General features: G+C 66.3%; 86 protein-coding genes, 1 tRNA gene, 1 other RNA gene and 4 pseudogenes (1 of these 92 running past the window's edge). 48 read left to right on the forward strand and 44 right to left on the reverse strand.

Annotated elements, in window-relative coordinates; genetic code table 11:
* The first annotated feature begins 56 nt into the window (after window positions 1–56).
* A complete protein-coding gene (locus XarjCFBP7645_RS07870; protein ID WP_104537018.1) occupies window positions 57–1,046 on the forward strand; it encodes a LacI family DNA-binding transcriptional regulator in 990 nt (329 codons plus the stop codon).
* A gap of 315 nt (window positions 1,047–1,361) precedes the next feature.
* On the opposite strand, the gene XarjCFBP7645_RS07875 is transcribed toward XarjCFBP7645_RS07870, so the two are convergent.
* From XarjCFBP7645_RS07875 to XarjCFBP7645_RS07885, 3 genes are read right to left on the reverse strand one after another with little or no spacing between them, the layout of a single operon-like run.
* The gene (locus XarjCFBP7645_RS07875; RefSeq protein WP_104537020.1) at window positions 1,362–4,532 is read right to left on the reverse strand and encodes a multidrug efflux RND transporter permease subunit; all 3,171 of its coding nucleotides are present in this window, start codon (window positions 4,530–4,532) and stop codon (window positions 1,362–1,364) included.
* A 12-nt stretch (window positions 4,533–4,544) separates the two neighbouring features.
* A complete protein-coding gene (locus XarjCFBP7645_RS07880; RefSeq protein WP_104537022.1) occupies window positions 4,545–5,852 on the reverse strand; it encodes an efflux RND transporter periplasmic adaptor subunit in 1,308 nt (435 codons plus the stop codon).
* Between the two features lie 14 nt (window positions 5,853–5,866).
* The gene (locus XarjCFBP7645_RS07885) at window positions 5,867–6,526 is read right to left on the reverse strand and encodes a TetR/AcrR family transcriptional regulator (protein WP_104537024.1); all 660 of its coding nucleotides are present in this window, start codon (window positions 6,524–6,526) and stop codon (window positions 5,867–5,869) included.
* 288 nt (window positions 6,527–6,814) lie between these two features.
* Between XarjCFBP7645_RS07885 and XarjCFBP7645_RS07890 the strand changes: the two genes are divergently transcribed.
* Window positions 6,815–11,824 (forward strand): NAD-glutamate dehydrogenase, encoded by a 5,010-nt coding sequence (locus XarjCFBP7645_RS07890; protein ID WP_104537025.1) that lies wholly within the window; start codon window positions 6,815–6,817, stop codon window positions 11,822–11,824.
* A 288-nt stretch (window positions 11,825–12,112) separates the two neighbouring features.
* On the opposite strand, the gene XarjCFBP7645_RS07895 is transcribed toward XarjCFBP7645_RS07890, so the two are convergent.
* The 5 genes and pseudogenes from XarjCFBP7645_RS07895 to XarjCFBP7645_RS07915 form a co-directional block, all read right to left on the reverse strand.
* Window positions 12,113–13,540: a DHA2 family efflux MFS transporter permease subunit gene (locus XarjCFBP7645_RS07895; RefSeq protein ID WP_104537026.1), complete on the reverse strand. Its 1,428-nt coding sequence runs from the start codon at window positions 13,538–13,540 to the stop codon at window positions 12,113–12,115.
* Window positions 13,541–13,786: 246 nt separating this feature from the next.
* Window positions 13,787–14,104: pseudogene (locus tag XarjCFBP7645_RS07900) on the reverse strand (response regulator); the annotation flags it as partial.
* Window positions 14,105–14,136: 32 nt separating this feature from the next.
* On the reverse strand, window positions 14,137–18,231 hold the full coding sequence (locus tag XarjCFBP7645_RS07905; RefSeq protein ID WP_104537027.1) for a CHASE domain-containing hybrid sensor histidine kinase/response regulator: 4,095 nt from the start codon (window positions 18,229–18,231) through the stop codon (window positions 14,137–14,139).
* A 152-nt stretch (window positions 18,232–18,383) separates the two neighbouring features.
* Entirely contained in the window at window positions 18,384–19,688 is a 1,305-nt protein-coding gene (locus XarjCFBP7645_RS07910) for a DUF445 domain-containing protein (protein ID WP_104537028.1), read from the reverse strand.
* Between the two features lie 263 nt (window positions 19,689–19,951).
* Window positions 19,952–20,809, reverse strand: a complete 858-nt coding sequence (locus tag XarjCFBP7645_RS07915; RefSeq protein ID WP_104537029.1) for a plasmid replication/partition related protein — start codon at window positions 20,807–20,809, stop codon at window positions 19,952–19,954.
* A gap of 61 nt (window positions 20,810–20,870) precedes the next feature.
* Here XarjCFBP7645_RS07915 and XarjCFBP7645_RS21355 point away from each other — a divergent pair, with 61 nt between their 5' ends.
* The 6 genes from XarjCFBP7645_RS21355 (at window position 20,871) to XarjCFBP7645_RS07945 (ending at window position 28,973) form a co-directional block, all read left to right on the forward strand.
* Window positions 20,871–21,122: a hypothetical protein gene (locus XarjCFBP7645_RS21355; protein WP_146096302.1), complete on the forward strand. Its 252-nt coding sequence runs from the start codon at window positions 20,871–20,873 to the stop codon at window positions 21,120–21,122.
* A 425-nt stretch (window positions 21,123–21,547) separates the two neighbouring features.
* Complete coding sequence (locus XarjCFBP7645_RS07920; protein ID WP_104537030.1) at window positions 21,548–23,227, forward strand: OFA family MFS transporter; 1,680 nt, start codon at window positions 21,548–21,550, stop codon at window positions 23,225–23,227.
* Between the two features lie 19 nt (window positions 23,228–23,246).
* The gene (gene fdhD / locus XarjCFBP7645_RS07925; protein ID WP_104537031.1) at window positions 23,247–24,092 is read left to right on the forward strand and encodes a formate dehydrogenase accessory sulfurtransferase FdhD; all 846 of its coding nucleotides are present in this window, start codon (window positions 23,247–23,249) and stop codon (window positions 24,090–24,092) included.
* The gene (locus XarjCFBP7645_RS07930; protein WP_104537033.1) at window positions 24,089–26,437 is read left to right on the forward strand and encodes an FdhF/YdeP family oxidoreductase; all 2,349 of its coding nucleotides are present in this window, start codon (window positions 24,089–24,091) and stop codon (window positions 26,435–26,437) included. Before fdhD ends, XarjCFBP7645_RS07930 begins: the two co-directional genes overlap by 4 nt.
* Window positions 26,427–26,705: a hypothetical protein gene (locus tag XarjCFBP7645_RS07935; RefSeq protein WP_181126251.1), complete on the forward strand. Its 279-nt coding sequence runs from the start codon at window positions 26,427–26,429 to the stop codon at window positions 26,703–26,705. The genes XarjCFBP7645_RS07930 and XarjCFBP7645_RS07935 overlap by 11 nt, the downstream gene beginning before the upstream one ends.
* Before the next feature lie 975 nt (window positions 26,706–27,680).
* The gene (locus XarjCFBP7645_RS07945) at window positions 27,681–28,973 is read left to right on the forward strand and encodes an MFS transporter (RefSeq protein ID WP_104537037.1); all 1,293 of its coding nucleotides are present in this window, start codon (window positions 27,681–27,683) and stop codon (window positions 28,971–28,973) included.
* Between the two features lie 234 nt (window positions 28,974–29,207).
* Here the strand turns inward: XarjCFBP7645_RS07945 and XarjCFBP7645_RS07950 are convergent, their stop codons facing one another.
* From XarjCFBP7645_RS07950 to XarjCFBP7645_RS07965, 4 genes are all read right to left on the reverse strand, one after another.
* Window positions 29,208–29,669 (reverse strand): bacteriohemerythrin, encoded by a 462-nt coding sequence (locus XarjCFBP7645_RS07950; protein WP_104537039.1) that lies wholly within the window; start codon window positions 29,667–29,669, stop codon window positions 29,208–29,210.
* 182 nt (window positions 29,670–29,851) lie between these two features.
* Window positions 29,852–31,150: a diguanylate cyclase gene (locus XarjCFBP7645_RS07955; RefSeq protein WP_181126252.1), complete on the reverse strand. Its 1,299-nt coding sequence runs from the start codon at window positions 31,148–31,150 to the stop codon at window positions 29,852–29,854.
* A gap of 96 nt (window positions 31,151–31,246) precedes the next feature.
* The gene (locus XarjCFBP7645_RS07960; protein WP_104537043.1) at window positions 31,247–32,563 is read right to left on the reverse strand and encodes an NAD(P)/FAD-dependent oxidoreductase; all 1,317 of its coding nucleotides are present in this window, start codon (window positions 32,561–32,563) and stop codon (window positions 31,247–31,249) included.
* Window positions 32,563–33,942 (reverse strand): glutamine synthetase family protein, encoded by a 1,380-nt coding sequence (locus XarjCFBP7645_RS07965; RefSeq protein ID WP_104537045.1) that lies wholly within the window; start codon window positions 33,940–33,942, stop codon window positions 32,563–32,565. The genes XarjCFBP7645_RS07960 and XarjCFBP7645_RS07965 overlap by 1 nt, the downstream gene beginning before the upstream one ends.
* 289 nt (window positions 33,943–34,231) lie before the next feature.
* Between XarjCFBP7645_RS07965 and XarjCFBP7645_RS07970 the strand changes: the two genes are divergently transcribed.
* From XarjCFBP7645_RS07970 to XarjCFBP7645_RS08020, 11 genes are all read left to right on the forward strand, one after another.
* Window positions 34,232–34,987: a gamma-glutamyl-gamma-aminobutyrate hydrolase family protein gene (locus tag XarjCFBP7645_RS07970; protein WP_104537047.1), complete on the forward strand. Its 756-nt coding sequence runs from the start codon at window positions 34,232–34,234 to the stop codon at window positions 34,985–34,987.
* Window positions 34,988–34,993: 6 nt separating this feature from the next.
* Window positions 34,994–36,379 carry a glutamine synthetase family protein gene (locus XarjCFBP7645_RS07975; protein WP_104537049.1) on the forward strand — a complete coding sequence of 462 codons (1,386 nt, stop codon included), beginning with the start codon at window positions 34,994–34,996 and terminating at the stop codon, window positions 36,377–36,379.
* 201 nt (window positions 36,380–36,580) lie between these two features.
* Entirely contained in the window at window positions 36,581–37,957 is a 1,377-nt protein-coding gene (locus XarjCFBP7645_RS07980; RefSeq protein WP_104537860.1) for an aspartate aminotransferase family protein, read from the forward strand.
* A 213-nt stretch (window positions 37,958–38,170) separates the two neighbouring features.
* Window positions 38,171–39,286, forward strand: a complete 1,116-nt coding sequence (locus XarjCFBP7645_RS07985) for a polyamine ABC transporter substrate-binding protein (RefSeq protein WP_104537051.1) — start codon at window positions 38,171–38,173, stop codon at window positions 39,284–39,286.
* Between the two features lie 116 nt (window positions 39,287–39,402).
* A non-coding RNA gene (locus XarjCFBP7645_RS07990) (sX9 sRNA) lies at window positions 39,403–39,475 on the forward strand.
* Window positions 39,476–39,622: 147 nt separating this feature from the next.
* A complete protein-coding gene (locus XarjCFBP7645_RS07995; RefSeq protein WP_104537053.1) occupies window positions 39,623–40,825 on the forward strand; it encodes an HlyD family secretion protein in 1,203 nt (400 codons plus the stop codon).
* Window positions 40,822–42,408: an MDR family MFS transporter gene (locus XarjCFBP7645_RS08000; RefSeq protein WP_104537055.1), complete on the forward strand. Its 1,587-nt coding sequence runs from the start codon at window positions 40,822–40,824 to the stop codon at window positions 42,406–42,408. The genes XarjCFBP7645_RS07995 and XarjCFBP7645_RS08000 overlap by 4 nt, the downstream gene beginning before the upstream one ends.
* 4 nt (window positions 42,409–42,412) lie before the next feature.
* Window positions 42,413–43,903, forward strand: coding sequence for an efflux transporter outer membrane subunit (locus XarjCFBP7645_RS08005; RefSeq protein ID WP_181126253.1), 1,491 nt, complete (start codon window positions 42,413–42,415; stop codon window positions 43,901–43,903).
* Window positions 43,904–44,152: 249 nt separating this feature from the next.
* Window positions 44,153–45,283, forward strand: coding sequence for an ABC transporter ATP-binding protein (locus XarjCFBP7645_RS08010; RefSeq protein ID WP_104537059.1), 1,131 nt, complete (start codon window positions 44,153–44,155; stop codon window positions 45,281–45,283).
* A complete protein-coding gene (locus XarjCFBP7645_RS08015) occupies window positions 45,280–46,188 on the forward strand; it encodes an ABC transporter permease subunit (RefSeq protein ID WP_104537061.1) in 909 nt (302 codons plus the stop codon). Before XarjCFBP7645_RS08010 ends, XarjCFBP7645_RS08015 begins: the two co-directional genes overlap by 4 nt.
* Window positions 46,185–47,033, forward strand: coding sequence for an ABC transporter permease subunit (locus XarjCFBP7645_RS08020; RefSeq protein ID WP_104537063.1), 849 nt, complete (start codon window positions 46,185–46,187; stop codon window positions 47,031–47,033). The genes XarjCFBP7645_RS08015 and XarjCFBP7645_RS08020 overlap by 4 nt, the downstream gene beginning before the upstream one ends.
* 156 nt (window positions 47,034–47,189) lie before the next feature.
* Here XarjCFBP7645_RS08020 and XarjCFBP7645_RS08025 read toward each other — a convergent pair whose 3' ends face one another.
* Entirely contained in the window at window positions 47,190–47,612 is a 423-nt protein-coding gene (locus tag XarjCFBP7645_RS08025) for a hypothetical protein (RefSeq protein WP_104537065.1), read from the reverse strand.
* Between the two features lie 269 nt (window positions 47,613–47,881).
* On the opposite strand from XarjCFBP7645_RS08025, the gene XarjCFBP7645_RS08030 reads away from it, so the two are divergent.
* Complete coding sequence (locus XarjCFBP7645_RS08030; RefSeq protein WP_104537067.1) at window positions 47,882–49,246, forward strand: NAD-dependent succinate-semialdehyde dehydrogenase; 1,365 nt, start codon at window positions 47,882–47,884, stop codon at window positions 49,244–49,246.
* Window positions 49,247–49,422: 176 nt separating this feature from the next.
* On the opposite strand, the gene XarjCFBP7645_RS08035 is transcribed toward XarjCFBP7645_RS08030, so the two are convergent.
* The 9 genes and pseudogenes from XarjCFBP7645_RS08035 to XarjCFBP7645_RS08075 all read right to left on the reverse strand — a co-directional run bounded on the left by XarjCFBP7645_RS08035 (window position 49,423) and on the right by XarjCFBP7645_RS08075 (window position 58,087).
* Complete coding sequence (locus XarjCFBP7645_RS08035) at window positions 49,423–50,424, reverse strand: magnesium and cobalt transport protein CorA (RefSeq protein ID WP_104537069.1); 1,002 nt, start codon at window positions 50,422–50,424, stop codon at window positions 49,423–49,425.
* Window positions 50,425–50,438: 14 nt separating this feature from the next.
* Window positions 50,439–51,707 carry a DUF4105 domain-containing protein gene (locus tag XarjCFBP7645_RS08040; RefSeq protein ID WP_104537071.1) on the reverse strand — a complete coding sequence of 423 codons (1,269 nt, stop codon included), beginning with the start codon at window positions 51,705–51,707 and terminating at the stop codon, window positions 50,439–50,441.
* Window positions 51,704–52,582, reverse strand: coding sequence for an HlyC/CorC family transporter (locus tag XarjCFBP7645_RS08045; RefSeq protein WP_104537073.1), 879 nt, complete (start codon window positions 52,580–52,582; stop codon window positions 51,704–51,706). Before XarjCFBP7645_RS08045 ends, XarjCFBP7645_RS08040 begins: the two co-directional genes overlap by 4 nt.
* Before the next feature lie 96 nt (window positions 52,583–52,678).
* A complete protein-coding gene (locus tag XarjCFBP7645_RS08050; RefSeq protein WP_104537075.1) occupies window positions 52,679–53,197 on the reverse strand; it encodes a hypothetical protein in 519 nt (172 codons plus the stop codon).
* Complete coding sequence (gene ybeY, locus XarjCFBP7645_RS08055; RefSeq protein WP_104537077.1) at window positions 53,197–53,682, reverse strand: rRNA maturation RNase YbeY; 486 nt, start codon at window positions 53,680–53,682, stop codon at window positions 53,197–53,199. Before ybeY ends, XarjCFBP7645_RS08050 begins: the two co-directional genes overlap by 1 nt.
* Window positions 53,683–53,706: 24 nt before the next feature.
* Window positions 53,707–54,261 (reverse strand): hypothetical protein, encoded by a 555-nt coding sequence (locus tag XarjCFBP7645_RS08060; protein WP_104537079.1) that lies wholly within the window; start codon window positions 54,259–54,261, stop codon window positions 53,707–53,709.
* Complete coding sequence (locus tag XarjCFBP7645_RS08065; RefSeq protein WP_104537861.1) at window positions 54,258–55,247, reverse strand: PhoH family protein; 990 nt, start codon at window positions 55,245–55,247, stop codon at window positions 54,258–54,260. Before XarjCFBP7645_RS08065 ends, XarjCFBP7645_RS08060 begins: the two co-directional genes overlap by 4 nt.
* A gap of 758 nt (window positions 55,248–56,005) precedes the next feature.
* Window positions 56,006–57,460, reverse strand: coding sequence for a tRNA (N6-isopentenyl adenosine(37)-C2)-methylthiotransferase MiaB (miaB, locus tag XarjCFBP7645_RS08070; RefSeq protein WP_104537081.1), 1,455 nt, complete (start codon window positions 57,458–57,460; stop codon window positions 56,006–56,008).
* 38 nt (window positions 57,461–57,498) lie between these two features.
* Window positions 57,499–58,087: pseudogene (locus XarjCFBP7645_RS08075) on the reverse strand (glutathione S-transferase family protein).
* A 156-nt stretch (window positions 58,088–58,243) separates the two neighbouring features.
* Between XarjCFBP7645_RS08075 and XarjCFBP7645_RS08080 the strand changes: the two are divergent.
* The 7 genes from XarjCFBP7645_RS08080 (at window position 58,244) to XarjCFBP7645_RS08110 (ending at window position 64,962) form a co-directional block, all read left to right on the forward strand.
* A complete protein-coding gene (locus XarjCFBP7645_RS08080) occupies window positions 58,244–59,212 on the forward strand; it encodes a helix-turn-helix transcriptional regulator (protein WP_104537085.1) in 969 nt (322 codons plus the stop codon).
* Between the two features lie 49 nt (window positions 59,213–59,261).
* The gene (locus XarjCFBP7645_RS08085; protein ID WP_104537087.1) at window positions 59,262–60,248 is read left to right on the forward strand and encodes a lytic transglycosylase domain-containing protein; all 987 of its coding nucleotides are present in this window, start codon (window positions 59,262–59,264) and stop codon (window positions 60,246–60,248) included.
* A 376-nt stretch (window positions 60,249–60,624) separates the two neighbouring features.
* On the forward strand, window positions 60,625–61,269 hold the full coding sequence (gene petA / locus XarjCFBP7645_RS08090; protein ID WP_104537089.1) for a ubiquinol-cytochrome c reductase iron-sulfur subunit: 645 nt from the start codon (window positions 60,625–60,627) through the stop codon (window positions 61,267–61,269).
* Entirely contained in the window at window positions 61,269–62,528 is a 1,260-nt protein-coding gene (locus tag XarjCFBP7645_RS08095) for a cytochrome b (protein WP_104537091.1), read from the forward strand. The genes petA and XarjCFBP7645_RS08095 overlap by 1 nt, the downstream gene beginning before the upstream one ends.
* On the forward strand, window positions 62,521–63,279 hold the full coding sequence (locus tag XarjCFBP7645_RS08100; protein ID WP_181126254.1) for a cytochrome c1: 759 nt from the start codon (window positions 62,521–62,523) through the stop codon (window positions 63,277–63,279). Before XarjCFBP7645_RS08095 ends, XarjCFBP7645_RS08100 begins: the two co-directional genes overlap by 8 nt.
* A 525-nt stretch (window positions 63,280–63,804) precedes the next feature.
* Entirely contained in the window at window positions 63,805–64,440 is a 636-nt protein-coding gene (locus XarjCFBP7645_RS08105) for a glutathione S-transferase N-terminal domain-containing protein (protein WP_024939278.1), read from the forward strand.
* 78 nt (window positions 64,441–64,518) lie between these two features.
* On the forward strand, window positions 64,519–64,962 hold the full coding sequence (locus XarjCFBP7645_RS08110) for a ClpXP protease specificity-enhancing factor (protein ID WP_104537093.1): 444 nt from the start codon (window positions 64,519–64,521) through the stop codon (window positions 64,960–64,962).
* Window positions 64,963–65,168: 206 nt separating this feature from the next.
* On the opposite strand, the gene XarjCFBP7645_RS08115 is transcribed toward XarjCFBP7645_RS08110, so the two are convergent.
* Window positions 65,169–65,549 carry a DUF3301 domain-containing protein gene (locus XarjCFBP7645_RS08115; protein ID WP_047125211.1) on the reverse strand — a complete coding sequence of 127 codons (381 nt, stop codon included), beginning with the start codon at window positions 65,547–65,549 and terminating at the stop codon, window positions 65,169–65,171.
* 314 nt (window positions 65,550–65,863) lie between these two features.
* Here XarjCFBP7645_RS08115 and XarjCFBP7645_RS08120 point away from each other — a divergent pair.
* A pseudogene (locus XarjCFBP7645_RS08120) lies at window positions 65,864–70,256 on the forward strand (DEAD/DEAH box helicase).
* On the opposite strand, the gene XarjCFBP7645_RS08125 reads toward XarjCFBP7645_RS08120, so the two are convergent.
* Window positions 70,196–70,816, reverse strand: coding sequence for a DNA-3-methyladenine glycosylase (locus tag XarjCFBP7645_RS08125; RefSeq protein WP_047125213.1), 621 nt, complete (start codon window positions 70,814–70,816; stop codon window positions 70,196–70,198). The pseudogene XarjCFBP7645_RS08120 and the gene XarjCFBP7645_RS08125 sit on opposite strands and share 61 nt — an antisense overlap.
* Before the next feature lie 301 nt (window positions 70,817–71,117).
* On the opposite strand from XarjCFBP7645_RS08125, the gene XarjCFBP7645_RS08130 reads away from it, so the two are divergent.
* On the forward strand, window positions 71,118–72,776 hold the full coding sequence (locus XarjCFBP7645_RS08130) for a methyl-accepting chemotaxis protein (protein WP_104537095.1): 1,659 nt from the start codon (window positions 71,118–71,120) through the stop codon (window positions 72,774–72,776).
* Window positions 72,777–72,787: 11 nt separating this feature from the next.
* A complete protein-coding gene (locus XarjCFBP7645_RS08135; protein ID WP_047125215.1) occupies window positions 72,788–73,297 on the forward strand; it encodes a chemotaxis protein CheW in 510 nt (169 codons plus the stop codon).
* Between the two features lie 219 nt (window positions 73,298–73,516).
* Here XarjCFBP7645_RS08135 and XarjCFBP7645_RS08140 read toward each other — a convergent pair whose 3' ends face one another.
* The 5 genes from XarjCFBP7645_RS08140 to rnd form a co-directional block, all read right to left on the reverse strand.
* A complete protein-coding gene (locus XarjCFBP7645_RS08140; protein WP_104537096.1) occupies window positions 73,517–74,596 on the reverse strand; it encodes a sensor domain-containing diguanylate cyclase in 1,080 nt (359 codons plus the stop codon).
* 205 nt (window positions 74,597–74,801) lie between these two features.
* Entirely contained in the window at window positions 74,802–74,978 is a 177-nt protein-coding gene (locus XarjCFBP7645_RS21650) for a hypothetical protein (protein ID WP_166774625.1), read from the reverse strand.
* A gap of 172 nt (window positions 74,979–75,150) precedes the next feature.
* Window positions 75,151–75,226: transfer RNA gene (locus XarjCFBP7645_RS08145), tRNA-Ala, on the reverse strand.
* 75 nt (window positions 75,227–75,301) lie between these two features.
* A complete protein-coding gene (locus XarjCFBP7645_RS08150; protein WP_047125217.1) occupies window positions 75,302–75,703 on the reverse strand; it encodes an H-NS family nucleoid-associated regulatory protein in 402 nt (133 codons plus the stop codon).
* A 440-nt stretch (window positions 75,704–76,143) separates the two neighbouring features.
* Window positions 76,144–77,238, reverse strand: coding sequence for a ribonuclease D (rnd, locus tag XarjCFBP7645_RS08155; protein WP_104537097.1), 1,095 nt, complete (start codon window positions 77,236–77,238; stop codon window positions 76,144–76,146).
* Between the two features lie 97 nt (window positions 77,239–77,335).
* On the opposite strand from rnd, the gene XarjCFBP7645_RS08165 reads away from it, so the two are divergent.
* Both XarjCFBP7645_RS08165 and XarjCFBP7645_RS08170 read left to right on the forward strand, forming a co-directional pair.
* Window positions 77,336–79,198: a formylglycine-generating enzyme family protein gene (locus tag XarjCFBP7645_RS08165; protein ID WP_104537862.1), complete on the forward strand. Its 1,863-nt coding sequence runs from the start codon at window positions 77,336–77,338 to the stop codon at window positions 79,196–79,198.
* 253 nt (window positions 79,199–79,451) lie between these two features.
* Window positions 79,452–80,699 carry an AcvB/VirJ family lysyl-phosphatidylglycerol hydrolase gene (locus XarjCFBP7645_RS08170; RefSeq protein WP_104537863.1) on the forward strand — a complete coding sequence of 416 codons (1,248 nt, stop codon included), beginning with the start codon at window positions 79,452–79,454 and terminating at the stop codon, window positions 80,697–80,699.
* Between the two features lie 233 nt (window positions 80,700–80,932).
* Here XarjCFBP7645_RS08170 and xseA read toward each other — a convergent pair whose 3' ends face one another.
* A complete protein-coding gene (gene xseA, locus XarjCFBP7645_RS08175; RefSeq protein WP_104537098.1) occupies window positions 80,933–82,273 on the reverse strand; it encodes an exodeoxyribonuclease VII large subunit in 1,341 nt (446 codons plus the stop codon).
* A gap of 53 nt (window positions 82,274–82,326) precedes the next feature.
* Window positions 82,327–83,394, reverse strand: coding sequence for a tRNA epoxyqueuosine(34) reductase QueG (queG, locus tag XarjCFBP7645_RS08180; RefSeq protein WP_104537099.1), 1,068 nt, complete (start codon window positions 83,392–83,394; stop codon window positions 82,327–82,329).
* Window positions 83,395–83,418: 24 nt separating this feature from the next.
* Here queG and XarjCFBP7645_RS08185 point away from each other — a divergent pair, with 24 nt between their 5' ends.
* From XarjCFBP7645_RS08185 to XarjCFBP7645_RS08210, 6 genes are all read left to right on the forward strand, one after another.
* Window positions 83,419–84,906, forward strand: coding sequence for an NAD(P)H-hydrate dehydratase (locus XarjCFBP7645_RS08185; protein WP_104537100.1), 1,488 nt, complete (start codon window positions 83,419–83,421; stop codon window positions 84,904–84,906).
* On the forward strand, window positions 84,903–85,403 hold the full coding sequence (gene tsaE, locus XarjCFBP7645_RS08190) for a tRNA (adenosine(37)-N6)-threonylcarbamoyltransferase complex ATPase subunit type 1 TsaE (RefSeq protein WP_104537101.1): 501 nt from the start codon (window positions 84,903–84,905) through the stop codon (window positions 85,401–85,403). Before XarjCFBP7645_RS08185 ends, tsaE begins: the two co-directional genes overlap by 4 nt.
* A 70-nt stretch (window positions 85,404–85,473) precedes the next feature.
* Entirely contained in the window at window positions 85,474–87,147 is a 1,674-nt protein-coding gene (locus XarjCFBP7645_RS08195; protein ID WP_080959878.1) for an N-acetylmuramoyl-L-alanine amidase, read from the forward strand.
* Window positions 87,148–87,284: 137 nt separating this feature from the next.
* Entirely contained in the window at window positions 87,285–89,147 is a 1,863-nt protein-coding gene (gene mutL / locus XarjCFBP7645_RS08200; protein ID WP_104537864.1) for a DNA mismatch repair endonuclease MutL, read from the forward strand.
* Window positions 89,147–90,085: a DUF1684 domain-containing protein gene (locus XarjCFBP7645_RS08205; protein ID WP_104537102.1), complete on the forward strand. Its 939-nt coding sequence runs from the start codon at window positions 89,147–89,149 to the stop codon at window positions 90,083–90,085. The genes mutL and XarjCFBP7645_RS08205 overlap by 1 nt, the downstream gene beginning before the upstream one ends.
* Window positions 90,086–90,100: 15 nt before the next feature.
* A complete protein-coding gene (locus XarjCFBP7645_RS08210) occupies window positions 90,101–91,066 on the forward strand; it encodes a TraB/GumN family protein (RefSeq protein ID WP_047125225.1) in 966 nt (321 codons plus the stop codon).
* 46 nt (window positions 91,067–91,112) lie between these two features.
* On the opposite strand, the gene phaR is transcribed toward XarjCFBP7645_RS08210, so the two are convergent.
* The 3 genes from phaR to gluQRS form a co-directional block, all read right to left on the reverse strand.
* Window positions 91,113–91,679, reverse strand: a complete 567-nt coding sequence (gene phaR, locus XarjCFBP7645_RS08215) for a polyhydroxyalkanoate synthesis repressor PhaR (RefSeq protein ID WP_039526896.1) — start codon at window positions 91,677–91,679, stop codon at window positions 91,113–91,115.
* A gap of 158 nt (window positions 91,680–91,837) precedes the next feature.
* Window positions 91,838–92,578 (reverse strand): beta-ketoacyl-ACP reductase, encoded by a 741-nt coding sequence (locus tag XarjCFBP7645_RS08220; protein WP_047125226.1) that lies wholly within the window; start codon window positions 92,576–92,578, stop codon window positions 91,838–91,840.
* Window positions 92,579–92,662: 84 nt separating this feature from the next.
* Window positions 92,663–93,562 (reverse strand): tRNA glutamyl-Q(34) synthetase GluQRS, encoded by a 900-nt coding sequence (gene gluQRS, locus XarjCFBP7645_RS08225; RefSeq protein ID WP_104537103.1) that lies wholly within the window; start codon window positions 93,560–93,562, stop codon window positions 92,663–92,665.
* 97 nt (window positions 93,563–93,659) lie between these two features.
* Here gluQRS and htpX point away from each other — a divergent pair, with 97 nt between their 5' ends.
* Window positions 93,660–94,538 carry a protease HtpX gene (htpX, locus tag XarjCFBP7645_RS08230; RefSeq protein ID WP_047125228.1) on the forward strand — a complete coding sequence of 293 codons (879 nt, stop codon included), beginning with the start codon at window positions 93,660–93,662 and terminating at the stop codon, window positions 94,536–94,538.
* 120 nt (window positions 94,539–94,658) lie between these two features.
* On the opposite strand, the gene XarjCFBP7645_RS08235 is transcribed toward htpX, so the two are convergent.
* From XarjCFBP7645_RS08235 to XarjCFBP7645_RS22200, 4 genes and pseudogenes are all read right to left on the reverse strand, one after another.
* The gene (locus tag XarjCFBP7645_RS08235; RefSeq protein WP_104537104.1) at window positions 94,659–96,728 is read right to left on the reverse strand and encodes a GGDEF/EAL domain-containing response regulator; all 2,070 of its coding nucleotides are present in this window, start codon (window positions 96,726–96,728) and stop codon (window positions 94,659–94,661) included.
* A gap of 118 nt (window positions 96,729–96,846) precedes the next feature.
* Window positions 96,847–98,028, reverse strand: a complete 1,182-nt coding sequence (locus XarjCFBP7645_RS08240) for an NAD(P)/FAD-dependent oxidoreductase (protein WP_104537105.1) — start codon at window positions 98,026–98,028, stop codon at window positions 96,847–96,849.
* The gene (locus XarjCFBP7645_RS08245; protein ID WP_024939301.1) at window positions 98,025–98,573 is read right to left on the reverse strand and encodes a YaeQ family protein; all 549 of its coding nucleotides are present in this window, start codon (window positions 98,571–98,573) and stop codon (window positions 98,025–98,027) included. The genes XarjCFBP7645_RS08240 and XarjCFBP7645_RS08245 overlap by 4 nt, the downstream gene beginning before the upstream one ends.
* A gap of 82 nt (window positions 98,574–98,655) precedes the next feature.
* Window positions 98,656–98,787: pseudogene (locus XarjCFBP7645_RS22200) on the reverse strand (YaiI/YqxD family protein); the annotation flags it as partial.
* 213 nt (window positions 98,788–99,000) lie between these two features.
* Between XarjCFBP7645_RS22200 and XarjCFBP7645_RS08255 the strand changes: the two are divergent.
* Window positions 99,001–99,210, forward strand: coding sequence for a cold-shock protein (locus XarjCFBP7645_RS08255; protein WP_006451993.1), 210 nt, complete (start codon window positions 99,001–99,003; stop codon window positions 99,208–99,210).
* Window positions 99,211–99,386: 176 nt separating this feature from the next.
* Entirely contained in the window at window positions 99,387–100,085 is a 699-nt protein-coding gene (locus XarjCFBP7645_RS08260) for a glutathione S-transferase (protein ID WP_104537106.1), read from the forward strand.
* A 140-nt stretch (window positions 100,086–100,225) separates the two neighbouring features.
* Here the strand turns inward: XarjCFBP7645_RS08260 and XarjCFBP7645_RS08265 are convergent, their stop codons facing one another.
* The gene (locus XarjCFBP7645_RS08265) at window positions 100,226–101,104 is read right to left on the reverse strand and encodes an alpha/beta hydrolase (RefSeq protein WP_104537107.1); all 879 of its coding nucleotides are present in this window, start codon (window positions 101,102–101,104) and stop codon (window positions 100,226–100,228) included.
* 169 nt (window positions 101,105–101,273) lie between these two features.
* Here XarjCFBP7645_RS08265 and XarjCFBP7645_RS08270 point away from each other — a divergent pair, with 169 nt between their 5' ends.
* The gene (locus XarjCFBP7645_RS08270) at window positions 101,274–102,830 is read left to right on the forward strand and encodes a protein adenylyltransferase SelO (RefSeq protein WP_104537108.1); all 1,557 of its coding nucleotides are present in this window, start codon (window positions 101,274–101,276) and stop codon (window positions 102,828–102,830) included.
* 93 nt (window positions 102,831–102,923) lie between these two features.
* Entirely contained in the window at window positions 102,924–103,484 is a 561-nt protein-coding gene (locus XarjCFBP7645_RS08275) for an adenine phosphoribosyltransferase (RefSeq protein WP_104537865.1), read from the forward strand.
* 129 nt (window positions 103,485–103,613) lie between these two features.
* Here the strand turns inward: XarjCFBP7645_RS08275 and dbpA are convergent, their stop codons facing one another.
* Window positions 103,614–104,990, reverse strand: coding sequence for an ATP-dependent RNA helicase DbpA (dbpA, locus tag XarjCFBP7645_RS08280; protein WP_024939307.1), 1,377 nt, complete (start codon window positions 104,988–104,990; stop codon window positions 103,614–103,616).
* Window positions 104,991–105,090: 100 nt separating this feature from the next.
* On the opposite strand from dbpA, the gene XarjCFBP7645_RS08285 reads away from it, so the two are divergent.
* Window positions 105,091–106,983: an ATP-binding cassette domain-containing protein gene (locus XarjCFBP7645_RS08285; protein WP_104537109.1), complete on the forward strand. Its 1,893-nt coding sequence runs from the start codon at window positions 105,091–105,093 to the stop codon at window positions 106,981–106,983.
* Window positions 106,984–107,204: 221 nt separating this feature from the next.
* Here the strand turns inward: XarjCFBP7645_RS08285 and XarjCFBP7645_RS08290 are convergent, their stop codons facing one another.
* Together XarjCFBP7645_RS08290 and XarjCFBP7645_RS08295 are read right to left on the reverse strand one after the other, a co-directional pair.
* On the reverse strand, window positions 107,205–107,630 hold the full coding sequence (locus XarjCFBP7645_RS08290) for a barstar family protein (RefSeq protein WP_104537110.1): 426 nt from the start codon (window positions 107,628–107,630) through the stop codon (window positions 107,205–107,207).
* A complete protein-coding gene (locus XarjCFBP7645_RS08295; protein WP_104537111.1) occupies window positions 107,627–108,076 on the reverse strand; it encodes a ribonuclease domain-containing protein in 450 nt (149 codons plus the stop codon). The genes XarjCFBP7645_RS08290 and XarjCFBP7645_RS08295 overlap by 4 nt, the downstream gene beginning before the upstream one ends.
* A 257-nt stretch (window positions 108,077–108,333) precedes the next feature.
* On the opposite strand from XarjCFBP7645_RS08295, the gene XarjCFBP7645_RS08300 reads away from it, so the two are divergent.
* Window positions 108,334–108,945 (forward strand): superoxide dismutase, encoded by a 612-nt coding sequence (locus tag XarjCFBP7645_RS08300; RefSeq protein ID WP_016904847.1) that lies wholly within the window; start codon window positions 108,334–108,336, stop codon window positions 108,943–108,945.
* A gap of 520 nt (window positions 108,946–109,465) precedes the next feature.
* On the opposite strand, the gene XarjCFBP7645_RS08305 is transcribed toward XarjCFBP7645_RS08300, so the two are convergent.
* A complete protein-coding gene (locus tag XarjCFBP7645_RS08305; RefSeq protein WP_016905058.1) occupies window positions 109,466–110,299 on the reverse strand; it encodes an inositol monophosphatase family protein in 834 nt (277 codons plus the stop codon).
* A 116-nt stretch (window positions 110,300–110,415) separates the two neighbouring features.
* Here XarjCFBP7645_RS08305 and XarjCFBP7645_RS08310 point away from each other — a divergent pair, with 116 nt between their 5' ends.
* From XarjCFBP7645_RS08310 to XarjCFBP7645_RS08320, 3 genes are read left to right on the forward strand one after another with little or no spacing between them, the layout of a single operon-like run.
* On the forward strand, window positions 110,416–111,183 hold the full coding sequence (locus XarjCFBP7645_RS08310) for an RNA methyltransferase (RefSeq protein ID WP_104537112.1): 768 nt from the start codon (window positions 110,416–110,418) through the stop codon (window positions 111,181–111,183).
* A 51-nt stretch (window positions 111,184–111,234) separates the two neighbouring features.
* The gene (locus tag XarjCFBP7645_RS08315; protein WP_181126255.1) at window positions 111,235–112,164 is read left to right on the forward strand and encodes a phosphate/phosphite/phosphonate ABC transporter substrate-binding protein; all 930 of its coding nucleotides are present in this window, start codon (window positions 111,235–111,237) and stop codon (window positions 112,162–112,164) included.
* Complete coding sequence (locus tag XarjCFBP7645_RS08320; RefSeq protein WP_047125239.1) at window positions 112,161–114,278, forward strand: putative bifunctional diguanylate cyclase/phosphodiesterase; 2,118 nt, start codon at window positions 112,161–112,163, stop codon at window positions 114,276–114,278. Before XarjCFBP7645_RS08315 ends, XarjCFBP7645_RS08320 begins: the two co-directional genes overlap by 4 nt.
* A 99-nt stretch (window positions 114,279–114,377) precedes the next feature.
* Here XarjCFBP7645_RS08320 and epmB read toward each other — a convergent pair whose 3' ends face one another.
* On the reverse strand, window positions 114,378–115,343 hold the 3' portion of the coding sequence (gene epmB / locus XarjCFBP7645_RS08325) for an EF-P beta-lysylation protein EpmB (protein WP_104537114.1). It continues 63 nt past the right edge of the window; only the last 966 of its 1,029 coding nucleotides appear in the window; the start codon falls outside the window, past its right edge — the gene reads right to left on this strand; its stop codon occupies window positions 114,378–114,380.

The raw sequence follows: 115,343 nt of genomic DNA on the forward strand, positions 1-115,343 counted from the left end.
TCGAATCAGAGACGGCGCCCGGCATCGGGTGCGCAAATGGAGCGGGAACGGTCCCAGTGAATATCAGCATCAATGACGTGGCCCGGGTGGCCGGGGTTTCCAAATCGACGGTCTCGCGCGCGCTGGGCACCGGCCCGGTCAGCGAGGAGGTACGCGCCAAGGTCGAAGCGGCGGTGCGCCAGACCGGCTACCGGCCCAATCTGATGGCACGGCGCCTGCGGTCCCAGCAGTCCGGCATCCTGGGGGTGATCGTCGCCGACATCCGCAACCCATATTTCACCGCGCTGATCCGCGCGGTGGAAGAAGTGGCCTATCGCGCCGGCATGCGCGTGACCCTGTGCAATACCGACGAAGACCCCGAGCGCGAGGCGCTGTACCTGCAATTGATGCAGGAAGAACGCATCACCGGGCTGATCTTTGCGCCGACCCGCAATACGGTCGGGCGCATGCACGAACTGGTGCTGGACTATCCGACCGTGCTGGTGGACCGCGCCGGCCCCGGCAGCCGCTACGACAGCGTGGTGCTGGATAACGCCGCGGCCATGGGCGAACTGGTCGCGCATCTGCAGGCGCAGGGGTATCGGCGCATCGGCGGGTTGTTCGGCACCAGTACCACCGCGACCGAGCGCCGCAACGGTTATCTGGCCGCGATGGCTGCACAGGAGCTGACGCCGGGCTACCGCGAAGTGGCGCCCACCGCCGAAGCGGCGATTGCCGAAGTCGGCCAATGGCTGGCCAGCGCAGACCGGCCCGACGCCATCGTCACCAGTAACAGCCTGCTGTTGATGGGTGCGCTCAAGGCCGCACGCACCGCCAGTCTGCGCATCCCCGACGACCTGGCCCTGGCCGGCTTCGACAACGAGCGTTGGACCGACCTGGTCGAGCCGGGCATCACCGTAGTCGAACAACCGGTCGAGGACATGGGGCGCGCGGCGATGTCGCTGCTGCTCGAACGCCTGGCCAGCCCGCAGCTGCCGATCCGTCGCATGGTGATGACCGGGCGCTGCGTAGTGCGCGGCTCCACTGGCGCGCGCCCGCGCATCTAACCGCCCCCGTCGTAGGAGCGCACCTGGGCGCGAGGGGCGTTACCGGTAAGGCCCATCGCGCCCAGGTGCGCTCCTACGATGGCGTGGCGGCTGTCGCGGATCATGCTGTGCGGGTGCCAGCCGGTACGTGGTGCAGGCCTCGCCCAAGCACGCCATGCCCCCAATCCCTGCCATGCCGTAGGAGCGCACCCGGGCGCGAGGGGCGTTGCCGGCAAGGCCCGTCGCGCCCGGGTGCGCTCCTGCGGGAGATCACGGGCGCGCGAACAAAAAAGCCCCGGCGTTGCCGGGGCTTTTCGTTCTGCGCCGTATCCGGGATCAGCGATCCGGACGATGCGGGCCCGAGTCGTTCTGCGCGAGCAGGTATTGCTTGGACTGTTCGTCCAGCTTGTCGCCCAGCATGCGGCGCACCACCACGAAGAACAGCGGGATGAAGATCACGCCGAGCACGGTGGCGAACACCATGCCGCCGATCACGCCGGTACCGATGGAGTGACGCGAGTTGGCACCGGCACCGGTGGAAATGGCCAGCGGCAGCACGCCCAGGATGAAGGCGAACGAGGTCATCAGGATCGGGCGGAAGCGCAGATGCGCCGCCTCCAGCGTCGCCTCGCGCAGCGTCTTGCCTGCCGCACGCTGCTCCACCGCGAACTCCACGATCAGGATCGCGTTCTTGGCCGCCAGGCCGATCACCGTGATCATGCCGATCTTGAAATACAGATCGTTCGGCAGGCCGCGCAGCATCGAGAAGGTGATCGCGCCCAGCACGCCGATCGGCACCACCATCAGCACTGCCACCGGAATCGACCAGCTCTCGTAAAGTGCGGCCAGGCACAGGAACACCACCACCACCGACAACGCGAGCAGCAGCGTGGCGGCGTTACCGGCGATGATTTCCTGGTACGACATGCCGCTCCAGTCGAAGCCGAAGCCCGGCGGCAGATCGTTGTTGACGATCTCCTCCATCGCGCTCATCGCCTGGCCGGAGCTGCCGCCCGGCGCTGGATTGCCGACAAGGTTCACTGCCGAATAGCCGTTGTAGCGGTTCAGTGCCGGCGAGGCGTAGGTCCAGTCGGCCTTGACCACATTGCTCAGCGGAATCATCCCCGGCTGACCATCGGCACCGGTGGCCGTGGCGCTCGGGCTGAAGAAGCTGCGCAGCGACTCCGGGCCGGTACGGAACTGATCGTCGGCACGGATGTTGACGCGCTTGATGCGGCCTTCGGCGAAGTAGTCGTTGACGTAGACCGGCGCCAGCATCAGCTGGATAGAGCTGTAGATGTCGCTGACGTCCAGCCCCATCGATTGCGCCTGGACACGGTCCACATGCAGCTGCAGCTGCGGCGAGTTTTCCAAGCCGTTCGGACGCACGCCCACCAGGGTGTCCTGCTTTTCCGCTGCCTTGCCGAGCACGATGTTGCGCGCCTGGGTGAGGGCTTCCTGGCCGGCGCCTGAGCGGTCCTGCAGCCACATGTCGAAACCGCCGAACTGGCCCAGTCCCTGCACGGTGGGCAGGTTGACCACGAAGATCTGCGCGCCCTTGATGCCGTAGAAGGCACCGTTGAGCTGCTGGATCAACTCTCCGGCGGTGACGTCGCGCTCGTCCCATGGCTTGAGCCGGATGAAGCCCATGCCGACGTTTTCGCCCGAGCCCAGGAAGCTGAAGCCGGCAATCTGCAGCATGCCTTCCACGGCCGGTTGCTTCTCCAGGACCGCGCGCATCTGCGCGAAGGCCTCGTTGGTGCGGATCTTGGTCGCGCCCGGCGGCAGCTGCACGATGGCCACCGCAAAGCCCTGATCTTCTTCCGGCAGGAAGCTGCCCGGCATGCGGGTGAACAGGAAGCCGCACAGCACCACCAGCACCACGAACACGATCATCCACGGCGGCGAGCGCTTGAGGGTGTGGCCGACCACGCCGACATAGCGATGCGCCAGCTTGTCGTAGTACTTGTCGAAGGTGCGGTAGATCCAGTTCTTCTTGGTCGAATGGGTCGACTTGAGGAACGCGCCGCATAGCGCCGGGGTGAAGCTCAACGCCAGGAACGCGGAGAACCCCATCGACATGGCGATGGTCAGCGCGAATTGCTTGTAGATCGCGCCCGAAGCGCCGGGTTGCAGCGAGGAGGGGATGAACACCGCCGCCAGCACCACGGTGATGGCCACCACTGCGCCGGTAATCTGGGTCATCGCCTTCTGCGTGGCCGCCTTCGGCTCCAGGTGTTCCTCGCTCATGATGCGTTCGACGTTCTCGATCACCACGATCGCGTCGTCGACCACGATGCCGATCGCCAGCACCATCGCAAACAGCGTCAGCTGATTGATGGTGAAGCCGATCATGTACATGCCGAAGAACGTCCCCAGCAGCGCGACCGGAATCACCAGCGTCGGGATCACGGTGGCGCGGAAGTTCTGCAGGAACAGCAGCATCACCAGGAACACCAGCACGATGGCTTCCACCAGCGTGTGGATCACTTCCTCGATGGAGATGCGCACGAAGGTGGTCGATTCGTACGGCGAGAACCAGGTCACGCCCTGCGGGAAGGTCGGCTGCAGTTCGTCGAGCTTGGCACTGACCGCCTCGGACACGTTCAGGGCGTTGGCGCCCGGCAACAGCTGGATGCCGAAGGCGCCGGTGGGCTTGCCGTTGTACTGGGTGTCGAAGCCGTAGTTGCTCGGCCCCACGGTGACCCGTGCGACATCCTTCAGGCGCACCGTGGCACCGTTGTTGTCGGTGCGCAGGATGATGTTCTCGAACTGGTCGGGCGAGCTGAAGCGGCCCTCGGCCGAGACGGTGGCGGTGAAGCTGATGCCTTCCGGAGTGGGGTCCGCGCCCACCGAACCGGCAGCGAACTGCACGTTCTGGTTACGCACCGCGGTCAGCACCTGGGTCGCCGACAGGTTGTAGCCCTGAAGTTTCTCCGGGTTCAACCAGATGTTCATCGCGTACTCGGCGCCGAACTGGTTGGTGCTGCCCACGCCGGGCACGCGCGAGATCTGCTCGAGCACGCGCGAGCCGACGATGTCGTTGAGCGCATCGCGGTTGATCGACGGGTTGTCAGACCGTAACGCGGCCACCATCAGGAAGCCGGCATTGGCCTTGGCCACCACCACACCCTGCTGGGTGACTTCCGAGGGCAGGCGCGGCGTGGCCAGCGACACCTTGTTCTGTACCTGCACCTGCGCGATATCCGCGTCGGTGCCGGTTTCGAACGTCAGCGTGATGGTCACGCGGCCGTTGGCGGCCGAGGACGAGTTGAAGTACAGCAGGTGATCGATACCGGTGAGCTGCTGCTCGATGACCTGGGTCACCGCTTTTTCGGCGGTATCGGCGCTGGCGCCGGGGAAGTTGGCGGTCACGGTGACCTGCGGCGGGGCGATCGTGGGGTACGACTCGATACCCAGATTCAGGATCGAAATCACGCCCGCAAGCGAGATCAGGATCGCCACCACCCAGGCAAAGACAGGGTGTTCGATGAAAAACTTAGGCATGTCCGGGTTCCGTCACTGCTGCTTGGACTGGGAGTCGGCCGGCTGCGCTGCAGCGTCGGGCTTGGACTGTTCCTGCGCGGCCGGTGCCGCTGCATCGGCCTTGTCGGCTGCCGGTGCGGCCTGCGCGTCACCGCGCTGGGCCGCGGCCGGAGCCGCGCCCGGCGCACCCGGCTGGCCGCCTTGTGCCGGCTTGGTCGGATCCCACGGCACGCCCTTGGCCGGCTGTCCTTCCTTTGCCTTCTGTACGCCATCGACGATCACCTGATCGCCCGGGGTCACGCCCCCGGTGACGATCCACTGGCCTTTCTGCTGGCCATCGACAGTGAGATTCTTGCGCACCACCTTGCCGTCCTTGCCCAGCACCAGCGCATAGGCGCCGGTGGCATCGCGCTGCACGGCCTGCTGCGGTAGCAGGTAGGCGTTGTTGCGCTGGCCCAGGCTGGCCTTGAAGGTCACGAACGCACCCGGCAGCAGGGCCTGTTCCGGATTGGGCAGGGTCGCGCGCAGCGACACCGCACCGGTGCTCGGGTCCACCGTCACTGCCGACACATCCAGCGTACCCGGGTGCGGGTATTGCGTGCCGTTGCCCAGTTCCACGTTGATGGTGGACTTGCCATCGCCGCTGAGCTGCACGTTGCCGCTGCTCTGGGCCTGGCGCAGGGCGGCCAGTTCTTCGCTGCTCATCGCAAAGTTCACATACAGCGGGTCGATCTGATCGACCGTGGTCAGCAGGGTCGCCTCACCCGAGCCCACCAGCGCACCTTCGGTCACGCGCTGGATGCCGGCGCGGCCGGTGATCGGCGAGGTCACGCTGGCAAAGCCGAGCTGGATGCGGGCGGACTCGACCTGGCCGCGCGCCTGTTGCACGCTGGCGCCGGAAGAGCGCTCGGTGGCTTCGGCGTTGTCGATGTCGGCACGCGACACGTACTGCTGCGGGGCCAGGCTGCGCGCGCGCTTGGCGGCGACCTGGGCGTTGGCGTAGGTCGCCTGGGCGGCGGCCAGCTGGCCTTGCGCCTGCAGCAGCGTGGCCTTCAGCGGGGCCGGGTCGATCTCGAACAGCGGCTGGCCTTCCTTGACGTCGGTGCCTTCGGTGTACAGGCGCTTGAGCAGCACGCCGTCGACACGTGCGCGCACGTCGGCCGAGCGGAATGCCGACAGGCGGCCGACCAGGTCGCGTTCCAGCGGCAGGGTCTGCGGCTTCATTTCCAGCACCGACACTTCCGGCGGCGGCGGCGCCTGCTGTTGTTCGGGCTTGCTGCAGGCAGCCAGCGCCAGGGTGATGGCACAGGCCAGGCCGAATGTGCGAAGCGGGGCGATCATCAGGAGGAACTCCGTTAGGGTCTTGAAGTGAGAAAGGAAAGCGGGGACAGCGAAGGCGTGGCAGCAACCGCGGCAAATGCACGCAGGAAGGTGTCGACAGCGAACTGCGCCCACTGCTGCCTGGCGGGGAGGCCGGCGCGGTGGGGAACCTGAAAACGTTGCCGGTCGAAATCCAGACCGACGATCATGCTCAACAGCAGTTCGGCCATACAGTGCGGATCGTCATGGCGCAGCTGGCCGGCTTGCATCGCTTGTTGGAAGCGCTGCGCCAGGCGCTGCTGCATACCGACGACTCCGTCCTGGAAGATCTGCTGCGACTGATCTGGGAACCGATGCGATTCGGCCTCCACCAACCGGCAGGTCTGTAACACATCGGGGCGGTTCAGGCGGTCAAGGTGAGCCAGCGCGAAGGCCAGCAGATCCTCGCGCAACTCGCCCGAGTCGGTGCCCAGCGGCACCGTTGCCAGATGCACATGGTCCTGAAGCACGTCGCGCAGCAGGTTTTCTTTACAACCGTAGTAACTGTAGAGGGTCTGCTTGGAGCAGCCGGCACGCGCGGCCACCGCGTCCATGCTCAGCCGCATGCCGCGCTCGGCAAGCAGCGTATGCACAGCCGTATGGATGCGGCGATCGCAGTCCGAGCGCCGGGCAGCACGGTGGGAACGGGGGGTCATGGCGGTAGACTATACCGTCCAGTTTAGTTTTTAAACAGGCTTGACGCTCGCGGTCATGTCGATGCACGCCTTACGCCCCGGGCGCCCGGCCGGACTTTGCCGGGTGTGGCGGTCCGGCGTGCGCTTGTGCAGGGGCCGATCCCGCGACGCCGGCAGAATGCCAGTCGGCGAGGGTGTGTTGACGATGCACCCGGTCGGCGGCCGGCCGGAAATTTGCGCTATGCAGCAAGGCGTCTTCATCCGGCGCCGGTACAATTCAGGTTTTCCACCGAGCACCCCAGCGCTCTCATGACAGCCAAGAAAGCTGCTTCGAAATCGTCCACGACGTCGGTCAAACCAGTCGCCGACCATGCTGTCCCCGTGCTTGCCGCCGCGCCGCAGGCGGTCACCCTGGAGCCGGTCTTCGCCGCGTTGCGCAAGCGCTACCCGGCTGCCCGCCAGTCCGAGGTGCAGCTGTTCGCAGCCGACTTCTACCGGCGCATGGAAGAGGACGAGTTCCCCAACCACCCGCCCGAGCAGTGGGCGGCCCTGGCGTCGGACATGCTTGAATTTGCGCGCACGCGCAAGGCCGGTACGGTCAATGTGCGGGTGTTCAACCCGACCCTGAAGAGCCACGGCTACGAGTCGCCGCACACGCTGCTGCAGATCGTCAACGACGACATGCCGTTCCTGGTCGACTCGGTGAGCATGACGCTGTCGGATCTGGGCATCGGCGTGCACGTGCTCGGCCATCCGGTGCTGCGCATTGCGCGCGACAAGGCCGGCAAGCTGACCGCAGTGGGCGAGGGCAAGAGCGAGTCGATGATGGTGCTGGAGATCGACCGCCAGCCCGCCGACGACATGCCCAAGGTGGAAGCGTCGGTGCGCAAGGTGCTGGCCGAAGTGCGCGCGATCGTGCACGACTGGGCGTCGATGCGCGAGAAGATGGTGATGCTGGCCGACGACCTGGCCACCCGCCGCCTGCCGATGGACGACATCAGCCGCCACGAGGCGCAGGAGTTCCTGCGCTGGGCGGCGGCCGACCACTTCACCTTCTTCGGCTATCGCGAATACCGCGTGGAGAAGCAGGACGGCCAGGACGTGCTGGCGCCGGTGGAAGAAACCGGCCTGGGCCTGATGCGCGGCCACGACACCTCGCCGGCGCGCCCGGTGACCACGCTGGCGGCGCACGGCCTGAACACTTCGGCCAAGCTCAAGGATGCGCTGATCCTGACCAAGACCAACGCGCGCTCGCGCGTGCATCGGGTCGGCTACATGGATTACATCGGCATCCTGGAATTCGATGCCAAGGGCCGCATCGTCGGCGAGCAGCGCTTTCTGGGCCTGTTCACCTCCAGCGCCTACAACCGCCGCCCGTGGGAGATTCCGCTGGTGCGCCAGCGCCACGAATACGTGATGAGCAAGTCCGGGCTGACCCCGAGCAGCCACAGCGGCAAGGCACTGCGGCACATCCTCGAGACGCTGCCGCGCGAGGAGTTGTTCCAGTCCAACGAGGAAGAGCTGTATCGCACCGCGATCGGCATCCTCGGCCTGCAGGAGCGCGTGCGCAGCCGCATGTTCCTGCGCCGCGACAAGTACAGCCGCTTCATCTCCGCGCTGGTGTACATCCCGCGCGAGCGCTTCAACACCGATGTGCGGCTGCGCATCGAGGCCTTGCTCAAGGATGCGCTGCACGGCGAATACATCGATTCCAGCGTGGTGTTGGGCGAGTCGCCACTGGCGCAGCTGCACTTGATCGTACGGCCCAAGAGCGGCGAGGCGCTGGAATTCAATACCACCGAACTCGAGTCGCGGCTGGCGCATCTGCTGCGCAACTGGCGCGATGCCCTGCGCGAGGCGCTGGTGGCACGGCATGGCGAGGTCAATGGCCTGCGCATGGCCGCCAACTTCGGGCGTGCGTTGCCGGCCGGTTATATCGAGGACTCGTCGATTGAATCGGCGGTGTCCGACGTCGAACATCTGGCCGCACTGGACGGCCCGGACGATCTGCATCTGAGCCTGCAGGAAATCCGTCGCGACGACGGCATGCGACTGGACGCCGGCGAAGGCCTGCGCCTGAAGCTGTATCGCCAGCTCGACGACATTCCGTTGTCCGATGCGATGCCGATGATGGAAAACATGGGCCTGCGCGTGATCTCCGAGCGGCCATACCGGCTGCAGGTCGGCGAGACGCCGGTCTACATTCAGGATTTCGAGGTCGAATCGACCTCCGGCAAGATCAATGCGGCCAACGCCGACGCCGGTTTCGGCGAAGCCTTCGAGCGGATCTGGAACGGCGATGCCGAGAACGACGGCTTCAATCGCCTGATCCTGGCCGCCGGCCTGCACTGGCGCCAGGTCGCGCTGCTGCGCGGCTATTGCAAGTACCTGCTGCAGACCGCGGTGCCGTTTTCGCAGGCCTACGTCGAGGCGACGTTTACCCGTTATCCGCTGCTGGCGCGCTTGCTGGTGGAACTGTTCGAGGCGCGCTTCGATCCGTCCACCGGCAACGAGACCAAGGCGCAGATCTTCGCCGGGCAGGAACGCCTGCGCGAGGAGTTGTCGGTGCTGGCCGCTGGCGACGAGGCCACGCTCAAGGCGCTGGAGCCGGTGCTGCAGGCGCGTGGCAGCGATCGCGATGCGCAGCAGGAAGCCGCGCGCGCCACGCTGCTGAAGTTGATGGATCGCGTCTCCAGCCTGGACGAGGACCGCATCCTGCGCAGCTTCATCGGCGTGATCGATGCGACGCTACGCACCAACTATTACCAGGCCGACAAGAGCGGCAAGCACGGCCATTGCATCAGCTTCAAGCTGGATTCCTCGATCGTGCCGGATCTGCCCAAGCCGCGTCCGTACCGCGAGATCTTCGTCTACAGCCCGCGTGTGGAAGGCGTGCACCTGCGCTTTGGCGCGGTGGCGCGTGGTGGCCTGCGCTGGTCGGACCGGCGCGAGGATTTCCGCACCGAGGTGCTGGGTCTGGTCAAGGCGCAGATGGTCAAGAACACCGTCATCGTGCCGGTCGGCGCCAAGGGCGGTTTCTACGTCAAGCGCTCGCCGGTCGGCGGCGACCGTGACGCGATCCAGGCCGAAGGCATCGCCTGCTACAAGCTGTTCATCCAGAGCCTGCTCGACATCACCGACAACATCGTCGGCGGCAAGATCGTGCCGCCGCCGCAGGTGGTGCGTCACGACCTGGACGACCCGTATCTCGTAGTCGCGGCCGACAAGGGCACTGCCACGTTCTCCGACATCGCCAACGGGTTGGCGCTGGACCACGGCTTCTGGCTGGGCGATGCGTTCGCCTCCGGCGGCTCGGTCGGCTACGACCACAAGGGCATGGGCATCACCGCGCGCGGTGCGTGGGAATCGGTCAAGCGCCACTTCCGTGCGATGGGGCGCGACTGCCAGAGCCAGGATTTCAGCGTGGTCGGCATCGGCGACATGTCCGGCGACGTGTTCGGCAACGGCATGCTGTTGTCGCGCCATATCCGCCTGCTGGCTGCGTTCGATCACCGGCACATCTTCCTGGATCCCAATCCCGATGCCGCCGCCTCGTTCGCCGAGCGCGAGCGCCTGTTCAAGCTGCCGCGTTCCAGCTGGGCCGACTACGAGGCCAAGCTGATCAGCGCCGGCGGCGGCATCTATCCGCGCACGCTCAAATCCATCGACATCAGCGCGCCGGTGCGCGAGGTCCTGGGGTTGGAATCCAGCGTCAAGCAGCTCTCGCCCAACGAGCTGATGAACGCCATCCTCAAGGCGCCGGTGGACCTGTTCTGGAATGGCGGCATCGGCACCTACGTCAAGGCGTCCAGCGAGTCGCACGCCGATGTGGGCGACCGCGCCAACAATGGCCTGCGCGTCAATGGCGGCGAATTGCGCTGCAAGGTGGTGGGCGAGGGCGGCAACCTCGGCCTGACCCAGCTCGGCCGCATCGAGGCCGCGCAGGCCGGGGTGCTGCTCAACACCGACTTCATCGACAACTCGGCCGGCGTGGACACCTCCGATCACGAGGTGAACATCAAGATCCTGCTCAACGACATGGTGCAGGCCAAGAAGCTCACCTACGACGCGCGCAACACGCTACTCGCCTCGATGACCGACGAAGTGGCCGACCTGGTGTTGTGGGACAACTACCGCCAGAACCAGGCGATCAGCCTGATGGAGCGGATGAGCGTCAAGCGTCTGGGCTCCAAGCAGCACTTCATCCGCACGCTGGAATTGCAGGGCCTGCTCGATCGTCAGATCGAGTTCCTGCCCTCCGATGCCGAACTGTCCGCACGCAAGGCGCGCGGGCAGGGCCTGTCGCGACCGGAGCTGTCGGTGCTGCTGTCGTACTCCAAGCTGGTGGCGTTCCAGCAGCTGCTGGAATCGGACATTCCGGAAGACCCGTATCTGTCCAAGGAACTGCAGCGCTACTTCCCGCAGCCGCTGCAGAAGAAATACGCCGATGCGATGGAGCGCCACCGCCTCAAGCGCGAAATCATCGCCACCGCGGTGACCAACACCACCATCAACCGCATGGGCGCCACCTTCCTGATGCGCATGCAGGAAGACACCGGCCGCAGCATCGCCGAGGTCGCCAAGGCCTACACCATCAGCCGCGAGACCCTGGATGCGCGCGCACTGTGGACGCAGATCGACGCATTGGACGGCAAGGTGCCCGAGTCGGTGCAGATCGATGCGCTGGAAGTGATCTGGCGCCTGCAACGCTCGTTCGTGCGTTGGCTGCTGTTGCGTCCAGGTCAGATGCCGGGCATCACCGCGGCGGTGGAGCGTTACCACGGCCCGTTCAACGACATCCGTATCGCCTCCGGCGTGCTGTCGGATGCGCAGCGCCCGCAGTACGAAGCCAGCGTGCAGGAATGGCAGGACAAGGGCCTGCCGCCGCAGCTGGCGCAACAGCTGTGCGAGTTGCGTTACCTGGAACCGGCCTTCGACATCATCGAAACCGCGCGCACCCGCAAGCTCAAGCCGGTGGAGGTGTCCAAGGTGCATTTCCGCCTGGGCGAAGCGCTGCGCCTACCGTGGTTGTTCGAGCAGATCGACGCGCTGGAGGTCAACGGCCGCTGGCACGCAGTGGCACGCGGCGTGCTGCGCGACGAACTGGCCGCACATCAGCGCGCACTGGTGGCGCAGGTGCTGACCATGTCCGGCAGCAGTGCCGAGGACAAGGTGGCCACCTGGCTGGCGCGCGACGATTCCAGCCTGCGCTTCACCCTGGCCATGCTGGCCGATGTGGCCGAGCAGAAGACGCTGGACTACCCGACCGTGTCGGTCGCAGTGCAGCGGTTGGGGCAGCTGGCTGCGCACGGCTTGTAACCATGTGCAGCGAGGTGATGGCGGAGCGAGTGATTCGCCATCACCTTGGTTGCGCTGATGCAGTTACGTAGTAGTCTGCCCATGCACAAGGCGGCGCAAGGGTCGCCTTGTTTACATGCGAAATTGCGTCGTACATTCGCGAACTCAATGCGTCGTCCGACTATCGACCAATCGCCAGGCCCAAATCCGATCAGCGACAGCACACGCGTTGCTTTTCTTGTGAGTATGTCTGGATGCGAGTGGCATGGCGGACAAGTCATGTCGGGCGCAGGCGGGCGGGCCCAATGCCTAGGCGCGGTGCCCGCTCATCTCCTGCCCGGCATCCTTGTCGAAACGCACATGCCACCAGGTGGCGCTGAGCGAGATCAGGCTGACCACGCAGAACGCCAGCGAGAAATCGCGTTGCTGCGGTTGCAGATGACTGCCGGCCAGCATGGCCAGCTTGAGGATCATCGCGCCGGCGCACACGCCGACCGAGAGCATCAGTTGCTGCAGGGTGGTGTACAGGCTGCTGGCGCGGCTCATGCGCGATGCGGGGACGTTTTCGTAGGCGATGGTGTTGTAGGCGGCGAACTGGAACGACATGAAGGCGCCGCAGCACAGCAGCAGGCCGAACATCAGCGCCGGCGGCCAGTCGGGCCGGAACAATGCACACACCATGTAGCCCAGGCTGGCGAGTACGCCGTTGCCGATCAGGCTGTTGCGATAGCCGAAGCGGCGCAGCAACTGTGGAGTGATGCTACGCATCAGCAGTGCGCCGAGCGCGGTGGCCAGGATCAGGCGCCCGCTGTGCGCAGCGCTCATGCCGAAGCCGATCTGGAACAGCAGCGGCAGCAGGAACGGATGCGCGCCCTGGGTGATACGCATCAGCGCCCCGCCGATCACCGACAAGCGGAACGAATCGATCCGCAGCAGACTCAGATCCAGCAGCGGAGCGGGGTGGTGGCGTGCATGCCACAGATACCCCAGTGCAGCGCTGCCGCCGATGGCCAGCAGCCAGCTCGCCGTGCCGATGCCGTCCTGCTGGCTGACCATTTCCAGGCCGAACAACAGGCAGCCCAATGCGGTGCCGCACAGCACGAAACCGCGCAGGTCGAAACGTGCCGGTGTGGTGTCGGTGGAAATTTCCGGGATGAAACGGCGCACCAGCAAAAAGCCGGCAATGCCGATCGGCACGTTGATGTAGAAGATCCAGCGCCAGTCCAGATACGAGACGAAAAATCCGCCCAGCGGCGGGCCGAGCATCGGGCCGATGAAGGCCGGCACCAGCGTCCAGGCCATGGCCGACACCAGGTGACGGCGCTCCACCGTGCGCAGCAGGATCAGCCGGCCGAGCGGGGCCATCATCGCGCCGCCGGCGCCTTGCAGTACGCGCGCGGCGACCATGGTGGGCAGGCTGTCGGCCAGCGAACACAGGATCGAGCCGCCGACGAACACCCAGATCGATGCGCCGAACACGCGGCGCAGGCCGAAGCGGTCGGCGATCGCGCCGCTGGCCGGGATCAGCACTGCCAGCGCCAGCAGGTAGCTGGTCATGGCGATGCTCATCGCCGGCGCGGCAACGCCGAAATCGCGCGCCAGGGTCGGCAGCGCGGTCGCCAGCACGGTGGCGTCCATCTGCTCCATGAAGATGGCGCAGGCCAGGATCAGCGAGATGATGCGGTAATCGGGATAACGCGGCGGCGTGACGCCGGCCTCGGACACGCTGGAGGACATCGGGCTCTCGGTTGCGGGGCCGCATCGGTGGCGCGCAGATGGCGATCGGACCGGCCCGCGTCGCACGGTGTTGTGCGGCGCAACATGTGCATTGTCCGCCGCTGCGACGCGGGGTTCAAGCACGCGCCAGGCAACACTGCGTACGCATCACGGAGCCGATAACACTGCCGGCCCGCGTGAGCGGGGCCGTGCGGCCTGCAAGTGGGGCGGAATGCTCGCTCTGGCCTTGAGCAGCGCGGGCGATTAGGGCTTGCTGACGTAATCGGCCGCGCCTGCTTCCAGGCCTGTGCGTTCGTCGTGTTCGCTGCTGCGCGAGGTCACGAACAGAATCGGGATGGCTATGCTGGCGGGCTGCTGCTTGAGCGTGCGCGCCACTGCATAGCCGTCCATGTCGGGCAGCTCGACATCCAGCAGGATCAACGATGGCGCGTGGCGGAGCACCGCCTCCAGCGCTTCGCCGCCGGACTTGGCGAACACCAGCGGAAAATCGTCGCGCAACAGCTGGCGCAGGGTGGCCAGGTTGCTGGATTCATCGTCGACACACAGCAGGGGACGATGCGGCATGGAGGCTCCTTGCCAGCCGGCGTGGTGAGCGGTCAGCGCAGGTGAGTGGCTTGCCAGTCGCGCAAGGTGGCCTCGGCGCGACGGAAGTCGAAATCTTCCACCGCACGCTGCAGTGCTTCCTGCAGGTTGCGCGGCAGATGCGGCGCGCAGATCAGCAGCGCGTGGTCGATCCTGTCGGCATCGTCGCTGCCCAGGGCCGCTTCCAGGATCTGCACGCTGTCCGCGTCCAGCGCGGCATCGTCATCGCCTGCTTCCGCGTCGCTGTCGCCGTGTTGCAGGAAGGCATGGATCGCCGCGGCGGTACGCTGCATGGTGTCCTTGAGTGCGAGCAGTGCCGAGGTGATGTCGTGGCCCTGCTCGATGCGGGTTTCCAGGTCGCTGGCGGCACCGGCCAGGGCCGGCAACGCCAGCGACCCGGCCGCGCCGCGCAGCTTGTGCGCCAGTGCACCGATCGCCGGCAGCTCGTTGCGGCGCAGATGTTCGGCTGCGGCCTCGGCCGGGTCGGGGTTGTCGCGCAGCAATTTGAGCAGATAGCGCTCGTACGGTTTGCGCTCGCGCCACAGGCTGCGTGCGCGCGCCGCATCCAGCACCTCCGGGTCGGCGTGGTCCCACTCGGGGCCGCCCTGCACAGCGGCCTCGTGCGGCAGCGACGGGATGCGCCGTACACCCGGCTGCAGGAAGTGGCGGATGGCGGTGACCAGTTCCTCCACATTGAACGGCTTGGCGATGAAACCGTTCATGCCCGCTTCCAGCGCTTTCTCCTGTTGCGGGCGAAAGGCGCCGGCAGTCAGCGCGATCACCGGCAGGCTGGCCAGCGCGGGGATCTGCCGCAGCCGCCGCGTGGCTTCATAGCCATCGACCACCGGCATCTGCACGTCCATCAACACCAGCTGGAACAGCTCCGGCGCACGCCGCAGCGTGTTGATGGCCTGTTCGCCGTCGTGGGCGACCGTGACCATGGCGCCTTCGCCTTCGAGAATGCGCTGCGCCACTTCGCAGTTGATTTCGCTGTCGTCCACCAGCAGCAGATGCGCGCCTTCCAGCCGACGCGCCACGAAGGTGGGCGCCACCGGCCGCGCGCCGGGGCGTTCGTGGACCAGTTGCTCCACCAGCCGGTGCAGCGCCGCGCTGGTCACCGGCTTGGTCATCACCGCATCCAGGTCCTGTTGCTCGGGATGCTGCTCCAGCAGCCGGCGCTCGTAGGCGGTGACCATGACGATCACCGGATGCGGGCCGGGCACGGCGCGTGCGCGGATCTGCCGCGCGATCGCCACGCCGTCGATATCGGGCATGCGCCAGTCGAGCAGGAAGATGTCGTAGGGCTCGCTGGCCTGCTCGATCGCCTGCAGGGCGGCCTGGCCGCTGGCGACCGCATCCACGCGCCAGCCGAGTTCGCTGGCGATGCGCACCAGGTTGTTGAGTGCCGCATCGTGGTCGTCGGCGATCAACACCCGCGGCATCGCTTCCGGCGGCAGCGCCGGCAGGTCGCGCTGCGCTAGCGGCGGGGCGGATTTTTCCAGCGTCACCACGAAGTAGAACTCGCTGCCGCGGCCGGGCACGCTTTCCACTTCCAGCTCGCCGCCCATCAGTTCAATCAGGCGCCGGCTGATGGTCAGGCCCAGGCCGCTGCCGCCGTAGCGCCGGCTAGTGGAGGTGTCGGCCTGCAGGAACGGCGAGAAGATCAGGCTCTGCTTTTCCTTGGAAATGCCGATGCCGGTGTCGCGCACCGAGAACAGCAGCTTGAGCTTGTTCGGATCGCCGCTGGGGAAGCGCCGCACCGACAGCACCACTTCGCCCTGCTCGGTGAACTTGATCGCGTTGCCGACCAGATTGACCAGCACCTGGTTGATGCGCAGCGCATCGCCGAGCAACCAGCGGCAGTCGCGCGGCAGTGGCTCGACGATCATCTCCACCGGTTTGGTGCTGAGCGAGGAACGCATCAGGTCGGCGATGTTGTCGAACAGTTGATTGAGGTCGAACGGTGCGCGTTCCAGATCGATGCGCCCGGCCTCGATCTTGGAGAAGTCCAGGATGTCGTTGATGATCTCCAGCAGCGAGCGCGCGGAGCGGTCAATCTTGGTCACCATGTCCTGCGCGGCACCGGGCAGTTCGCTGCGCTGGAGCAGGTACAGCATGCCCAGGATCGCGTTCATCGGCGTGCGGATCTCGTGGCTCATGTTGGCCAGGAAATCGGACTTGGACTGGTTGGCGCTCTTGGCCGCATCCATCGCCAGGCGCAGTTGTTTCTCGTGCAGTTTCTGCTCGGTCAGGTCCACCGCCATGCCCAGGTAACCGATCACCTGGTCGTTATCGTCGCGCAGGGTGCTCAGGGTCAGCAGCACCGGCAGGCGGCGGCCTTCGTGGCTGACGTAGGTCCATTCGCTGGTGTCGCTGCGGCCCAGGCTGGTCAGCGCGGCGATCGCCTCCAGCGTATGCGCCACCGGCGCGCCGGTCTGCTCGGACAGCAGGTGCGCGCGCTGCTGCAGTTCTTCCTGCTCGATGAACTGGCCGGCCTTGCGGCGGCCGATCACCTCGTCGGCGTTGTAGCCCAGCAGTTTTTCCGCGGCGCGATTGAACAGAGTGACAAAGCCGCCGGAGTCGGTGGCGATGATGGCAAAGCCGGCGTGTGCCAGGATCGCCCGGTGCAGCGCGGAGAACTTCATCAATTCGCTGGTGCGTTCGGCGACCTGATGTTCGAGCGATGCATTCAGGTCGACGATGCGCTGATGCGAACGCACCCGCTCGGAGATGTCGCGGAAGAAATGCGAGTGTCCGCTCAGGGTGGCATCGCGTTCGATGATCGGGGCCTTGCTGGCCAGCACATGGACCAGATGCCCATCGCGATGGCGCATGCTCAGCGCGGCCGAGGTATCGACCGAATGGTGCTCGTCGGCGTGCTCGATGTCGGGGATCGCATATGGCTGCGGCGACAGCAGCATCGTCAGGTTCTGGCCGATCGCCTCGTCCGCGCTGTAGCCGCACATCGCTTCGGCAGCGGGATTCCAGTGGGTGATGTGTCCGTCCGGAGTTTCGGCAACGATGGCCTCGCTGGAGTGGCTGACCAGTGCCGCCAGCTCCATCTGTTTGCGCAGCACTTCCTCGCGCCGCAGGCCGTTGCTGAAATACAGCACCAGCAATGCCGCCAGCAGCACCGACACGCCCAGCACCAGGCCGCCGGTCAGCCATGGCGAGGTCTGGTTGAGCGAGGCCAGGAAGCTGGCGGTGGGGTGGGCGGTGATGATCCAGGTGCGGCCATAGATCTGCAGCTGCTGGATCACCGGCGGGCGACGCGCGCTGTCGCTGGACGGCGTGCCGCTGCGAAAGAAGTTGTGGGTGGGCTCGTTGCGGTCGGACAGATCCAGCGCCACGTCGTCACGCTCGCCCAGGGTGCTTTCCACCATCTGTTCGACGCTGAAGGGCGCGTACACCCAGCCGCTGGTCGCGGCCATGCGCTGTTGCGGCGTCTGCAGCGGCATGCCCTCGCGATAGACCGCCAGCAGCACCAGGAATCCGCTCTCGCTGGGAATGCGATAACCGGATAGCGAGATCGGCGAGGTCATGATCGGCACGCCGCTGCGTGCGGCCTGCAGTGCCGCTGAGCGGCGACGCGGATCGGAGGCGATGTCCAGACCGATCGGACGGTTGCCCGAGGACTCCGGTTCGAAATACAGCACGATGTAGCGCTCGCCGTCCCAGGGTTCCAGCGGCCGACGCTTGATATCCGGTGCGCCGTCGGCGCGGGCGGCCTGCAGGAAGGCCTCTTCGTCGGCACGCGCGACGCGATGGATGTAGCCGTAGCCCAGCACGCCGGGAAACTCGCGCGCGTAATCGCGCGAGCGGCTGTACAAGATGAAGCGATCGCGACTGATGATCTCTTTACCGGCGCCGATCACCGCACCACGCGCGCCGCGCAGCCCGTGTTCGAAGGAATACATGCGCTCGCTGATGTTGCGTGCCAGCGTGCGCACGACATAGCCGAAACGCTGTTCGCGCTCCAGTTCGTTATGCCGGTGCAGCGAAAGGCCGGCGGAAATGGCGGCAATCAGGCCTGAGGCGAGAATCAGCAGGGCACCAATCAACGCACGGCGCCCGTATTTTCTGCGCAGATCCCAGCGGCCATTCGGCATTTCTGTTCCTTTGCCTTGCCTGTTGCGTGCCCAGTGTGCTGGCCGACAGCAAAGCCGGCCTCGTGGTGGCGCCTGACGATCATCAGAACGCGTGCAGTCTCCCCGGTGTCTGCACGTGTTTCCGGTGGGCGATCAACGTCATTGCCAATGCATCAGAACGCCAGCCAGATCGATAATGCGTGAAGGGCAAGCCCGATCAGTCCACCCACCAACGTTCCATTGAACCGAATGTATTGCAGATCGCGTCCAACACCCAATTCCAATTGTTCGACGAGGTGACGTTCGTCCCAACTTTTCATCGTCGATGCAATGTGGTCGGTCACCGATGCGCGCAAGCGCGTGGTGAGTTTGTCGGCAGCCTGCAGCATGTGCTGGTTGAGCGCTTCACGTAGCGAGGGATCCTGCGACAGGGCCTGGCCGAGCGATTGCATGGAGCGCTCCATGTGCGCAGCCATCGACGATTCCTCACGTGCCAGGTCGTTGCGCAACGCATCGCGAATCTCGCCCCACAGACCTTGCACGTAGTCCTGCAAGGCCGGATGTTCGATCGCGCGCTGCTTGAGTTCTTCCACGCGCTCGGCCATTGCCGGCTCGTCGCGCAGACGCGCGATGTAGCGTTGCAGCCATGCTTCATAGTCGAGCCTGATTGGATGCTCGGGCGTCTTGAGGATGTCCTGCAACTCCTCGATCGCCGCACGCGCCATGCGGTCGGCCAGGCTGTCGCCGATCTCTTCGATCGGTTTGACCCAGTTCACCGTGCCGACCAGCTTGGGCCACTCCCGCCGCGCATAGCGCACGATCAATGCCGAGGCGCGCGTTTTGACCTGTTCCTGATCCAGCCACTGGCCCAGGCGCAACAGCACCTCGTCCAGCAATTTCTGATGCCGGCCATCGGTGGTGAGCAGCGCCATGACATCGCCGACGGTGGCGGCGGCATTCCACTTGCGCAGCCGGTCGACCACGAAGCGCTGGATCGCGCGGCGCACTGCGGCCTCGTCCAGCAGCTCCAGCGCCTGCAGCATCCAGCTGCGCGCCATCTGCGCGAGCATGCGGGCCTGTTCGGGTTTGGCCAGCCATTCGCCCAGGCGGCTGGCCGGGTCGAACACACGCAGTTTTTCCATCAACGCATCCGGTGCGAGGAACTGGTCGCGTACGAAGACCGCCAGGCCATCGGCGAGGCGGTCCTTGCCGCGTGGCAGGATGGCGGTATGCGGAATCGGCAGGCCCATCGGGCGGCGGAACAAGGCCACCACCGCGAACCAGTCGGCCAGTGCGCCGACGGTGGCCGCTTCGCAGAAGGCCGAAACCCAGGCCCAGACGCCTTGTTCGCCCATCAGGTGACTGACGACGAAGCCGGCGAACATGGCCAGCAACAGGGCCACCGCCAACAGCTTCATGCGCTGCAGCTGGGCACGACGGGGATCGACGGGACGGGGAGTGCTGACGCTTGGTTCCATCTGCGCAGTGTACCCAGTCACCGGATCAGGGCATGTCCACGGCGGGCGTGATGGCCCGGTAGCAGCGCGCCTGAGCGCGACGGGGTTACCGGGACAGCCGCGTCGCGCCCGGGTGCACTCCTACGAGCGGTTGCAGCGATCGCGGTTGCCGTTGGCGATAGCGGCCGGTCAATTCTGTTAGGAGCGCGCCTGAGCGCGACGGCGTTACCGGGACAGCCAGGTCGCGCCCGGGTACGCTCCTACGGTGATGTACCGTCTGGCACTCAGCCGCGCAGGCGCTCCAGCTGCGATTGCAGCGCGGTCACCTTGGCCTGCAGTGCGGCGTTTTCGTTTTCCAGTTCGGTGACGCGGCGTTGCAGGGCTTTCACATCGCGGCGCTCGGCTTCGCCGCCTTCGGCCTGGTCGGGCTTGGGTTTACGCTTGGCGTCGCGCACGCGCCTGGCAGCCTGTTTGAGCTCGGCCTTGCCGGCCTGTGCGGCGGCGCGTTGCTCGTCCTCGGACAAGGTGGCCACGGCAGCGGCAGCGCTGATCGAAATCTCGCCGGCCTTGACGGCTTGCACCACTTCCGGGGCGGCCTGTTTGTGGATGCGCTCGATCATCACCACCTGGTTGTTGCTCAGGCGCGCCTCGCGCGCCAGCTCGGCGCGGCTGACCGGAGTGGAGATCTCTTCCCATGGCGGGCTGTCGCTGTCCACGGCGGCCTGCGCGGGGCCCTGGTCGATGCCGTTGGCCGCCTGGTCATCGTCGGCAAGCGCCGGCGCTTCGGTCGCGGCGTCGGCATCGCGCTGGCTGCGCTGGCGCGCAGCCAGGATCTCGCGCTTGCGCAGCGCCAGCACGCCACGCTGGAAGTCCGACACGCTGCGCCGGCCCAGGTGCTGCTCGATCATCCACAGGTGCACGTCCTGCATCGACTGGAAGCGCGGGTTCTGCACGGTCTGGAACGGCAGGTCGTGCTTCCGGCAGATGCCGTAGCGGTTGTGGCCATCCACCAGCACATCGCCCCACAGCACCAGCGCATCGCGGCAGCCCTCGGCCAGCAGGCTGCGTTCCAGTGCCTCGTGCTCGTCGGGCGTCAGCGGGTCGATGTAGGCCTGGAGTTCTTCTTTGACGACGATGTTCATGCGGCAACTGCGGGGAAGTGCGGGGCCGGCATTGTAGTGAGCCTGCTGCGGCTTTGCGCGCTTGACCGCGCTGCGCGCGGGCGTTACGCGCGGGCGCCTGTGCGCTCGTCGTCAGGCGGTGCTGCGCAGGATCGTTCTGCGGCCCATACATGAAGGCATCGTGGATCGCATCGGCCACCAGCACCGCACCCATCGGCACCGTGCCACTGGTCAGCTTCTTGGCAGCGGTGATCAAATCGGGCGGTTGGCGGTGAACGGCATCCAGAACGCGTCCAGTTGCGTAGGTGCCTGCAGCGCGTACGCGGCATCGTGAGGTGGGGGTCGTGCATGGCGGACCTCGTCGCTGGGGATCATTCGACTGTACGGCCTCGGCGCGTCGGCCCTCGCCCCGGCGAAGTGCGACGGCGACCACGATGTGCGGAGCTGCACATGCCGGTCGGCATGGACTAGTCAATTAGTCGCAGCGTCGGCCGCTAAGCTCTCGAAACGCCTGGTGACGCATGCATTGACGGGTTTTTTCGACCGGCTGCGGGGCGCGCCAAAGCATTGCAAAGATTCAGCGATCGCCGATGATGCGCAGAGCAGTGCCAGGGACGCCTGGTAGCCGCTGCTGCCCTTATCGCAACACGTCGATCGATCGCAGCCATCAATCGTAGTCGGGACCATGGAGCCTGCTGCGCACAGTCGTCTTGTCAGGCGCGCCGGACACACTTCTTCATACTTCTTTGGGGAACGGGAATGACACAAGAGTCCACCGTGGCGAGCGCCAACGGCGCAGACGCCGGCCTGCTGTCCAAGGAGCGCATCGTTGCGCGTCCGGGCTTCAATCGTTGGTTGGTACCGCCGGCGGCACTGGCGATCCACCTGTGTATCGGCATGGCCTACGGCTTCAGCGTGTTCTGGTTGCCGCTGTCCAAGGCGCTGGGCATCACCGAAGCGATCGCCTGCCCGGCCGACATGGGCCTGTTCGCGCGCATGGTCGCCACCACCTGCGACTGGAAGATCAGCGAGCTGCAGTGGATGTACACGCTGTTCTTCGTGCTGCTGGGCTGCTCGGCGGCGATCTGGGGCGGTTGGCTGGAACGCGCCGGCCCGCGCAAGGCCGGTGTGGTCTCGGCGCTGTGCTGGTGCGGTGGGCTGGTGATTTCGGCGGCCGGCATCCACTTCCACCAGATCTGGATGCTGTGGCTGGGCTCGGGCGTGATCGGCGGCATCGGTCTGGGCCTGGGCTACATCTCGCCGGTGTCGACGCTGATCAAGTGGTTCCCGGACCGTCGCGGCATGGCGACCGGCATGGCGATCATGGGCTTCGGTGGCGGCGCGATGATCGGCAGCCCCCTGGCCGATGCGCTGATGCGCCACTTCGCCACGCCGACCTCGGTGGGCGTACTGGAAACCTTCCTGGTGATGGCGGCGCTGTACTTCGTCTTCATGATGGCCGGCGCGTTCGGCTACCGCGTGCCGCCGAGCGGCTGGGCGCCGGCCGGCTGGAGCGCGCCGGTGGCCAGCAACAACGCCATGATCACTGCCCATCACGTGCACGTGAGCAGGGTCTGGGGCATCCCGCAGTTCTGGCTGCTGTGGGGCGTGCTGTGCCTGAACGTGTCGGCCGGTATCGGCGTGATCGGCATGTCCTCGCCGATGCTGCAGGAAGTCTTCGGCGGCCGGTTGATCGGGGTGGAGGTCGGCTTCGGCAGCCTGAATGCGGCGCAGCTGACCAGCATCGCGGCCATCGCGGCAGGTTTTACCGGCCTGCTCAGCCTGTTCAACATCGGCGGCCGCTTCTTCTGGGCCAGCATGTCCGACAGGCTCGGCCGCAAGAACACCTACACGCTGTTCTTCGTGCTGGGCATCTGCCTGTATGCAGCCGCGCCGTCGGCCGGCGGCGTGGGCGGAATCGCGTTGTTCGCCGGCATCTTCTGCATCATCGTGTCGATGTACGGCGGCGGTTTCGCCACCGTTCCGGCGTATCTGGCCGACCTGTTCGGCGCCCAGATGGTGGGCGCCATCCACGGCCGCCTGCTGACCGCCTGGGCCACCGCCGGCATTCTTGGTCCGGTGGTGGTGGGCTACATGCGTGAGTACCAGCTGGCTCAAGGCAGCCCGCCGTCACAGGTCTACAACACCACCATGTACATCCTCGCCGGCATGTTGGTGCTCGGTCTGATCTGCAACCTGTTGGTGCGTCCGGTGGCCGCGCGTCACTTCATGACGCCCGACGAACTGGCGCGCGAGAAGCGGCTGGCGCACGAGAAGGCGGACCACGGCGGCAACGTGGTGCTGCCGCCGGAGCAGATGGAGCGTATCGGGCATGGCGGCAATCCGGCACTGGTCGCGCTGGCCTGGCTGGCGGTCGGTGTGCCGATGTGCTGGGGCATCTGGGTCACGCTGCAGAAAGCCTCCGTGTTGTTCCACTGAGTTATTCCACTGAGATGAGATGACTACTCCGTCTTCCCGTTCCGTACGCCCGGGCAGCGTGGTGCGCACGGTGGTCCGCCACCGCGGCGGCCGCAACGCCACGGTGCAGGACTTGGTGGCGGCCGAAATGCCGGTGGCGTTCAACTACAACGGTGTGCCGTTCGCGGTGATGATGGCCACGCCGGAGGACCTGGAGGATTTCGCACTCGGGTTCTCGCTGAGCGAGGGCATCGTCGAGCATCCGCAGGACTTGCGCGTGGTGGCGGTGGAGACGTTTCTGGAAGGCGTCTGGTTGCAGATCGAGATCCCGCCCGACCGGGCCGCTGCACTGGACCGGCGGCGCCGCAATCTGGATGGCCGCAGCGGTTGCGGAGTGTGCGGCAACGAGTCGATCGAGGCCGTGCTGCGTGTGCCGCCCTTGCTGCAGTCGTCGCTGCAGATCGATGTGGCGGCGTTGGCCCGCGCACTGGACGCGCTGCATGCACAGCAGCCGATCGCCGCGCAGACCGGCGCGGTGCATGCCGCCGGCTGGGCCGACCCACAAGGTGTATTGCGCTATGTGCGCGAAGACGTGGGCCGGCATAACGCGCTCGACAAGCTGATCGGCGCCCTGGCGCGCGCGCGCGTCGATGCATCGCGAGGGTTTGCAGTGGTGACCAGCCGCGCCAGTTACGAAATGGCCATGAAAGCCGCGCAGGCGCGGATTCCGCTGCTCGCAGCGATATCGGCACCGACCGCGCTGGCAATCAGCCTGGCCGATAGTACGGGACTGACCCTGATTGGGTTTGCCCGCGATCACGATTGTGTCGTTTACAGCCATCCGCAGCGCCTGGACCTGGGCGCCGTCGTGGGAGAGCCCGCATGAGCAAGAAGACCATCCAGCAATACGACAACCCCGCCGGCGGCTGGGGCGCATTGCGCTCGGTCGCCAAGCACCTGATGGAACAGGACATCGCGGTGCAGGGCGCCAAGACCCTGCTGCATGCCAACCAGCCGGACGGTTTCGACTGCCCCGGCTGCGCCTGGCCCGACCGCGATCACACCTCCACCTTCGAGTTTTGCGAGAACGGCGCCAAAGCCGTCGCGGCCGAGTCCACTGCGCGCCGCGCCGGGGCGGAGCTGTTTGCCTCGCACAGCGTCAGCCTGCTGTCGCAGTACAGCGATTACTGGCTGGAAGGGCAGGGCCGTCTGACCCAGCCGATGCGTTACGACGCCGCCACCGATCATTATGTGCCGGTGAGCTGGGACGAGGCGTTTGCGCAGATCGCCGCGCACCTCAATGGGCTGGCGTCGCCGGACGAGGCGATCTTCTACACGTCCGGGCGCACTAGCAACGAAGCGGCGTTTCTGTATCAACTGTTCGTGCGCGAGTTCGGCACCAACAACTTCCCCGACTGCTCCAACATGTGCCATGAGCCGTCCGGCATTGCGCTGCGTTCGCAGATCGGCGTAGGCAAGGGCACGGTGTCGCTGCACGATTTCGAACTGGCCGATGCGATCTTCATCTTCGGTCAGAATCCGGGCACCAATCACCCACGCATGCTCGGCGAGTTGCGTCAGGCCTCCAAGCGCGGCGCGGCGATCGCGGTATTCAATCCGCTGCGCGAGCGCGGCCTGGAAAAGTTCGCCGATCCGCAGGACAAGCTGGAGATGCTGCACAACGGCTCCACCCGCATCGCCTCGGATTATTTTCAGCTCAAGATCGGCGGCGATCTGGCCGCGGTCAAGGGCATCATCAAGCATGTGCTCGAGCGCGATGCACAGGCCCAGCGCGATGGCACGCCACGCCTGCTGGATCTGGAATTCATCGACGCCCACACCGCCAACTCCGACGCCTTCGCTGCCGAGGTGCATGGCGAATCCTGGGACACCATTGTCGAAGAGTCCGGGCTGGACGAGGCGGCATTGCGCAAGGCCGGCGAACTCTATCTCAACGCCGGGCGCGTGATCGCCTGTTGGGGCATGGGCATCACCCAGCACAAGCATTCGGTGGCCACCATCCACATGATCACCAACCTGCTGTTGCTGCGCGGCCATCTGGGCCGTCCCGGTGCGGGCGTGTGCCCGGTGCGCGGACACAGCAACGTGCAGGGCGACCGTACGATGATGATCTACGAAAAACCGCCGGCCGCCTTCCTGGACAAGTTGCAGACGCTGTTCGGGTTTGCGCCGCCGCGCGAAGACGGTTTCGACACCGTCGGTGCGATCGAGGCGATGCTGGACGGGCGCGGCAAGGTGTTCTTTGCGATGGGCGGCAACTTTGCCGCCGCCACGCCGGATACGGATGCCACGCATCGCGCGCTGCGCAATTGCCAATTGACCGTGCACGTCACCACTAAACTCAATCGCAGCCATCTGGTGCATGGGCGCGCTGCGCTGATCCTGCCGTGCCTGGGCCGTACCGAAATCGACATCCAGCACGCCGGCTCGCAAGGCGTGACGGTGGAAGATTCGATGAGCATGGTGCACCTGTCGGCCGGCATCAACCCGCCGGCCTCGCCGGAGCTGCTGTCCGAACCGGCGATCGTGGCGCGCCTGGCCGAGGCGACGCTGGGTACGCGCAGTGCGATCCGCTGGCGTTGGCTGGTGGGCGATTACGACCGCATTCGCGACCTGATCGCTCAGGTGTTCCCCGATTTTGCCGACTTCAACCAGCGCGTGCGCGTGCCGGGCGGATTCCGCCTGTCCAACACCGCGCGCGATCGGCAATGGGTGACGCCCGAAAAGCGCGCGGTGTTCAAACCGCACGCGGTGCCGACCGACAACCCGATCCATCGCGCACGCCGCAGCCACGCCGGGCAGATGGTGTTTACGCTGGCCACCACACGCTCGCACGATCAATACAACACCACTATCTACGGGTTGGACGACCGCTATCGCGGCGTGTTCGGCGAGCGCCGGGTGCTCTTCATCAATGGTGCGGACATCGCCGCGTTGAACATGAAGCCTGGCGATTGGGTGGATCTGGAGAGTCTGTGCGAGGACGGCGTGCATCGCCAGGCGCGCCGCTTCCTGCTGGTGGACTACAACATTCCGCGCGGCTGTCTGGCGGCGTATTACCCGGAAACCAATGCGTTGGTGCCGCTGTCCAGCTTTGCCGACGAAGCGCGTACGCCGACGTCCAAGTCGATTCCGGTAATCGTGCTGCCGCATCGCGCCGAAACCGCAGATGTGGCGCCGCGCGACATCGGAGCAGTGCTTGTCCGCTGATCCGCAGCTCACCGCGTTGTTGCTTGACACGTTGGCCGATACGCCCGAAGGCGTGTCGCTGGCGCGCCTGTGCAAGCAACTGGGCGTGCGCATGAGTGTGCTGCTGCGCACCCTGGCGTGGCTGGGCAGTGCCAGTCTGGACGGTCAGCCTGGTCCGGGCTGGATCCGGGTGGAAGACCGCGGCGAGCGCCAACTCGCGGTGCTGACGGATGTCGGGCTGGCAGCACATGCGCAACATGCAATGACGCAAACGCCCCAAGGCGACTGAGCAACTTGCTGGTTCTTCCCGGCTGCTTCACTCCCACCGGAAGCTGGTCGGACGCACCGTGATCCGAACGACACGCGCCATGCGCTACTCGCAACCACATACACCGACGATCTCGATGGCTCCTTGCCCGCCCACCGTCGCGGGGCTCTTACGCGGCATGGATGCCGCGTAAGAGCCTACAAGGACGTACTTGCGGCGTGTCCTGCGATGGTGGGCGGGCGAGGGCCCCGCAGCAGAGTCGCAGACCTGACGCTCTGCAAGCGATCTATCAGCCACTCCAAGACCCGCCGAGCTCTTGATCGTGGCGCCGTTATGGAGGCAGTCAAACGCTTGAGTCAAAAGCCTGGTTGGTTGGGCGTGCGGTGTCCTCACCGCTTGCGGGACACGCCGTGAATCCGTCCGTGGAGGCTCCTTGGCGGCATCCATGCCGCCAAGGGTCCCGCAACCGGCAAGGACACCGCACCAGAGAGTTGGCCGGCTGTTCTCCTCAAAGCTTATTTCTCGGCTTGCGGTGGGAAGATGAGACGTTTGTAGGTCGCGTGTTGAAAGCCTGCCTGTTGCTCGGCCTGCATCGGGAGCTGATCGGGCGCAACGTGATCCGAACAACGCGTATCACGCACTGCTCTTAACTGCGCACACCGACCATCTCGACTGGTCCTTGTCCGCCACCGTCGCGGGCTCTTACGCGGCATGGATGCCGCGTAAGAGCCTACACGGACGTACTTGCGGCGTGTCCTGCGGTGGTGGGCGGACGAGGGCTCTGCAACCAAGCCGCAGATCATTCGCTCTACAAATAATCTATCAACACTGTCCGGCGACTCCAAAGCAACCGAGATTCCGAAAGACATGAGGCTGTCATACCTGCAAAGGCAAGCAGTCACGGTTGTAACTTTTTGCAGGTCGATTGGTCTGCGCAAACCGTTGCTGCAATCTGCCAGAATCGGCCGTCTTGTCTTGTCTGGATACCGATCAACGATGACTGCCGCCGCGCCGCTTGCTGCTCCCATCAATTCGCCTGCGCGCGTGCTGTTCGCCAGTCTGATCGGCACCACCATCGAGTTCTTCGATTTCTATATCTACGCCACCGCTGCGGTGCTGGTGTTCCCCACGCTGTTCTTTCCGGCGGGCGATGGCAGTGCGGCGATGCTGCAGTCGCTGGCGACCTTTGCGGTGGCCTTTGTCGCGCGCCCGGTGGGCTCGGCGGTGTTCGGCCATTTCGGCGACCGGATCGGACGCAAGGCCACCCTGGTGGCCGCGCTGCTGACGATGGGCCTGTCCACCGTGGCGATCGGCTTGCTGCCCAGCTACGCCCAGATCGGCGTGTTCGCCCCTGCGCTGCTGGCGCTGTGCCGCTTTGGCCAGGGCCTGGGCCTGGGCGGCGAGTGGGGCGGGGCCGTGCTGCTTGCCACCGAAAATGCACCGCCCGGCAAGCGCGTGTGGTACGGCATGTTTCCGCAGCTGGGTGCGCCGCTGGGCTTTCTGCTGTCCACCGGCACCTTTCTCGGCATGGGTGCGGTACTCGACGATGCGCAGTTCATGCAATGGGGCTGGCGGGTACCGTTTCTGGCCAGCGCGTTGCTGGTGCTGACCGGCCTGTGGGTGCGCCTGAGCATCACCGAGACGCCGGATTTCCAGAAGACCCTGGACCACAAAACGCGTGTGCGCCTGCCCTTGGGTACGGTGATCTCGCAGCACTGGCCGGCGCTGATCATCGGCACGCTGGGCGCGTTCGCCACCTTCGTGCTGTTCTACCTGATGACGGTGTTCGCGCTGGGCTACGGCACCAAGGCCTTGGGCTACGACAAGGAGCAGTTCTTGTTGTTGCAGATGGCCGGTATCGTGTTTTTCGCAATCGGTATCCCGCTCTCGGCCAGGTTCGGCGACCGACATGGCGCGCCGCTGGCGATGATGCTGGCCAGTGTTGCGATCGTCGCGTTCGGGTTGGCATTCGCGCCGCTGTTTCAGGCCAATCACCCGCTGCAGGTACTGGCATTTTTGGGGCTGGGATTCTTCTTCATGGGCCTGACCTACGGCCCATGCGGCACGTTGCTGGCCGAGTTGTATCCCACCGAAGTGCGCTACACCGGTGCCTCGCTGTCGTTCAACCTGGCCAGCATTCTGGGCGCGGCACCGGCGCCGTACGTGGCCACGCAACTGGCCGCGCGCTACGGTGTGCAGGCGGTGGGGCACTACCTGGGCGGTGCGGCGGTGCTGAGCCTGCTGGCGTTGGTAGTGGCCCGCAGATCGCGTCGCCGAGCTGGCGTTTGAAGGCACGCGCGGACCGCGTCATCGCTACGGCAGATCGCGCCCGGGTGCGCTTCCACGAAACTGCCTGCGTCTGCGCGGAACGAGGTGCTCGGGCCCTGGTCCAGGTCGTGCGTGCATTGACGCACCGTCGTGTTGGCGGTGCCGGTCTGCCGATCCATGGGAACGTGCCTGCGCGATGGAGCGCTACCGGCACTGCCTGTCGCGCGCAAGCACGCGCCTGTGCCGGCGTGAGCGCTAGCGGAACAGGCGCCTGAGCGTGCGTCCCAGCCAGTTGCCGTGCTGGTGGCTGCGCGCGAACTGGTCCAGATGCGCGATCACCTGCGGCGCATAGGCCTGGTCGTCGCCGCGGATGTGGTTGAACAACCAGCGCGAGAGCATGCTGCGGAGTTCGTCGCTGACGTCTTCGCCGGCCTGGAACCGCAGCCGGTAATCGCCGACGCGTTTGCCGAAGACCTCGTGCACGCGCTTGTGCACCAGGCTGAAGGGGTAGCCGGCTTCCTCCATCAGTTCTTCTTCGAAGGCAAAGTGCGACAGCGTGTAGTCGATCAATTCGTCGATCACCTCGGCCACTGCCAGGCGTTGCAGGCTGGCTTGCGCTGCATGCAGATGATTGATCATTTCCACGATGCGCCGGTGTTGGTGATCGATGACTTCGATCCCGGTGTTGAGGTCGTCCTGCCAGACCAGCAAAGCCATCGTTCGCCCTTGTTCCCTACGATGAGGGCACGATAGGCGCGCGCGCTCGCCAGCGCGTTGATCTGGATCAAATCCGGCCGCGGCGCGCGGGCGGCGTCCGCGCTGCTGGGCGATGCGGTGTTGCCGGCGATAGCGCCGGATCGGGCACGCTGCCAGCCGTGCAGCGCGCGAGCCTGCGGCAGTCAGTTGGCCAGACGTACCTGGTTGCGACCACCGGCCTTGGCCAGGTACAGATACTTGTCCGCTTCGCCCAGCAGATGGTGCAGCGACTGGCCGTCTTCGGTGGCGATGCACACGCCGATGCTCACCGTCATGCTGAGGGTTTCGTCGCCGATCCGCACGCGCAGCGCGCTGATGCGTTCGCGCAGGGTTTCGAAGTAACTGGCGGCGTTGTCGGCATCCAGCCCAGGGACCAGCAGGCAGAATTCTTCGCCGCCGAAACGTGCCACCAGATCCTGTGGCCGCGCGTGACTGGAGACTGATGCGGCCACTGCCCGCAGCGCCTGGTCGCCAGCTTCGTGGCCCCAGGTGTCGTTGATGTGCTTGAAATGGTCGATGTCCAGCATTGCCGCAGTGACCGTCTGGTCCTGCGACATCAAGGTCGGGATCACCCGCTGGCTTTGTTCGAGGAAATAGCGCCGGTTGGGCAAGCCGGTCAGGAAATCGCGAGTGGCCAGGTCCTGCAGCGTGCCAATCAATTCCAGCTGGTCCACATTCTGCGACACGCGGCAGAAGAACTCTTCGCGCGAAAACGGCTTGCGCAGGAAATCGTTGGCGCCATTTTTCAGGAAGCGCGGGATCAGCGACGAGTCGCTTTTGCCGGAGATGCCGATCACGGCGACCTTGTCGCGCGAACGGACCGCACGCAGCCTGCGGGTGAATTCCACCCCTTCCATGCCGGGCATTTCCTGGTCGACGATGGTCAGGCGGATATCGGGATCGCGCTCGATCGCCTGCAGGCCGGCTGCACCGTCCGCTGCCAGCACCACGCGGTAGCCGTACATCGACAGCAACGCGGCCGCATAGGTGCGGGCGGACAAGGAATCGTCCACCACCAGCGCCGCGATGCGGCGGTTGCGCTCCAGGCGCTGCACCAGCCACGCCAGATATTCGATGCTGCCGGGCGCGTTCTTGAGGACGTAGTCGATGATCTGCTTCTGCAGCACGCGCTGGCGCAGATCCTCGTCGTAGACGCCGCTGACCACCACGGTGGGCAGTTTGCGCGAGAGGAAAAATTCCACGACCTTGTCGCGGTCGCCATCCACCAACACCAGGCCGGTCAGAACCAGAAACCAGCCGTCTTCTTCGTCGAGCACACGGGCGGCTTCTGCCAGGGTCGACACGACCGTGACCGGCAGCTCCACGCGTTGCTCGATGGCTTCGCGCAGCATGCTGGTGAAGGTGCGCGAATTCTCCACCAGCAACACGCGTTGCGGCAGGACTGCGCTTTCACTATTGCGATGTAGGGTACCTGGGGGCATCGGCTGGCCGTGCGGATCGAACCGTCCTACCCGCTAACGGCCCTGCTCGCCAAAACTTGAGCGCCGCGTCTCAACGTGTCCAAGACAGCAGTTGGTTCACCACAACGCATCGCGTAACCGGTACCAGCTCATCGCGGCCACCAGCAGCGGCGTGCGCAGCAGGCGCCCACCGGGGAAAGGCCGATGCCGAATGCGCGCGAACACATCCAGCCGTCGGCTCTGGCCGGCGATGGCCTCGGCGATGACCTGGCCGGCCAGGCCGGTGGCGGCGACGCCATGCCCGGAGAATCCCTGGGCGAAATAGACGTTGGACGCCAGCCGGCCCCAATGCGGGGCGCGATTGCGCGAGATGTCCACGTCGCCGCCCCACAGCGTTTCCAGCGGCACGTCGTGCAGCTGAGGGAAGACCGTGTGCATGCGTCGGGTCATCAGCCGATCCAGGCCGGGCGGCGGACGCGCGGAATAACTGGCGCGTCCGCCGAACAGCAGCCGGTGGTCGGCGCTGAGCCGGTAATAGTCCAGTGCCCGGTTGGTGTCGGCGACCGCCATGTCGTTGGCGATCAGCGCGCGCGCGCGGGCCTGGCCCAACGGCGGCGTCGCGCCGACATAGGTGCCGACCGGCATGATGCGGCGTTCCAGCGCTGTGGCAATGTCGTGCAGCAGGGCGTTTCCGGCGATCACGCCGAACTCGGCGCTGACGCTGCCCTGGTCGGTCTGCATCGTCACGCGCTCGCCGTGTTCCAGCCGGGTAACCGCCGAGCCCTCGTGGATGCGTACGCCTGCCGCCAGCGCTGCGCGTGCCAGGCCCAGTGCATAGGCCAGCGGATGCAGATGGCCGCTGGCCGGGTCGAACATCGCACCCAGGTAGAGCGGGCTGTCCAGCACCTGCCGCGTCTGCGCGCGGTCCCACCATTCCAACGGATAGTCGTAGCGCTCGGCCATGCGCACGATGCCGTGCTGCAGGGCCTGCACCTGGCGCGGTTTCAGTGGCACATGGGCGTGACCGTCGCGCCAGTCGCAGGCGATGGCGTGGCGTGCGATGCGCGCGCGCAGCAAGCGCATGCCGTCGCGCGAGAAGTCGAACAGCAGCCGCGCGTCGGCATCGCCGACCAGCGCTTCCAGGGTTTCCTGCTCGCAGCCGTAGCCGACGATGGCCTGGCCGCCATTGCGTCCGGAGGCGCCCCAGCCGACGCGCCTGGCTTCCAGCACGATGACCTTGTAGCCGGCCTCGGCCAGGGCAAGCGCGGCGGTGAGGCCGGTGTAGCCGGCGCCGAGGATGCAGACATCGGCACGTTGGGCGCCCTGCAGGTGTGGTTGCTCCGGCAAGGCCGGCGTGCTGCGGGCGTACCAGCTGTCGGGATAGCCATTGCCCCGCGGATCGGCAGGCCTTAGCCATGTGGCCGGGCCGTCCATCACACGATCCGCAGGTACCAGGCGTAGTCCAGATCCGGCACCAGCGCCTGGTAGTCGAGCAGCTCGCGTTGTTTCTGCCGTCCGAACACGTGCTGGAACTGGCTGCCGAACTGCGCGCCGACAAAGTCGCTGGCGCCGAATGCATCCACCGCGGCCTGCCAGGTACGCGGCCGGAAGACCGATTGCGCGTAGGCATTGCCGGTGACTGGCGCGCTGGGCTCGCAGGGATGTTGCAGGCCGTCCAGCAGGGCGGCGAGCATGGCAGCGGCGGCCAGGTACGGGTTGGCATCGGCGCCGGCGATGCGATGCTCGATGCGGGTATTGCGGGCATCGCTATGCGGGATACGCAGCGCCACGGTGCGGTTGTTGAAACCCCAGCTCGCATCCAGCGGCACGAAGGCGTTGCTGACGAACCTGCGGTAACTGTTGGCGTGCGGCGCGAACAGCAGCAGCGAGGCATCGGCGTGCCGCTGCAGGCCGGCGATGGCATGGCGCAGGCGGTTGGCGGGTGCATCGACGCTGCCGGCAAATACATTGTGCCCGTCGATATCGAGCAGGCTCACGTGCAGGTGCAGGCCGCTGCCGGCCTGGCCGGGAAACGGCTTGGCCATGAAGCTTGCGAGCTTGCCCTGCTGTTGCGCGATCGCCTTGATGGTGCGCTTGAGCAGGATCGCCTCATCGCAGGCGGCCACTGCATCGGTGCGATGCTGCAGGTTGATTTCGAACTGGCCGGGCGCATATTCGGCCACGGCGGTGTCGGCCGGGATGCCTTGCAGGCGGCAGGCGGCAGTCACCGCATCGGTAAACGCACGCTGGTCGTCCAGGTCCTGCAGCGAATACACCTGGGTGCTGTCGCTGCGCTCACCGGTCTGCGGATCGCGCGGCGTCTGCGGGCGTCCTTGCGCATCGGGTACCGCATCGAACAGGTAGAACTCCAGTTCCACTGCAATGACCGGGGTCAGGCCGACTGCGGCAAAGCCGTGCAGCACGCGCTGCAATACCGCACGCGGTGCGACCTCGAACACGCCGCCGTCCGGCTGATGCATCGCCAGCAGCAGCTGCGCCATCGGCCGCGGTGCCCACGGCACGGGGCGCAGCGAACCTGCGATGGGCCGGCAGACGCGATCGGCATCGCCGATCGCATAGCCCAGCCCGGTTTCCTCGACGGTGTTGCCGGTGATGTCGGTGGCGATCAGCGACATCGGCAGGCACACGCCATCGCGATAGACCTTGCCCAGGACCTCGGCTGTCACACGTTTGCCGCGCAGCACGCCATTGGTGTCGGGCAACAGCAGATCGACCGCTTCGCAGCCATCGATACGCGCCAGCGTGGCGGCATCGGCGGCGGGCAAGCACGCGACGGAGTTCTCGGAAGCCATGGGCACCACCTGCAAGGTCGCCGCTCAGACTAGCAAAGCACAGGTGATCTTTCGCGGCGTGCGCCTGTCGCCCCTGGCAATGCTGGTGGCCGCACGGTAAGTTCGCAGGCATCCTCGACGCACCCCATCGACCCATGGCGAACACACGCTGACGCGTCGTCGCGGTCGGAGGGATGCAGGTGACGCGCAAGACGCCAGCAGCGCGCCGATAGGTGGCGCGCACACTGCCCACGCTTGGCCTGATGGCGAGCGCGCGCGTGATGCAGCAGCGTTCAACCGGGAGATCCGCATGGCTGTCGTTCCACTGGTCGGGTTGCCGACCGATCGCATCCAGCAAGGGCCGCATCCGTTTCTGGCCACCGGCGAGAAGTACATCCGCGCGGTGGTGGACGCGGCCGGCGCAATGCCGGTGCTGTTGCCGAGCCTGCAACCCACGCTGGATGCGCGCGCCTGGCTGGATCGCCTGGATGGCCTGTTGCTGACCGGTGCGGTGAGCAATGTCGAGCCGCATCACTACAGCGACGAGCCGAGCTGGGAGGGCAATCCGCACGACCCGGCGCGCGATGCCACCAGCCTGGGGCTGATTCCGCAGGCACTTGCGCGTGGCCTGCCGGTGCTGGCGATCTGCCGCGGGCTGCAGGAGGTCAACGTGGCGCTGGGCGGGCGCCTGCACCAACGCGTGCATGACGTGCCCGGTCTGCTTGATCACCGCGAAGACCGTGCCGCGCCGCTGGACACGCAGTACGGCCCGGCGCATCCGGTGCAGCTGCATGCCGGCGGCCTGCTGGCAAGCATGAGCGGCAGCGCGCAGGTCGCGGTGAACTCGCTGCACGGGCAGGGCATTGCGCGCTTGGCCGACGGCTTGGCGATCGAAGCCACCGCGCCGGATGGCCTGATCGAAGCCTTTCGCGGCTCCGGGCCGGGCTTTCTGCTCGCGGTGCAGTGGCATCCTGAGTGGCGTGTCACGCAGCATCCGTTTTACCGTGCCATCTTTCAGGCCTTCGGCGAGGCCTGTCGCCAGTATGCCGCCCGACGCGGTCAGTGAGGTTGCATGTCCATCCGCACACGTTCGCGCATCTCCAGGCCCAAACAGCCCGAGAGCGCGCTGCGCCGCTGGCTCAAGGAGCGCCACATCACCGAGGTCGAATGCCTGGTGCCGGACATCACCGGCAACGCACGGGGCAAGATCATCCCGGCGGACAAGTTCTCGCACGACTATGGCACCCGCCTGCCGGAAGGCATCTTCGCCACCACCGTCACCGGCGATGTCCCGGACGATTACGACGAGCTGACCTCGCCATCGGATTCGGACATGCATCTGCGCCCGGATGCGTCCACCGTGCGCATGGTGCCGTGGGCGGCCGACCCCACCGCGCAGGTCATCCACGATTGCTACACCAAGGACGGGCAACCGCATGAGCTTGCCCCGCGCAATGTGCTGCGGCGGGTGCTGGACGCGTATGCCGAGGCCAGGCTGCAACCGGTCGTGGCGCCGGAGCTGGAGTTCTTCCTGGTGCAGAAGAACACCGATCCGGACTTTCCGTTGCTGCCGCCGGCCGGGCGCTCGGGTCGCCCGGAGACTGCGCGGCAATCGTATTCGATCGATGCGGTCAACGAGTTCGACCCGATCCTGGACCTGATGTACGACTACTGCGATGCGATGGAATTGGACGTGGATACGCTGATCCATGAATCCGGCGCCGCGCAGCTGGAGGTCAACTTCACCCACGCCGACGCGCTTTCGCGCGCCGATCAGGTGTTCCTGTTCAAGCGCACCATGCGCGAGGCCGCGTTGCGGCACGGCGTGTATGCGACGTTTCTGGCCAAACCGATGGAGACCGAGCCGGGCAGTGCGATGCATATCCATCAAAGCCTGCTGCATGCAGGCACCGGCAAGAACGTGTTCAGCGGCAAACGCGAAGGCGGCTTCAGCGATACCTTCGCGCAGTATCTCGGTGGCCTGCAGAAATACATCCCGATGGCGATGGGATTGCTGGCGCCCAACGTCAATTCCTACCGGCGGCTGATGTTCGGCGAGGTGTCGCCGAGCAATGTGCTATGGGGCTTCGACAATCGCACCTGCGGGCTGCGTGTGCCGATCGATGTACCGCAGAACATGCGGGTGGAAAGCCGCTTTGCGGGCTCCGATGCCAATCCATATCTGGCGATGGCGGCGACCCTGGCCTGCGGCTTGCTCGGCATCCGCGAGAGGCTCGAACCGACCGCGCCGATCAGCAGCAACGGCAAGCAGCAGGGCTACGGTCTGCCACGCTCGCTGGGCGAGGCGCTGGACGGACTGGAGGGCTGCGAGGCCTTGCAGGAAATGCTGGGGCGGCGCTTCGTGCGCGCCTACATTTCGGTCAAGCGCAAGGAATACGAGACGTTCTTCCGGGTGATCAGCTCGTGGGAGCGGGAGTTCCTGTTGTTGAATGTGTGAGACGCGTGCGCTCCGCGCCGCTCGCCGCGCCGTTCCCTTCTTCCCTCGGGAGAAAGTGCCCGAAGGGCGGATGAGGGTGCGTTGTGCGGTAATGGTCGAGACCCGAGTGCATTGCAGGCGTCCGATGCGTTTCGCGCCAGCTGCTTTTTGCAGCGCCACTGCGCTCGCGCCACTGGCGTGAGCCACCTTCCGGAGCAAGCCGTGCACCCCACTGTGTTGAAGTCCTTGCAGCAACTCGATGCCGCCCATCACCTGCATCCGTTCAGCGACAACGCTGCATTGGCCGGCAAGGGCACGCGCATCCTGACCCGCGGGCAGGGCGTGTATGTCTGGGACGCGCAGGGCAACAAACTGCTGGATGCCTTCGGCGGGTTGTGGTGCGTGAATGTCGGCTACGGGCGCACCGAGCTGGCGCAGGCCGCGGCGCGGCAGATGGAACAGCTGGCCTACTACAACAGCTTCTTCCAGTGCACCACCGAACCCACCATCCATCTGGCCGCCAAGCTGGCGGAGCTGACGCCGGGCGATCTGAACCATGCCTTCTTCGCCAACTCCGGGTCGGAGGCCAACGACACCATCCTGCGGCTGGTACGGCATTTCTGGGCGGTGCAGGGGCAGCCGCAGAAACGCATCTTCATCGGCCGCCACGATGGCTATCACGGCACCACCATGGCCGGTGCCAGCCTGGGTGGCATGCAAGGCATGCACCGGCAGGGTGGCTTGCCGATTCCGGATATTGACCATATCGCACCGCCGTATCACTTTGGCGATGGCGGGGAGATGGACCCCGAGGAGTACGGGCTGCTGGCGGCGCGTCGGCTCGAGGACAGGATTCTGCAGCTCGGGCCGCAACACGTGGCGGCGTTTATCGGTGAACCGATCATGGGCGCGATCGGGGTGTACATCCCGCCGCACAGCTACTGGCCGGAAATCGAACGCATCTGCCGGCGCTACGACGTGCTGCTGGTGGCCGACGAGGTGATCTGCGGGTTCGGGCGTACCGGAGCCTGGTTCGGTGCGGATTATTTCGGCTTCCAGCCCGACGTGATGACGCTGGCCAAGGGCATCACCTCCGGCTACATCCCGTTGGCGGCGGCGATGTTCAACGATCGCGTGGCCGGGGTGCTCAAGGCGCAGGGCGGGGAGCTGGCGCATGGCGGCACCTATGCGGGGCATCCGGTCTGTGCGGCGGTGGCGCTGGAGAATCTGCGCCTGCTGCAGGACGAAGGCATCGTGGAAACCGCGCGCACCCGGATCGCACCGTATCTGGCGCAACGCTGGGCCGAGCTGGGCGAGCACCGGCTGGTCGGGGAGGCGCGTATCGCCGGCCTGGTCGGGGCACTGGAACTGGTGCCGGACAAGCGCCGGCGCGGGGTCTATTTCCCCGAACGCGGTCGGGTCGGCGCGATGTGTCGCGATTTCGCGTTGCGGCGCGGGCTGATCCTGCGTGCCACTTACGATGCGATGCTGCTGTCGCCGCCGTTGATCATCACCTGCGAACAGGTCGACGAGCTGTTCGACAAGGCCTGGGCGGCGCTGGACGATACCGCGCAGGCGCTGGGCATCGGTGCGGCGTAAACCCTGCCAGTGCACCTCAAGCGGCTTCCGATCGCACGCGCATGTTTAAAGGCGGCTGGCATGCGCGACTCCGACAGCGGCCGCGCGCGCCTGCCGTGCGTATATGGATGGCGTCCGCCACGCCGCGCTGTGCAAACACAAACACCATGGGTAGGCTGGACCTTCGGCCGGCCACACACCGGACGCCCTGATCGCGCTGCTCTGGAGACCCGCATGACGCTGCGACTGCTTGCCCTGACGCTGTCCACCACGTTGCTGGCCGCCTGCGGTGGCAGCAATGCACCCGGCAGTGCCGACGCGCAGGCAAAGGTGCTCAATGTCTACAACTATTCGGACTACATCGCCGAAGACACCATTCCCGCATTCGAAAAACGCACCGGCATCCAGGTCACCTACGACGTCTTCGACAGCGACGAGATGGTGGAAACCAAGCTGCTCGCCGGCGGCAGCGATTACGACGTGGTGGTGCCCACGCTCAACTTCTTCGGTCGCCAGATCCAGGCCGGCGTGTTCCTGCCGCTGGACAAGAGCAAGATCCCCAATCTGGCCAATCTGGACCCGGACATCATGCGGCGCATCGCCGCGCAGGATCCGGGCAACGTTTATGGCGTGCCATACATGATCGGCACCACCGGCATCGGCTACAACGTGGACAAGCTCAAGGCCATCTTCGGCAGCACCGAGGTCGCCGACAGCTGGGATCTGGTGTTCAAGCCGGAAAACCTGTCCAAATTGCAGGACTGCGGCGTGACCATGCTGGATACGCCCTCGGATCTGATTCCCATTGCGCTCAATTATCTGGGCCTGGATCCGCACAGCAGCGTGCCGGCCGAGATCGAGAAGGCCGCCGCGCTGATCAAGACGATCCGCCCGTATGTGCAGAACTTTCATTCCAGCCAGTACGTGACCTCGCTGGCCAACGGCAACACCTGCCTGGCGGTGGGCTGGTCGGGCGACGTCATCCAGGCGCGCGACCGTGCGGTGGAAGCCGGCAACGGCATTAAGGTGGCGTATGCGATTCCGAAGGAGGGCGCGCCGCAGTGGTTCGACATACTGGCCATTCCCAAGGACGCCAGACATCCCCACAACGCCTATGCCTTCATCAACTATCTCTTGAAGCCGGATGTCGCCGCGGCCAACAGCAACTTCATCCACTACGCCAACCCGGTGCGCACCGCCACGCCGCTGGTGGACGCGGCGATCCGCAACGACCCCACCATCTACCCGCCGCCGCAGGTGACCGCCAAGATGTTCACCTATGCGATCAATCCGCCGGAGGTGGATCGCCTGTATACGCGGCTGTGGACCGAGATCAAGACCGGTCGCTGACGGCCGCAGTTGTTCCTGCAGCCCTGTACGGGCGCCTGCCAGGCGCCCGCTCATAAGAGCGCCTAACAAGACCACTGCGCAGCCGCCAGGCGCGCGCGGCCGGTGCCCGGATCGGCATGTCCCACTCGTACTCCGGTTCTGAGCGCGCCGTCTGCACCCCTGACGACTGCTCGCTAGGTGTTGTCAGCCGCTCTTCGTCATAGCGCACGCTGACTGCGGTCGTCACGCAATCTGTACCGGACGGTTCAAATAATTGTATGGTTGTGCCGCCTTCGCCGGGCCGCTGATGCGGCACGTCGTCGCGCGCGCCTCGCCCACGACACAGGACGCCTCACCTTGAGCAACCACGACCAGCAGTCCAACGACGGCCAGCCTTCGGGCACGGATGCGCAAGCCACCGGCGCGCACGACGAGCAGGAGCCGCCCAAGCCCTCGCCGTTGAAGAATCCCAAGGTCAAATGGACGCTGATCGTGATCGGGGTGCTGGTGCTGGTGCTGCTGGTGATCTGGCTGGCCTACTACCTGATCAAGGGCCGCTACATGCAGGACACCAACAATGCCTACCTGCAGGCCGATTCGGTGGCCGTGGCGCCGCGGGTCAGCGGCTACGTGACCAAGGTGATGGTGGGCGACAACCAGATCGTGGAAGCCGGCCAACCGCTGCTGCAGATCGATGGGCGCACCTATCAGGCGACCCTGCAGCAGGCCGAAGCCGCGATCGCCGCGCGCCAGGCCGATATCGCCGCGGCCACCGCCAATGTGTCCGGGCAGGAGTCGGCGCTGGTGCAGGCGCGCAGCCAGGTGACCTCGGCGGCGGCAAGCCTGAGGTTCGCTCAGGCCGAAGTGAAGCGCTTCGCCCCGTTGGCCGCCTCTGGCGCCGACACGCACGAGCATCAGGAAAGTCTGCAGCACGAACTGCAACGCGCACGTGCCCAGCACGAGGCCGCGCAGGCGCAGGCTAAGGGTGCGCAGAGCCAGATCCTGGCCAGCAACGCGCAGCTGGAACAGGCCCAGGCCGGCCTAAAGCAGGCCACCGCCGATGCCGACCAGGCCCGCGTGGCGGTGGAAGACACCCTGTTGACCAGCCGCATCCACGGTCGCGTCGGCGACAAGACGGTGCAGGTCGGTCAGTTCCTCGGTGCGGGTACCCGCACCATGACCATCGTGCCGCAGGAATCGCTTTACCTGATCGCCAATTTCAAGGAAACCCAGGTCGGCCTGATGCGTCCCGGCCAGCCGGCCGAGATCGAGGTCGATGCCTTGTCGGGCGTCAAGCTGCACGGCAAGGTCGAGAGCCTGTCGCCCGGTACCGGCTCGCAGTTCGCACTGTTGCCGCCGGAAAATGCCACCGGCAACTTCACCAAGGTGGTGCAGCGCGTGCCGGTGCGCATCCGCGTGCTGGCCGGCGACGAGGCGCGCAAGGTGCTGGTGCCGGGCATGTCGGTTGAGGTCACCGTGGACACGCGCTCGGCCAAGGACGCCAAGCAACGGGCCGAGGAGGAATCCGATCGCGTGCAGGCGCAGGAGCGCGCGCGATGAATGCAACGGCAGCCACCGGCCAGCGTGCCGGCGGCAGCGCGCAGCGCGAGAAGGCCGAGCCGGGCGCATGGCTGGCGGTGCTGGCCGGCACCATCGGTTCGTTCATGGCGACGCTGGACATCTCCATCGTCAATGCGGCGCTGCCCACGATCCAGGGCGAGGTCGGCGCCAGCGGCACGGAAGGCACCTGGATCTCCACCGCGTATCTGGTTGCCGAGATCATCATGATCCCGCTGACCGGCTGGTTCGTGCGCACGCTGGGCCTGCGCAATTTCCTGCTGATCTGCGCAGTGATGTTCACCGCCTTTTCGGTGGTGTGCGGACTGTCCACCTCGTTGACGATGATGATCATCGGCCGCGTTGGGCAGGGTTTGGCGGGTGGCGCGCTGATTCCGACCGCGCTGACCATCGTCGCCACGCGCCTGCCGCCCAGTCAGCAGACCATGGGCACCGCACTGTTCGGCATGACCGTGATCATGGGCCCGGTGATCGGCCCGCTGCTCGGCGGCTGGCTCACCGAAAACGTCAGCTGGCACTACGCGTTCTTCATCAACGTGCCGATCTGCGTGGGCCTGGTGGCCTTGCTGCTGCTTGGCCTCAAGCATGAAAAAGGCGATTGGGCCGGCCTGCTCAATGCCGACTGGCTGGGCATCTACGGTCTGACCGCCGGTCTGGGCGGACTCACCGTGGTGCTGGAAGAAGGCCAGCGCGAGCGCTGGTTCGAATCCAGCGAGATCAACACGCTGAGCGTGATCGCGCTGAGCGGGTTCATTGCATTGGTGATTTCGCAATTTCGCCGCCGCGCGCCGGTGATCCGGCTGTCGCTGCTGCTGCATCGCAGCTTCGGCGCGGTGTTCGTCATGATCATGGCGGTGGGCATGATCCTGTTCGGCGTCATGTACATGATCCCGCAGTTCCTGGCGGTGATCTCCGGCTACAACACCGAGCAGGCCGGCTATGTGCTGCTGCTGTCCGGGCTGCCGACCGTGCTGCTGATGCCGATGATGCCCAAGCTGCTGGACGTGGTGGACGTGCGCATCCTGGTGATTGCCGGGCTGATCTGTTTTGCCGCGGCGTGCTTCGTCAATCTGTCGCTGACCGCCGACACGGTCGGCACGCATTTCGTCGCCGGCCAGTTGTTGCAGGGCTGCGGCCTGGCGCTGGCGATGATGTCGTTGAACCAGGCGGCCATTTCCTCGGTACCGCCCGAATTGGCCGGCGATGCGTCAGGCCTGTTCAACGCCGGCCGCAACCTTGGCGGCTCGGTCGGGCTTGCGCTGATCTCCACCTTTCAGGAGCGCCGCATGACCTTCCATACCGAAACCATCGGCAGCGCGATCACCGCAAATTCCTCGCGCGCGCAGGATTTTCTGTCCGGCCTGACCATGCAGATGCAGGGCAGCGCCGGCGGCGAGGCGGCCATTCGCTCGGTCGCGCAGCTGGCGCGCCTGGTGCAGCAGCAGGCGCTGGTGATGACCTATAGCGATCTGTTCTGGATTTTCGGCGTGATCGTGGTCTGCACGATTCCGCTGGCCTTTTTGCTCAAGCCGTTACCCAAGGGGGCGCACCTTGCAATGCACTGATTCCATGCGCCCGATCCGCATGCCCCTGGCCGCGACACTGAGCGTGGTCCTGCTCGGCGGCTGCATGCTCGGCCCGAACTACACCAAGCCCCCGACAGTGGCCGACGCGGCGGTGCAGGCGCCGGCGCTGCATCGCGCAGCTGGCGCCGACGTGGTCGCCGCCGCGCCATTGAATCATTGGTGGGAGGAACTGCAGGATCCGACCCTCACCCGGCTGGTCACCCAGGCCCTGGCCGACAGTCCCAACCTGCGTGCGGCGCAGGCGCGGTTGCGCGCCAATCGCGCACTGGCCAGCCAGCGCCGTGCCGAGCGCCTGCCCAAGCTCAACGCCAGTGCGATGTATGCGTATGCCGAGCCGCCGCAGACCATCGTCGATACGCTGGGCGGCTTGCAGAACAGTCAGAATGGGCAGCCACCGGCACAGGGCAGCGAGGCGCTGGATCTGGAAAAGACCCAGATCTACAGCGCCGGTTTCGATGCCAGCTGGGAGCTGGATGTCTTCGGCCGCCGCCGTCGCGCCGCCGAAGGCGCCCTGGCACAGGCGCAGGCCTCGGAAGCCGAGCTGGCCGATGCGCAGGTGCAGCTGGCGGCCGAAGTGGGGCAGGTGTACCTCAACTACCGCGGCTTGCAGGCGCGGCTGGCAATTGCCGATGCAAATCTGGACAAGATCGGGCAGACCTTGCGCCTGACCCAGCAGCGCCGCGAACGTGGTGCGGCCTCGGACCTGCAGGTCGAACAGATCGCCACGCAAGTGCAGCAGCAACAGGCGCAGCGCCTGCCGCTGGAAATGCAGTCGCAGGAAGCGCTGGACCAGCTTGCGCTGATGGTGGGGCGCGAGCCTGGTGCGCTGGATGCGCAGTTGAGCGCGCCGCGGCCGTTGCCGATGCTGCCCGCGCAGGTACGTGTGGACGATGCCGGCGCCTTGATCCGTCGCCGCCCCGATGTGCGCAAGGCCGAGCGCGAGCTGGCTGCCTCCAGCGCGCAGATCGGCGAGGCATTGAACGGGTATTTCCCGCAGGTGAGCCTGTTGGGCGGCCTGAGCTGGGTCGCCGGCTCGCCCAGCGATTTCAATTCCGACGCCTTGACCACACTGGCGGTGCCGATGCTGCGCTGGTCGATCTTCGACTTCGGCCGCACCAAGGCGCAGGTGGAGCAGGCACGGGCCGGCAACGCCGGCCGCGAGGCGGCGTACGAGGGGGCGGTGCTGGCTGCGTTGCAGGATGCCAATTCGGCATTGGCGCGCTTCGGCTCGGCGCGCAAGCAGCTGGTGGTGGCACGCCAGGCCGAAGCCTCGGCCACGCGTTCGGCCGGGCTGATGCAACAGCGGCGCGATGCCGGAGCCACCTCGTCGATCGATCTGCTCGACGTGCAACGCCAGCAACTGTCCGCGCAGGACGCCGCCGCGCAGGCGCAGGTGCAGTTGCTGGTGAATTACGTTGCGCTGCAGAAGAGCCTGGGTCTGGGATGGAGCGCGCCGGTGCGGCAGGCACGCTGATCGGTACCCGTCGCGGCGGGCGTCTGTGCCCCGGTCGCGGTAGGGTGTCTTCCTGCTGCAGACGCTGCGCTGCTGCGGGGCCTGTGCCGACCGGTAGTCACCCGATGTGGCAGGTCGTCGCCGGTTTGCTGCAGACGATGCGCTTGAACTGAAAGGGACGGGTGCTGGATCTCGTATCGAGCACTGGCGGTGCCAGCGTCTGGAGGTGCACAGTCGTTGCTGGGCCATGCTTGGCCATCGAGAGGGTTCATGGCAGTTACCGAGGCCGCGCCGGCGCCGCTTTCTTGTGGCGACAACGCCTACTTGAGCATCAGCGAGGTCCGCAAGGAATTCGATGGCGTTGTCGCGGTCGACGAGGTCAGCCTGCAGATCCGCAAGGGCGAGATTTTCGCGCTGCTGGGCGGTTCGGGCAGCGGCAAGTCCACCTTGCTGCGCTGCCTGGCCGGTTTCGAGCGGCCGACCAAGGGCCGCATCGTGCTCGATGGCCAGCCGATCGACACGTTGCCGCCGTACGAACGCCCGATCAACATGATGTTCCAGTCGTATGCGTTGTTTCCGCATATGAGCGTGGAGCAGAACATCGCCTTTGGACTGAGGCAGGAAGCCTTGTCCAAGGCGGCGATCGCAGCGCGCGTGGGCCAGATGCTGGAGCTGGTGCAGCTTGGCAGCCTGGCCCGGCGCAAGCCGCATCAATTGTCCGGCGGGCAGCAGCAACGCGTGGCGTTGGCGCGCTCGCTGGCCAAGCGGCCCAAGCTGCTGCTGCTGGACGAACCGATGGGCGCGCTGGACAAGAAGCTGCGCGCGCAGATGCAGCTGGAACTGGTCAACATCATCGAGACATCCGGCGTCACCTGCGTCATGGTCACCCATGATCAGGAAGAGGCCATGAGCATGGCTACCCGCATCGCGTTGATGGACCAGGGTTGGATCCAGCAGGTCGGCACGCCAGACGAAATCTACGAGCAACCGGCCAACCGGTTCGCCGCCGAATTCATCGGCTCGGTCAATCTGATCGACGCAGTCATCGTCGAGGACAAGCCGGATTACGTTGGCCTGAAGGCGTCCGCCTTCGACGCCAGCATCCGGATCGGCCACGGCATCACCGGTTTCGAAGGGCAGGCGGTGACATTCGCGCTGCGCCCGGAAAAGCTCGTCATCGGCAAGGACGAGCCGGCCCAGGCCTGCAACAAGGCGCAGGGCGTGATCGAGGACATCGCCTATTTCGGCAGCCACTCGGTCTACCACGTGCGCCTGCCCGGCGGTTTCAAGCTGATGGCCAATTTCGCCAATCGTCAGCGCTGGGCCAGCGAAGCGCTGAGCTGGGGCGATGGCGTATGGCTGAGTTGGGGCGAGCACGATGGCGTGGTGCTTACCGCATGAGGCGCCGGATCCGCGCATTGCCGGGCGCGCGCTGGGGCGTGATCGCCGCCCCGTCTCTGTGGCTGCTGGTGTTCTTCGCCATCCCGTTCCTGATCGTGCTGAAGATCTCCTTCGCCGAGCGCGCCACCGCGATGCCGCCGTACACGCCGCTGTTCGCCGTTGCCGCCGATGGGGCGGTGAGCCTCAAGCTGCACCTGGGCAATTATCTGGTCATGCTGCGCGACAGCCAATACGTAGCGGCGTATGCGAGTTCGATCAGGATCGCGGCGCTGTCGACCGTGTTTGCGCTGTTGATCGGCTACCCGATGGCCTATGTGATCGCGCGTCTGCCGCTGACCACGCGCAATGTGGCGATGATGCTGGTGGTGCTGCCGTCGTGGACCTCGTTCCTGATCCGCGTCTATGCCTGGATCGGCATCCTCGACGGCAACGGCTTGCTCAATCAGGCGCTGCTGGCGCTGGGGGTGATCCGCCAGCCCTTGCAGTTGCTGTACACACCGCTCGCCGCCTACATCGGCATCGTGCACTGCTATCTGCCGTTCATGGTGCTGCCGTTGTACGCCAATCTGGTCAAGCACGATGCGCGCCTGCTCGAAGCCGCCTACGACCTAGGCGCGCGGCCGTGGCAGGCGTTCGTGCGCATCACCTTGCCGCTGTCGCGCAACGGCATCGTGGCCGGCTGCATGCTGGTGATGATTCCGGCGGTGGGCGAATTCGTGATTCCGGAAATGCTGGGCGGGCCGGACACCTTGATGATCGGCCGCGTGCTGTGGGGCGAGTTCTTCAACAATCGCGATTGGCCGGTGGCCGCTGCGGTGGCCACGGTGATGTTGCTGCTGTTGCTGGCGCCGATCGTGCTCTTCCACCGTTATCAACAGTGCGAGCTAGAAGGGCGGCTGACATGATGCGCGCCTCGCGCGGTGGTCGCGTGCTGGGTGGCAGTGTCCTCGCGCTGGGCTTCGGCTTTCTGTATCTGCCGATCCTGTTGCTGATGGTCTACTCGTTCAACGCCTCGCGGCTGGCGATGGTGTGGGGCGGCTTTTCCACGCACTGGTATGGCGAATTGCTGCGCGATCGCCAGTTGCTGGAGGCGGCCTGGGTCAGTCTGCAAGTCGCGTTCTGGACCGCCTGTGCATCGACGGTGCTGGGGACGATGGCGGCGCTGGCGATGGTGCGCATGCGGCGTTTCCCCGGCAAGACCCTGTTCGGCGCGTTGATCACCGCGCCGCTGGTGATGCCGGAAGTGATCATCGGCCTGTCGATCCTGTTGTTGCTGGTCTCGATGGGCGGTGTACTCGGGATCGCACCGCGCGGCGCGGTAGCGATCTGGGCGGCGCATGTCACCTTCACCGTCTCGTTCGTGACGGTGGTGATTTCCTCGCGCCTGCAGGAACTGGATCGCTCGCTGGAAGAGGCGGCGATGGATCTGGGCGCGACACCGCTGAAGGTGTTCTTGCTGATCACCTTGCCGATCATCGCCCCCGCATTGGCATCGGGCTGGCTGCTGGCCTTCACGCTGTCGCTGGACGACGTGGTGATCGCCAGCTTTCTGGCCGGGCCCAGTTCGACCACCTTGCCGATCAAGGTGTTTGCCTCGGTGCGGCTGGGCATCAGCCCCAAGATCAACGCGCTTGCCACGCTGATGGTGCTGGCGGTGTCGATCGCCGCGGTGATCGGCTGGTGGCTGCTGGCGCGCGGCGAAAGACGCCGTCAGCGCGATGCGCAACTGGCGCTGCAAGCTGCTTCCTGAGCAGGCACCAACATGGGGGTGGCGAATGCATCGCAACAAGCGGCGGCCAGACGGCTGCGAACGCCCACGCAGCCGACATTTACGACCGCTGCAAGCCGCTTGCAGATGCCTGCGGCGGCTAGCGGACGCCGGGCACGGCAGTTGGCTCGGCCGTTGTTACCTGGCCGGAGGCGTGTACCCGCTGTCCCAGGGCTGCGGCTTGGTCAGGTAGCACTGATACTCGGCGCTGATGTCGTAGCCCTGTTGCTCGACTCTGGGTTGTTCGTCGGCGCGATCCTTGTCCCTGTTCTTGCCGTTCTTGTCGCCGTCGTCCTTGGATTTCTGCTTGCTCGGATAGATCGTGACCATGTTCGGCGACGAGTGCGCGGTGACAAATTGGCGGATGGCAGTATCCGAGCAGGCACGCAGTGCCTCTTCCTTGCAGGGTTGGCTGGGATTGGGCAGCGTGTTGGTGCAGCTCACGGTGACAAATCCGTTCGGGCCGGGGCGCGGGCCGTGCAGCATGTCCTGCAGGACGGCGCATCCCGGCAGGCAGGCGCCGATGCCAAGTACAACTAGAACAATCAGATCCCGGCGCATCGTGGTGGTCTTCCGTGAATGGATGAAGCTGCCAAGTGCCGAATGCTAGAGCATTTTTGTGCGGTGGGACGGTCGGGACAGGGCAGGGCTGCTTCATCAGCGTGGCTGGAAGCGTTATCCCAGCCGCAAGTGATCCACGAGCCGTGCGATGGAGGTGCGGCATTGCGTCGCGGCGTGGGTAAACACAGCGTTGCAGCGATTTGCTGCGGTTGTGACGCGGCTGCAACTTGCCGACGACTAGCATGGCGGGCCTGTAACAGGAGACCGTCATGTCCTACGACACCGTCAACCCGGCCAATGGCCAGGTCGAACATACCCAGCACACCCTGGACGCCGCCGCCATCGAGGCGCGTCTGGCTGCTTCCGCCAAGGCATTTCCGCAATGGGCGGCGCTGCCGCTGGCCGAGCGCGGCGCATTGCTGCGCAGGGTCGGCGAAGAGCTGACCCGGCGGCGCGACGACCTGCAGCGCATCATGACTGCCGAAATGGGCAAGCTGCGCCACGAGGCGCTGGCCGAGGTGGACAAGTGCGCGCAGGGCTGCGCCTATTACGCCGAACATGCAGCCGAGTATCTGGCACCGCGCGATATACCAACCGAAGCGCAGTCCAGCTATGTGCGCTACGAGCCACTGGGCTGCGTGTTTGCGGTGATGCCGTGGAATTTTCCGCTGTGGCAGGCATTTCGTTTCCTCGCCCCGGGTCTGATGGCCGGCAATGTGGCGCTGCTCAAACACGCCAGCAACGTGCCGCGCTGCGCCGATGCGATGAAGGACGTGCTGGACGCCGCAGGTATTCCACCCGGCGTGTTCGACGTGCTGCATATCGACAACGACCAGGCCGCAGATGTGTTGCGTGACGAGCGCATCGCCGCGGTGACGCTGACCGGCAGCGAACGCGCCGGACGTTCGCTGGCTGCAAATGCGGGCGATCAGCTGAAGAAGTGCGTGATGGAACTCGGCGGCAGCGACGCGTTCGTGGTGCTGGAAGACGCCGATCTGGAGCACACCGTCGCCTCTGCCGTGCAGTCGCGTTTCGATAACAGCGGGCAGACCTGCATCGCCGCCAAGCGCTTCATCGTGGTGGACGCCATTGCCGATCAATTCATCGAACGCTTCGTGGCCGCCGCCTCCCAGCGCGTGCTCGGCGACCCGCAGCAGGAGGGCACCACGCTGGCGCCCATGGCCCGCGCGGATCTGCGCGACGAGTTGCACAAGCAGGTGCAACACAGCGTGGAAAAGGGCGCCAAGGTGCTGTTGGGCGGCGAACCGGTGCCCGGTTCGCATGCAGGCTACCCGGCCACCATTCTCGATCGTGTCGCCCCAGGCATGCCGGCTTACGAGGAAGAGTTCTTCGGCCCGGTTGCGTCGGTGATTCGCGTGCGGGATGAAGCAGAAGCAGTACGCATAGCCAACGACACCAGCTTCGGCCTGGGCGGCAGCGTGTGGACCTCCGATGCCAAGCGCGGCGAACGCGTGGCGCAGCAATTGCAGTGCGGGGCGGCCTTCGTCAATTCGGTGGTCAAGAGCGACGTGCGGCTACCGTTCGGCGGCATCAAGCGCTCGGGCTTCGGCCGCGAGCTGGCCGAGCACGGCATCCACGAGTTCATGAATATCAAGACGATTTATGTGGCTTGAGTGCTGGGATTGGTGATTCGGGATTGGGGATTCGTAAAAGCAGGCAGCCTTCCTTCTCCCCCTGGGAGAAGGTGCCCGAAGGGCGGATGAGGGTACGTGCAGTAAACGAGCAGAAGTCACTCGCCTGCTCCAACCAATCCCCAATCCCCACTCCCAAATCCCGGCCGCAAAGCGGCCTACAACCACCGCGCTCGCTTGAACAGGCGATACAGCACCAGGCAGGAGGCGACCACGCCGGCTACCAGCAATGGGTAGGCGTAAGGCTTGTCCAGTTCGGGCATGTGGGTGAAGTTCATGCCGTACCAACTGGTGATCAGGGTGGGGGCGGCCAGCAACGCGGCCCAGGCGCCCAGGCGTTTGACGGTTTCGCCCTGGGCCAGGGTGACCATCGACAGGTTGACGCTCAGTGCGGTGCCCAGCATTTCGCGCAAGGTGTCGATGGCGTCGTTGATGCGCACGGCGTGGTCGAGCACGTCGCGCAGGTAGATGCCGACTTCGTCGTGGATCAGCGAGCCGGGGTTGCGCTTGAGGTGCGAGAGCACATCCTGCAATGGCGCCACGACCAGCCGCATCTTGTTGAGTTCGCGCTTGAGCTCGTACAGGCGCACCACGGTTTCGCGCTTGTAGTCGTCGGCGAAGATGTCCTTTTCCAGACCCTCCAGCGTGTCGCGGAACTCGTCCATGATCGGCAGATAGTTGTCGACCACGAAGTCGAGCACGCCATACAGACAGAACGAGGCGCCCATGCGCAGCATGGCCGGTTCGCGTTCGACCCGATGCCGCACCGGCGTATACGACAGCGACGCGCCATGGCGCACCGTCAACAGAAAGCGCGCGCCCAGAAACGCGTGGGTTTCGCCGTAGCGGATGCGCTCGTTGACAAGTTGCGCAGTGTTGACCACCACGAACAGTGAATTGCCGTAGCTCTCTGCCTTGGGGCGTTGGTGCGCCTTGAGCGCATCCTCGATGGCCAGATCGTGCAGGCCGAACTCATCCTGCAACTTGTGCAGCACCGATTCCTGCGGCTCGTACAGGCCGACCCAGACAAAACCATCCGGGCGCTGCAGCACGTCGCTGATCTGCTCCAGGCTGATGTCGTAGCGCTTGCCGTCGGCGTCGTACCAGGCGCAGGTGATGACGCAGGAGGGGTTATCCGGATGGCGGCCGTGGTGGTTCATGGACGCATCCTGGATCAGCGCGTGCGGGCGGACAAGTCATGCCGCCGCAATGCAATCGCGAGCGCGGTGTGGATCGGCAGCAGCAGCAACACCCACTGCAGGTTGCCCTGCGCCTGGAACGACAGCCAGTGGATCAACAGCGCCAGCAATGCCGCGGCGGCGACTACCCAGCGCAGCACGTCGAACCAGCGCCCGGGCCGGCGCCCGCGCAGCACGGCGATGCCGCCGATCAACAGCAGCACGCATAGCGGGTTCACCAGCAACAAGTTGCGATTGGCCCAGGCCGACTGATGCACGGTGAAGCCCCACAGATATACCAGTAAGCCGCCGCCGATCGCGCACAGCAGCCAATACGGCAGCGCGAAGGCGGCCAGCATGCGTTGCCGGCGACCGAGTGCAAGCACGCCGGCGGCGATGATCAGCCCGGCTAGCAACCATGGCCACCAATGGCGTTGCTGTTCGGCCGGCTCCGGTGTGATGCGATGCGGCAGCAGGACCTGCGTGGACTGCACCAGCGGGCGGCCGGCGCTGTTGTGCACCTGGGTCAGGCTGTCGGCCAGACGCATCGGCACGAACGCTTCCTCCCAGCGCGACAACGGGCGGTCCGCATACGGCCCCAGGCCCAGATCGAAGCCCAGCCACATCCACGGGGCAGGGGAGGCCAGGCGCACCGCTTCGCTGCGGAAGGTATTGCCGCGCGAGCGCCCGGCCAGTTGCGATTTCAACGCGCCACCCATCGCCCGGTCCAGCGTGTCGCGGACCATCGTGGCGCAGTTGGCCACGAAATAATCGTAGTGGTAGCGCGCGTTCTCGGGCTGGCTGCGGATCGCCAGCCCGTCAGCCAGCGCGCGCGCCTGGTCCGGCGGCAGATCCAGCCACTGGATGCTGACGCCGCGGCCCACCGCGCGGTATTGCTGCAGGTCCTCGTCCAGCGGTAACACAACCAGGTAGTACATCATCTCGCCGCGCGCAAAGCGCGGGACGAAATCCGGCTCGCTTGGGTCGAAGAAGCCGAAGTTGTACGAGGTGGCCTGCCCGCTGACGGGATCGACCACCACGATGGCATCGTGACCGAAGCGCTCGAAGAACACTTCGCCCGGTTGCATGGTGACCACGCCAACCCGCGGTGCCGATGTTGCGGCTTGGGCAGGCGCCTGAGTGGCGGCCTGGGCAACGGCGGCAGGCGTTACCAGCAACGCCAGCAGCAGGACACAGAACACCGCCCAGCGCCGGACGCTGCCGCGGTCTGGCGCTGCAGCAGTCGCGCGGTACCAAGGGTTCAAGCGTCGTCCTGCGGGTCTGGCGGCAGAATGGTCACATGGAAGGCATGTACACGCCGCGCATCGGCCTTGGCCACACGGAAGGCAAAGCGTCCCAGCGTCAGCTCTTCGCCGGTTTCCGGCAGATGCCCGATCGCATCGGTGACCAGGCCGCCCACGGTGTCGTACTCGTCATCCGGGAAGTCGGCAGCAAAGCGCTCGTTGAAGTCTTCGATCGGCGTCAGCGCATCGACCACATAGCGTCCGTCGGCCTGGATGGCGATCAACGAATTCTCGTCTTCGGCATCGTCGTGCTCGTCGTCGATCTGGCCGACGATCTGCTCCAGCACGTCTTCGATGGTGACCAGCCCGGCGACGCCGCCGTACTCGTCCACCACGATCGCCATGTGGTTGCGCGACAGCCGGAATTCCTTGAGCAGGACGTTGAGCTTCTTGGACTCGGGGATCAGCACCGCCGGGCGCAGCAGTTCGCGCACGTTGCCGGGGCCGTTGTCGGCAACCACGCCGCGCAACAGGTCCTTGGCCAGCAGGATGCCGAGCACTTCGTCCTTGTTCTCGCCATGCACCGGGAAGCGCGAATGGCCGGATTCCACCACCTGCTTCATCAGGTCGATGAAACGCGCCTCCACCGGCAGCGAGACCATCTGCGAGCGCGAGATCATCACATCGCCCACGGTGAGTTCGGACACCGAGATCGCGCCTTCCATCATGCGCAAGGTGTCTGCGGCGATGAGGCCGTCCTGTTCGGCGGTCCGCAACAACGCGACCAGTTCATCGCGGGTATGGGGTTCGCCAGAGAAGGCAGCGCTCAGGCGCTCGAGCCAGCTACGGCGTTTTTCGGGTGTTTCTTGGGATTGGCTACTGTCGTCTTCGGACATCGTGACGTGGGACGGCACCCGGCAAACCAGGCGATAGCGGCCAGTCTAACAGGAAGCCGCCCAAGCGCTGTGGACGGGTCGGGCGGACGCTGCGCTTCAGGGCAAGTCCAGGCTGTAGCCGCAACCGACCACGGTCTTGCCCGGATGCGACTTCACGTTGGAAACGCTGAGCACGATCGATTCGATCATGGCCTCGCCGGTCTTGGGGTTGGTGGTGTCTTCGCTGACCAGCTCGCGGCCGTACATGACCTTGTCGGCGTTATCCACGCCCGGTTCCAGGTTCAGCTGTCTGGCCAGCGGGCGCGGGTCGGGCAGATCCAACAGCGCCATCACGCTAGCGCCGGAGAACGCGATGTGGGTGGTGCGGTGGCCGAACACGCTGATCGGCGTGTTGAGCGTGTACTCGGTCATGAACAGGTTGGCCTGATCCAGCGGCGTCCAGCCCAGCGCCACCGCCTTGAGCGGGTCGGCAAGCACCGGCGCCAGCGCGTTGAAGTCGCCGATGCGCTGGCGGCATTCGATCAGGGCCGGCAGGTCGGGGCGTGCCGGCGGGGTCTGCGCGTCGGCGCCGGAGAAGACCAGCAACAGCAACGCGGTGGCGACGCAGGCCCGCATCAGCGCTCTCCCGCATATGGATCGTCGATCCCCAGATCGGTCAGGATGTCGCGTTCGAGTTGCTCCATCGCGTCGGCCTCCTTGTCGTCCTCGTGATCCCAGCCCAGCAGGTGCAGGGTCCCGTGCACGGTCAGATGGGCGTAATGCGCGGCCAGCGACTTGCCTTGTTCGGCGGCCTCGCGTGCCACCACCGGCGCACAGATCACCAGATCGCCGAGCAGCGGCATTTTGATGCCCTTGGGCAGGCCTTCGGGCAGCTCGGCCGGAAAGCTCAGCACATTGGTGGCGTAATCCTTGCCACGGTAATGGTGGTTGAGTGAGCAGCCTTCCTTTTCGTCGACAATCCGCACCGCCAGATCGGCCTCGCGGATGCGGCCCTTCAGCGCGGCCGCCACCCATTTGCGAAAACTCACCGCCGACGGCAGACCGGCGCGCGGCAGCGCATAACTGACAGCGACGTCGAGGCGGACAGGTCCACGGGTCATGGCGAGAGTTTCCTGGGCAGAGGGTCAGCGCGTGCAGGTGATCAGCAGTATCACCGCAGGCCCGTTGGCCACGCGGTAGCTCGAACTGCCGATCGGGCCGCGCCCGCAGCCGTGATTGTAGTCCCGCACCCGCAACCTTGAAACGAATCCTGGCTGGTCATGCAGCCAGACCGCAGCGATACCGCTTTCCAGGAGTCCGCCGACCAGCGACTGGCTTGAGCGGTGCGCGTGCTGAAGCGGTGAGCTTTTGCAGCCGCGTGCATCCGTGACCGTTCCCGGTAGATCGAGCAGCCAGCGCGCGCTGCGACCTTGCTGCCAAGCACTGAATCGTACGCGATCGTTCCCTGCCGGCATATCGCCGCGCGCCTGTTCCGCCAGCCTCTCCAAGTGCGCGGTTGGAATGCTGATGCTGGTTTGTTCGGCAGCCAGCGACACACAGGGGGGCGCCACCTGTGTCGCCGGGATCACATCGCGATCCACGGCCGGAATTCCCGGAAGCAGCGGCGCTTCGGTGGCCCCGAGCGATGCCGCCGCGACCAACCCGCTTGCCAACGTCAAGCTGGCAAGGAATAGCCTCATTCAGCGTTGCTCTTGATCGCAGCGTCCTGCTGGTCGCGCTTTTCATACGCGGTGACGATGCGCTGCACCAGCGGGTGGCGCACCACGTCGCGTGCTTCGAAGAAGGTGAAGCTGGCGCCGTCCACGTCGCGCAATACCTCGATCGCATCGCGCAGGCCGGACTTGACGTGCTTTGGCAGGTCGATCTGGGTCAGGTCGCCGGTGACCACCGCGGTGGAGCCAAAGCCCAGCCGGGTCAGGAACATCTTCATCTGTTCGATGGTGGTGTTCTGCGCTTCGTCCAGGATCACGTAGGCATCGTTGAGCGTACGGCCGCGCATATAGGCCAGCGGCGCGATCTCGATGACGTTCTTTTCCAGCAGCTTGACCACCTTTTCCACGCCAAGCATTTCGTAGAGCGCGTCGTAGAGCGGGCGCAGGTACGGGTCCACCTTCTGGCTGAGGTCGCCTGGGAGAAAGCCCAGCTTCTCGCCGGCCTCCACCGCCGGGCGCACCAGGATCAGGCGCTGTACGCGCGACTCGTTCAGGGCCTCCACCGCGCTGGCCACGGCCAGAAAGGTCTTGCCGGTACCGGCCGGCCCGATGCCGAAATTGATGTCGTGCGTGGCGATCGCATGCAGGTACTTGGCCTGGTTGGCACCGCGGCCACGCACGGTGCCGCGTTTGACCTTGATCGCCACGTCCTGGGCCACGTAGGAACGATCGACCACGTGCTCGACATTGGCATCGTTCAAGCGCAGATGGATCGCGTGGTTGTCGAAGGTGGTGGAGGCGGCTTCCTCGTACAGCGCGGCCAGCAGCGTCTGCACGGCAGTGATTGCCGGCTCCGGGCCGGTGACGCGGAAGATGTTGCCGCGGTTGGCGATCTCCACGCCCAGCTTGAGTTCGATCTGGCGCAGGTGCGCGTCGAACGGGCCGGCCAGATTGGCCAGGCGCTCGGTGTCGTCGGGTTCCAGGGTGAAGTCGCGATGTGCAGGTGAGTTCATGGTCGGATCGGACCGCGCACGCATGCGCTGGTCGGTTGGGCGGCAGGCGAGGGTAGCGCGCAGCGTGTGATCCCACCAACACGCCCGGTTGCCGCAACCGGCACGGTCTGGCCGGCACGCGGCGGTCCGCGCGGTTTTTCCACAAGCGCTGTGGAGTCACGTATCACTAACCTGTGGATAAAAATCGTGGCGCCTACTCGCACAAGGTCCGGCAGGGACATGGCGAAAAAATCACCACTGCGGTGGCGGTTGTCCACAAGCGGTGTGGATCGAATTCGGCAAAGCCTGTGGGTAAGTGTTCGGACGCCTTGTGCCGTAAGGCGTTGCAGACGATTGGTGAAATTTTGATCACTCGCCTTGCGTACTGTGTGTCGAGCGGAGTTGGTGTCGTTGCTGTGCGCGATCACGACCATGCCCGGCGTATGCGAGTAATGCGCGCCGTTGTCAACCGAGACCGACCACGGCTCGGTAGCGCGCAGATGCTGGAGCGCCGATCGGCGAATGCAGTGCGGCAAGCACGCAAGCTGTGTGCTTGCCGAAGATCGAGGTGCGAGGCACGACGTGCATAACCTCAACGGAGTTGCCAGCGTGCTGCACGCATGCAGCTACACAAAGCAACGCAACAACGATGGCAGGCAGACGCAGCATCGCGTGCCCGGCCGCAGCGCTACGGGAGTAGTGACCAACCGGCGCGCACCCTGTGATCAGCAAGACGTGATGCATGCCGTAGTGCTACGTGCCGCAGCACCTATGGAGCATCAGCTTTCGCTGTCGTCCACCTGGATAAGACCACGCAGCGAATTGCTCATCGCCTCGGTGATCAATACATCGACAAAGTGCCCGATCAGGCGTGGGTTGCCGGGGAAATTCACCGGGCGCATGTTCTCGCTCTTGCCGGTCAATTCGTTCGGATCGCGCCGCGACGGGCCTTCCACCAGCACCCGTTGCACGCTGCCGACCATGGACTGCGAAATGCGCGTGGCATGCGCGTTGATCTGCGCCTGCAAACGCGCAAGCCGCGTCTGTTTGACCGCTTCCGGCGTGTCGTCCTGCAGGTCCGAGGCCGGCGTGCCGGGACGCCGCGAATACACGAACGAGAAACTCTGGTCGAAGCCCACGTCCTCGATCAACTTCATGGTCTTTTCGAAATCCGCTTCGGTCTCGCCGGGAAAGCCAACGATGAAGTCCGAGCTGATCGAAATATCCGGACGCACCGCGCGTAGCTTGCGGATCTTGGATTTGAATTCCAGCGCGGTGTAGCCGCGCTTCATCGCCGACAGGATGCGGTCGCTGCCGGCCTGCACCGGCAGATGCAGATAATTGGCCAGCTGCGGCACGTCGCGGTACGCATCCACCAGCGAGTCGGAAAATTCCAGCGGATGCGAGGTGGTGAAACGGATACGGCCGATGCCCTCGATCTGCGCGATGGTGCGGATCAACAAGCCCAGATCCGCGTATTGCGCCGCTTCGCCGGCATCGGCGCCGTACGCGCCGCGATACGCATTGACGTTCTGGCCGAGCAGGTTGATCTCGCGCACGCCTTGCGCGGCCAGTTGCGCCACCTCCACCAGCACGTCCTCGAACGGGCGGCTGACTTCTTCGCCACGGGTGTAGGGCACCACGCAGAACGAGCAGTACTTGGAGCAGCCTTCCATGATCGACACGAATGCCGACGGGCCGTCGGCGCGCGGCTCGGGCAGGCGATCGAACTTCTCGATTTCCGGAAAGCTGATGTCCACCTGCGACTTGCCCGATTCGCGCCGCGCGCGGATCAGCTCCGGCAGGCGATGCAGGGTCTGCGGGCCGAACACCAGATCCACGTAGGGCGCGCGCTTGACGATGGCCTCGCCTTCCTGCGAGGCCACGCAGCCGCCCACGCCGATGATCACCGGCTTGCCGCCGGCCTTCAGCGCCTTCCAGCGGCCCAGCTGGCTGAACACCTTTTCCTGCGCCTTCTCGCGTATGGAGCAAGTGTTGACCAGCACCACGTCGGCGTCTTCGGGGTTGTCGGTCAGCTCCAGACCTTCGGAGGCGGCGAGCACGTCGGCCATCTTGGCCGAGTCGTACTCGTTCATCTGGCACCCGTGGGTCTTGATGTAGAGCTTGCCGCGCACCACGGCAGGCGCCGACGGGCGGGCCACCGGCAGCGGCAACAGGGCGGGTGCGTCCACGGCGGTGGCCGCGGACAGGTCGGAAACGGATGTCCCGGGCATGGCGCTTATTCCAGGCGGGTAGAAGATAGCCGCGCAGTTTACCCGCTTGCGCCGGGTCCGTCCGCTTGGTCAGGCCTTGGCGTTGGTGGCCTCGGCGCGCGCGAACGCCGGCCGGTCGGCCATGCGGGCGATGTAGGCACGGGTGCCGGCAGGCGGGTCGATCAGGCCGAAATCGACCATCCAGCCCAGCGCGCCGCCCCACAGCACATCGGCCGCGCTGCAGCGCTGGCCCAGTAGATAGTCGCCCTTGGCTAGCTGCGCATCGATCACCTGCAGTACCGTGTCGCAATCGGCGTAGGGCGACATCGAGCGCGGCGGAGCCTCGCGTTTCATCGCACGGTCGATGATCGCCGGCTCGAATGCCGAGCCGTAGAAGGCCAGCCAGCGCAGGTAGGCGCCGCGATCGGCATCGCCCGGTGCCGGCGACAGACCGGCCTCCGGATACAACTCGGCCAGATACTGGTAGATCGCGCCTTGTTCGGTGACCACGCTGTCGCCGTGCCGGATTGCGGGAATCTTGCCCATCGGGTTGATCGCCAGGTACGCGGGCGCGAGTTGCTCGCCTTTTTCCAGATCGACGATCTGCAGGTCGTAACTGGCGCCGAGCTCTTCCAGCAGCACCAGCACGCCGCGCGAGCGCGAGCGGGGATTGTGAAACAGGGTGATATGGCGGTTGTCGGGCATGGCAGGTTCCTTGGTGGATGCGTCAGGCGTAGAGACGAAGTGCCAGCGCAATCCTATCCAGCTATTGCGGACAGTTTCTGTCCGCAATACGGTAATGCGATGGCCTCGACCGCTGCCCGCTTGTTGCGTCTGCTTGCGCTGCTGCAGGGCGGCCGCAGTTGGTCGGGCGTGGCGCTGGCCGAGCGCCTGGAACTGCATCCGCGCAGCGTGCGGCGCGCGATAGAGCGCCTGCGCGAACTGGGCTACCCGGTGCATGCCGTGCCCGGCGCCGGTGGCGGCTACCGGCTGGGGCAGGGTGCAGCCGCCCTGCCGCTGTTATTCGAAGAAGACGAGGCGCTGACGGTGGCGATCGCGCTGCGCGCAGCGGCCCCGGCGATACGCGGCATGGATGCGGCGGCGGCGCGGGTGCTGCGCAAGCTCGATCCGCTGTTGCCGCGGCGCAGCGGTCGGCGTGCCAGTGCGGCGCATGCGGCCATGGCCAGTCTGCCGGTCACCGAGGAGGCGGGTGTCTTGGTGGATGCGGCGCTGCTGGCGCAGCTGGCCGGCGCCTGCCGCGACCGGGTCACGCTGCGGCTTGACTATCGCCGTCACTCCGGCGCGTCGCTCGCGCGCTGCGTCGAACCGGCCTTGTTGGTGAACTACGGGCGGCGCTGGTATCTGCTGGCCTGGGACTGCGAGCGCCAGGACTGGCGCACCTTGCGCGCCGACCGGATCGACCGGGCCGAGACGACCGGTGCGCAATTCGCCGCTCGCGCATTGCCCGAGGAGCCACTGCAACTCCTGCGCAAGGCGATCGGCGAGTCGCCGTTCCCGTGCCGGGCCCGGGTACGCCTGCACGGCACGCTGGAGGCACTCGCCGCGCGCATCCCGCCCTGGCTGGGCGCGCTGGAAGCCGACGGGCCGGCGCATTGCTGGCTGGGCCTGGGCGCGCCGAGCATGCCGGCGCTGGCCGCCAACCTGCTGCTGCTCGACCTGCCTTTCGATGCGATCTCCCCGGAGACCGTGCGCGCGCCCCTGGCCGAGGCACTGAACGCGTTGCGGACGCGGCTGGGACCTCTGCCCGGATAACCGTTTAGGCCACTTGGCAAGCCCGGGCCAAGCTGGGACACTCCGCCGCATGAAGGGGATGTCAAGATTGCTGGGGCTGTTACTCGTCACGTTGCCGGCAGCGCCGGTCTGCGCCGGCACCTTGTACAAGTGTGTCAGCGGCGACGGAATCACCAGCTACCTGAGCAAGCGCCAGAGTGGCGCGACCTGCAGTGTCATCAGCAGCTATACCCCGGACCGATCCGCACGCCGCGCGCCGCCAGCCATGGCCGGCCGGACGCCGGGCATGGCCGCCGGCCCTGCGCGCGCCAGCACCTCGATCGACAGTGGCGCGCCGGCCACGATCATCAGTCAGCCGGTTGGCCAGGCGCCACGTCGCGCCGCCGAGGTCGCCTCGGCAGTGATGCCGCGCGCGCTGCCGGTGTCGGAGACCTCGGTCGTGCAGGCGCCTGCCACCGCGGTCAATCCGCGCCGGGTGGTCAGCGGACAGGTCTATTCGTATATGAAGGACGGCGTGCGTCACTACACCAGTGCGCGCCCGCGTCAGGTCGCCAGCATCGAAGGCCTGCGCACCATCCATTACAGCTTCATCGAAACCTGTTACGCCTGCGCGGCCAAGCCCGGCGTCAATTTCGGCGCGATCCGGCTCAACACCGATGCCTATCAGCAGGAAATCACAGCGGCCGCGCGTGAGTTCGGGGTCGAGGAAGCGATCGTGCGCGCCATCATCCATGCCGAGTCGGCCTATAACCCGCTGGCACTGAGTCGTGCCGGCGCGCAGGGGCTGATGCAGTTGATGCCCGGTACTGCGCGCCGCTTCGGGGTCAGCGATGCCTATGATGCAACGCAAAATATTCGCGGTGGCGTGCAATATCTTTCGTGGTTGCTGAAACGCTTCAACGGCGATCTCACGCTCGCCGCTGCCGGCTACAACGCGGGCGAGGGCGCGGTGGATCGCTATGGTGGCGTGCCGCCCTACAGCGAGACCCAGCGCTACGTCCAACGCGTCGGCCTGCTGGCCGGACGCTATCGTGGGCAGACAACCGCTGCCAACTGAGCTGCGTGCCTTGCGCCTATTTGCGCGCGCTGCGGCCTGCTTTGACAGTCACGTGCCGAGGCAGATGTCATGCGGCTACCACTCCGCAGAGGCGGCCACTACGCCGGCGCGATGCTGCAGCCCGCGTGCAGCATGCTTGCAACTGACGCCGATCTTTTTGTCGGCACTGCGTCACAGCGGTCCGCCCTGGGTGAGGCTGGCGCATGATGCGGTCGACACGCGCAAGCAGCCGGTGTTTGCACTGCGACGGTTCGACTGCGTACATTGCGTTGTCTGTGCATTAAGCGTTCCGCTACACTGCGGTCGATTCATCGCGGCTGGACCCCCCGCCAGCCGTTGGCAGCCTCACGCTACCTAATCAAGATCGGAGAGCCGGATGGCCAACGATGGGGTTAACGCACCTGCTGATACCGGGCGTCGTCGGTTCCTGACCGCGACAACGGCCGTGGTCGGTGCGGTCGGAGCAGGATTTGTCGCAGTTCCGTTCGTGAAGTCGTGGAATCCCAGCGCACGCGCCAAGTTGGCCGGTGCCCCGGTGACCGCCGACATCAGCGCCTTGCAGGAAGGGCAACGCCTGGTTCTGGAATGGCGCGGCCAGCCCATCTGGATCGTCAAGCGCTCCAAGGCGATGCTCGACGCACTGCCTTCGCTGGATGACCGGCTCAAGGATCCCAAGTCCGAGAACAAGGACCAGCAGCCGGACTACGTACTGAAGAACCCCGAGTACCGATCGATCAAGTCCGACATCTCGGTGCTGGTCGGGCTGTGCACGCATCTGGGCTGCTCGCCGGAAATGGTCGCCGAAATCCGCCCCGAGCCCTACGACCCGCAGTGGAAAGGCGGCTATTTCTGCCCCTGCCACAAGTCGCGCTTCGACATGTCCGGCCGCGTCTTCGACGGCGTGCCGGCGCCGATCAATCTGCTGGTGCCCCCACACCACTACGTGGACGACAACACCCTGGTGATCGGCGTCGATCCCGATGGTGCCGGTAGGTCGGCCAACAGCACGGGGGCTGCCTGATGAGCAATATCCTGGTCCGTACCGCCAACGGTGTGTTCGATTGGGTCAACGAACGCGCGCCCGGGCTGATGCCCATGTACCGCAAGCACGTCAGCGAGTACTACGCGCCGAAGAACTTCAACCTTTGGTACTACTTCGGCTCGCTGGCCATCGTGGTGCTGGTCAACCAGATCGTCACCGGCATCTTCCTGACGATGCACTACAAGACCAGCGCCGCCGATGCGTTCGCCTCGATCGAATACATCATGCGCGACGTGGAGTGGGGCTGGCTGATCCGCTACATGCACAGCACCGGCGCCTCGCTGTTCTTCATCGTGGTGTATCTGCACATGTTCCGCGGGCTGATGTACGGCAGCTACCAGAAACCGCGCGAGCTGGTGTGGATTCTCGGCATGCTGATCTACCTGGTGCTGATGGCCGAAGCCTTCATGGGCTATGTGCTGCCGTGGGGGCAGATGTCGTTCTGGGGCGCGAAGGTGATCATCTCCCTGTTCGGTGCCATCCCCGTGATCGGCAACGGGCTGACCGAATGGATCATGGGCGACTATCTGCCCGGCGATGCCACGCTCAACCGCTTCTTCGCGCTGCACGTGATCGCACTTCCATTGGTGTTGTTGTTGCTGATCGTGCTGCACATCGGCGCGCTGCACGAAGTGGGCTCCAACAATCCCGATGGCGTGGAGATCAAGAAGGGTCCGAAGGGCAACCGCTGGGACGCGCACAAGCCGGCCGACGGCATCCCGTTCCATCCGTACTACACGGTCAAGGATCTGGTCGGGGTCGGCTTTTTGCTATTGATCGCGGCCTTCATCATCTTCTTCGCGCCGGCGTTCGGCGGCCTGTTCCTGGAGCACGACAACTTCACCGAGGCCAATCGCCTGGTGACCCCGGAGCACATCAAGCCGGTCTGGTACTACACGCCGTATTACGCAATGTTGCGGGTGGTCCCCAACAAGCTCGGTGGCGTGCTGGTGATGTTCTCGGCGATCGCGATCCTGTTCCTGGTGCCGTGGCTGGATCGGGCCAAGGTGCGCTCGATCCGCTACCGTGGCTGGATCTCCAAGGCCGCGCTCGGCGTGCTGGTGGTGTGCTTCGTCTGGCTGGGCGTGATCGGCTCCGGTCCTGGCACCGACGCACACGAAACCTATGTCGGGCGCGTGCTGACCTTCCTGTACTTCGCCTTCTTCATCACCATGCCGGTGTGGACGCGGCTGGACAAGACCAAGCCGGTGCCCGAGCGAGTGACCACCCATGACTAATTCCAACGTGAAGTCATGGACGTCGCGCGTGGTCGCCCTGCTGTGCGGGCTGACCCTGGCCGCAGGGGCGCTGGCAGCCGAAGGCGGGAAGGTGCAGCAGGCCGGCAACGACCTGAGCGACCGTGCCTCGCTGCAGCGTGGCGCGCAGTTGTTCATGAACTACTGCTCCGGCTGTCACTCGCTGAAGTATCTGCGCTATTCGCGCATGGCCAGCAATCTGGGCTTGAGCGAAGCGGAGGTCATGGCCAACCTCAACTTCACCGGCGCCAAGATCGGCGAGCACATCGAAGGCACCATGCCGCACGATGCCGCAGCCAAGTGGTTTGGCAAGGCGCCGCCGGATCTGACCTTGATCGCACGCGTGCGTGGCACCGACTGGGTCTATACCTATCTCAAGTCGTTCTATCTGGATCAGAACCGCCCCCTGGGCTGGAACAACCAGTTGTTTCCGAATGCCTCCATGCCCAACCCGCTGTGGGAGCTGCAAGGCCTGCAGCAGGCGCAGTTCGGCCCGCCCGACAAGGCGACCGGCGACAAGCCGGTGCAGGCGCTCAAACTCGGTCAGCCGGGGCGACAGACACCGGTCGAGTTCGATCAGACGGTGCGCGATATCGCCAACTTCCTCGAGTACGCCGGCGAACCGGCTGCCCTGAAGCGACAGAGCATGGGAGTGTGGGTGATCCTGTTCCTGGCCTTGCTTACCTTCATGGCCTATCTGCTGAAGAAGGAATACTGGAAAGACGTGCATTGACCGATCTGCAGGCCGGTCATCGGCTGCAAGAGCGCACCGACCCGGCATGCGAACCGTGTGTCGCCTGCGGCGCAGCGATCGCTTGGCCCCAACCCTTGCGCTCAGCTCTATGCACAGAGGCCGGCGAGGTCCGCACTTCAGGCGACGTGCCTGCATCGGTGGTGCGACAGACAGTCACCAGAGCCCGTCCGAGATAGCCGATGACGCTGCGGCGCGTGTCAAAACGTCAGCGCCGCGTCAGCCTGTGCTCGGAGGCCAAACGGATGCTGTTGCCATGTGTTGGGACTGGCCATTGGGCACCAGTCGTACCCGATATCGTGCACCAGCAATCGTCCGGCTGCGACGCGCGCGTGTGACCCGAAGCTGCATCTCGACGCAACAACCGGTCTGTCCGGGCATCAATCGGCCCTATCACTCTTGGCTTTTGCGTGACGTGATTGCACACTCGAAGGACCGTGGTGACGGTCGGCGTTGGGCCGGCCGCGCCGATGCGGCCGGCGGATTCCGGTCGTCGGAGAGCCTTGAATGGCGACGAGTGTGCGTATGCGGAATACCTTGACTTTGTTTTCGTCCAACGACGACGTGTTGTGCCACCGGGTCCGTTTGGTCCTGGCGGCGAAAGGGGTGACCTACGACCTGGTGCCGGTCGACCCGCAAAATCCCCCGGAAGATCTGATCGATCTCAATCCCTATCATTCGGTTCCGACCCTGGTCGAACGCGACTTGGTGTTGTACGCCGCATCGGTGGTCAGCGAATACCTGGACGAGCGCTATCCGCATCCGCCGTTGATGCCGGTCGATCCGCTCTCGCGCGCACGTCTGCGTCTGGCAATGCTGCGGATCGAACACGACTGGGTGCCACAGGTGCAGGCCATCCAGCTTGGCAACAAGACCCAGGCCGAGGCCGGCCGCAAGCGTTTGAAAGAACTGCTGACCGCGTCGGTGCCGCTGTTCAAGGCCAGCAAGTTCTTCCTCAATCCGGAAATGAGTCTGGCCGATTGCGCGATGGCGCCGATCATCTGGCGACTGGACGCGTTGGAGATCGGTCTGCCCAAGGATGGCAAGGCGATCGAAGACTACGGCAACCGGATCTTCCGCAATCCCGGCTTCATCCGCAGCCTGACCGATCAGGAAAAGAAACTGCGCGACCTGCCGGGCTGATGCGACGGCTGTATGCCAACAGACCGACGCCCCATCGCGCAGCCGCCGCTGCGGGCCGTGTGCGGGTAAAATGACGTCATGAGCGAAGATTTCCCCCGCATGACCAGCCATCGCCCGTACCTGCTGCGGGCCTTGGTCGAATGGATCAACGACAACGGCATGACGCCGCACGTTCTGGTGGACGCTGGGCTGCCCGGCGTGCAGGTGCCTGCCAGTGCCATCAAGGACGGCCGCGTGGTCCTGAACATCGCCGAGCGCGCGGTGGTCGGGCTGCAGGTCGACAACGACAGCGTGCAGTTCACCGCACGCTTTGGCGGCGTTAGCTATCCGGTGATGGTGCCGATGGCCGCCGTCCTGGCGGTGTATGCACGCGAAACCGGGCAGGGCATGGCCTTGCCGGACGATATCCCCGGCACCAGTACCGAGCCGCCGGATCCTGGCGCACCGCCGCCGCCGAGCGCGTCTACGCCTGACGATCCGCCGAGCGCGGGCAAGCGTCCGCATCTGCGCGTGGTCAAGTAACTGCACAAGCGGACGCGTACTGCGCGTCCGTCCGGTGTTGGCGTGTAGGTGCGCCGGGTGCACGGCACGTGCATTTTTCCACCACAACAGGCCGTTGCATGTGCTGCATCGGCGTGGTGGATGCGCGGCATCGACGCTGGCCTCCGGTCGCACGGCACTGCATGCAGGTCAGGTGCCTGCAGACGCACACATCGATCCAGTCGCGGTCAGTTCAGGCGCTGATGGTCCGGGCTCAACGGCGTCACCGTGGCCACCTGCGGTCCGGTGAAGGCGATCAATTGATCGCCGCGCAGCACCAGGCGGCCGCTATGGCGGTCGATGCCATCGTGGGAATACTCGAACCGGAACGTCCGCTCGAAGCCCAGCCAGCCATTGGGCTTGCGGCAGATGCGGATGTTGGTGGAATGCACGCTCTGATCCAGCCATTGCACATCGGCGGCGCGGCAGGCATTGCGGCCGAGGATATCGGCACGTTCGGCCGCCGCGCGCGAGGAGTTCCAGAACGCGTACAGCGCGGCGCCGGCAATCATGAAGAGAATAAGGCTGGGCATGGCGCCAATGTGCCATGGCCTGCGGCCGATCGACAATCGTCACGCCGGGCCGCAGCGTTGCGTTGATGGCTGGTGAGTGGTGCGCTGATGCGCCGGCCAGCCTCCGCCGCTCGTGCAGCAGCCACTGGCCGTACCGCCAATGGCTGTCACCACGTCGCGCGCGCGCCCGCCGGCGCGCCGGATGCGCCCGGCTTGGCCGCTGTGCAGTCAGGCCGGCAGTCGCTTTAACCATTCACCGCCAATCCCGCGGTTGGCTTGTGTCGGGCGCAGCGCAACCCCATCCACTGGACTTGGCCCCGTTGAATCCATACGCCGCTCCTGGCCTGGCATCGCGGCCTGCGGCATCGCCTATGCATCCTGTCCTGAAGCAGTTCCATCCTGTCGTGGCTGCGTGGTTTGCGCAGACCTTCGCTGCGCCCACACCGGCGCAGATTGCCGCGTGGCCTGCGATCCAGGCCGGACGCCATACGCTGGTGGCCGCGCCGACCGGATCGGGCAAGACGCTGACTGCGTTCTTCGCGGCCATCGATGGCTTGATCCGCGATGGCCTGGCCAGCGGCGGCATGTTGCCGGACGAAACCCGTGTGGTGTACGTCTCGCCGCTGAAGGCGCTGTCCAACGACATCCACCTCAATCTGGATGCGCCGTTGCAGGGCATCCGCACGGCCCTGGTCGCGAACGGCTTGCCGGACGTTGCGGTGCGCACGGCGGTGCGCACCGGCGACACCCCGCAGCGTGAGCGGGCACAGGCGCGCCGCACGCCGCCGCACATCCTGGTGACCACGCCGGAGTCTCTGTACGTGCTGCTGGGCTCTGCGTCCGGGCGCAACGCGCTGCGGCATGTGCGCACCGTCATCGTCGATGAGATCCATGCGGTGGCAGCGGACAAACGCGGCAGTCATCTGGCGCTGACCCTGGAGCGATTGCAGCGGCTGGCCGAGCGCCCGATCACGCGCGTCGGGCTGTCGGCCACGCAGAAGCCGATCGAGACCGTGGCGCAGTTCCTGGTCGGGGCGGGCGATGCCGGCCAGCCGCCGCAGTGCGAGATCGTCGATATCGGCTATACCCGCAGGCGCGATCTGGCACTGGCCTTGCCGCCGACGCCGCTGAGCGTGGTGATGTCCAACGATCAGTGGCTGCAGGTGTATGCCGATGTCGCCACGCTCGCGCAGCAGCACCGCACCACGCTGGTGTTCGTCAACACCCGGCGCATGGCCGAGCGCGCTGCACGCCATCTAGGCGATCTGCTCGGCAAGCAGCGCGTCGCCGCGCACCACGGCAGCCTCTCGCGCGAAACGCGTCTGCTGGCCGAGCAGCGACTCAAGGCCGGCGACCTCACCGTGCTGGTGGCCACCGCATCGCTGGAACTCGGCCTGGATATCGGCGATGTGGACCTGGTCTGCCAGCTCGGTTCGCCGCGTTCGATCGCCACCTTCCTGCAGCGTGCCGGACGGTCCGGGCATGCGGTCGGCGGCACGCCGAAGGCGCGCTTGTTTCCGCAGACCCGCGACGAGCTGGTCGAATGCGCCGCCTTGCTGGACAGCGTGCGCCGCGGTGAGCTGGACGCCTTGCGTATTCCGCTGGCGCCGATCGATGTGCTTGCACAACAGATCGTGGCCGAGGCCGCGTGCGAGGACTGGGACGAAGACGCGCTGTTCGCCTTGGTGCGTCGCGCCTGGCCGTTCGCGCAGCTGAGCCGCGCGAGCTTCGATGACGTGGTGCGCATGTTGTGCGACGGCTTCAGCACACGGCTCGGACCGCGTGCAGGCTACCTGCATCGCGATGCGGTGCATCGGCGCCTGCATGCGCGCCGCGGCGCACGCATGACTGCGCTGACCTCCGGCGGCACCATTCCCGAAACCGGCGACTACAGCGTGGTGCTGGAGCCGCAGGCCGAAAAGATCGGCACGGTGAACGAGGATTTTGCGGTCGAAAGTCTTACCGGCGACGTGTTTCAGCTCGGCAATGCCAGCTACCGCATCCTGCGCGTGGATGCCGGGCGGGTGCGCGTGGAAGACGCCAAGGGCGCGCCGCCGAACATCCCGTTCTGGCTGGGCGAGGCGCCCGGCCGCAGCGACGAATTGTCGGCGGCGGTGTCGCGTCTGCGCGGCGAGATTGCGGTGCGGCTGGACAGCCCGCCCCATCAGGCCGCCTGCGACTGGCTGCACACCGTGCTGGATCTCTCGGTGGAAGCGGCACGCCAGCTTGTCGATTATCTCGCCCATGCCTGCACCGCGCTGGGCGCGATGCCCACCCAGCAATGCCTGGTGATGGAGCGCTTCTTCGATGCCAGCGGCGGCACCCAGCTGGTGATCCACTCGCCCTACGGCAGCCGCATCAACCGCGCCTGGGGACTGGCGTTGCGCAAGCGCTTCTGCCGCACCTTCAACTTCGAACTGCAGGCCGCCGCGACCGAGGATGCGATCGTGTTGTCGCTGTCCACCAGTCATAGTTTTGCCCTGGCGGAGGTGGCGCGCTATCTGCACTCGTCATCGGCCGAGCAGGTATTGATCCAGGCCTTGCTGGATGCGCCGCTGTTCGGCGTGCGCTGGCGCTGGAATGCGACCAATGCGATGGCGCTGCCGCGCTTTGCCGGTGGCAACAAGGTCGCGCCGCAACTGCAACGGATGAAATCGGAGGATCTGCTGGCGACCGTGTTCCCCGATCAGGTCGCCTGTGCGGAGAACCTGGTCGGCGAGCGCGAGGTGCCGGACCATCCGTTGGTGGCGCAGACGCTGGAAGACTGCCTGCATCAGTCCATGGACAGCGAGGGCTGGCTGCAGGTGCTGCGCGGGCTGGAGTCGGGGGCGATCACGTTGGTGGCGCGCGATCTGGCGGCACCGTCGCCGCTGGCGGCCGAAGCCTTGAATGCGCGGCCGTATGCATTCCTGGACGACGCACCGCTGGAAGAGCGCCGCACCCAGGCCGTGCAAAGCCGTCGCTACACCCCGCAGAGCAGCGACGACCTGGGGCAGCTCGATCCCGAGGCCATCGCCTCGGTGCGCGAGCAGGCCTGGCCGCAGCCGCGCGATGCCGAAGAAATGCACGAAGCATTGGTCGGGCTCGGCGTGCTTCCCGTCGGCGAAGCGAGCGACGCGCAATGGCAGGCCTGGCTGGCTGCGCTCGCAGGCGATGGGCGTGCCAGTTGTCTTGCGTTCGACGGTGTGCCCGCGCTGTGGATCAGTGCCGAGCGCATCGACTGGTTTGTGCCGCTGTATCCGCACGCCGTTGCGCTACCGCCGCTACGGGCGCCGGCAGATTGCCGCGTTGCCGACTGGCAGCGCGAGTGGGCCGTGCGCGAGCTGCTGCGCGGTCGCCTGTCTGCGGTCGGTCCGGCGCAGGTGCCGGCCCTGGCCGGCGCATTGCGCCTACCAGAGGCCGAGATCGTGCTTGCCCTGGCCGCCCTGCAGCGCGAGGGCTATGTCATGGCCGGCCACTTCAGCGCGCAGGCGCCGTCGGAAGAGTGGTGCGAACGCCATCTGTTGGCGCGCATCCATCGCTACACCTTGGGACGGTTGCGCCGCGAGATCGAGCCGGTGGCGCAACGCGATTACGCGCGGTTCCTGTTCGAATGGCAGCACCTCGACAGCGCCAGCCGGGTGGCAGGGCCGGACGCATTGGCCGGCGTGGTCGGGCAGCTGGAAGGCTTCGAAGCGCCTGCCGTGCTGTGGGAGAGCGAGCTGCTGCCGGCCCGCGTGCGCGATTATCAACCGGCCTGGCTGGACGAGCTGTGCACCGCCGGGCGCAGCGTGTGGGCACGGCTGCGGCCCGGTGGTGGCCGCAGTGGCGCCGCGCTGCGCGGCACACCGATCGTGTTGCTGCCGCGTCGCGAGGCGCAGCGCTGGAGCAGCCTGGCACGCGATGCCGACGACGCGCCATTGGGCTCGCGCGCGCAACGGGTGTCGGAGGTCCTGCAGCAACAAGGCGCCTTGTTCTTCGACGAGATTGCCGATGCGGCCCGCCTGATGAGCACCGAACTGGAAGATGCCCTGAGCGAACTGGTGATGCGCGGGCGCGCGCATTGCGACAGTTATGCCGGGCTGCGCGCACTGCTGGTGCCGGCTTCCAAGCGGCCTTCGGCGCTGTCGCGCCACCGGCGCCGCGCCAGTTCGCTGGGCATTCGCGATGCCGGACGCTGGGCGCCGGTGCGCGCGCTGCCGGAACTGCCGCTGGCCGAAGCCGGCGAGCGCCACCAGGACATGCTCGAACATGTGGCGCACACCCTGTTGCGTCGCTACGGCGTGGTCTGTTGGCGGCTGCTGGAGCGCGAGCCGGCGTGGTTGCCACCGTGGCGCGAATTGCTGCGCATGTATCAACGCCTGGAAGCGCGCGGTGAGATCCGTGGCGGGCGTTTCATCGCCGGGCTGTCCGGCGAGCAATTTGCGTTGCCGGATGCGATCGCGGCCCTACGCCGCGCGCGCGCAAGCCTTGCCGCAGCAGTGGGTGTGCGTGAGTGCGAGCGACCCCAGCAATCTGTTGGGCAGCGTCCTGCCGGGCGAGCGTGTCGCGCGCGTGCCAGGCAATCGCGTGGCATATCTCGATGGCCTGCCGATGGCGGTGTGGGTGGCAGATCGCTTCCAGCCGCTGCAGGAACTGAGCAGCGAGCAGGCCGAGCAGGCCTTGCGCCTGCTGCAACGTGGGCCGGGCGCCGCCGAGCAGACGCCGATGGAGCAATGGCTGGCTCAGTCGCCCGGCAGCACCGCGCGCGTGCCGGCCGCACGCGGAAGCGGGCGTGACAGATAGCGGCTATCGGGAACGACCCAGCGCCATGGCGCATCCATCGCCTTGCGGATTCCGATGCGCGGCGTTGCCAGCGGCTCGGGTGGCGGCGGCAGGCCGTCGTCCTCGATCCACAGGCGTGCGCTTGCGTCGGTCAGGTCCAGCCCGTTGTCCGTCGCGCTCACCCCGAATGCCTGGGCCAGGCGACCGGGACCGGTGGTCAAGGTTCTAAGCGGGGCGGCGTTGCGCGCGGCCTGCATGGAGGCGATTCCGGCCAGCGGTTCGAGCGCACGGATCAGTACGGCGTGCCCGGGCGCACCGCCGCATACCGCGTTGATCGCCCAATGCATGCCGTAGATGAAATACACATACAGATGCCCCGGCGCGCCGAACATCACCTGCGTGCGTGGGGTCATGCCGCGAAACGAATGCGCGGCCGGATCTTCGCTGCCGCAATACGCCTCGACCTCGGTGATGCGGCCGCGGCGTCCGTCTGCGCTGACCAATAGCTTGTTGAGCAAGCGCGGCGCGACCTGGCGGGCATCGTGTGCATAGAAGTTGCGTGGGAGCGGCTGTGGCGACATACGCCAAGCCTAACGGCGCAGTCGTGATGTCGCTGCGGACTGAACCGGACAACGGCGAAGCTAAGGGTAGGGATTTTCCGAGTGCGAGACCGTACTAGCGCATGACCGGTCACAAAAGCGCATATCCGTCGAGGTGAATACGCGTCCAGGCGGCGTTTGCATCTCAAGCACGTTGTGGCGTCGCCGATAGCCATTAACGATTAGTTAGACAAGCCGCATCGCAGTGTGCGGCACCCGTATCGCGCCACCGGGCGACCCTGCAACGAAGGTTGCGCACGCACCATCTTCAAGAGAACTCCCAATGTTAGGCAACTTCAGAATCGGAACCAGGCTGATCTTGGCGTTCCTGGTCGTCTCGGCGATCGGCGCATGCATCGGGTGGGTGGGCTATTCCAACTCCGGTCGCATCAGCGACCTGTCGACTTCGCTTTACGAGCGCGAGTTGCTCGGCTTGTCGAACGTGAAGGAGGCCAATATCAACCTCATCTACGTCGGCCGCGCACGCGCCAACCTGTTGTTGGCCAGCAGCGCCGAAGAACGTCAGTCGCATTTGCAGAGCATCGACAAGTACACCGCCAAGGTGGTCGATTACATGACGCGTGCGCGCCCCAGCTTCCAGACCGAAGAGGGCAGGAACAAGCTGGCGCAGTTCGACCGCGCCTGGCAGAAATATCTGGAAGAGCGCGGCCGCTTCCTCGATGCCGCCAACCGTGAAGCCTTGCGCGACGCCAATCCGGAACTGACCGCGCTGTCACGTGCGGTACGCGCCAGCTCCGATGAAGTCGACAGCCTGATGACCGATCTCAGTGGCCTGCGCGAGCGCAGCGCCGCCTCGGCAAATGCCGAAGCCGGCAGCATCCATGCGCACAGCTCGAGGCTGCTGATCGCCATCATCTGCGGCGGCGTGTTGCTCGGCGCGATTCTTGGCGTGGTGATCAGCCGTAGCGTCACCGGCCCGATCCGCCGCGCAGTGGCGGTGGCCAATGGCCTGTCCGAAGGTGATCTGACCATGCGCATCGACGTGCATGGCCGCGATGAGACCGCTCAGCTGCTGGAGGCGATGCGCACCATGGTGCAGAAGCTGTCGCAGGTGGTGGGCGAGGTCAACACCAGCGCCGAAACGCTGGCCAGCGCGTCGGAAGAAGTCAGCGCCACCGCGCAGTCGTTGTCGCAGGCCGCCAGCGAACAGGCCGCAGGTGTGGAAGAGACCAGCGCCTCGCTGGAACAGATGACCGCATCGATCAGCCAGAACACCGAAAATGCCCGCATCACCGACGGCATGGCTACGCAAGCCGCGAAGGAAACCATCGAAGGCGGCGAGGCCGTGGTCGCCACCACGCAGGCGATGAAACAGATCGCGCACAAGATCGGCATCATCGACGACATCGCGTATCAGACAAATCTGCTCGCGCTCAATGCGGCGATCGAAGCGGCGCGCGCCGGCGAACATGGCAAGGGCTTTGCCGTGGTGGCGGCCGAGGTGCGCAAGCTGGCCGAACGCAGTCAGGTGGCAGCGCAGGAGATCGGCGAGGTGGCCAGTTCCAGCGTCGAACTGGCCGATCGCGCCGGCCGTTTGCTCGATACCATCGTGCCCAGCATCAAGCGCACTTCGGACCTGGTACAGGAAATTTCTGCCGCCTCCGAAGAGCAATCCTCCGGCGTGAGCCAGATCAATTCGGCGGTGGTGCAGCTGAGTCAGACCACCCAGCAGAACGCCAGCGCGTCGGAGGAACTGGCCGCTACCGCCGAGGAAATGAGCGCGCAGGCCGAGCAGCTGCAGCAGAGCATGGCGTTCTTCCGCCTGGGCGGGCAGGGGCCTGCAAGCACGCCGCCCAAGCGTGGCAAGGTGGCTGTTGCACGCCCGGCAGGGGCGCTCGGTCCGCGCGTCTGGCGCAGCCCCGCGACGCCCGCGTACGCGATGTCCGAGGGCCCGGACGAAGGCCAATTCGCCAGCTTCTGAGAGACCGATCGATGACCGCACAGACCCCCGAAGCGATGCCTGGCGACGCCGATGCGGCAGCCCAGTATCTGACCTTCCAGCTGAATGCCGAAACCTTCGCCATCAGCATTCTTGGCATTCGCGAAATCATCCAGTACCGCGCACCCACGCCGGTACCATCGATGCCGGCCTGCGTGCGCGGCGTGATCAATCTGCGCGGCGCGGTGGTGCCGGTGGTGGATCTGCAATCGCGGCTGGGACGCGCCGACAGTGCGATCGGCAAACGCAGTTGCATCGTGATCCTGGCCACCGAGCAGGCACAGGGGCCGCAGGTGATCGGGGTGCTGGTCGATGCGGTCAACGCAGTGATCGAACTGGCCGATCAGGACATCGAAGCGGCGCCTTCGTTCGGCACGCATATCCGCCGCGACCTGCTGCGCGGCATGGGCAAGGTGGGCGAGCGCTTCGTGGTGCTGCTGGACATGGTGCAGGTGCTGCAGGTGGATGAAATCGCCGGCAACACCGATGCCTTGGCGGCCTGAGTCTGGCCAAGCGCAGCTGACAACGCGACGGCCCACCGGCGTGACGGCTGCGCTGCACGCGTCAGCCACTCAAACGCACGCTGCGGGTATGCCGGACATGCTCCGGAAGCGCAACGGCCGCAGCCGTATACAGGCATCGACCGCACTGGCCGAGGCCGGAGATCGCGTCGCTCAACGCCCTGGTGATCGGCCTCGCCAGAGCTGAGCGTGATGCAACATTCAGTCCGGCCGATGCCAGCCATTGAAGCGATGCACGCAGTTGCGTCCATTGCCGATCGCGCCTTGCAAGGCGTGCCGTGCGCGCGCCAGCAGCGTGTTGCTGGCGCGCCAGGCACCGGCCGGCACGTCGACCAACCCTGCGCTGATCGTCAGTGTGCCGGCTGGCCAGCTGGCCGCCTCGATCGCCCTGCGCACAGCCTCGAGCATCTCAACCGCCTCGGTTGCCGTCGCCTTGGGTAGCACGACACACAGCTGATCCCGGCTCAGGCGCGCCACCGTGGCGGCGTCCGGCAACTGCGCTTCGATCATCCTGGCAGCCTGGATTAGCGTTGTATCCGCTGCAGCGGCGCCAGCCTGCAATGTCATCCGTTTGAAGCCATCCAGCTCGATCAGCGCCAGGGCGAGCGATGGCGTGGCGGCGGTGGACGAGCTGTGTGCGAGTGTCTGCAGCGCCTGTTCCAGACCTGCGCGGTTCCACACGCCGGTGAGTTCATCGCGCAGCGCGTCCAGCTCGACCAGCTTGGCCGCACGTTGCAGCTCGATGGTGTCGACGACCTGCCGTGCCAGTGCCTGCAGCGCGTCGCGTTCGGCCACAGACAGGCGCCGGGGTGTGCGATCCAGCACACACAGCGTGCCAAGCGCGATCCCATCGGAGGTCAGTAGCGGGGCGCCGGCGTAAAAGCGGATCTGCGGCTCGCCGGTGACCAGCGCATTACCCACGAAGCGCGCATCCAGGTGGGTGTCGCCCACTTCCATCACTTGATCGGGTTCGAGGATCGCATGCGCACAGAACGACAGCTCGCGCGGTGTTTCGCTCGGCGGCATGCCCAGCTTCGACTTGAACCACTGGCGCTGCGTGTCGATCAGCGAAATCAAGGCCATCGGCGTACGGCACACCACCGCTGCGATCGAAGTGAATGCGTCGTAGACCGGCTCCGGCGCGGTGTCCAGCAGTTGGCAGTCATGCAATGCAGCCAAGCGTTCGTCTTCGTTCGCCGGCAACTGCGCCGCAACGGCGGCATCACCCGACAGGAGCGTGGCGTGGAAGAGGTGTAACGCGGACGCGTCAGGATTCTGCATGGCAAGACCACCGAAACAAGGCGCCGTCAGGCGATGGATATGTGTGCGTGGCGACGGTGTGTCGCAGCCCTTCGCACGCGTTGGTTGGCGCAGTCCTCATCCACCACAGCGGATGAGGTCCGTCAACGATCTTGCCACACCGGGCAGGGCAGGTCGGCGCCAGCGATTCCATTCTGATGCGCCGCAAAACCGCCCGCCTTGCAGGTCATTCGCCCTGGCCAGCGTTGCCCTTGGGGCGGCGCGTCTGTTCGTCATGGATCTGCATATCCTCTTGTCCAGGGCGCTGCTTGGCGGCCTCATCCTGTTTGCGATCCTGCTGGCTCTCTGAAACGCCGTGCTGCTTGTCGGCAGCCTTGTCGGGCTGGCTCTGCTTGTTGTTCATGGCTTGCCTCCGGAATGATGATGAAACGGACGTTAGCGCGCGCGATGTGATCCTGGCGGCATGGCGTCCGGGGCACGGGCGCTCCACCGAGCCGACACGCTACCCGATGCAGGGCCCAAAACGGAAAAGCCTCGGAAACATGGCGTTTCCGAGGCTTTCACGGTCGAAACAATGGTGGAGCGGAAGGGGATCGAACCCTCGACCTTCGCGATGCGAACGCGACGCTCTCCCAGCTGAGCTACCGCCCCACGTGCCTGGATTCTAACCACATGTCGCGCGATTCGCCAAGCACACCGGCGGCCTAGGGCGCGATCCTGCGGCACTCACTCGCGGATCAGCGGGAACTTGAGGTCCGGGTTCTTGGCCTTCCATTCCTTGTACGACACCGAGCCTTCCCAGGCGGCGAAGGCCTTGGGGGTGCGGCCGCGGCCGGACCAGGTCTCGCCGGTATGCGGCAGTTCGTACTTCGGCTTGACTTCGCTGCGGCCGCTCTTGACCACGTCCTTGCGTGCCGTGGTGGTGCCCAGGTAAGCGGAAATATCGTTGCGCTGCTTGGTGTTGAAATGGCCGGCAAACTGCTCCAGCAGCGAAACGATGGTGGCATGCGCAGAGGATGCCTCGCTGGCGCGCTCGGTCTTTTCCTGTTCTTCCAGCTTCTGCAGCTCGTCCAGCAGCTTGGCTTTGGCTTGTGCGATGGAATCCAGTTTGGAGGTGGTATTGCTCACAGAGGTATAGCCTCGGAATAGGGAGGTGGAGACGTTGCCCGATTGGCATGCGTCATTATGGCATGTGGCCCGGGGGCGGCCGTTGCGTGTGCGCGTGCCCGCAGGTGCGGTGACCAGGCCTTGTCTGGTCGCGCGTTCGCAGTGTTCTGGCGAGTCCGACCAGCATGCTTGCGCAAGCTGCGACCCGACCGTAACGATACAACAGCAAGCCAGGCGGGATGACACAGCCGTGCGGCGTTGGCCAGATGCTGGCCAGACACGTCCTGGTTGGCTGTCAGTCTCGATGGCGCGGTATCCAATGGCAGAGGCGGCGATTGACGGGGATGCCGCCGGAGAGTGTGGCCTGATTCATGACCGGCGCAGCCGCCGAACGGCCCTCCGCGCCCTGCCCGCATCGCGACGGCCGCGTGTATGCGTGGTCTCTGGACCGTTGCATCCAGTCACTGCGCTGCAGCGTCTTCCAGCAGCGGTGTCAGCTGCGCTTCCAGCGCGTCGCGGCGCCATTGCCCCAGCGGTGCGGGCCAGCTGCGTTGCTCGATCAGGGTTTCCAGGTGCCGGCGCGAGGCTAGGATGCCGTCGGGCAACCCCAGCTCGCGGCTGCGCTGGGCCACCGCGTCCTGCAGGCGCTTGAGCACGGCCTTGTTGCCGTCGGTGGCGGCCTGCGCCAGCGGTGCATGGTCCTCGTCGGGCAGCGGCGTATTCAATGCTTCCCACACTGCAGTGGCGAGCTTGCGCGGCGCCTTGGGAAACTTGTCGAACTGGCGCAGCAAGGCGTCCAGATCGGCGGGCGGAAACCGCGCCAGCTGGCTGGCCAGTTCGTTGTCCAGGATCCAGCTGCGTGGGCGATCGCTCTGGCGCGCCTGCAGGTCGCGCCAGCGCAGCAGTCGCAACAGGCGACGTTGCGCCGCAGGCTCCAGGAACTGCGCGGTGCGCAGGCTCACGTGCGGCCAGCGCTCGCCATCGTCGTGCTCCACCGTGACGAGCAGGCGCTCAGCGTCTTCGGCCAGCCAGCCCAGGCGATCCTGCTCGGTCAGGCGGCGGGTTAGTTCGTCGTGGATGGCGAACAGGTAGCGCACATCGTCGGCGGCGTATTCCAGCTGCGCCGGCGACAGTGGGCGACGCATCCAGTCCGAGCGCGTCTCGCCCTTGGTCAGCAAGGTGCCGGTCACTTCCTGCACCAGTTTCTGATAGCCCATCCCACCCCCCACACCTGCCAACGCGGCGGCGATCTGGGTGTCGAACAACGGCCGCGGCAACACCCCGCACGCGCATTTAAAGGTGACCAGATCCTCGCTGGCGCTATGCATCACCTTGACGATGTCGGTGGCGGTCAACCACTGCTTGAGCGCCTCGTTCATGCCCGGGATGAGCGGGTCGATCAGCAGGATCTCCTCGCCAATGGCCATCTGCACCAGCGCCAGTTGCGGCCAGTAGGTGCGTTCGCGAATGAATTCGGTATCCAGGCCAATGCGGGACGGACGCGATGCCTGCAGGCGTTCGCTCAGCTCGGAGGGGTGGGTGATCCAATGAGGCACGTGATTTCCGTCGACAGCGAGGGTTTGCGCAGAACGCGCAGAATAGCCTAACGTCGCGATCGCCTGTCGTGCGGCAGAGCACTGGAAGGAGCGGGTGGTGGGTGAGTGCGGTAACCGGATCGCGGCGTGGGCATTGCTGGCGCTCAGTGTGTGCGCCTGTTCGCGTACACCGACGCCAGCGCCTGCCGCTGCGCCGCAACCTGCCGCTACTGCGGTGCCGAGCAAGCCGAATGTGTCCATCGGTGGCGAAGAATCCGCCGAGACCGTGGCGCAATGGCAGCCGCCGCCAGTGGACCTGGGCGATGCGCCGCTGGCGCAGGTGCGCAAGCGCGCCGACCAGGCATTGAAGGACGACCGGCTATATCGCAACGCGGACGACGCGATTCCGCTGTATCTGGCGATCCAGCAACGCACCGACGGCAAGGACGCGGCCAGTGGTCGCGGGCTGGAGCAGGCGCGGCGCCGATTGATCGAGCGTGGCCAGGGGCTGATCGAACAGACCGACGGTCAGGACAGCGCGCTGGAACAGGCGCGTGAGCTGGCCATCGTGGCACTGGCACTCGCTCCGCAGGATCCGAAGGTACGCGCACTGCAGCGCGCGGTGGAAACCGCGCAACGGGTGCTGAGCTTCAACCGTGCCGGCGAAGAGGATCTGCGTGGCGACCGCCTGGGCGAGGACGGCAACGGGGCGCTGGTGAACTTTCGCGATGCGGCGCAGCTGGATCCGGACAACCCGCGCACGCGGCAGGGCCTGGCTGCGGTGGAAAGCGGCCTGCTGGCACGCGCCGAACAGGCGGCCGGGGCGAGCGACTTCATCGGCGCACGCTACTGGTTGCAAATGGCCGGGCAGGTGCGTGAGCGCGCACCGACCATTGCCGATGCACGGGCGCGCATCGAGCGTATGCGGCGTGCCCAGATCGCCGCTTTGCACGACGCCGGCCTGCACGATCTCAACTCGCCCCGCGGCCTCAAGGCGGCCGGCGAAACACTGGCCGAGGTGCTGCGCATCGCCGATCCGGGCGATGCGGTGGCCGGCGATCTGCGTCGGCGGCTGGAACTGGCAACCCATTACGGCAGCTTCCGCCCCGGGCAGGTGTTCACCGACGGACTCAAGCTCGGCGGGCGCGGTCCGCAGATGATCGTGGTGCCGCATGGCGCGTTCCAGATGGGCGCAGGCGATGCCGAGCCCGGCGCCTCCGACAACGAACGCCCGTCGCATTACGTGCGTTTTGCGCGCGGCTTTGCGTTGTCGATCACCGAAGTGACGGTCGCCGAGTTCCGCCAGTTCGTCGAGGCGACCGGCGCGCGTCCGCGTGCCACCCGGCGCGGGCATTCGGTGGTGTACGACGAGCGCAGCGGCAACTTCATCCGCCGCAGCGGGGTGGATTGGCAGTCCGACTACAACGGCGCTCAGGCCGCACCCAACAGCCCGGTGATGCACGTCAGCATCCGTGACGCCGAAGCCTACGCGAGCTGGTTGTCGGAACAGACCGGTCGTCACTACCACGTGCCCAGCGAGGCCGAGTTCGAATACGCGGTGCGCGCCGGCACCACTGGACGCTATCCCTGGGGCAATGCCGGCTCGCCGCCGCTGGATGCGGGCAACTTCACCGGCGGCAACGATGTCTCGCGCAGCGGCAGGCACTGGAACAACGGCTTCGTCGGCTACGGCGACGGCTTCTGGGGACCGGCGCCGGTCGGTAGCTTCCGCGCCAATGCCTGGGGGCTGCACGACATGGGCGGCAACCTGAGCGAGTGGGTGGCCGATTGCTGGCATGCCAGCTACCGTCGCGCGCCGGCCGACGGTGCCGCCTGGTTCAACCCCGGCTGCCGTCAGCGCATGATCCGCGGCGGCAGCTGGGCCAACTCGCCGCAGCAGACGCGTGCGGCCTGGCGGCAGTCGCAGGACTCGGACAGCACCAGTGCACGGATCGGCTTCCGCCTGGCACGCGGGATCTAGAGCGCAGCTGTAAGCCAGTGCGCAAGCGCGGTTTGCGCCTGCACGGAGCTCGATCACCGATCGCCGGGCTGTCCGGGTGGCATGCCCGCCTCGAAGTGACATGTCGGTCGCGATCACCCGGGCAGTTCCGGGGTCTGGTCCCGCCGCAAGACCGGGCGCGCAGGCTTAACCGCTGCGAACACTGCCCGCGATCGCGGTGGAACCGGCCGCCTTGGTCGCGGTCCAAGTGCCAGCGCTTGCGAGGATGGCGGTGATGGGCTGGGGAATCAAGGTGTTTCGTTGGGTCATCGCGGTACTGCTGATCGGCGGCAGCGGCTATGCCGTGGCGCGTCATCTGCAGGACGGAAATACCGCCGGGCATTACCGCTCGGTGGAGGTGCTGCGTCCGGAAGGCACGCCGAAGGCCATGGTGGTGCTGTTGCCCGACAGCGGCCATGCGCAGGACGGCCAGCGGCTTGCCGAGATGCTGAGCAACGACGGCGCACTGGTCGCGGTGGTCGACACCGCCAGCTATCGCGCACGGTTGCGCGCGCATCAGGCAGCCTGCAGCTCCCTGGCCGACGATGCCGAACGCTTGGGCAAGAAGTTGCTGCGCGCCGAGCATGTCGATGCATTCCTGCCGCCGGTCCTGGTGGGGCAGGGCGATGGCGCGATGCTGGCGCGGCAGGCACTGGCCTCGGCCGCGCCCGACGTGCTGGGTGGCGCGGTTGTCGCCGATGGCGACGCCAGCGATGGCGGCCTGGCCTGCTCGCGCGACGTGCCCGATGCCAATCAAGGCTTCCTCGACGATCTGGTCGACGCTGCCAGCCCCCTGCAGATCGCTGCGGCCACCCGGGGCCATTTCCTGATGGCGCATGCGCAGGGCGTGGGCGATCTGCCGCTGGTCGAACTGCATGCGCCCGGCAGCGACCGCATGGTGGTCATGCTGTCCGGCGACGGCGGCTGGCGCGAACTCGATAAGGGCATTGCCGCGCAATTGCAGCAGCAGGGCGTGTCGGTGGTGGGCTGGAACAGCCTGTGCTACTTCTGGGCCAGCCGCACGCCGCAGCAGGTCGGGGCGGACCTGGATCGGGTGATTGCGACCTATCAGCAGCGTTGGCATATCCACCACGTCGCGCTGGTGGGCTACTCGTTCGGCGCCGATGTGCTGCCGTTTGCCTATCCCGGACTGTCGCCGCAGCAGCGCACTTCGGTGCAGTTCGTCAGCCTGCTCGGCCTTGCCCATCAAGCCGATTTCAAGGTGCGTGTCGGTGGCTGGCTGGGCTGGCACAACGATGCCGAGCGCGATGTGGAACCGGCGATCCAGGCGTTGGACGCGCATCGCCTGCAATGCATCTACGGCGATCAGGAAACGGACACGCTGTGCCCCGAGCTGCGCGCGCGTGGCGTGCAGGTAGTGGCGCGTCCGGGCGGGCATCACTTCGACCATGATCCTGTGGCGCTGGCCGGGCTGCTGATGCAGGGCTGGCAGCAGGCGGCGCAGACGCCCACTCATGGTTAGAGAGCCGGTGATGCCCTCTGATCTGCACGCGGAGCGGTCTGCGGCGGGTTGAAGGGCTCATCCAGCTTGGTTTGCCTGGGCGAAGCTGATAGCGCCGCATCGGCGCGCCCTCTGTGCAAATCCACGGCGCTGCTCGGTCGACCGCCCTGCAGCTCATCGTTATCGCGACACTGCGATGCGTGTGCGCTTGCTGATCGCCTGCGGCAACCAGGCAGCAAGCGTGGTTACCGCTGTCAGTCGTCGTTGCCCGGCCCGACCCGCACCTCGATGCTGCCATCGGCCAGCTGCGCACGCAGGCGCTCGCCAGTGGTGACCTCGGCAGCGCTGCGCACCACGCTGCCATCGGCGGTGCGGGTCACGATGGCGTAGCCACGCGCGACGGTGGCGAGCGGGCTGACCGCTTCCAGCGAGCGTGCCAGGCTACGCAGCCGCAGTTGATCGTGCTGCAGGCGTCGCTGCATCGCTGCCTGCGGATGCAGTGTTCGCAGTCGTTGCTGCAGCGTGGCCAGATCGCGTTGCGGGTTATGCGCTTGCAGGCGCGCCTGCGTCCGTTGCACGCGTGCCTGCAGACGCTCCAGCACCTGGGTCATGCGCGCGCGCAGCTGGCGGCCGGCGTCCTGCTGCCGGCGTTGCAGCAGTTGCAGCCGCGCCTGCGGGCTGTGTGCACGCAGGCGCAGGGCAAGCCGGTCGGCGCGCTGCATCGCGTTGCCCAGCGCGTGCTGCTGCAGCTGGGCCATGCGGGCATGCGCGCGCCGCACGCGGGCGACCAGCTCGCGCTGATCGGGCACCAGCAGTTCCGCCGCCACCGAGGGCGTGGGCGCGCGCACGTCGGCCACGAAATCGCTGAGGCTGAAGTCGGTCTCGTGCCCGACCGCCGACACCACCGGCGTGCGCGCGGCGGCAATCGCGCGGGCCAGGCGTTCGTCGTTGAAGGCCCACAGGTCCTCCAGCGAGCCGCCGCCGCGGGTGATCAGAATGACGTCGTAGCGCCCGGACGCATCGGCGCGCTGCAGCAACGAGGTGATCTGCGCCGCGGCGCTGTCGCCCTGCACCAGGCAGGGCAGCAGGTCCACTTCCAGCAACGGAAAGCGGCGCGCCAGGACGCTGAGCACGTCGCGCACCGCCGCACCGCTGGGTGAGGTGATCACTGCCAGCCGCCGCACATGCGCCGGCAGCGGCTGCTTGCGCTCGGCATCGAACAGGCCCTCGGCGGCCAGGCGCGCACGCAATTCGTCGAAGGCACGGCGCAAGGCGCCTTCGCCGGCCTCTTCCATGTGGTCGAGTACCAGCTGGTAGTCGCCGCGCGCTTCGTACAGGGTGAGACGTCCGCGCGCGAGCACGCGCAGCCCTTCGCGCGGCTGGAACTTCAGCCAGGTGCTCTTGGGCTTGAACATCGCGCAACGGATCTGCGCGCGCGCGTCCTTGAGCGTGAAGTACAGATGGCCCGAAGACGGGCGCGTGACGCTGCTCAGCTCTGCTTCCACCCAGACCAGCGGGAAGCTGCCTTCCAGCAAGTCGCGTGCCAGCGTGTTGAGCTGGCTGGGGGTGAGGATCTGTTCATTGCGGTCGGCCATCGCCGCATTATCCCGCAGCGGCGATGCGCATGCGTGAGTGCATCGGGCCGAGCTTACCCACCGTGTTGCGCCAGCGCCCAGCCCACATGTTCGCGTACCAGCTCCGACGCGTCGTGGCGACGCGCCTCCAGTGCCGCCAATACCTCCGGCGTGCCGGGCGCATTGCCCAGGCCCACCGCGATATTGCGCAGCCACCGCTGATGGCCGCTGCGACGGATCGGGCTGCCTTCGGTGCGGCGCAGGAACTCGGCTTCGTCCCAGGCAAACAGCTGCGGCAGCGTCGCCACATCCAGCTCGTTGCGGGCGCGGAAATCGGCTTCGTCGGTGCGCTGGGCGAACTTGTTCCAGGGGCAGGCCAGCTGGCAGTCGTCGCAACCGAAGATGCGGTTGCCGATCGGCTTGCGCATCTGCTCGGGAATCGCGCCCTCGTGTTCGATGGTGAGATAGGCGATGCAGCGGCGCGCATCCAGTCGGTAGGGCGCGATGATGGCCTGGGTCGGGCAGATGTCGATGCAACGCGTGCAGGTGCCGCAATGCGCGGTGGCCGGGGTGTCGATGGGCAGTGGCAGATCGAGGTAGATCTCGCCCAGGAAGAACCACGACCCGCCGTTGCGATCGATCAGGCAGGTGTGTTTGCCGATCCAGCCCAGCCCGGCATTGCGCGCCAGTGCGCGCTCCAGCACCGGTGCCGAATCCACGAAGACCCGATAGCCGAACGCGCCGACTTCGCCCTGGATGCGCTCGGCCAGTTTCTGCAGCCGGTTGCGCATCAGCTTGTGATAGTCGCGCCCCAGCGCGTATCGCGCCACGTAGGCGCGGCGGCCGTCGTGCAAGGTATTCCAGGCCTCAGTGTCGTCCTTGCAGCCGTAGTCCATACCTACCGACAACACGCGCAAGGTGCCGGGCACCAGCTCCTGCGGGCGCGAACGTTTGTCGCCGTGCTGGGCCATCCAGTGCATGGTCCCGTACAGGCCTTCTTCCAGCCAGCTGCGCAGATGCGCCTCGTCTTCGCCGAGCTCGATGCCGGTGATCCCGCAGCGCTGGAAGCCGGCCTCGCGCGCAAGCGCACGGATGCGCGCGGCAGCGTCGGTGGGGTCGGGGCGGGCGAGGACGGCAGACATGGCGACAAGTATAGAATTCCCGGCATGTACGCACCGCTCGATCTTTACGACACCGCCGCCGCACGCAGCCTGGACACGCAGGCCACCACGCTGCTCGGCGGCGACGGCTATACCTTGATGCAGCGCGCCGGGCAGGCCGCCTGGCAGCATCTGCTGGATCGCTGGCCGCAGGCACGCCGCATCGTGGTGGTCTGCGGCACCGGCAACAACGGCGGCGACGGTTATGTGCTGGCACGGCTGGCGCAGTGGGCCGGGCGCCAGGTGCAGGTGGTACATCTCTCCGAGCACGGCCCGGCCTCGCCGCTGGCACAACGTGCCTGCACGGACTATCTGGGCGTGGGCGGTGCGATCGAGCTATTTCCGTCGCCGCTGGCACAGGCAGATGTGATCGTCGATGCGCTGTTCGGCATCGGCCTCAACCGCGCGCCCGACGCCGAGACCGCCGCGTTGATCGACGCCATCAACGTAGCCGGTGTGCCGGTGCTTGCGCTGGATGTGCCCAGCGGCATCGATGCCGATCACGGCGTGGCCTTCGGTGCCGCGGTGCGCGCGGATGCCACCTTGCAGTTCCTCGTACCGCACGTCGGGCTCTATACCGGCGATGCGCTGGAGCATGCCGGCACGCGCGCAACCACGTCGCTGGACGTGCCGGATGCCGCGTTCGACGGGCTGGCGCCGGCCGCGCACAGCTGGGACATCAACGCCCTGGCCGCGCAGTTGCGCCCACGGCGACGCAATACGCACAAGGGCGAGTCCGGCCGCGTGCTGTGTGTCGGTGGCAACCTCGGCAGCGGCGGAGCGATCATGCTCACCGCCGAATCGGCCTTGCGCAGCGGGGCAGGGCTGGTGCAGGTCGCCACCCGCGCCGAGCACGTCGCGCCGCTGCTGGCGCGCTGCCCGGAAGCGATGGCGCGCCCGGTGCAGGCCGACGACGACATCGCCGCATTGGCCGATGCGGCCGACGTGGTGGCGCTGGGTCCGGGCCTGGGGCAGGACGCCTGGGCGCAACAGTTGTGGCGTACGGTGCTGGCCTCGGACAGCGCCATCGTCATCGATGCCGATGGCCTGAATCTGCTGGCCGCCAACAAGGAGCCGGCGCGCGGCCCGCGCGTCTTGACCCCGCATCCCGGCGAAGCCGGCCGCCTGCTGGGGCTGTCGACCACGCAGGTTCAGCAGGATCGACTGGCCGTTGCAGACGCATTGGCCAGGCGCTTTGATGCGGTGGTGGTGCTCAAAGGCGCCGGCAGCGTGATCGCCGCGCCGCACGCGGTGCCGCGCATCATCGATGCCGGCAATCCGGGTATGGCGGTCGGCGGCATGGGCGACCTGCTGACGGGCGTGATCGCGGCCTTGCTGGCACAGGGTTGGTCGCCATTCGATGCCGCCAGCCGGGGCGCCTTGCTGCATGCCTGCGCCGGCGATGCGGCCGCACGCGCGGGCGAGCGCGGCCTGCTGCCGACCGATCTGCTGCCCGAACTTCGCCGCTTGGCCAATGCCGGAGCCACTGCATGAGCCAGCTCAACGCGACACTGGTCGATGCGCAGGCCACCGAAACCCTGGGGCAGGCCCTGGCTGCGGTACGGCCCGCCCGTGCGATGGTGCAACTGCACGGCGATCTCGGCGCAGGCAAGTCCACGCTGGCACGCGCGTTGCTGCGCGCACTCGGCGTCACCGGGCCGATTCGCAGCCCCACCTACACGCTGGTCGAGCGCTACCCGCTCGGCACTGGCGACGAGGCCTGGCACCTGGATCTGTACCGCATCGGACAAGCCGGGGAACTGGATTTTCTCGGGCTCGACGAGGGCAGCGCGAGCCTGTGGCTGGTCGAGTGGCCGGAACGCGGCGCAGGTGCATTGCCGCCGGTGGATCTAGACGTGGAACTGGCGGTCGACGGCGATGGGCGGAGCGTCACGCTGTTGGGGCGCAGCGATACCGGGCGCGGCTGGCTGGCGCGGCTGTCGGGCCTGCCTCAGTTGCAGTCCCTTTGTACCAGCTCACAGGAAGAATGAACGCCAGGTTGTGGATTATTAAGGGAAATCACCTTGCAATTCACACGTTTGGGTGATTGAATCCAGCGCCATGACACCGGGGTTCCGCCAGTTTTGCGTTTCCGCCCTGACCGCCAGCCTCAGCCTGGCGGTTTTTGCTGCGTGGGCCGGCGAGATCAAGGGTGTCGGCATCAGCACCGGTGCAACCGGCACGCGTGCCGAGATCCAGCTCGCCGGTAGCGGCGGATTCAAGACCCTGTCGCTGGCCAACCCCAATCGCCTGGTGGTGGATTTTCCCGATTCCTCGGGTGTGCGCGGCCTCAAGCTGCCGCCGGCTGCCGGCCTGGTGACGTCGGTGCGTACCGGGCAACCGGTGCCCGGCACCTTCCGTGTGGTGTTCGAGCTGGCAACGCCGGTGACGCCGTTGAAGCCGCAGATGCAGACGTTGGGCAGCGCATCGACCCTGGTGATCGAGTGGCCGGGCGATCCGCCGGCTGCCGGCATGCTGGCCACCACCACAACAGCACCTGCCGCGCTGCCGCCACCGCGCCCGGCCAATGCACAATCCGAGGCTGCCCGCGCAACTGCTGCGTTGGCAGCGTCTGCGCAACGCGCGTCGGTGGTGCCGCCTGCTCCGGCGCCCGCACCGTATGTGCCTGCCTCGGCCATGCCCAGCGTGACTCCGGCACCGGTACCGACCACGGTCGCCACCGGCGTACCGACACCGCGTCCAGGTACCGCCACGACCACGGTGACGACCGGCACCAACGCGCCAGCAAACACCGCCGGCAACACGCCCAATCGCGTCACCGCCGCGGTGTCGCCCGTCTCGGCGATGGCAGGCAACGGCACATCGCCTGCTGCCATCTTGAATGGCGGCAATGCCGTGGCCGCCACGCCGAATGCGGCTGCCGGCAGCGTCGCTGCGGCGGAAAGCGACGAAATGCCGCCGCGTCCGGTGCTGCCCAGTGAATCCTCGCGGATCAAGATGGCACCGGGCATGCGTCCGCTGATCGTGGCCATCGATCCGGGTCATGGCGGCCAGGATCCCGGCGCCATGGGCCCTACCGGCAAGCGCGAAAAAGACGTCACCCTGGCGGTCGGCCGCGAACTGGCGCGCCAGATCAATGCCACGCCCGGCATGAAGGCGTACCTGACGCGCGATACCGACGTGTTCATTCCGCTGCCGATGCGCGCGCAGAAGGCACGCGCCGCCAAGGCCGATATCTTCATCTCCATCCACGCCGACGCTGCCGAGAACCGCAGTGCGACCGGTTCGTCCGTCTACGTGCTGTCGACCAAGGGCGCCTCCTCGCAGCGCGCGCGCTGGCTGGCCGACAAGGAAAACGCCGCCGACCTGGTCGGCGGCGTGCGTCTGCAGCAGACCGAAAGCACGCTGGCCAATGTGCTGCTGGATCTGGCGCAGAGCGGCCACATGAAGGCCTCCGAAGATGCGGCAGGGCACGTGCTCGGCGGCCTCAAGCGGATAGGCAACAATCACAAGCCGCAGCTGGAACGCGCCAACTTCGCGGTGCTGCGCACCTCCGACATGCCGGCGATGCTGGTGGAAACGGCCTTCATTTCCAATCCGGACGAAGAGCGCCGGCTGATCGACCCGGCCTACCAGCGCAAGATCGCCTCGGCGGTGCTGGACGGCATCGATACCTTCTTCACCCGTCAGCCGCCACCGGGCACGCTGTTTGCCGCACGTGCGCAGGCCGAAGCCGATGCCGGTGTCGGCACCGTGGCCGGCGGCAGCCGCTGAGCCGCTCGGCTATCATTCCGCACTGATTCCTTGATGACGGCGCCTGCGCGCCGCCGGATTGCCGTGCCGACGTCTGTCTTGCCTGTTACACCCTCGATGCGCTCCGCAGTCTGCGTCCAGCGCGAGCGCCTGTGCTGATGGCGATCCGTCAGCTCCCCGAGATCCTGATCAACCAGATTGCCGCCGGCGAAGTCGTCGAGCGGCCTGCCTCCGTGGTCAAGGAACTGGTCGAAAACGCGCTCGATGCCGGCGCCACCCGCGTGGATATCGAGCTGGAGGAGGGCGGGGTGCGGCTGATCCGCATCCGCGACAACGGCGGCGGCATCACTCCCGACGAGCTGCCGCTGGCGGTGTCGCGGCATGCCACCAGCAAGATCGCATCGCTGGACGATCTGGAAACCGTGGCCACGCTCGGATTCCGCGGCGAAGCCCTGCCGTCGATCGCCTCGGTCAGCCGTTTCACGCTGATCTCGCGCCGCCACGATGCCGAACATGGCTCCGCACTGGAGATCGATGGCGGACGCCTAAGCGAGGTGATGCCGCGCGCGCATGCGCCCGGCACCACGGTCGAAGTGCGCGAGCTGTTCTTCAACGTGCCGGCGCGGCGCAAGTTCCTGCGTGCCGAGCGCACCGAGCTGGGGCATATCGAAGAATGGCTGCGCTCGTTGGCGTTGGCGCGCCCGGATGTGGAATTGCGGGTGTCGCACAACGGCAAACCGTCGCGTCGCTACAAGCCGGGCGATCTGTATTCGGATGCGCGGCTGGGCGAAACCCTGGGCGAGGATTTCGCACGGCAGGCCCTGCGCGTCGATCACAGCGGCGCCGGCCTGCGGCTGCATGGCTGGGTCGCGCAGCCGCATTACTCGCGCGCCAGTACCGACCAGCAGTATCTCTACGTCAATGGCCGCTCGGTGCGCGATCGCAGCGTCGCGCACGCGGTCAAGATGGCCTATGGCGATGTGCTGTTCCATGGCCGCCAGCCGGCCTATGTGCTGTTCCTGGAACTGGATCCGGCGCGCGTGGACGTCAACGTGCATCCGGCCAAGCACGAGGTGCGTTTCCGTGAGGCGCGGCTGATCCACGACTTCGTCTACCGCACCTTGCAGGACGCGCTGGCGCATACGCGTGCCGGTGCGATGCCCAACAGCATCGGCACGGACGGCGCCAGCGACACGGTTGCGGCGCCGGGCGGCATGCTCGACCGTCCAAACTACGGTGCCGGAAACGGCAGTGGCGGCGGTGCCGGCTACGGTCAGTGGACGCCATCGCAGACCCCGCTGGGCCTGCGTGTGGACGAGGCGCGTGCGGCCTACAGCGCGCTGTATGCGCCGCCGTCCAGTGGCGCGCAGCAGCAGTCTGCCGCCCTGCCGGAGGGCGCGGGGATGGGCCTGCCTGCGACTGCCGCAGACAGTGGCGTGCCGCCGCTGGGGTATGCCGTCGCGCAGTTGCACGGCATCTACATCCTGGCCGAGAACGCCGAAGGCCTGATCGTGGTGGACATGCACGCCGCGCACGAACGCATCGGCTACGAGCGGCTCAAGAACGCGCACGACAGCATCGGCCTGCACGCGCAACCGCTGCTGGTGCCGATGACGCTGGCGGTGGGCGAGCGCGAGGCCGATACCGCCGAGCGCGAAGCCGACACGCTGGCCAGCCTGGGCTTCGAGATCACCCGCGCCGGCCCGCAGTCGCTGCATGTGCGCAGCATTCCCGCGCTGCTTGCCAACGCCGAACCAAAGGCGTTGTTGCGCGATGTACTCGGCGATCTGCGCGAGCATGGCCAGAGCCGGCGCATTGCCAGTGCGCGCGACGAACTGCTCTCCACGATGGCGTGCCACGGCGCGGTGCGCGCGAACCGGCGCCTGACCGTGCCGGAAATGAACGCACTGCTGCGCGATATGGAAATCACCGAGCGCTCGGGCCAATGCAACCATGGCCGACCGACCTGGGCACGGTTTACGCTGGGCGAAATCGATCGCTGGTTCCTGAGGGGGCGCTGATGGCTGTACTGCACAAGGGGAACCGCTGGCTGCTCGGCATGCTGGTGTGTGCGGCACTGGCCGGCTGCGGCAAGGACGCACCGCCACCGGCAGCGCCGGCCGCACTCGACAAGGCCTTTCTGGCCGACAACGCGGCCTGGCGCGAGGCGCGCCTGACCGAGTTGCGTGCGCCCGATGGCTGGACCAGTCTGGTCGGCCTGCACTGGCTGTCGCTGAAGGCGCATTACATCGGCAGCAGTGCCGACAGCGGCATCAGGCTGGCGGTCGGGCCGCCCAAGATGGGCATGGTCGCCACCGAGGCCGGCACGGTCTGGTTCGTGCCCGAGCGCGGCGCGGCATTGACCGTCGACGGCAAGCCGCTGGCCGGCAGGATCCGCTTCCAGTCCGATCGCGACCCGCAGCCGACCTTCATCCATTTCGATGATGGCAAGGGCGTGTTGAGCCTGATCCACCGGGGCGACCGCAATGCGCTGCGGGTCAAGCATGCCGATGCGCCATCGCGCAGCCACTTCGCCGGTCTGGACTACTGGCCGGTCGATCCGTCCTGGCGCATCAGCGCGCGCTATGTGCCCAACGATGTCGGCAAGACCATCCCGATCGTGGACATCGTCGGCATCAGCAGCGAACAGCCCAACGCCGGGGCGATCACCTTCGAGCGCAACGGCAAGGCGTACCGGCTGGAAACCATCGGCGAACCCGGGCGGCCGATGTTCGTGGTGTTCGCCGACCGCACCAGCGGGCACGGAAGCTATCCGGCCGGACGCTTTCTCGACCTGGACGTGCCCGACGCCTCCGGGCATGTGGTCGTCGATTTCAACCGTGCCTACAACCCTCCGTGCGCGTTCACTCCGTTTGCGACCTGTCCGCTGCCGCCGCCGGAGAACCGCATCGACCTGGCGGTGTCGGCCGGCGAGAAGACCTACAAGGTGCCGCACTGACGTGGAGAGGCCGACATGGTGAAGGCAAGCATGCGCAGCCGGCTGGCAGCCTGGTGCGGCGGTGTGGTGATTGCTCTGGCGCTATGCAGCGCGGCGGCCGCGCCGACCTGGGCGCGCGACGGCAGCGAGGCGCCGGCCGGTCCGCCGGTGCCGCTGTTGTGGAAGGTCGATGGCAAGGGCGGCACGCTGTATCTGCTGGGTTCGTTCCATGTGCTCAAGCCCAGCGATTACCCGTTGTCGCCGGATGTGATGCAGGCCTTCGCCAAGGCCGACCGGCTGGTGTTCGAACTGCCGCCCTCCGATGCGCAATCGCCCGAACTGGCCGGCCGCATGCTGCAGGCGGCGCGTCGCAGCGACGGGCGTCGCCTGCAGGACGCACTGGATCCGAAGACCTGGCAGGCGCTGACCACCTACGCCCGCAAACACGGGATGCCGGTGGACAGCTTGCAGCCCCTGGAACCCTGGTTCGTGGCGCTGACAATCAGCCTGACGGAGATGCGCCGCCAAGGCATGGACCCGAACGCCGGTCTGGACCATCATCTGATGGCGCAGGCGCAGATCAGTGGCAAGCCGGCCGATGGACTGGAGCGTGCCGAAGAGCAGATTGCCTTGCTCGATGGCATGTCGCCCACCGAGCAGCATCAGCTGCTGGAGGAATCGCTGGACGACGCCGGCGCCAACGATCAGCTGCGTCAGCTGCACGCGGCCTGGCGCAGTGGCGATGTGCGCACCCTGTCCACGCAGATGGCCGAAGAGATGCGGCAGCACTACCCGGCGCTGTATGAGGACATCAATGTCGAGCGCAATGCGCGCTGGGTGCCGCGGCTGGAGCAGCGGCTGGGCAAAGGCAGCGGGACCACGCTGGTGGTGGTCGGTGCGCTGCACTTGCTGGGAAGCGATGGCGTGGTGGAACGCCTGCGTGCGCGTGGCTACCACGTGGAGCGGATCTGCTCGGCCTGCGCGGAGCAGGCCGGCCGCTGATTGGCGAGGTCGTGGAGCGGCTCACGCTCCAGGCGCCGCGCTTGCGTTACCCGCGGTTGCGGGCCTTGCCGGTGGTGCCGGCGCTACCGGCAGTGCCGTGCGTGCCGGTGCCCATCGGGCCGCTGCCCATGCCGCTGGCACCCGGCGGCGGCGTACCAGGGCCGCCCGGACGACCGAAGCCGGCACCGAAGTTGCGTTGGAATTCCTGCCACAACTCCAGGTTGCGCTCGGTCAGCTGGTTCATCATCGCCCACGGGGTCTGCCCGAGCAGGTTGCCCATCTGTTGGCGGAACTGCTGCTGCTGATCCAGGAATACCTGCATGCTGCGCTCCAGGTAGTTGCCCATGAAGCCCTGCAGCGAATCGCCGTAGAAACGGATGATCTGACTCAGCAACTGGGTCGACAGCATCGGCTCGCCGTCCTGTTCGCGGTCGGCAATGATCTGCAGCAAGACCGCGCGACTGAGGTCTTCGCCGCTCTTGGCGTCGCGTACCTCGAATTCTTCGCCGTCGATGATGAGCTGACGCACGTCCTCGATGGTGATGTAGCTGGAAATTTCCGTGTCATAGAGACGGCGATTGGGATACTTCTTGATGATGCGAAGTCCGGCCATGGAACGTTCACTCACAACGATAGTGCGCGCAGGATGGCGCACCGCAGCAGCCCTTGCAACCGCTACAAGGCCTTATTTTCTTAAGGAGACACCAAAAAAATGTTGCGCAGCATGATTTTCAAGGATTTTTATGCTGCATCGCAAAGTTGCAGCAAACCTTACCAGCCCATGTGGTGGCCGCCGTTAATATCCAAGTTGGAACCGGTGATCCAGGCGGCCTCTTCCGCAACCAAAAACGCCACCGCATAGGCGATTTCTTCCGGCCGGCCCAGGCGGCCGGTGGGGATGTCGGCGACGATCTTGGCGCGCACCTCCTCCGGGACCGCCATCACCATGTCGGTGGCCACATAGCCGGGCGAAACGGTATTGACGGTCACCCCGAACGCGGCGTTTTCACGCGCCAGCGAGATGGTGAAGCCGTGCATGCCGGCCTTGGCGGCAGCGTAGTTGGCCTGTCCGTACTGACCCTTCAGGCCATTGATCGAACTGATCTGGATCACCCGTCCCCAGCCGCGCTGGCGCATGCCCTCGATCACCGGGCGGGTAACGTTGAACACCGAGTTGAGATTGGTGTTGATGACGTCGTGCCATTGTTCGGCTGTCATGCGATGGAAGGTGGTATCGCGGGTGATGCCGGCGTTGTTGACCAGTATTTCGATCGGCCCCAGCGCTGACTGGACGTCCTCGACCAGGGCGCGCGCATGCTCGGAGGACGCCACATCGCCGCGGAACAGGGCGATGTCGTAGCCCTGGGTCTGCATGCGCTGCTGCCACGCCTGGGCCTTTTCGGCATTGCGGAAGTTGCTGGCCACCCGGTGGCCCTGGTCGGCCAGGCGCTTGCAGATGGCGGTGCCGATACCGCCGGTGCCGCCGGTGACCAATACGACGCGAGATGTCATGACGACTCCAATGGACAGGTAAGGTTGGGGGCGGGCAGGGCACAGGCACGCTGCCCGGCCCGACGCCATTGCTGGGGCGCAATTCTAGTCACGCCGGGGCTGCGATGCGCGTCCGTTCGCGTCCAGATGCAGGTGCCGGGGCAGCCGCTGTGGCGAAAAATGCTGCACCGCATGCTGCAGCAAGGTGTCCAGCGCCGCATGGCGCGGCAATGCTGCCGGCTGCTGTCCCAGCACCGCCCAGGCGGCGTGCAGGGCCGGTTGCGGATCGGCGTCGTCCAGCGCGGGCGCAGCGTGCGACTTGGACAGCTTGCGGCCGGCGTGGTCCAGGATCAGCGGCAGGTGCAGGTAGCGCGGTTGCGGCAGGCCCAGTGCGCGCTGCAGCAGCAACTGGCGCGGGGTGGAGTCGAGCAGGTCGGCGCCGCGCACGACATCGGTGATGGCCTGCGCAGCATCGTCGACCACCACCGCCAGCTGGTACGCCCAGTAGCCATCGGCGCGGCGCAGCACCACGTCGCCGACCTCGGCATGCACGTCCTGCACCACGCGACCCTGCAGTGCGTCGTCGAAACCGACCGGCGGCTGTGGCGGCACCCGCAGGCGCACCGCGCGGCGGGCGCCCAGCGGCGCCACGCAGGCGTGGTGGATGCCGCCCATGCCGGCAAGGTCGGTCCGGCTGCAGCTGCATTCGAAGGCCGGTCCGGTCTCCAGCAAGGTGGCGACGGCGGCGTCGTACTGCGCATGGCGCTCGGACTGATACAGCACCGGCAGGTCCGAGCGCAGGCCGAAGGCGGCCAGCGTGCGCAGCTGGCGCTCGGAGGCGCCGGGTTCGGCACGCGGCGGATCGATGTCTTCGACGCGCACGCACCACTGCCCGCCGGCGTGCCGCGCGAGCAGCCAGCTGCCGAACGCCGCCAGCAGGGAGCCGAAGTGCAATGGGCCGGTCGGGGAGGGCGCAAAGCGGCCGCGGTAGGGGATGGCTGGCATGATCGGCTGAATCGTCGGTCAGGTGAATGCTTGATTTCAAGCGCTGACGACCGCAGATCCGCTGCAGGTCATCCTGCTCGCGTGGAGTCATCGCACCATGTTCAACCGCATTTTCCTGTTCCTGCTGACCAATTTTGCGGTGTTGATGCTGGCTGGCATCGTGATGTCGGTACTGGGTGTCAATCCCGCGCAGATGAGCGGCCTGCTGGTGATGGCAGCCGTGTTCGGGTTCGGCGGCTCGTTCATCTCGCTGCTGCTGTCCAAGTTCATGGCCAAGCGCAGCACCGGTGCGCAGGTGATCACCGAGCCGCGCACGCCGACCGAGCGCTGGTTGCTGGCGACAGTGCGGCGCCAGGCCGAGGCGGCCGGCATCGGCATGCCGGAAGTGGCGATCTACGACGGCCCGGAAATCAATGCCTTCGCCACTGGTGCCAACCGCAACAACGCGCTGGTGGCCGTGTCCACCGGGCTGCTGCAGAACATGAGCCAGGACGAGGCCGAGGCGGTGCTGGGCCATGAAATCGCGCATGTCGCCAATGGCGACATGGTCACCATGGCCTTGTTGCAAGGCGTGCTCAATACCTTCGTGATCGTGCTGGCGCGGGTGGTCGGCGGCGTCATCGACAGCGCCATGTCGGGCAACCGCGACGGTGGCCGCGGCTTTGCCTACTACATCATCGTGTTCGTGCTGGAGATGGTGTTCGGCCTGTTCGCGACGATGATCGCGATGTGGTTCTCGCGTCGCCGCGAATTCCGCGCCGATGCCGGTGGCGCGCAACTGGCGGGCCGCGGCAAGATGATCGCCGCGTTGGAACGCCTGTCGCTCAACCATGGCCAGAACACCTTGCCATCGCAGGTGCAGGCCTTCGGCATCTCCGGCGGTGTCGGCGACGGTCTGCGCCGGCTGTTCCTGAGCCACCCGCCGCTGGCCGAGCGCATCGCTGCGCTGCGCGCCGCCAGCGGTGCGCCGATGTAAGAAGGTCTTGTCAGATGCACGCGTGGCGCATTGATTCACGCCGCCCAACAAAAAACCCGCGGCTTGCGGGTTTTTTGTTGGGCGGAGCAAGGTGGCAGTGATGCGGTAGGGTTTGATGTCTCAGCCGAACTCGTAGTTCATCAACGGCCCGGTCGGTGCGACGAAATCGCCTTGCACATAGTCCACCCCGGCGCTAAAGAAGGTGCTCATCGACTGCGCATCGGCCACGAACTCGGCCACGGTGAGGATGCCGGCCGGCTGCGCGCGCGAGGTGATCTCGCGGATCTTGTCCTGGCTGTCGCGTGCCGAGGCCACTTCGCCGGTGATCCCGCGATCGAGCTTGAGGAAGGCCGGCTGGAAATGCGCCAGCAGCTGGAACGAATCCAGGCCCGAGCCGAACTGTTCCAGCCCGACCTTGCAACCCATCGCCGACACCGCCGCCAGGAACTGCTGGGCATTGCGCAGATGCGTGAACACCTTCGATTCCGGCGTCTGCAACCACAGCCGTTCGCCCGGCACGCCGTAGACAGCCAACTGCTCGCGGATGATGTCGATCATCTGCGGGTCGGAGAACGAATTGGGCCCGATACGTACCAGCAGGTGCGTTTTGTGTCCTGCACGTTGCCGTTCGCCGAGCTGGCGGATCGCGCGCGCCACCACCCAGCGATCGATCTCGGTGATTAGGTCGTGCTCCTCGGCAATCGCCATGAAGGCGTTCGGCGACATCATCTCGCCGTTGCGCTCCAGCCGCAGGAAGGCCTGGTACAGCTCCAGCGGCTCGCCCTGCAGATTAAGCACCGGCTGGTAATGCAGCAGGAAGCCGTCGCCGGCCAGGGCCTCGCGCAGTTGCTGTACCCAGCGTTCGATGCGTTCCTCTTCGGCCCGATCGCCCGCTGCCGGGTCGTAGATGCTGACCGCATTGCCGCCGAGCTCGGCCGTGGTGCGTACCGCCTCGGTGCCGCGGTTGAGCACCTGGCCGATGCTGGCGATCTTCTCGCCGATCTGCACTCCGCCGATGCTCACCGTCACCGTGGCCGAGCGCGCGCCGATGCTGAAGACGTGTTGCGCAAAGGCGTCGCGTATCAGCTCCGCCAGTGCGTGCGTACGCGCGTAATTGCCGTCCATCAACAAGGCAAAGCTGTGCTCGCCGAAACGCGCGGCGACCACGCTGTCATCGCTCACGCTGGCCACATGCGCGGCCAGGGCGGCGATCAGCGCGTCGGCCGAATCCAGGCCAATCTCGGGCAGCAGGCGCGCGTAATGGTCGGGCTCGATCAACAGGAAGCCGGACTGGCCTTCGCTGCGGCCGGCGCGCGCCACGGCCTGTTCCAGCGCCACCATGAACGTGGGCCGGTTGAGCAGGCCGGTGACCTGGTCGCGCTGACGCAGGTCCTCGACCTCGCGCGCCAGCTCCGGATCGAATTCCTCGCGGCGGCGGAATACCACCTGGATGCACGGCTCGCCTTCGTAGGTCGCAGTGGCGAACTCCATCGTCGCCGGGAAGGTGTCGCCTTCCAGCCGGCGCGCGTCGACCTTGTACTGCGCCGGCGGCGGCTCGCCCTTGGACATGGCCTTGAGCAGCTGCTTGAAATCGTCGACGTACTGGGCGGCGATCATGTCCAGCAGCGACACGCCCTCGACGTCGTCGAACGACTCGAAGCCGAACATCTCCAGATACGCCTCGTTGGCGCGGATGTGCATGCCTTCGTGCACGTAGGCGATCGGATCGCGCGAGGAGGCGATCAGGGCGTCGCAGCGCCGCTCGGTTTCGCGCATCTGCGCCTCGATGCGGCGCAGGCCACGGCGTGCCTGCAGGTCGGCCCATTCCGAGCGCACCAGCGCCAGCAGGTGTTCGGGGCGATGACGCAGCACGATGGCGCGAATGCCATGCGCGGCGGCCTCGACCAACGCGTTTTCCTCGATCCGCTCGGCCAGCAGCATGATCGGAATATCCTTGCCGCTGCCGGCGATCTGCTGCTGCAGCGCATTCATCGGGATCTGCAGCGCCTGCCCGTGCAGGGCCAGGTCGATCTGGCCCGACAGCATGCTGGCGAGCTCTTCCGGGGTCTGCGGCCGCGATGGACGCACCGCGATGCCACCGTTGCGCAACGCAGTTACGATCGCCTCCGCGCCTTCGACACTGTCGTCGACGATCATCAGGCGGAGGGTGAGATCTTTGCCTTTTTGCATGCGCGTTTCCCTAGCGACGGGCTTTAATACACGAAGGAACTCGTCTGCGTCCATGTCTGTGGACAAGGCCGCATCCGGGGTGAGACTCAGGCCACGTTTCCATATGTCGACGCCGGAATCATGCGACGCTTCCGGCGGCATGACCGGACGCCCATGCCCATTGAAAGTTGTAGCCGCCCAACCATCCGGTCACATCCAGCACCTCGCCGACAAAGTACAGGCCGGCCACCAGCCGCGATTCCATGCTCGCGCTGGAGACCTGGTTGGTATCGACACCTCCCAGCGTGACTTCGGCGGTGCGATAGCCCTCGGTTCCACTGGCGATCAGCGGGAAGGCGGCCAGCAGGTCCGCTGCGGCCTGCAGCTGCGGTGGGTCGAGCTGGCGGACCGGCTTGTCCGGCAACCACGCCTCGCACAGGCGCTGGGCGAACCGCCGCGGCAGCACGTCGGCCAGCACGTTGCGCAGTTCGGTGGCGCCACGCTGTTTTTTTTGGTCGCGCAGCCATGCCGCGGCATCCTGGCCGGGCAGCAGGTCCAGGCGCAGGTCGTCGCCGGGCTGCCAATACGAGGATATCTGCAGGATGGCCGGGCCGCTGACGCCACGGTGGGTGACCAGCATGAAGTTGCGGAAGCTGACCCCGTTGCACTGCGCCTGGACCGGTAGCGCCAGCCCGGACAGGTCCTGCAGCCGTTCCTGGTGCTTGCCGCTCAGGGTCAGCGGCACCAGCCCGGCGCGCGTCGGCAACAGCGTGTGGCCGAACTGCTGGGCCAGCGCATAGCCGAAGCCGCTGGCGCCCATGCTCGGAATCGACAGCCCGCCGGTCGCCACGATCAGCGACTGCGCCTGCACGCGTCCCTGGCTGGTCTCCACGCTGAAGCCGTCGCTGCCGCGCTGCACCGATAGCACCTTGCAGTCGGTACGCACCTGCACGCCCGCCGCGTCGCACTCGTCCAGCAGCATGCGCACGATCTGCTTGGACGAGATGTCGCAAAACAGCTGTCCCAGCTCTTTCTCGTGATAGGCGATGCCGTGGCGCTCGACCATCTCCACGAAATCCAGCGGGCTGTAGCGGGCGAGGGCGGACTTGCAGAAGTGACGGTTGGCCGAGAGGAAGTTGCCCGGCGTGGTGCCGGTATTGGTGAAGTTGCAGCGGCCGCCCCCGGACATCAGGATCTTCTTGCCGACCTTGTTGGCATGGTCGATCACCAGCACCTGGCGGCCGCGCCGGCCCGCAGTGAAGGCGCTCATCAGTCCGGCCGGGCCGGCACCGACGACCAGCACGTCGCAACGCATGCTCATTCGGCCGGGGCTTGCCGCACCATCGGGGTCAGGGTGACGCTGCCGTGGTCGGCCAGCATCTGCACCTCGCCGTCCTGGATGATCACGTCGAAACGCATGCCGCGCTGGATCAGCGCGCCCAGCGCTTCGGTGGCCTGCGAGTCCAGCTCGATCACGCGCAGGTTGCGCTGCCGGCTAAGCGCGTTGGCCTGCTTCTTCCACCAGGTTTCGGTGGCCTGGCCGCCATAGCCGATCACCACCGCCTCGCGCGACCGATTGCAGGCCTTGCGCACCCGGCTTTCGTCCGGCTGGCCGAGGTCGATCCACAGGTCCGGGTCGCCGGTGTAGTCGCGCCGCCACAGGTCGGGTTCGTCCTCATTGCTGAGGCCGCGGCCGAATTCCAGGCGGTCGTCGGCGAACAGGGCGAACGCCAGCAGCCGCACCATCAGGCGCTCGTCGGTTTCGGAGGGGTGCTGGGCCAGGGTCAACGAATGGTTGGCGTAGTAGCCACGGTCCATGTCGCTGATCTGGAGTTCCGCCCTGCGGACGGTGGCGGTAAGGGCCATCAGGATGCCGGTTGCAAAGGGCACTTATGATACGCCCGCGCTGCAATCCCGGCATGGCGCGGTCAGCGCCGCGCCATCAACGAATGTCGCGAATGACCGCGGGGCAGGCATCGGCATCGACCCAGATATGCGGGCGGGACGGCGGGGCAGGCGTATTCATGTGCTGAAATCGAGAAGGAAAGGGCCTGACAGGTGGTCGGATCCGCCCTGACAGTAAAAAATTTGACGCAAGGTGTCGCTTTTTGCTGGGAACACGAGTACTGTGCACGCACTGTGTTTGCAAGGGTCACCGTGAATCGTGGCCTGATGCAGCCGGATCGTTACAGATCTCGCTTCATCGTTCCGCTTTACCAACGCCTGCAACTCAGTCTCAGCTCCGGCTTTTCGGACGCTGCGATTTATCCATCTATAGTTCAGGAGTTTGTAAATGTCAGATCGTCAGAGCGGTACCGTGAAGTGGTTCAACGATGCCAAGGGCTTCGGCTTCATCACCCCGGAAAGCGGCCCGGACCTGTTCGTGCACTTCCGTGCCATCCAGGGCACCGGCTTCAAGTCGCTGCAGGAAGGCCAGAAGGTGACCTTCGTCGCCGTGCAGGGCCAGAAGGGCATGCAGGCTGACCAGGTGCAGGCGGTCTAATCCGTCTGCAACCGTAAGGTTGCCGAAAACGCCGGTCGCGCAAGCGACCGGCGTTTTTTATTGGGCGCGATTGCGTCAGTGCAACAGGCGGTATCGGGCTGTTCGCCCCGTTCGGGTGAGCACAGCGACGACACGGCGACCGGTAGCATATGCGGTTTCCGCGTGCAGCCTCTTTCATGATCACTGTCCACCATCTCAACAATTCCCGTTCCCAGCGCGTGCTGTGGCTGCTGGAAGAACTGGCGCTGCCTTACCAGATCGTGCGGCATGAGCGCGATCCAAAGACCATGCTGGCGCCGGCGGCATTGCGTGCGATCCATCCGCTCGGCAAGTCGCCGGTGGTTGTCGACGGCGATCTGACCGTGGCCGAGTCCGGCGCGATCCTGGAGTTCCTGGCCGAACGCTACGACACCGAATGCGCGCTGTCGCCGCCGCCGCGTCCGCTGGAATCGCCCGAGCGCCTGAAGTTCCGTTACTGGATGCATTACGCCGAAGGCTCGGCGATGCCGCCGTTGTTGATGACGCTGATCTTCGGGCGGATTCGCAGTGCGCCGATGCCGTTCTTCGCCAGGCCGATCGCACGTGCCATCGTGGACAAGGCGATGTCGGGCTTTGTCGGTCCGCAGCTCAAACTGCATCTGGACTGGATGGAGCAGTCGCTGCAGGCGAGCGAATGGTTTGCCGGTGAGCGTTTCACTGCGGCGGACATCCAGATGAGCTTTCCGGTACAGGCCGCGGCTGCGCGCGGCGGCGGGCTGGAAAGCTATCCACGCCTGCGCGCGTTTCTCGCGCGTATCGAAGCGCGTCCCGCGTACCAGGCCGCGCTGAAGAAGGGCGGCCCATTCGAGCTGATGGGGCGCAAGCCCGTCGCGTGATGCCGCTGTCGCCGTGTCGAGTCTGTGCCCAGAGAAGCTGCAGGTCGCCGCGCTTGCCGGTGCGCTGCTAGGGGTTGGCCAATCCCAAATCCCGATTCCCCAATCCCGCGCCACACAGACTCGCCGGCAGCGGCCACAAATCAATCGGGCGCCCGACATTGCCGCAGGAACTGCAGCGTGTCGCGCAGCACGGGCGAGCGCTCGGGCGATTTGCGCAGCGCCAGCACGATGCCGAGATGGCCCGTGCCCGGGTAGACCTTCAACTCGGCCGTGCCGCCCTTGCGTTGCAGTGCGTGCTGCAACGAGGTGCTGTTCTGCAGCTCGACCACACGATCGGCATCGCCGTGCTGCAGCAGCATCGGCGGTTCGTCGCCGCCGACGTAGTGCACCGGCTGCGATTGCTGTTGTGCGGCCGGTGCCTCGCCGAAGATCTCGATCAGCTCCGGATCGGTCAACGGCAGGAAGTCGTAGGGCCCGGCCAATCCGACCACCCCGCACAGCTGCCGGGGTTGCAGGCCTTGCGTCTGCAGCCAGCGCGCATCGGTACCCAGCAGCGCGGCCATATGCGCGCCTGCAGAGTGGCCCATCACCGCCAGGCGCGTCGGGTCGCCACCGTAGTCGTGCGCATGCCGATAGCCCCAGGCGGTGGCGCCGGCAGCGTCGGACATGAAGCCCTGCAGGCCGACCTGCGGATACTTGCGATAGTCGGCCACCATCGCCACCACGCCCTGGCGTGCGAGCGCGCGGCCGACCCAGCGGTAGTTGGCGCGCGTCCCGCGCTTCCAGGTGCCGCCATAGAAGAACACCACCACCGGTGCATCCACCGCGCCGCGCGGCTGGTAGACGTCCAGGGCCAGACCATGCGCCGGATCGAACACCTGGTCGCGGTGCTCGACAATGCCGTCGCGGCTGGAGGCGGCGTTGATGCCGCCGAAGAACACGCTGCTGCAGGCGGTCAGTGTCAGCGAGCCGAGCAGCAGGAGGGTGGGGCGAAACCAGCGATAGGCGCGCGAGGGCATGGGCAATGTCATTTGAGGGGCGGGGAGGAATAACGCTGTGGCTGTCGCCGGCGTGTGCAGGACCAGCCCGCTTGCTGGCGGCCAGCTGATCGAAGATACGGTACGTGCGCAACGCCGGATGCGTGGTTGCCCATGCGAAGTTCACTGTCGCTGGCCTACGCTGGCACGCATGACGACTCTGCAGTTTGACAACCGCCTGCGACAGCAGCTGCCCGGTGATTCCGAACAAGGTCCACGCCGCCGCGAAGTGCGCGCTGCGTGGTCGACGGTGATGCCGACGCCGGTGGCCGCGCCACGCCTGCTGGCGTATTCGGCCGATGTCGCCCAACGGCTGGGGCTGGATGAGGCGGAGATCGGCAGTGCGCGCTTTGCCGAGGTGTTGTCCGGCAATGCGCTGTACCCAGGCATGCAGCCGTGGGCGGTCAATTATGGCGGGCACCAGTTCGGACATTGGGCCGGCCAGTTGGGCGATGGCCGGGCGATTTCGCTGGGCGAGGCGATCGGGATCGATGGCGGTCGCTACGAGTTGCAGCTCAAGGGCGCCGGCCCGACCCCTTACTCGCGCGGTGCCGATGGCCGCGCAGTGTTGCGCTCGTCAATCCGAGAATTCCTGTGCAGCGAAGCCATGCATCACCTGGGCGTGCCGACCACGCGCGCGCTGAGCCTGGTCACCACCGGCGATGCGGTGATGCGCGACATGTTCTACGACGGCCGGCCGCAGCGCGAGCCGGGCGCGATCGTGTGCCGGGTGGCGCCGTCGTTCATCCGCTTCGGCAACTTCGAGCTGCCAAGTGCGCGCGGCGATCTGGCGCTGCTGCGGCAATGGGTGGACTTCACCATCGCGCGCGACTTTCCGCAGCTGGAAGGTGCTGGCGAGGAGCTCTACGCAGCATGGTTCGCACAGGTCTGCGAGTGCACCGCGGTGATGGTGGCGCACTGGATGCGGGTGGGCTTCGTGCATGGGGTGATGAACACCGACAACATGTCAATTCTGGGCCTGACCATCGATTACGGCCCCTATGGCTGGGTCGACGACTACGACCCGGACTGGACGCCGAACACCACCGATGCGCAGGGCCGCCGCTATCGCTTCGGCACCCAGCCCCAGGTCGCCTATTGGAACCTGGGGCGCCTGGCGCAGGCGCTGGCGCCACTGTTCGCCGACCAGGCGCGGTTGCAGCAGGGGCTGGATCGCTTCCGCGATACCTACCTGGCCTGCGACAGGCGCGACACCGCTGCCAAGTTGGGTCTGGCCGACTGCCGCGACGAGGATCTGCAGTTGATCGATGCGCTGCGCGCGCTGATGCACAACGCGGAAATGGACATGACGCTGACCTTCCGCGGCCTGATCGCGTTGGTGCCGGAGCATCCCGATCCTGATCTGTTGCGTGAGGCTTTCTATGACGAGGACAAGCGCCTCGCGCATGCCGCGCAGTTGCAGGAATGGCTGCAGCGTTACGCTGAGCGGCTGCAGCAGGACACGCTGTCGCCGGAGGAGCGGCGCGAACGCATGCGCCTGGCCAACCCGCGCTACGTGCTGCGCAATTATCTGGCGCAGCAGGCGATCGATCTGGCCGAGCAGGGCGATCCGTCCGGCGTGCAGGCGTTGCTGGAGGTCATGCGTCGCCCGTACGACGATCAGCCGGGCCGCGAGGCGTTTGCCGCGCGGCGGCCGGACTGGGCGCGCGACCGAGCAGGTTGCTCGATGCTGTCCTGCAGTTCCTGACGCGCTCAGACGCAGGTCCGTCGTGACCGCAGCGGCGTGAGTCCGCGCAGCCTAGAATAGGTGGTCCCCACCGGCCCTGACGCCACCACCACCATGACTGACTGCACCCGCTGCGCCGGCACCAATTCTTCCGGACCCAATCAATGGTCCGAACGGATCCGCGACATCGCCGATTTTCCCAAGCCGGGCATCGTCTTCAAGGACATCACGCCGCTGCTGTCCGATGGCCCGGACTTCGCTTCCGCGCTGGACGAAATGGCGCAGCCCTGGCGCACCACGCCGCTGGATGCGGTGCTTGGCATCGAAGCGCGCGGTTTCATCCTGGGTGCGGCGCTGGCGCGCGAGCTGCGCACCGGGTTCGTGCCGGTGCGCAAGCCCGGCAAATTGCCCGGGCGTACCCTGGTCCAGGAATACGCGCTGGAATACGGGACCGATCGCATCGAGATGCACGAGGATGCGTTGCCACGCGGTGCCCGTGTCTTGATCGTCGACGACGTGCTTGCCACCGGCGGTACGCTGCGCGCAGCCTTGAGTCTGGCCGCACAGCTGGAGCTGGAAGTGGTCGGCGCGGCGGTGCTGGTGGAGCTGCTGGCGCTGCAGGGCCGTGAGAAGTGGGCCAACGACGTGCCGTTGCTGGCCACGTTGCGCTATTGATCCAGGTGCCTTGCCGATAGGCTTTCTGAAAACAGGAATGCGCAAGCGTGCGCATCCTCGTGGAGCGTGCGGCAGGCGCTATCGCTGCCGCTCGATCGGTTGGTCGGCAGGGTCGCTGCCGCGCGTTGATTACAGCTTGCTGACCCGGAACCGGCGTCCTTTGATCTTGCCCGCATGCAGATGCGCCAGCGCCTTGGCGACCTGCGCGCGGGCGATGGCGACATAGGAGCGGGTGGGGTAGATCGCGATCTTGCCGATCGCCGCGCCCGAGAGCCCGGCTTCGCCGGTCAACGCACCCAGAATGTCGCCGGCACGCAGCTTGTCGGTCTTGCCGCCGTCGATGCGCAGCGTGGTCATGGCCGCCTGCGGCAGCTGCGCCGGGCGGGCGGTGGCCAAGGGTGCGCGCGACCACTTCAGCGGCTGGCCCTGTTCGGCTTCCAGCGCCTGCGCGCGGCCGGTCTCGCGCGAGGCCACCAGGCTGAGCGCCAATCCGCGCTTGCCGGCGCGTGCGGTGCGACCGATGCGGTGGCGGTAGGTTTCGGTATCGGTGGGCAGCTCGTAATTGACCACTGCCGACAGGTCTTCCACGTCCAGCCCGCGTGCGGCCACATCGCTGGCCACCAGCACGTTGCAGCTGCGGTTGACGAAGCGCACCAGCACTTCGTCGCGGTCGCGCTGTTCCATGTCGCCGTGCAGGGCGAGCGCGGAGAAGCCGAACTCCTGCAGCGAGCCGGCCACCTCGTCCACTTCCTTGCGGGTATTGCAGAACACCACGCTGGATTCGGGATTGAAGCGCAGCAATAGGCCGGCGACGGCCTTCTGCCGGTAGGTCGGGTCGACCTCGAAGAATTGCTGGTCGATTTCCGGCGCGTTGTCGGCGCCTTCGACGGTGATTTCGACCGGGTCCTTGAGGATCTCGCGCGCCAGCGTACGGATGATGTCCGGGAAGGTGGCCGAGAACAGCAGGCTCTGGCGGTGCTTGTCGCAGCGGCTGGCGATCTCGCGGATGGGTTCTTCGAAGCCCATGTCGAGCATGCGGTCGGCCTCGTCCAGCACCAGCGTGCGCACGCCGCCCAGATGCAGGGCGCGCTTGCGGGCCAGTTCCTGGATGCGGCCGGGCGTGCCGACCACCACCTGCGGGTCGTGCGCTTCCAGCGAGGCCAGTTGCGGGCCGAGCGGCATGCCGCCGGTCAGCACCACCAGCTTCATGTTGGGGATGCCGGTGGCCAGCTTGCGCAGCTGCTTGCCGACCTGATCGGCCAGCTCGCGGGTGGGGCACAGCACCAGCGCCTGCGCGCGGGTCAATGCAGGATCGAGCTTCTGCAGTAGCCCCAGCCCGAAGGCGGCGGTCTTGCCGCTACCGGTCGGCGCCTGGGCGATGACGTCCAGCCCCTGCAGGATCGGCGGCAGGCTCTGCGCCTGGATGGGTGTAAGGACGGTGTAGCCAAGGGCGTCGATGCCGGGGGCCAGGGCCGGCGACAGCGGCAGCGCGGAGAATTCGTTCATGGCGCATTTTAGCGGGAATCGGGAGTGGGGAATGGGGAATCGCAACGGCGAGGCTTTTCCATTCCCGATTCACCATTCCCGATTCCCGTACAATCAGCGCATGCCTTTAATCACTCTGCAAAGCGTCGACTACAGCGTCGGCGGCCCCTTGTTGCTGGAAAAAACCGCCCTCACGATCGAGCCGGGCGAGCGTATCGCCCTGATCGGCCGTAATGGCGCCGGCAAATCGACCTTGATGAAACTGATTGCCGGCGAGCTCAAGCCCGACGACGGCGAAGTGCGCGTGCAACAGGGCGTGCGCATCGCGCGGCTGGAGCAGGAAGTGCCGCAGGGTACCGGCGGCAGCGTGTTCGACGTGGTGGCCGACGGCCTGGGCGAACTGGGTCATTGGCTGGCCGAGTTCCATCAGCTCAGCCATGCCGAGGTGTTCGATGCCGACGCGTTCGGCAAGGTGCAGGCCAAGATCGATGCAGCCGAGGGCTGGGCGCTGGATCAGCGCGTCAGCGAGACGCTGACCAAGCTGGAACTGGACGGCGATGCGGAGTTTGCGCGGCTGTCCGGCGGCATGAAGCGGCGCGTGCTGCTGGCGCGCTCGCTGGTGTCCTCGCCGGATGTGCTGCTGCTGGACGAGCCGACCAACCATCTGGACATCGAGGCCATCGACTGGCTGGAGTCGTTCCTGAAGAACTGGAACGGCAGCGTGCTGTTCGTCACCCATGACCGGCGCTTCCTGCGCGCGTTGGCCACCCGCATCGTCGAGATCGATCGTGGGCAGGTCACCAGCTGGCCGGGCGACTGGGCCAATTACGAGCGTCGCCGCGAAGAGCGGCTCAATGCGCAGGCGCAGGAAAATGCGCGCTTCGACAAGATGCTGGCGCAGGAAGAAATCTGGATCCGTCAGGGCATCAAGGCGCGGCGTACCCGCGACGAAGGCCGCGTACGGCGCCTGGAATCGATGCGCAACGAGCGTGTGCAGCGCCGCGACCTGACCGGCAACGTGCGCATGGAAGTCTCGCAGGGCGAGTCCTCCGGCAAGAAGGTGATCGAGGCCAAGGAGGTCGGCTTCGCGTTCGGTGCGCGCACGATGGTCAAGGATTTTTCGACCATCATCCAACGCGGCGACCGGATCGGGCTGATCGGCCCCAACGGCAGCGGCAAGACCACCTTGCTGAAGTTGTTGCTGGGCGATCTGCAGGCGCAGCAGGGCGAGATCCGCATCGGCACCAATCTGCAGATCGCCTACTTCGATCAGTACCGTTCCACGCTGCGCGAGGACTGGAGCGCGATCGAGAACGTGGCCGAAGGCCGCGATTTCATCGAGATCAATGGCAAGCGCAAGCATGTGCATGCGTATCTGCAGGACTTTTTGTTCACCCCCGAGCGCGCACGTGCGCCGATCACCCGGCTGTCCGGTGGCGAGCGCAATCGGCTGCTGCTGGCCCGCCTGTTCGCGCAGCCGTCCAACCTGCTGGTGATGGACGAACCGACCAACGATCTGGACGTGGAAACGCTGGAGCTGCTGGAAGAGTTGCTGGGCGAATATACCGGCACCTTGTTGCTGGTCAGCCATGACCGCGACTTCCTCGACAACGTGGTGACCTCGACGTTGGTGATGGAAGGCGAGGGCTTGATCGGCGATTACGTCGGCGGGTACAGCGATTCGCTGCGTCAGCGTCGCACTCCGGCGCCCAACGCGATGGCGGTCGCCAAGGCTTCGGCGACGGCAGCGGCGACCACGCCGGTGGCGGCTGCGCTGCCGGCCGATGCCGCGCCCAAGCGCAAGCTCAGCTACAAGGACGCGCGTGAGCTGGAGCAGTTGCCGGCGTTGATCGAAACCCTGGAGCAGCGGGTCGCGGCACTGACCGAGGCGATGAACGACCCGGCCTTCTATCAGCGCGACAGCGCGGCGATGGCCGCGCATACCGCCGCATTGGGCGATGCGCAGGCGCAGCTGGATGCGGCGTTCGCGCGCTGGAGCGAGCTGGATAGTTGACGATCGGGCCGGTGCGCGACTGCGTGCCGGCCTTGTGGATTCGTGCCTCGAACAGCTTGCAAGCGCGCACACCACGTCCACTGCGCGATGACGGCCGTTCGGACGGCGCGTAGGGTAAAACGCGGGATGGATACGCGCAGCTCATCGGCGATCATCTGCGTGATGCGTCTGATGGTCGCGCCGTGTACCAGTGGTCTTGCAGTGCGTCTCGAAGGCAGCGCCTAGTCGCAGGCACTCGCAGGCGCCACGAAGGCCGCAAACGTCAGCCCGCGCGCGGCCCAGGCGGTGGCCGCCTCGTCGAGAATATCCAGCAAGGTGTTGCGGTCGTTCGGTGCAGTGCGGGCCAGCGCATCGGCGCCGTCGATCAGCAGCGCATAGCCATGCGACGCCGGCAGCCATGCCAGATCGCGCAAGGCATCGGAGAGCGCGTCCCAATTGCGGCCGAAGCTGGCCGGGAAGTCCAGTTGGGTGGCCAGGCGCATCAGCAACCTGTGCTTGTCGCTGCAGCTGGCCAGGTCCACGCGCAGGATGTGCAGGCCGGCATCGCGTGCGAGCGCGGCCATGGTGTCCAGGTCGTCGGTCTCGGCTTGATAGACGCCCGATTGCTGCGGGTCGGACAGATCCAGTGCGAAAGCGCCTGTGCTCATGGCGCCTGCTCCCCCGCCGGACCCTGGAATGATCTGAAACTCTGGTAATGATCGTCGCTGTAATACCACGCCTGCGGCGGCGTACCGCCGGTGACGAGACGGCGCGCGCCGCGATCGGGGCTGCCCGGCGTTTCCACGGTGTATTCGTGGTAATAGCCGCGCGGACGCTCGGGCAAGCGCTGCTCACGATTGCCGAAGACGCTGCCGTCCTGCGGATGCGGAAACGGCCCGCCGCGTTGGATCAATACGATCGTGGCCATTGCCTCGGTCGGTAGAAATCCCGGCAGCTCTTGCTGCTGCGGCGAGCGTTCGACCGGTGCAGCCGCGGCGATCGGCGCACTGAGCTGTGGCGCGAAGTGCGGCTTGGGCGTCTGCATCGCACGCATGCCCCACAACCCGGCGACGAGCAGCACGATGGCGACGATCAGTAAAGCGGGCTTGCGCATGACAGGTCCGGAAACAGCGTGTGGAGACGGCAGGGCAAGTATGCCGCTGCACGACTGTGTCGACTTTGAACGCGCCGGGTGGCGAGGCGGTTCACGCCCAAGTAACCGGGGCATGGTGCAAGGTGTGCAGCGGATACGACGCGGCATGCGATGGGATGAAGTTTCCCTGCCAACACCCTTGGTAAGCGCCGACGCCGTCCCTACCATCTACCCCGCAACGCCCGGTCTTCGCCGGGCGGCAAGCCCAGGAGACACGCATGGCCTACACCCTCCCGCAGTTGCCCTACGCCTACGACGCGCTGGAACCCAACATCGATGCGCAGACGATGGAAATCCATCACACCAAGCATCATCAGACCTATATCAACAACGTCAACGCGGCGCTGGAAGGGACTGAGTACGCCGACCTGCCGGTGGAAGAGCTGGTGTCCAAGCTGAAGAGCCTGCCGGAAAACCTGCAGGGCCCGGTGCGCAACAACGGTGGCGGCCACGCCAACCATTCGCTGTTCTGGACCGTGCTGTCGCCCAATGGCGGCGGTGAGCCCAAGGGCGAGGTCGCCAAGGCGATCGACAAGGACATTGGCGGTTTCGAGAAGTTCAAGGAAGCCTTCACCAAGGCCGCCGTCAGCCGTTTTGGCTCGGGCTGGGCCTGGTTGAGCGTGACCCCGGACAAGAAGCTGGTGGTGGAAAGCACTGCCAACCAGGACAGTCCGCTGTTCGAAGGCAACACCCCGATCCTGGGCCTGGACGTGTGGGAACACGCGTACTACCTGAAGTATCAGAACCGTCGCCCGGAATACATTGGCGCGTTCTACAACGCGGTGAACTGGGAAGAAGTCGAGCGCCGCTACCACGCTGCGATCGCCTGACGTCCTGCATCAGCGCTAGGTTCTGCGTAGCGCTGTGACAGCGGCACCCAACGAATAAGGCCGGGAGCGATCCCGGCCTTGTTCGTTGGATGTGGAGCTGTCGTAGGAGCGACTCTGGTCGCGAGGGGCTTTGCCGTCGGGAAAGCTCGTCGCGCCCGGGTGCGCCCCTACGTTGTGCGGCGCCGAGTGGCTTGGCATCGGACTGGAACGAACAAGGCCGGGAGCGATCCCGGCCTTGTTCGTTAGATGTGGAGCTGTCGTAGGAGCGACCCTGGTCGCGAGGGGCTTTGCCGCCGGGAAAGCCTGTCGCGCCCGGGTGCGCTCCTACGTTGTGCGGCGCCGAATGGCTTGGCATCGGACTGGAACGAACAAGGCCGGGAGCGATCCCGGTCTTTCCCGTCTACGGAGAGCTGTTGTAGGAGCGACCCTGGTCGCGAGAGGCTTTGCAGGGAAGGCCCGTCGCGCTCTGGCGCGCTCCTACGTTGTGCATGGTCTACCAGAACTTGGGATCGGGGAGCGATCAGAACTTGGCGTCGAACTCGCGGGCGTAGCCGGTGTTGACGATGACCTTTTGCAGGGCGTCGCTGATCTTGATGTTGCCGGCCACGATCTGCTGCGTTTCCGGGCCCATGTTGTCCATACGCGGCGGGGTGGCGCCCTTGTAATCGCAGACGCGGCCACCGGCTTCGCGTACCAGCAGTACGCCGGCCGCGATGTCCCAGGCTTTGACGCCGGCCTCGAAATACGCATCGGCGCGGCCGCAGGCCACATAGGCCAGGTCCAGTGCGGCAGAACCGGTACGACGCACATCCTCGGCCTGCACCAGCAACGCATCGACGCACTTCAGCTGCGCACTGATGCGTGCGCGCTCGCGCGGCGGGAAGCCGGTGTGGACCATCGCACCTTCCAGGTCCTTGCGCTCGGCGATGCGGATGCGGCGGTCGTTGAGCACTGCGCCGGCGCCGCGGCTGGCGGTGAACAGCTCGTTGCGCAGCGGGTCGAAGATCACCGCATCGGTGGGCTCGCCGTTTTCCACCAGCGCGATCGACACGCAGTAATGCGGGAAGCCGCGCAGATAGTTGCTGGTGCCGTCCAGCGGATCGATGACCCAGGTGTAGCGGCCACTCTTGCCACCTTGCACGCCGCCTTCTTCGCCGAACACGGCGTACTCCGGGTAGCCGCGCTTGAGTTCCTTGATGATGACCTTTTCGGCATCGGCATCGACTTCGCTGGCATAGTCCATGCGGCCTTTCTGCACCACGTTGAGCGCATCGAGCTTGTTGATGCCGCGCAACAGCACATTGCCGGCGAGGCGGGCGGCTTTGACCATGACGGTGACGGCGGGTTTCTGCATGGTTAAAGCTCCCGTGAAGGCAGAATCGAAAATGGCGAAGGTAAAAGAGCGGTCCGGCACCAAAGCCGGCCGCGCAGTTTACCATCTACGACCGAATCGCTCCCCAATCTCCGTTCATGTCCGTCAGCCAGCGCATCCGTTTCGTTCTTGTCGGCACCCAGCATCCAGGCAACATCGGCGCCGCCGCGCGCGCGATGAAGACGATGGGCGTGTCGCGCCTGGTGCTGGTGGCGCCGGAGCGTGCGCTCGACGAAGACGCCTATCGGCGTTCGGCCGGTGCCGAAGACGTGCTCGGCGAGGCACCGATCCTCGCCACCCTGGCCGAGGCGGTGGCCGATTGCACCCTGGTGATCGGCTGCACCGCGCGTGCGCGCCGGGTCGCGCTGGAGGAGTTGCCGCCGGACGAGGGCGCGCGCCGTGCCTGGGCCAAGGCCGGCGAACCGGCCGAGGTGGCGATCGTGTTCGGCCGCGAGCGCACCGGGTTGACCAACGACGAGCTACAGCTCTGTCATGCGGCACTGCATATCCCGTCCGACCCGGCGTTCAGCTCGCTCAACCTGGCGGCGGCGGTACAAGTCGTGGCGTACGAGGTGCGGCGGGCGCAGCTGGCGGCCGGCGAAGCGGAGGCCGTACCCGCCACGGCGGCCGGCGCGCTGCGCGACGGCCCGGCCAGCCATGCTCAACTGGAGGGCATGTTCGGCCAGTTGGGCCAGACCCTGGACGAAATCGACTTCCACAAGGGGCGCGCACCGGAGTCGGCGATGCGCAAGCTGCGGCGGCTGTTGCTGCGCGCGGACATGAGCGAGCAGGAGGTACGTTTGCTGCGCGGCATTCTGTCCGACGCGCAGCGCATGGCCATGCTGGCGAAGCGCGCCGGAAGCTGACGTCTGTCACATCTCGAAAGATTCGGCTAGGCTGTCGGCGGCTCTAGGGGAGTGTCCGTTTTGCGCGGTCTACGATGGTGTCTGATTGCCTGCGGGCTGTTGGCCGGGGCAGGCTTGGCCGCAACGGCGACGGCGGCGCCTTCCCCGGTATTGGTGCTTGGACGGATCAGCGACGATCCCGCCACGCATTACGCGCAACTCAAGCCATTGCTGGATTACGTGGTGCCGCGCATGCACGAGGTCGGTATCCGCCGTGGCGAAATCCTGATGGCGCCGGATGCGCGGCAGATGTCCAGTTACCTGCGGCGTGGGCGCGTCGACTGGGTCAGCGAAACCACCGGTGCGGCGATGCTGCTGCAGCAGCGTGGCAGTGCGCACCCGCTGGTGATGACCGAGCGCGCCGGCCTGCGCGAATTCCACACGGTGTTCTTCGTGCGCCGCGACAGCCCGATCCGGTCGCTCAGGCAATTGCGCGGCCACACCCTGGCATTGCAGAACACCTCCTCCACCAGCGGCTATCTGTTGCCGATGCTGGAGCTGGTGCGCAATGGCATCGCCTGTGATGTGCTGCTGTCGCCGGACGACAGCCAGGTGCCGGGCTCGGTGGGTTACCTGATGGTCGGGTCGAAATTGAATATCGCCACCTTCGTGCATCGGCGCCTGGTCGATGCGGGCGCTTTCAGCAACGCCGACTGGGATGACGAGCGCCACCTGCCACAGGTGTTCAAGCGCGACTTCCGCATCGTCCATCACAGTGCGCCGGTGCCGCGCGCGGTGGAGATGGTGCGTACCGGCATGGATCCGGCCGTAGAGCGGCGGCTGCGCGTGGTGCTGCTGCAGGCGGCCTCCGACCCCAAGGCCGGGCCGGCCTTGAAGCGCTTCTTCGGCACCACCGCCTTTCACCCGCTGGATGATGTCAATCGCCGGCGCCTGGATGGACTGAGCGCCGGGCTGCAACGTGTCAGGGATCAAGTGGAATGACTCAGGTGCGCTTCGGGTTGCAGGCACGCTTTCTGCTGGTGATGGCGCTGACGCTGCTGCTGGTCGGTGCGATCCTGGCGTCGCTGCTGCAGCGCCAGAGCGCGATGCAACGCGAAGTGCGCGGGCTCAGCGCGCAGATTCTGCACGAGCTGTTCGATCGCAGCCTGCGCACGCGTGGAGAGACCCTGGCCACCGAACTGGCGAGCGGTCTGGCCAATCCGCTGTACTACTCCGATCTGGGCGCGGTGGGGGCGCTGGTGCGCAATGCCTCGCGGCAGCAGGTGGTGAGCTACGTGCTGGTGTTCGATCGACGCGGCCGGCTGGTACACGATGGCTCGCACAATCTGCAGCGTTATGGCCAGGCCATGACCGATCCGCTCGCGGCCAGGGCGAAGACGACGCGCGCCATGCTATTGCAATCCTCGCCCGAAGTGCTGGACGTGACGGTGCCGATCAAGATCGGCGACCAGCGCATCGGCGGGGTGCGGGTGGGGATGTCGCGCGAGCGGGTGCGCAGGATCGAATCCGGCGCCAACCTGACCCTGGTGCAGAACCTCAACGCGATCGGCAAGCGCGATCTGGGCTGGTTGCTGGTGCTGCTGGCCGCGCTGGTGGCGCTGGGGGTGCTGTTGGCCATCTATGTGCAACGTACCCTGGTGGCGCCGGTGCGGTTGCTGGCTGCGGCCGCGCGCCAGATCGAGCGTGGCGACTACGCGGTGCAATTGCCGCCGCATCCGCGCAACGACGAGATCGGCGAGTTGATTTCCGCCTTCGGCCGCATGAGCGAGAGCATCGCCCGGCACGATCGCGAGGTGCGCCACATGGCCTACACCGATGCGCTGACCGGCCTGACCAATCGGCTGGGTTTCCGCGAAGGCCTGGACCATCTGCTCAACACCGCCCGCAGCACCGGCAGCAAGCTGGCGCTGCTGTTCGCCGACATCGACGACTTCAAGCGCGTCAACGACACGTTGGGCCACGAAGCCGGCGACGAGGCGCTGCTGCAGTTCGCCAGTCGCATCAGTCGCGCGGTCGGTGCGTTGGGCGGCGACGACGCGATCCTGGCGCGCTTCGGTGGCGATGAGTTCGTGATCCTGCTGCAAAATGGCGATGTCAGCCTGCTTGCCGCCCAGCTCGCAGACCGGCTGGTGCACGAATTGAGCCGCCCCTTGAATGTGCAGGGCCGGGAGGTGTTCCTGGGTACCTCGATCGGCATCACGCTGTTCCCGGACGACGCCAGCAACGCCACTGTGTTGCTGAAGAACGGCGACATCGCGATGTACCAGGCCAAGGTGGCGGGCAAGAACTGCCACCGCTTCTACAGCCGCGCCGCCGATCATGCAGTGGAGCGCCGTGTGCACATGGAGCACGAGCTGCGCGGGGCCTGGGATCGCGACGAGCTGCGGCTGGTCTATCAGCCGATCTATCGCACCAGCGACCGTGTGCTGGTGGGGGTGGAAGTGCTGTTGCGCTGGCAGCACCCGGCGCTGGGCACGATTGCGCCGTCCACCTTTATCGATATCGCAGAGCAAAGCGGCCTGATCGAGGTGATCGGCCCCAAGGTGCTGCGCGCGGCGTGTCTGGAAGCGGCGCAATGGCCGGTGGTGGGCGAGGGCTTGTTCATCTCGGTCAACGTCTCGCCCCGTCAGCTGCGCAGTGGCGACCTGATCGACACCGTGGCCGAGTGTCTGGCCGAGTCTGGCCTGCCGGCCGCACGGCTGCATCTGGAGTTGACCGAGACGGCCGTGATCGGCGACGAAATGATGGCCGCCAGCCTGCTCGATCAACTGCACCGCACCGGCGTGAAGGTGTGGCTGGACGACTTCGGCACCGGTTTCTCCGGGTTGAGCCATCTGCGCCAGGTGCCGGTGGACGGGGTCAAGATCGACAAGAGTTTCGTCGCCGATCTGCAGCGCGACCCGGACGATCTGGCGCTGACCACGGCCATCATCGGCATGGCGCATTCGCTGGGTATCACGGTGGTGGCCGAGGGAATCGAGCAGGAAGCGCAGTTCAACCTGCTACGCGAGCGCGGCTGCGATCTGGGCCAGGGCTATTGGTTCAGCCGCCCGCTGAGCCCGGCCGATATGGCGAAGCTGATCGCGGCGGGCTGAGCAGCGTAGGAGCGCACCTGGGCGCGATGGGTGTTACCGGTCATGCTTCGTCGCGCCCGGGTGCGCTCCTACGGTTCAATGTGTCTGAGAGCTGAGTGGTTACAGCGGCCGTTTGCCGGTATCGCCGGGGATTTCGCGCACCAGGCGCGGCACCAGGTAGCCGGACAGGCGCGTGGCCAGCTCGGTGTGCAGGGCGCGCGCGCGCGCATCGTCCACTTCGAAATGCGCCACGCCGGCCACCCGGTCGAGCTGATGCAGGTAGTACGGCAGCACGCCGGCGGCGAAGCTACGTTCGCTCAGGGCCGCCAGCGCGTCCACGCTGTCGTTGACGCCGCGCAGCAGCACGGCCTGGTTGAGCAACTGCGCGCCGGCCTCGCGCAGGGCGCGCATGGCATCGTCCACGGCGGTATCGAATTCGTTGGCGTGGTTGGCATGCACCACAAAGGCCACCGACCACGGCAGGCTGCGCAGCCAGGCCAGCAGCGGCGCATCGACACGCTCGGGCAGCACGATCGGCAGCCGGCTGTGGATGCGCAGTCGCTTGATATGGCCGATGGCGGCCAGCGCGTCGGTGAGTTCGGCCAGCTTGCCGGTCGCCAGCGACAGCGGGTCGCCGCCGGACAGCAGCACTTCGTCGATGCCGGGGTCGGCCGCGATCGCGGCGACCGCGTCGCGCCATCCGTCGCGCGCGGCGGTTTCCTCGGCATACGGAAAGTGGCGGCGGAAGCAGTAGCGGCAGTGCACCGCGCAGCTGCCGGTGCCGATCAGCAGTGCGCGGCCGCGGTATTTCTGAATCACCCCGTCGGCAGTCTTGGCCGCGCCATCGCCGACCGCGTCCAGGCCAAAGCCCGGCACCGGCCGCATTTCATCGTCCAGCGGCAGCACCTGGCGCAGCAGCGGGTCGTGCAGGTCGCCACGGCGCATGCGCGCCACGAACGCCTGCGGCACCCGCAGCGGGAACTGGGCGGCGGCCGCGTGGCTGATCCCGGCCGCCTGCGTGTCCAGGCCCAGCAGCGCCAGCAGCGCGCGCGGGTCGCGCACGGCGTCGCGCCACTGCTGCTGCCA

Origin of the sequence: Xanthomonas arboricola (assembly GCF_002940665.1) — a bacterium.
GTDB classification, from domain to species: Bacteria; Pseudomonadota; Gammaproteobacteria; order Xanthomonadales; family Xanthomonadaceae; genus Xanthomonas; species Xanthomonas arboricola_B.

What these genes read in the sequence shown, in the direction of transcription:
- XarjCFBP7645_RS07875 (WP_104537020.1), bottom strand. Translation starts at nt 4,532, where the DNA reads ATGCCTAAGTTTTTCATCGAACACCCTGTCTTTGCCTGGGTGGTGGCG.
- XarjCFBP7645_RS07880 (WP_104537022.1), bottom strand. Translation starts at nt 5,852, where the DNA reads ATGATCGCCCCGCTTCGCACATTCGGCCTGGCCTGTGCCATCACCCTG.
- XarjCFBP7645_RS07885 (WP_104537024.1), bottom strand. Translation starts at nt 6,526, where the DNA reads ATGACCCCCCGTTCCCACCGTGCTGCCCGGCGCTCGGACTGCGATCGC.
- XarjCFBP7645_RS07890 (WP_104537025.1), top strand. Translation starts at nt 6,815, where the DNA reads ATGACAGCCAAGAAAGCTGCTTCGAAATCGTCCACGACGTCGGTCAAA.
- XarjCFBP7645_RS07895 (WP_104537026.1), bottom strand. Translation starts at nt 13,540, where the DNA reads ATGTCCTCCAGCGTGTCCGAGGCCGGCGTCACGCCGCCGCGTTATCCC.
- XarjCFBP7645_RS07905 (WP_104537027.1), bottom strand. Translation starts at nt 18,231, where the DNA reads ATGCCGAATGGCCGCTGGGATCTGCGCAGAAAATACGGGCGCCGTGCG.
- XarjCFBP7645_RS07910 (WP_104537028.1), bottom strand. Translation starts at nt 19,688, where the DNA reads ATGGAACCAAGCGTCAGCACTCCCCGTCCCGTCGATCCCCGTCGTGCC.
- XarjCFBP7645_RS07915 (WP_104537029.1), bottom strand. Translation starts at nt 20,809, where the DNA reads ATGAACATCGTCGTCAAAGAAGAACTCCAGGCCTACATCGACCCGCTG.
- XarjCFBP7645_RS07920 (WP_104537030.1), top strand. Translation starts at nt 21,548, where the DNA reads ATGACACAAGAGTCCACCGTGGCGAGCGCCAACGGCGCAGACGCCGGC.
- fdhD (WP_104537031.1), top strand. Translation starts at nt 23,247, where the DNA reads ATGACTACTCCGTCTTCCCGTTCCGTACGCCCGGGCAGCGTGGTGCGC.
- XarjCFBP7645_RS07930 (WP_104537033.1), top strand. Translation starts at nt 24,089, where the DNA reads ATGAGCAAGAAGACCATCCAGCAATACGACAACCCCGCCGGCGGCTGG.
- XarjCFBP7645_RS07945 (WP_104537037.1), top strand. Translation starts at nt 27,681, where the DNA reads ATGACTGCCGCCGCGCCGCTTGCTGCTCCCATCAATTCGCCTGCGCGC.
- XarjCFBP7645_RS07950 (WP_104537039.1), bottom strand. Translation starts at nt 29,669, where the DNA reads ATGGCTTTGCTGGTCTGGCAGGACGACCTCAACACCGGGATCGAAGTC.
- XarjCFBP7645_RS07955 (WP_181126252.1), bottom strand. Translation starts at nt 31,150, where the DNA reads ATGCCCCCAGGTACCCTACATCGCAATAGTGAAAGCGCAGTCCTGCCG.
- XarjCFBP7645_RS07960 (WP_104537043.1), bottom strand. Translation starts at nt 32,563, where the DNA reads ATGGACGGCCCGGCCACATGGCTAAGGCCTGCCGATCCGCGGGGCAAT.
- XarjCFBP7645_RS07965 (WP_104537045.1), bottom strand. Translation starts at nt 33,942, where the DNA reads ATGGCTTCCGAGAACTCCGTCGCGTGCTTGCCCGCCGCCGATGCCGCC.
- XarjCFBP7645_RS07970 (WP_104537047.1), top strand. Translation starts at nt 34,232, where the DNA reads ATGGCTGTCGTTCCACTGGTCGGGTTGCCGACCGATCGCATCCAGCAA.
- XarjCFBP7645_RS07975 (WP_104537049.1), top strand. Translation starts at nt 34,994, where the DNA reads ATGTCCATCCGCACACGTTCGCGCATCTCCAGGCCCAAACAGCCCGAG.
- XarjCFBP7645_RS07985 (WP_104537051.1), top strand. Translation starts at nt 38,171, where the DNA reads ATGACGCTGCGACTGCTTGCCCTGACGCTGTCCACCACGTTGCTGGCC.
- XarjCFBP7645_RS08000 (WP_104537055.1), top strand. Translation starts at nt 40,822, where the DNA reads ATGAATGCAACGGCAGCCACCGGCCAGCGTGCCGGCGGCAGCGCGCAG.
- XarjCFBP7645_RS08005 (WP_181126253.1), top strand. Translation starts at nt 42,413, where the DNA reads ATGCGCCCGATCCGCATGCCCCTGGCCGCGACACTGAGCGTGGTCCTG.
- XarjCFBP7645_RS08010 (WP_104537059.1), top strand. Translation starts at nt 44,153, where the DNA reads ATGGCAGTTACCGAGGCCGCGCCGGCGCCGCTTTCTTGTGGCGACAAC.
- XarjCFBP7645_RS08015 (WP_104537061.1), top strand. Translation starts at nt 45,280, where the DNA reads ATGAGGCGCCGGATCCGCGCATTGCCGGGCGCGCGCTGGGGCGTGATC.
- XarjCFBP7645_RS08020 (WP_104537063.1), top strand. Translation starts at nt 46,185, where the DNA reads ATGATGCGCGCCTCGCGCGGTGGTCGCGTGCTGGGTGGCAGTGTCCTC.
- XarjCFBP7645_RS08025 (WP_104537065.1), bottom strand. Translation starts at nt 47,612, where the DNA reads ATGCGCCGGGATCTGATTGTTCTAGTTGTACTTGGCATCGGCGCCTGC.
- XarjCFBP7645_RS08030 (WP_104537067.1), top strand. Translation starts at nt 47,882, where the DNA reads ATGTCCTACGACACCGTCAACCCGGCCAATGGCCAGGTCGAACATACC.
- XarjCFBP7645_RS08035 (WP_104537069.1), bottom strand. Translation starts at nt 50,424, where the DNA reads ATGAACCACCACGGCCGCCATCCGGATAACCCCTCCTGCGTCATCACC.
- XarjCFBP7645_RS08045 (WP_104537073.1), bottom strand. Translation starts at nt 52,582, where the DNA reads ATGTCCGAAGACGACAGTAGCCAATCCCAAGAAACACCCGAAAAACGC.
- XarjCFBP7645_RS08050 (WP_104537075.1), bottom strand. Translation starts at nt 53,197, where the DNA reads ATGCGGGCCTGCGTCGCCACCGCGTTGCTGTTGCTGGTCTTCTCCGGC.
- ybeY (WP_104537077.1), bottom strand. Translation starts at nt 53,682, where the DNA reads ATGACCCGTGGACCTGTCCGCCTCGACGTCGCTGTCAGTTATGCGCTG.
- XarjCFBP7645_RS08060 (WP_104537079.1), bottom strand. Translation starts at nt 54,261, where the DNA reads ATGAGGCTATTCCTTGCCAGCTTGACGTTGGCAAGCGGGTTGGTCGCG.
- XarjCFBP7645_RS08065 (WP_104537861.1), bottom strand. Translation starts at nt 55,247, where the DNA reads ATGAACTCACCTGCACATCGCGACTTCACCCTGGAACCCGACGACACC.
- miaB (WP_104537081.1), bottom strand. Translation starts at nt 57,460, where the DNA reads ATGCCCGGGACATCCGTTTCCGACCTGTCCGCGGCCACCGCCGTGGAC.
- XarjCFBP7645_RS08080 (WP_104537085.1), top strand. Translation starts at nt 58,244, where the DNA reads ATGGCCTCGACCGCTGCCCGCTTGTTGCGTCTGCTTGCGCTGCTGCAG.
- XarjCFBP7645_RS08085 (WP_104537087.1), top strand. Translation starts at nt 59,262, where the DNA reads ATGAAGGGGATGTCAAGATTGCTGGGGCTGTTACTCGTCACGTTGCCG.
- petA (WP_104537089.1), top strand. Translation starts at nt 60,625, where the DNA reads ATGGCCAACGATGGGGTTAACGCACCTGCTGATACCGGGCGTCGTCGG.
- XarjCFBP7645_RS08095 (WP_104537091.1), top strand. Translation starts at nt 61,269, where the DNA reads ATGAGCAATATCCTGGTCCGTACCGCCAACGGTGTGTTCGATTGGGTC.
- XarjCFBP7645_RS08100 (WP_181126254.1), top strand. Translation starts at nt 62,521, where the DNA reads ATGACTAATTCCAACGTGAAGTCATGGACGTCGCGCGTGGTCGCCCTG.
- XarjCFBP7645_RS08105 (WP_024939278.1), top strand. Translation starts at nt 63,805, where the DNA reads ATGGCGACGAGTGTGCGTATGCGGAATACCTTGACTTTGTTTTCGTCC.
- XarjCFBP7645_RS08110 (WP_104537093.1), top strand. Translation starts at nt 64,519, where the DNA reads ATGAGCGAAGATTTCCCCCGCATGACCAGCCATCGCCCGTACCTGCTG.
- XarjCFBP7645_RS08125 (WP_047125213.1), bottom strand. Translation starts at nt 70,816, where the DNA reads ATGTCGCCACAGCCGCTCCCACGCAACTTCTATGCACACGATGCCCGC.
- XarjCFBP7645_RS08130 (WP_104537095.1), top strand. Translation starts at nt 71,118, where the DNA reads ATGTTAGGCAACTTCAGAATCGGAACCAGGCTGATCTTGGCGTTCCTG.
- XarjCFBP7645_RS08135 (WP_047125215.1), top strand. Translation starts at nt 72,788, where the DNA reads ATGACCGCACAGACCCCCGAAGCGATGCCTGGCGACGCCGATGCGGCA.
- XarjCFBP7645_RS08140 (WP_104537096.1), bottom strand. Translation starts at nt 74,596, where the DNA reads ATGCAGAATCCTGACGCGTCCGCGTTACACCTCTTCCACGCCACGCTC.
- XarjCFBP7645_RS21650 (WP_166774625.1), bottom strand. Translation starts at nt 74,978, where the DNA reads ATGAACAACAAGCAGAGCCAGCCCGACAAGGCTGCCGACAAGCAGCAC.
- XarjCFBP7645_RS08170 (WP_104537863.1), top strand. Translation starts at nt 79,452, where the DNA reads ATGGGCTGGGGAATCAAGGTGTTTCGTTGGGTCATCGCGGTACTGCTG.
- xseA (WP_104537098.1), bottom strand. Translation starts at nt 82,273, where the DNA reads ATGGCCGACCGCAATGAACAGATCCTCACCCCCAGCCAGCTCAACACG.
- queG (WP_104537099.1), bottom strand. Translation starts at nt 83,394, where the DNA reads ATGTCTGCCGTCCTCGCCCGCCCCGACCCCACCGACGCTGCCGCGCGC.
- XarjCFBP7645_RS08185 (WP_104537100.1), top strand. Translation starts at nt 83,419, where the DNA reads ATGTACGCACCGCTCGATCTTTACGACACCGCCGCCGCACGCAGCCTG.
- tsaE (WP_104537101.1), top strand. Translation starts at nt 84,903, where the DNA reads ATGAGCCAGCTCAACGCGACACTGGTCGATGCGCAGGCCACCGAAACC.
- XarjCFBP7645_RS08195 (WP_080959878.1), top strand. Translation starts at nt 85,474, where the DNA reads ATGACACCGGGGTTCCGCCAGTTTTGCGTTTCCGCCCTGACCGCCAGC.
- mutL (WP_104537864.1), top strand. Translation starts at nt 87,285, where the DNA reads ATGGCGATCCGTCAGCTCCCCGAGATCCTGATCAACCAGATTGCCGCC.
- XarjCFBP7645_RS08205 (WP_104537102.1), top strand. Translation starts at nt 89,147, where the DNA reads ATGGCTGTACTGCACAAGGGGAACCGCTGGCTGCTCGGCATGCTGGTG.
- XarjCFBP7645_RS08210 (WP_047125225.1), top strand. Translation starts at nt 90,101, where the DNA reads ATGGTGAAGGCAAGCATGCGCAGCCGGCTGGCAGCCTGGTGCGGCGGT.
- phaR (WP_039526896.1), bottom strand. Translation starts at nt 91,679, where the DNA reads ATGGCCGGACTTCGCATCATCAAGAAGTATCCCAATCGCCGTCTCTAT.
- XarjCFBP7645_RS08220 (WP_047125226.1), bottom strand. Translation starts at nt 92,578, where the DNA reads ATGACATCTCGCGTCGTATTGGTCACCGGCGGCACCGGCGGTATCGGC.
- gluQRS (WP_104537103.1), bottom strand. Translation starts at nt 93,562, where the DNA reads ATGCCAGCCATCCCCTACCGCGGCCGCTTTGCGCCCTCCCCGACCGGC.
- htpX (WP_047125228.1), top strand. Translation starts at nt 93,660, where the DNA reads ATGTTCAACCGCATTTTCCTGTTCCTGCTGACCAATTTTGCGGTGTTG.
- XarjCFBP7645_RS08235 (WP_104537104.1), bottom strand. Translation starts at nt 96,728, where the DNA reads ATGCAAAAAGGCAAAGATCTCACCCTCCGCCTGATGATCGTCGACGAC.
- XarjCFBP7645_RS08240 (WP_104537105.1), bottom strand. Translation starts at nt 98,028, where the DNA reads ATGAGCATGCGTTGCGACGTGCTGGTCGTCGGTGCCGGCCCGGCCGGA.
- XarjCFBP7645_RS08245 (WP_024939301.1), bottom strand. Translation starts at nt 98,573, where the DNA reads ATGGCCCTTACCGCCACCGTCCGCAGGGCGGAACTCCAGATCAGCGAC.
- XarjCFBP7645_RS08255 (WP_006451993.1), top strand. Translation starts at nt 99,001, where the DNA reads ATGTCAGATCGTCAGAGCGGTACCGTGAAGTGGTTCAACGATGCCAAG.
- XarjCFBP7645_RS08260 (WP_104537106.1), top strand. Translation starts at nt 99,387, where the DNA reads ATGATCACTGTCCACCATCTCAACAATTCCCGTTCCCAGCGCGTGCTG.
- XarjCFBP7645_RS08265 (WP_104537107.1), bottom strand. Translation starts at nt 101,104, where the DNA reads ATGCCCTCGCGCGCCTATCGCTGGTTTCGCCCCACCCTCCTGCTGCTC.
- XarjCFBP7645_RS08270 (WP_104537108.1), top strand. Translation starts at nt 101,274, where the DNA reads ATGACGACTCTGCAGTTTGACAACCGCCTGCGACAGCAGCTGCCCGGT.
- XarjCFBP7645_RS08275 (WP_104537865.1), top strand. Translation starts at nt 102,924, where the DNA reads ATGACTGACTGCACCCGCTGCGCCGGCACCAATTCTTCCGGACCCAAT.
- dbpA (WP_024939307.1), bottom strand. Translation starts at nt 104,990, where the DNA reads ATGAACGAATTCTCCGCGCTGCCGCTGTCGCCGGCCCTGGCCCCCGGC.
- XarjCFBP7645_RS08285 (WP_104537109.1), top strand. Translation starts at nt 105,091, where the DNA reads ATGCCTTTAATCACTCTGCAAAGCGTCGACTACAGCGTCGGCGGCCCC.
- XarjCFBP7645_RS08290 (WP_104537110.1), bottom strand. Translation starts at nt 107,630, where the DNA reads ATGAGCACAGGCGCTTTCGCACTGGATCTGTCCGACCCGCAGCAATCG.
- XarjCFBP7645_RS08295 (WP_104537111.1), bottom strand. Translation starts at nt 108,076, where the DNA reads ATGCGCAAGCCCGCTTTACTGATCGTCGCCATCGTGCTGCTCGTCGCC.
- XarjCFBP7645_RS08300 (WP_016904847.1), top strand. Translation starts at nt 108,334, where the DNA reads ATGGCCTACACCCTCCCGCAGTTGCCCTACGCCTACGACGCGCTGGAA.
- XarjCFBP7645_RS08305 (WP_016905058.1), bottom strand. Translation starts at nt 110,299, where the DNA reads ATGCAGAAACCCGCCGTCACCGTCATGGTCAAAGCCGCCCGCCTCGCC.
- XarjCFBP7645_RS08310 (WP_104537112.1), top strand. Translation starts at nt 110,416, where the DNA reads ATGTCCGTCAGCCAGCGCATCCGTTTCGTTCTTGTCGGCACCCAGCAT.
- XarjCFBP7645_RS08320 (WP_047125239.1), top strand. Translation starts at nt 112,161, where the DNA reads ATGACTCAGGTGCGCTTCGGGTTGCAGGCACGCTTTCTGCTGGTGATG.